Raw genomic sequence first — 113384 nt, 5'->3', positions numbered from 1 at the left:
GTCAGGTCGTGATCTCCTGCTACAACATGGGTGTCGCGCTGTTCGCCGGTCCGGTCGTGCAGCGGCTGAGCCGGTCCGATCCCGACCTGCGCGTCCAGGTGCGCCAGGCGTCGAGCGCCGCCGCCCTGCGGTTGCTGCGCCAGGGCGAGATCGACCTCGCCGTCACCATGCGTTACGACTTCGCCCCGCGCCCCTCGATGACCGGGCTGGCCGCCGAACAACTGTTGCACGAGCCGCTGGTCCTCGTCGCCCCCGTCGAATTGCACGCCGCGGTCCGCGAACACGGACTCGGCGCGCTCGCCGGCCAGCCGTGGGTCACCGGTCCCGAGGACAGCGGCCTCGGCGTCGCGCTGCGCCGCCTCGGCGAGACCGTCGGCTTCACACCGCAGATCAAATACCGGGTGATCGGCGCCAAGAATGTCGGTGACCTCGCCGCCACCGAGGTGGTCACCGCTCTCGTCCCCGATACCGCTGTCCCACCGCAACTTCGGGCCCTCGTGCTCGACCCGCCCGCGCACGTCGACCTCGGCGGCCGCGTCATCAGCGCCCTCGTCCGCGAGACCAGCCGCCGCGACCCGAAACTCTGGCTGGTCCTGCGCGCGCTGCGCGCCGTGGTCGCCGATCAGTGGCCTGCGCCCTGGGACAACGCGGCCATGCAGCCCGCCGACTGAGCGAGCCGGGTCAGGACGAGCGTGCCGCGCGCAGCAGTCGCAACTGGCCGACCTCGGCCGCGTTCTTCATCAATTCCGCATGGGCCCAGGCGATCATGTGCGCCATCGTGAGTTCGGTATCGGCCTGCCACGGAAACGCCGAAGTCGCGTCGAGGTCCGCGTCGTCGAGGTGGTTCAACACCTCGTGCCACGCGTCGCGCAGGCCGCGCAGCCACTCGACGGTCGGCTGTCCCGGGCCGGGCCAGGCGATGTCGGCGCGCTCGCGCGGGACCTGTCCGCGCGCGTGGTCCAGCGCGACGCTCCACCACCAGCCGATGTGCCAGGTGAGCCATCCCACCGTCGGGACCGGGATGGGCTCGGGCTCGACCTCGGCCCAGTCCGGAACCCAACCGCCACTGCCGGTTTCGTGCATCGTCCAGCACAGATCGGCCGGCTGCCACAGGAAATCGTCCGGTTGTAGTTGTTCGAGGTGCAGGTCGAACAGTGACCACACCAGATCGAACTGCCAGCGCAGTACCTCACACCGTGTCGTAGACATCGGGGGATGGTGGCACACCCGGGGGTGGCTCGAAAAGGCATTTCCCGGGGAGACCGGGTTTCAGTCGATCCCAGGACCGGCTGGGACGGTCAAGCAGAAGGGATGTCCCGAAGGATCGAGGAACACCCGCCAGCGATCGGGCGCGGGCTGAAAGTCCGCCTTGACCGCGCCGCACGCGATCGCCGCCCGCTCACCGTCATCGAGATCGGCGACGAACAGATCCAGATGCATCTGCTTGGGTACCTCGTTGCCGGGCCAGTCCGGTGCCCGATGATCGGCCACCCGCTCCACGGTCAACATCACCCCGTCCCCCTGCAACACGACCAGCTCCTCGGACTCGTACCGAACCTCGAACCCGAGCAGCTCCCGATAGAACTCGGCGAGCCGATGCGGCTCCGCACTGTCGAGCGACACCGCTCCGAACCTGATCTTCCCGCTCATCACACCCCCGAACCCATGGCCCCGGCCTCGTGCCACGGGCCGCCACTACCTGCCATCGATACCACAGGGCCACGACGCGGCGGCAGAATCGGGACCGTCTGGATCACCAGGTCGGCGCCCAGGACTTCGGGGAGGCGGTCAGGGTGTGGTGCCTTCGATCAGATCGATGATCTCGGAGGTGGGGCGGACATCGCCGAAGGATCGGTAGATCGTGTGGAGGGTGGCGTTGTGGTCCCGGTCGCGGCGGGCGGCATTGCCGTCGGCCACCATGAGCACGCGAAAGCCGAGCGTGCTGGCATCGCGAGCGGAGGACTCGCAGCACACGTTGGAGACCGTCCCGGTGATCAAGACCGTGTCGATATCGCGTCGGCGGAGCAGCTCCGGCAGCTCGCTGCGACCGGGGAAGAAGGCACTGAACGCGGACTTCTCGACGAACAGATCGTCCTCGCGAACATCCATCTCATGCCACAGACGCTCCGGAATCGACCCGGAATCCGCTGAGTGACTGTAGATCTCGGCGACCGCCGCCCCGAAGAACTCGACCGCCGCCGCCGACGGCTCACCCACCGCCGGCACCACCCAAACCACCGTTCCCCCTGCCGCACGCAAGGATTCGGCAAGACAGTTGATGTTGGGCACGACCCCACGACCATAAGCACTCTCGGCAACATGAAATGTCACCATGTCGACCACAACCAGCGCCGTCCGCCGAGGCTCCAGCACAGGATAGGCGAACCGCCGCCCCCGCCGCGCCTCGTGCCGAGCATATTCCCGCTCCTCGATCCACCAATCGTGCAGCACAGCCCCAGCCCGTTCGACATCCACGACTACGCAGTCTCGCACCACCCAGGGACATGATGGCCACCGGGCGGTTGAGGTCTGCTGCGAGGTACCAGTCGGAAATGACGCCCTTCTCCGGCCTGGCGGGGCGACTATGCTGGCGGTGCGGGACGGGGCCGTGGTGTGGCTCCGATACGAAGCTTTGCCGGTTCTCGGGTTACGGAGCAGAGTTCATGTCGATCTCGGTCAGTGCTCAGGGGCTGCGGTCTCGGTTGACGCGGATGGTTTCGGGTGTCGTGGTGGTGGCGCTCGGGGTTGCGGCTGTGTCGTGTGCGAGTGAGGAACCGCGCGGTGGTGGGGTGGCGTCGTCTCCGGTGGCCTCCGTCGCGCCCAGTCGGCCTGCCGGGTCTCCTGATCTGGGATCGCCCGAAGTGGTGGCGCAGGGGATCGATGTTCCGTGGGGACTCGCGTTCCTGCCCGATGGAACGGCGCTGGTGGCCGAGCGTGATTCTGGGCGAATCGTTCAGGTGGCGGCCGGGCGTGCGCCGGAGCCGTTCTACGAGGTGCCGGGGGTGGTTGCGCGGGGTGAGGGTGGGCTGCTCGGGCTCGCCGTCGATCCCGCGTATGCCGAATCCGGGTATGTCTACGCCTATTTCACCGCCGAGGACGACAACCGGATCGTGCGGTTCCGTGCGGGTGGTGAGCCGGAAGTGGTGTTCGACGGAATCGCGAAGGCGGGCAACCACAATGGTGGCCGGATCGCGTTCGGGCCCGATGGGATGCTGTACGTCGGTACCGGGGATGCCGGGCGGACCGAACTGTCGCAGGATGCGTCCAGCCCGAATGGCAAGATCCTGCGGCTCACGCCCGACGGGGCGCCGGCCCCGGGGAATCCGGAATCGGGATCGCCGGTGCTGAGCCTCGGCCATCGCAATGTGCAGGGCCTGGCCTGGGACCGCGCGGGCACGCTGTTCGCCGCCGAATTCGGTCAGAATCGCCTGGACGAGATCAATGTGATCGAGCCGGGCGGCAACTATGGCTGGCCCACCGTCGAGGGTGGGGGCGGTGCCGACGGCGGTTTCCTCGATCCGGTCCTCACCTGGTCGACCGCGGAGGCATCGCCCTCCGGTATCGCCATCGCGGGCGACACGCTGTACGTGGCCGCCCTGCGCGGCGAAAGACTGTGGACCGCAACGGTCTCCGACGGCTCGGCCACAGACCCGCAGGACTTCTTCCGCGCCGACTACGGCAGATTGCGTACCGTCGAGGTCGCCCCCGACGGCGCCCTCTGGCTCACCACCTCCAATACCGACGGACGCGGCGACGTCCAGAGCGGCGACGACCGCATCCTCCGGTTCCCTGCCCGCTGACCACTTTCAGGACTTCCGGCCGGACACGACCAGATACGGGTCGACCAGTACCGGAGTGCCGGACTCGGAACTTGCGGAGGCAGTGAGATATTCGTCGAGCCGAGCGCTCGCCCGCACCCAGCTCCCGCGCGCTTCCAGCTGGGTGCGCAGAGCCGCCAGCGCTCCCAACCGTTCGGTGACCTGAGCGGCGAACCCGCGCCCGCTGTCCAAGGGCAACCGCAGTTCGTGCGAGCGCACCTCCACCGCTTCCAGCCCGGCCTCCACCGCGGCCCGCTCGGCGGCGTCAGGCGCACTCCACAGTGTCGGGAAGGTCGGCGCCGGCGCACCCAGCTCGGCGGCCAGGATCGTCCGCGCCCGATTCGGCCATCCGTCCGCGCTGAGTGTGGTGAACGCGACCGATCCGCCCGCCCGCACACACCGGACGAGTTCGGCGAGTGCCCGGGTCGGGTTGTGCGCGAAGATGATTCCGAACACCGAGACGGCGGCGTCGACAGACGCGGTCGGCACCGGAAGGTCTTCCGCGTCCGCCACGATGAACTCGGCATCCGGCAGCCGCTCGCGAGCACCGTCGATCTGCTCGGGGGAGGAATCCACACCGATGACCCGAGCGCCACGATCGAGAGCGACCGCCGCGGCATTGCCGGTGCCGGTGGCGCTGTCCAGCAGCACTTCACCGCGCCGCAGCCCCACGTCCGCGACCGCCGCTTGCGATGCGGGAAAGAGGTAGTCGGCAGTCCGCGCGTAGCGGTCGGGGGTCCAGCGCTGGTTCATCGGCCATCCGTTCGTCGACAGGATCGGCTGGAGTAGAACTCCAGCCCTACGCTCTGACGACGAGATTTCACCAGAGTGACGCTCTAGTCAAGAGCCTGGTGTGCCGATCGGGCAAGTAGGCTTCGACCGTGCACGAACCGTCGCTCCTGGCCATGGCCGACCTCGCCACCCCGATGAGCATCCGAGTCGCCGCGACCCTGGGGCTGGTCGAACACGCGGGCAGCGCAGGCGCCACCGCCGACCAACTCGCCTCCCGCACAGCCACTTCGGTTCCGGCGCTGCGGCGACTGCTCGACCACCTGGTCACCATCGGCGTCTTCGACCTCGAACACGAGACCGGCCGCTACCGGCCGACACGCCTCGGCGACCAGATGAACGCGAACTCCCCGGACGGCGTGAAACTCCTGCTCGACATGACCAGCGCGGGCGGCCGCGCCGAGCTGGCCTTCGTCGAACTGCTGCACACCATCACCACGGGCGCGCCCGCCTACCCGCGCCGATACGGGCGAGAGTTCTGGGACGACCTCGACGCGAACCCCGGGCTGCGCTCGTCCTTCGATGCCCAGATGCGTTGGCGTTTCCGGGATCAGGCGACGCAGATCGCCGAACGCCACGACTGGGGCCGCTACCCCGACCTCGTCGATGTCGGCGGCGGTGACGGCACCCTGCTCACCGAGATCCTGCGCGCGCATCCCGGTGTGCGGGGGAGGGTCATCGACCTCGCGCCGACCGCCACCGCCGCCACGCGACGATTCGCGGCGGCGGGACTCGCCGACCGGGCCGGTGCCATCGCGGGCAGCTTCTTCGACCCGCTGCCGGGCGGCGCCGACGCCTACCTCCTGTGCGACATCCTGCACGACTGGGACGACGAGCACGCGCGCACCATCCTCGCCGGCTGCGGGCGTGCCGCCGGGCCGGACGGCACCGTCGTGGTGATCGAGGCGGTCCGCGGCCGGGGCGTCGGCACGGCCATGGACCTGAGCATGCTGATGTGCTTCGGCGGCCGGGAGCGCACGATCGGCGAACTCACCGAGCTGGCCGCGCACTGCGATCTCGAGATGCGGACCTCGGCGCAGGTGTCCGACGGGCGGACCGCACTGGAATTCCGGGCGAAGTGGACGGCCGCGGAAACGACTCCGCCCGCACGGTCGACCGTGCGGGCGGAAGCGTTCGATCAGAGATTGACGCCGAAATCGCGCGCGATGCCCTCGAGCCCGGACGCGTAGCCCTGACCGATCGCGCGGAACTTCCACTCCGCACCGTTGCGGTACAGCTCGCCGAAGACCATGGCGGTCTCGGTGGAGGCGTCCTCGGAGAGGTCGTAGCGGGCCAGCTCCTCGCCGTTGCTGCGGTCGACGACGCGGATGTAGGCGTTGCGGACCTGCCCGAAGGACTGGCTGCGGGTGATCCCGTCGTAGATCGAGACCGGGAACACGATGGACTCGATGGTCTCCGGGGTGTTGGCCAGGTCGACGTTGATCGCCTCGTCGTCGCCCTCGCCCTCGCCGGTCCGGTTGTCACCGGCGTGCTCGATCGCGCCCTCGGGCGACTTGAGGTTGTTGAAGAAGATGAAGTGCTCGTTCGACACGACCTTCTTGTCGGCGCCGAGCGCGATGGCGCTGGCATCCAAGTCGAAGTCCGTCCCGGTGGTCGTCCGCAGGTCCCAGCCGAGGCCGACCGCGACCGCGGTGAGGTTCGGCGCCGCCTTGGTCAGCGAGACGTTGCCACCCTTGGACAAACTGACACCCATACCGATAACTCCCATCGATCATCGCGGCACGGAGGGTGCCGACCGTTCGTACAGTAGCACGTGCCACTGTACGTTCCCTTGCGCATCCGACAGCTGATCATGCCTGAAAACATCTGGCGGATAGGCGAATTGGTCTACATGACGTTTGTCCGTTTCGGGGGGGGGGGGGGGGGGTTAGCGAGCCCTGGCGCCCTTCGGGACATGTAGTCGACGGATGTCCGAAATGGGAGAAATCGTCGATAACGGAATGGTCTCGGCGTGCGATTTCCATCACCTGGCTAGCGAGATGAATCGTGATTTCGGCGCGTTGAAATCACTGGTCGAACCCTTTTCGACCGGCGGAACTCCGGTGTATCGAAGGGTGTGTCGAACAATTGTCACGGGACGGTGACGGGACTTCGGGTTGGCTATCCATTCCGCGCCGTCGTCTATCTTCGATGACGGACGTGAAAGTGGAGAAGCGACCTCCGAAAGGAGTGTCCGGGCGGGAAGGAGTATTCGGAAGATGGTCTGCGTGCTCGGTCCCGATCTGCGGACCTGTCGGGACGCGCTGGAGATGGCGGTGCGGGCGCCCTCGGTGCACAACACCCAACCCTGGCGCTGGCGGATTCGGCCCGACGGGATCGAACTCCGCGCCGACACCCGTCGGCAGCTCACGGCCACCGATCCGCTCGCGCGGGCCATGGTCGTCAGTTGCGGTGCGGCACTGCACCATCTCGAAGTCGCCTTCGCGGTGCTCGGGTGGGGCGTGCGCATCACCCGCTGTCCCGATCCGGCGGACCCGGATCTGCTTGCCTCGCTGACGTTCTCGCCCCGTGCGGTGTCCGAGACCGATGTGCAGCTGGCCGCGGCGGTGATGCTGCGCCAGTCCGACCGGCGCCGATTCCCGGCCGGCCTCCTGCCCGCGGGCAGTGTCCGGGCGATCTCGTCGGCGGCGTCGCGCCACGGCGCGGCCGCGCGCGTCATCCCGGATCGGCTGCTGCCGCAGCTGGCCGACCCGATGCGCGAAGCCGCCGTTCGGCACGCCACCGATGCCGACTACCTCGCCGAACTGGCGGAGTGGAGCGGGTGCCGGGGCGCGACGGAGGGCGTGCCCGCCCGCAACACCCCACCGGCCCGATCCGACGCGGAACTGCCCGTGCGCGCGTTCGTCGATTCCGAACTGCGCGAACACACCTCGATGCCGGACGCCGCGCAATGGCTGGTCGTCTGCACGACCCACGACGATCGGATCTCGCAGCTGCGCGCCGGTGAGGCCACCAGCGCCATGCTGCTGAAGGCCACCCACCTCGGCCTGGCCACGAGTCTGCAGTCCGAGCCGCTCGGCATGCTCGACCTGCGCGACCAGATCCGCGGATCGTTCCTGCACCAGTGCGCCTTCCCACACATCATGATTCGCGTCGGCGCGATGCCGACCACCGCGACTCCGCTGCACTCGACCCCGCGCCGCCCGGTCGACGAGGTCATCGAGCTGCCCTGATCCCCGCCGGATCGCGCCGGGACGGGCCGATCTGAAATGTGAGTCCACCACAGGCCGGTCCACGGTGAATAATCGAGCGATGACCGATCGGGATGACGCGTCGAGGGCCGAGCGCGCCCTCGTGGAACGCGTGGTGGGCGTGGGCGAGTCGCTGGCCGTCGGGCGGTTCCAGTATCGATTCGACACGAAACGCTGGGAGTGGTCCGAAGAGGTCGCGCGGATGCACGGCTATCCGCCCGGTACGGAGCCGACCACCGAGATGCTGTTGTCGCACAAGCATCCCGACGACCGCGACCGGGTGAAGGAGATGATCACCTCGGTCGAGGACGGCGGGACGTTCTCCAGCCACCACCGCATCGTCGACACCGACGGCAGGGTCGTCGAGGTGCTGGTGGTGTCCGAGCCGATGGCCGACGACGAGGGCACGGTGATCGGCACCGAGGGGTACTACGTCGACGTGTCCGAGACCGCGGCCGAATACCGGCGCGAGGCGATCGATCAGACCCTGCCCGGCCTGCTCGACGCCAGGGTGCTGATCGAGCAGGCCAAGGGCGCGTTGATGCTGACCTACGGCATCACCGCCGACCAGGCGTTCCGGGTGCTGCGCTGGCGGTCGCAGGAGACCAACGTCAAACTGCGCACGATCGCCGAGCGCGTGGTCGCCGCGCTGCCGACACTGGCCGGTGACGAGGTCCAGCTGCGCACCCGGTTCGATCATGTGCTGCTGACCGCGCACCTGGGAGACGACCCGATCGGCTGACCCGGACGCCGGTGCCGCAAGTCGGTTGGTGGGCCAATAGTTTGTGCGATAACTGTTCGTGGGCTAATCTGGCGTGGACCGATCGAAGGAGTTGGACACGTGGACGCGCTCGACGACCCACTGCGCCTGGACCGGCAGGTGTGTTTCGCCCTCGCCGTGGCGAATCGCTCGGTGCTCGCCGTCTATCGGCCGCTGCTCGAACCGCTCGGTCTCACGCACCCGCAGTATCTGGTGATGCTCGCGCTGTGGGGCGAGGCGCCGATGTCGGTCAAGGCGGTGGCCGAGGCGATCCAGCTCGACTCGGCGACCCTGTCGCCGCTGCTCAAGCGGCTCGAATCGGCCGGACTGCTCACGCGTCGCCGAGACCCCCACGACGAGCGCACCCTGCTGATCGACCTCACCGAGGCCGGTTGGGACCTGCGGCGCCGGGCCGAGGAGATCCCGCCCGCGGTCGTGGCGCGGCTCGGCGTGAGCCTGGCGGATCTGGAAGAATTGCGCGACGTCCTGGGCCGGGTCAACACGGCCGCGCGTGGCGCGTCGGAATCGAGGGAGTGATCATGACCGACCTGACCCCGAATCTCTGGCAGCGGCTGCGCTACATCGGCGGCGCCACGCTCCCGCCGACGATGTCGGACTGGGTCCTGGCCGATCTGACCGGGCCCGGCGCCACCCGCCGCTACCTGACCCGTTTCCTGCTCCCGGTCCTCCCGGTGCTGTTGCTGTTCCTGCTGGTCCCGGGCCCGGCCTGGATGGGCCTGTCGATGGCGGCCCTGCTCTACCTGCCCCTGGTCTACTTCACCATCGCCCTGGTCTACGTGTACCGCCGTCACCGCCTCGTCAGCCACGGTTTCGCCCCCGAGCTCGCGAACGTGGCCGAACAGCGCCGCATCGAATCCGAACGCGCCGCCTACGAACTGCGGCACCCTCGCGCCTGATCCTCACACTTTCCGCACGCGGGCCGTCGCCGTCGTGACGACCTCACCGTCGCGATCCCGCGGCCGCATCTCCGCGACTACCCGCCCGTCCTCGTCGACGAGCGCCGAGTGCGCTTCCCCCGCCTCGAAGGCGTGGCGCTCGCCCCACTGCCGCAAGGCCACGATCGTGGTGAACAGATCGCGCCCCGACTCGGTGAGCTCGTAGACGTGCCGTTTGCCACCCGGGGGCGTCGTGGTGGTGAGAATGCCGTGCTCGACCAGTCTGCGCAGGCGGTCGGTGAGGATGTTGCGGGCGATGCCGAGCCGCTGCTGGAAGTCGGTGAATGCCGTCGCGCCGTCCATCGCGTCGCGCACGATCAGCAACGCCCAGCGCTCACCGACCAGATCCACGGTTCGGGCGACCGGACACGTGGGGTCGGTCCACGGTCGGCCGGAGTCCGGTGTGGTCGTCATGCCCTACCTCCCAATCGGTTGCGATTCGAAACCATTATCTCCTAACCTGAATTGGTTGCAATTTGCTACTGATTCGATCGAGGTGTGGTGTGACGAAGTCCCAGCGGTTCGTCCTGGCGGTGGTGTGCGCGGTCGCGGTGTCGACGATCTACGCCATCCAGCCGGTGTTGGCTTCGGCGGGTGCCGATCTGGGTTTCGCGCCGGGGGCGGTGGGGTGGCTCGTTGCCGCCGGGCAGATCGGCTATGTCGTCGGGCTGCTGTTGGTGGCGCCGCTGGGTGACGTGCTGAACCGGCGCCGCCTGATCGCCGCCCAGCTCGTGGCCACCGCACTGGGTACCGCGCTCGTGGCATGCGCGCCCGGTGCGGTGGTCGCGGTGGTGGGGCTGGTGGTCACCGGTGTGTTCGCCGTCGTGGTGCAGGTGACCGTCGCCTATGTGGCCGGTGTGTCGCCGCCGTGGGAGCGGGGGCGCAATATCGGTGCCGTGACCTCCGGGGTGGTCGTCGGCATCCTCGGTGGCCGAGCCGTGGCCGGGGTGCTGGGTGACGCGCTCGGCTGGCGCGCTGTCTTCGGCCTGCTCGCGGTGCTGTGCCTGGCGCTCGCCGGAACTGTCGGGGCGGTGATGTCGCCCGACGGCGGCCGGGACACCGAGCGGTACCGCCGAATTCTCGCCGCGACGGGTCGGCTGGTGCGCACCGATCCGCTGTTCCGGAGTCGCGGTCTGATCGCGTTCTTCCTCTTCGCGTCGTTCGGGACACTGTGGAGCGGGTTGGCGCTCGTCCTCGGCGCCGAGCCGTGGAACTTCGGCGCCGCGGAGATCGGAGTGTTCGGGCTCGCCGGTCTCGCGGGAGCGCTGGGCGCGAGTCGCGCCGGACGGCTGGCCGATGCCGGTCGCGCGCAGGCGGTCACGGGCTGGTCGCTGGCACTGCTCGTCGTGTCGTGGCTGTTCATCGGCCGGGCGGAATCCTCGCTGCTCCTGTTGTTCGTCGGCATCATCGCGCTCGACTTCGCCGTCCAGGCGGTCCACGTCAGCAGCCAGCAGTTGCTGACCGCACGCGATCCGCAGCGCGCGGCCGGCGTCATCGGTGCGTACATGGCCTGCTACTCGCTGGGCTCGGCGCTCGGCGCGATCACGACCGCTTGGGCCTACAGCGCCGGGGGATGGGCGGCTTCGTCCGGCGTCGGTGCGGTCTTTTCGGTGGCCGCGATCGTCGTGTGGGTGACCTGGCGGTTCGGCGATCCCGCGCACGGCGACGGGGTCGAGGCGGCGGTGGGATCACCGTGTTGTGCGGTCGGCGGAAGTGATTAACGCACGACGAGTGCAAAGTTTGACCGCTTTGTCCGCTGCTGCAAGGCTTCTCGGGTAGACCAGCGAATCCAAGAGATTGTTCCAGCCGGTCGATACATATGGTCGCGCTGGGCAGGTCCGGCGTGGTGTCCGATCGAGAAAGAACCCGCCAGTGATGAAAGTCCTCTCTCCGCGTCCGCGCGCCCGGATCCGGCTGCGTGCCGCCTCCGTCCCGCTGACCGCGATGCTGTTGCTCACCGCCTGTGGTTCGGGTTCGGGCGACGAACCCCCACAGGCGCAGGCGGGTGGGACGCTGACCTTCGCGGTCGGCACCGACGCCGGCTGCCTCGACCCGCACCAGGCCGGTAGCAGCGACACGGTGTACGCCCTGCGCCAGACGGTGGATTCGCTCCTCGACCAGGACCCGTCGACCGGTGAACTGGTGCCGTGGCTGGCCGAGTCCTGGGAGGTCAGCGACGACGCGCGGACCTTCACCTTCCGGCTGCGACCGAACGTCACCTTCAGCGACGGAACCCCGCTCGACGCGGCCGCGGTGAAGGCCAGCTTCGACGCGGTACCCACGCTCGGCGTCCTCGCCATCCAGGCCACGTCCTACCTCGAGGGCTATGTGGGCACCACCGTCGTCGACGACCTGACCGCGGCGGTGAGCTTCACTCAGCCCAATGCCCAGTTCCTGCAGGCGACGACGACCTCGTCGCTGGGCGTGATCGCCCCGTCGAGTGTCAGCAAGGCGCCCGCCGAGCGCTGCAGCGACGGCGTGATCGGCTCCGGGCCGTTCGTGCTGGACGAATACCTCAGGAACCGGTCGACCACCCTGACCAAGCGGCCGGGCTACGACTGGGGTTCGTCGCTGTGGACCAAGGACGGCGAAGCGTACCTGGACCGGCTGGTGTTCAACGTGGTCGCCGAGGCCGGGGTGCGCACGGGCAGCGTGATCTCCGGCCAGGTCGACGCGATCGGGCGGGTCGCCCAGGCCGAGGAGGCGGCGCTGGCCGGTGCCGAGGTGGCGTTGCAGGCGTACACGATTCCCGGCGTCGGCTACAACCTCGGCTTCAACAACAGCAGGGCCTTCTTCGCCGATGCGCGGGTGCGCCAGGCGATTCAGGTCGCGGTCGATCGCCGTCAGATCGTCGAGACGGTCTTCTCCAGCGGCACCGCGCCCGCGACGAGCGTGCTGGCGAAGAACACCCCGGGCTATGTCGATCTGAGTTCGGCGCTGTCGCTCGATGTCGAGCGGGCCGAGCGTCTGCTCGACGAGGCCGGTTGGGTGACCGGCAGCAACGGCATCCGCGAAAAGGACGGCACCGCACTGCGTTTGAAGACGGTGTGGTTCAGCAACGCGGCCACCTTCCAGCCCGCGCTGGAACTGATCCAGCAGCAGCTCAAGGATGTCGGGGTCGAACTGGTCCTGCAGGAACTCCAGGTCGCCCAGTTCCCCGAGCTGATCAGCTCCGGTGATTTCGACCTGTTCTGGGGCGGCAACTACAGCCGTGCCGATCCGGACGCCCTGCGCACGCTCTACTCCACCAAGCTGCGCAACGCCTACCGGGTGCCGCAGACCGAGCTCGAGGAACTGCTCGATCAGCAGGCCGCCACGCTCGACCCCACCACCCGCAATCAGCTCGTCGCCCGCATCCAGGAACTGGTCGTCGCCAACGCCTATGTGGTGCCGATCGTCGACCAGCAGACGGTGCTGGCGCTGCGCTCCGGCGTGCACGATCTGCGTTTCGCGGGCGCGGGCGACATCCATCTGCACGACACCTGGAAGAACTGAACGACCATGTGGCGGTTCGTACTCCGGCGTTCGGCGCAGGCCGTGGCAGTCCTGTGGGCGGCCTACACCGTGTCGTTCTTCATCCTGTTCTACCTGCCGGGCGACTCCGTGGACGCCGCGGCGGGCGCGGCCGGCGCGGCGACCTCGATCGATCCGGGTCAGCTCGACCAGCGCCGGTCGGAGTACGGACTCGACGAGCCGGTGCTCACGCAGTACGCGCAGCATCTGTCGGGGGCGCTGCGGGGCGACTTCGGCACCTCGTTCGCCAGCGGTGAGCCGGTGAGTTCGCTGCTCGCCGACGCCCTGCCCCCGACACTGCAGCTCACCCTCGCGGCCCTGGTGCTGGCGATCGTGGCCGGGACCGCGCTGGCGGTCCTGGCCACCTACGGGGTGAGCCGGTGGCTCCAGCAGGTGCTGTTGTCGTTGCCGTCGCTGGCGATCTCGATCCCGACGTTCTGGATCGGGTTGATGCTGATCCAGGTGCTGTCGTTCCGGGTGCGGGTGTTTCCGGCGTTCGGCAACGACGGCTGGCGCGGTCTGATCCTGCCGACCGTCACCCTGGCCATCCCGACGGCCGCGCTGCTCGCCCAGGTGCTCACGAAGAGCCTCTCGACCACCCTCGAAGAGCCCTATGTGCAGACCGCGCGAGCCAAGGGCGCGAGCCCGACCCGCATCCGGTTGCGGCACGCGCTGCAGAACGCGTCGCTGCCCGCGCTCACGGTCGTCGGGTTGCTCGTCGGCGGCCTGCTGGCCAACTCGGTGCTGATCGAGACCGTGTTCTCCCGCAACGGACTCGGGCGGGTGATCGTCGACGCGGTCACCGTGCAGGACATCCCGGTCGTGCAGGGGGTCGTCGTGTTCAGCGCGGTGGTCTTCGTGACGGTGAATCTGCTCGTCGACCTGATCTATCCGCTGCTCGACCCGCGGGTCGTGAGCGAGGCGAGGAGTTCGGTGTGACCACCTCCACGCTCATCGAATCCGTCAGTGGCACCGCGCGACCGGCACCGGCGACGAAACCCAGGGGCGGTGCGCCGCACGGACGCGCGGCCACGGTCCGGTTCTTCCTGTCGCGTCCCGGGCTCGTGTTGTCGATTCTCGTCGTCGCGCTCGTCGTCGCCGCGGCGTTCTTCCCGGAACTGTTCGCCTCCGCGGATCCGTTGCGCGCCACGCCGACCCAGCGCTTCGCACCACCGAGCGCCGAACACTGGTTCGGCACCGACGAATTGGGGCGCGATCACTACGCGCGAGTCGTTCACGGGACCGCGCTGTCACTGAAGGCGACCTTCATCGCGGTCGGCGTGGCGCTCGTCGTCGGCGGGGCGATCGGGCTGCTCGCCGGATTCGTCCGTGGCTGGGTGGAGACGATCGCGATGCGGTTCATCGACGTGGTGCTCTCGATTCCGGCGCTGTTCCTGTCACTGGCGCTGGTGACGGCGCTGGGTCACGGGCTCGTCAATGTCGCTGTGGCGGTGGGCGTCGCGGGGGTGGCCGGCTTCGCGCGGGTGATGCGGGCGGAGGTGCTGCGGGTGAGTCAGTCGGTCTACGTCGATGCCGCGCGGTCGTCCGGGACCCGCTGGTATCGCGTGATGGTGGGGCATGTGCTGCCGAACGCGCGTGGTCCGGTGGTGGTGCTCGCGACGCTCGAGCTGGGGACGGCGGTGCTGGCGGTGGCGTCGCTGAGCTTCCTCGGTTACGGGGCACCGCCCCCGGCGCCGGAGTGGGGGACGTTGATCTCGAGTGGCCGCAACTATCTGGCCAACGCGTGGTGGTTGTCGACGCTGCCCGGGCTGGTCATCGTCGCGACCGTGTTGTCCATCAATCGCATCGCCCGTGCGCTCGACGGCGAATGGGGCCGTCGCGCAACGACATCGGGCCCTTCCCTTCGACGATCAGGAGATACGTAGATGACCGACACCGAGGAACGCCCCGGCCTGCCGACTCTCGCCGAGCCGCTGCCCGGACTGCGAGAGTTCCTCGCGCACAAGCGGACCGCGCTGCTGGCGTTGGAGGGGAAGCGGCGCCAGGAGCCGCCGGACGAGCCCATCGTGATCCGCGCGCACACGGTCGCCGAAGGGCGCAGCGGCGTGCGGCGGATCCGGATTCGCGAGCACCAGATCATCAGTGACTCCCCGGCCGAGTTCGCCGGATACGACCTGGGGCCGGGCTCGCCGGAGATCCAGCTCGGCGTGCTGTCGAGCTGCCTGGCCCACATCTTCGAGATCACCGCGGCCCGGGAGCAGGACCCGCTCGACGAGTTGCGCGTCGAGGTCGAAGGGGAGATCGAACCACGCCGGGGCACACCGGGTTTCGAGAACGCGCCGGTCGAGCCGCACAACATCCGGTATCAGGTGTTCGTGACCTCGCCGGCCGGCGCCGAGCGGATCGATGAGCTGTTCCAGATCGTGGAAGCGCAGTGCCCGATTCTGGCACTGCTGACCAATCCGCAGACCATCACCGGTTCGCTGACGCTCACGGCGAGCCACCGGTGAGCATGCTCGAAGAGAGAGTGGCTCGCCTGGAAGCGGAGGGGGAGATCAACCGGACCTTCTTCCGCTTCTTCGAACTCGTCGACAGTCGACGCTACGAGTTGATCGCGCCCGAATGCCTCGCGCCCGACGCGCAGATCGAATACCACGTGCCCGCGCCGCACCGCTTCGACGGGCGCGACGCGTTCACCCGGTACATGATCGACAAGGTCGCGCCGCGTTCGCAGCGGGTGGCGCACGTCCTCGGGCACACCGTGGTCGAGTGGCACGGTGATCGTGCGCGGCTCAAAGCCCGTGCGACGGTGTGGCACTGGTATCAGCGGCATGCCGAGCTCGGCGATCTGCGCCCGGCGGACTGGACCACGGTCGGGCACGTCGAGGACGATTTCGCGCTCGTCGATGGGCGGTGGCTCATCGCGCGGCGAGTCGTCACCCCGGTCGCGGGGCTGGTGGCGGCGGGATCGCCGCCGCCCGGTCTGCCCGAGCCCTGAACTCTCAGGAGGTGCCGTAGGCACGCAGGAACGTGTCGACGGCGCCCTCGGCGACGAACCGGATATCGGCCGCCGGGACATCACGGGTGCCCATCCGGGACCGCGATTCGGCGGGTGCGCTGAGCATCGCCAGCAGTTGCTCGGCCGCCTGGTCCGGGTCGCACTGGCGCAACTGCCCGGCGAGGACGAGGCGCGCCAGCCGGTCGGCCAGCGCGGGACCGAGCCGGTCCGACGTGCGTCCCTGCACGACCTCGATCAGGTGCGGGAACCGCGCGACCTGGGCGTAGGTGAGCCATCGCAGCGCCCGCGAACGATGCTCACAGCCCACCTCGAGTATCCCGCGCGTCACCTCGTCGAGCGCCGCGCGCAGATCGGTCACCGGCGTGCGCAGCCGCTCGATCACCGCGAGATTGTCGGCGAGCACGGAATCGGCCGTCGCCGCCATCGCCTCGTCGAAAACCCGCTGCTTGTCCTCGAAATGGTTGTACACCGTCTGCTTGGACACCCCCGCCTCATCCGCGATGTCCTGCACACTCGCCTGGTCATACCCCTGACACGAGAACACCGCGAACGCCGCATCCAAAATCGCCCGCCGCTTGTCGATGCGCCCACGCGCCACCTGCAGATCCACCACCCCACTTTACCGACCACACCCCACGACGAGACTGAGCAGTCCAGTTCCACGGACCCCGAACTCCCCGATCCTTGACCCGTCCCTGCCCACCGGTTGTCGGATAGTCTCGCCACGTGATCGATGCGGTGACGAAGATCCCCTAGCGCTTCGTGCCATCGCTGCCGATCCTGTTCGCCTTCATCGGGGCAAGCCTCGCCATGAATCTCACGCCGGGTCTGGACACGATGTTCGTGCTCGCTCAGACGTCGCACGGTGGGGCGCGTGGCGGCTGTCGTGCGGTGCTCGGTATCGCCACCGGCTCGGCATTCCATACAGTCCTTGCGGCAGTGGGAATTACGGCATTGGTGGCAACCTCACCGGCTTCGCTCACCGCCCTCACCTATGCCGGTGGGGCGAAGGGATTCGCGACAGTGGTCTCGCGAATCGCCGGGGTCGTACTCATCGCACTCGCGGTTGGGGTGGCGCTTTCACGGTGACGGATCGGCATGGCGGCTATGTTCGGCGTCGCCGGGCGAGGAGCCAGGCCGTGATCGCGGCGAGGAGGGCGGCACCGGCCACGACGGGTAGGCGGGGTGAGGGGATGGCTCGTTCGGCGAGTGGGGCGGGGACGGCGGATTCCAGTTTGTCGGCGATCTGCTGGGACTTCTCCTTGGCCTGGGCCTGGATCTTGTCGGCCTTGTCGCGTGCCTGGTCGGCGGCGTAAAGCGCTTGGTATTTCGCGTCGGTCACCAGGTCTTCGGCCGACCGGTTGTTCTCGTCCGCGGGCTTGTCGAGTTGGTCGGTCAGTTCGGCGACGACCTCGCTGAGTTCCAGGCGGGCCTGGTCGCGGGCCCGGCGCAGCGAATCCGGGTCGTTGGGTTGGTTCATCGCGTACTCCCGTTCTCTTCGTGCCAGGGGGACGGGTGGCGGGCATCGCTCGGTGCGGTGACCATGGGCCGTCGGCGTTCTCCCCGGGCGTCGTCGGTCAAGGTGGCCGATACCCGGCTCGGGCGGCTCGAAACAGCCGCGGGTGCGGCCGGGTGCGGGCGGGTCTCGTACCGTGGGCGACATGGGTGAACGCATGGTGGTCATCGGAGCGGACGCGACCGGGATGTCGGCGGCGTCCCAGGCGCGCAGGCTGCGCGCGGCCGACGAGCTCGAGATCATCGTGTTCGACAAGGGCAACCACACCTCGTACTCGGCGTGCGGGATCCCGTACTGGGTGAGTGGCGACGTCGCCGATGCCGACGACCTGATCGCCCGCTCGCCCGCCGAACACCGCGCCCGCGACATCGACCTGCGCCTGCGGACCGAGGTCACCGAGATCGATCTCGCGGGCCGCCGGGTGCTCGCCCGCGATCTCGACACCGACACGCGGACCTGGACGACCTACGACAAGCTCGTCCTCGCCACCGGCGCCACCCCGATCCGCCCGCCGCTGCCCGGCATCGACGCCGAGGGCGTGTACGGCGTGCAGACCCTCGACGACGGCCAGGCCCTCATCGACGGACTGACCGCGACGACCGGCCGGGAAGCCGTCGTGGTCGGCGCCGGATACATCGGCGTCGAGATGGCCGAGGCCCTGGTGCGGCGCGGTTTCCGGGTCACCATGGTCACCCGGGCCGCCGAACCCATGTCCACCCTCGACTCCGACATGGGCGCCCTCGTACGAAAAGCCATGGTGGGCATGGAGATCCGGATGGTCACCGATGCCGAGGTGACCGGCATGCGGACCGGCGCGGACGGTCGCGTCCAGGCGGTGATCACCGCCGACGCCGAGTATCCGGCGGACATCGTCGTGCTCGGCATCGGCGTGCGCCCCACCACCGACCTCGCTCGTCGCGCCGGACTCCCGCTGGGTGAGTCCGGCGGCCTGCTCACCGACCTGGCCCAGCGGGTGCACGGATACGACGACATCTGGGCGGGCGGCGACTGCGTGGAGGTGCTCGACCTGGTCTCCGGGGCGCTGCGCCACATCCCGCTCGGCACCCATGCCAACAAGCACGGCCAGATCATCGGCACCGGCGTCGGCGGGGGATACGCCACCTTCCCCGGCGTGGTCGGCACCGCGATCAGCAAGGTCTGCGATCTCGAGGTGGCGCGGACCGGCCTGGGGGAGCGCGACGCCCGGCGTGCCGGGTTGCAGTTCCATGCCGTCACGATCGAATCCACCGGGCGCGCAGGCTATTTCCCCGGCGCGGCACCGATGACGGTGAAGATGCTGGCCGAACGCCGCACCGGTCGCCTGCTCGGTGTGCAGATCGTCGGCCGCGACGGCGCCGCCAAGCGCATCGATGTCGCCGCCGTCGCCCTCACCGCCCGCATGACCGTGGAGCAGATGACCGCACTCGACCTCGGCTACGCCCCACCGTTCTCCCCGGTCTGGGACCCGATCCTGGTCGCCGCGCGCGCCGCCGCGAAGGCGGTCGCCCGCGGACACTGAGGGCAACCATGAAAGCTGTTTTCTCTCAGTCACTTCGGCGAAACCTCGGTGGGTAGCCAGCGCATTGCCCTATATTGACCCAGGTTCAATAGTGCCGCCACCGAGGGCGGCGGCACGGGGTTGGAAGGGGCTCGACGGATGACCAAGCGCTGGTGCGTACCCATCATGGCGGTGGCCGGGAGCGTGATCGTCGCCTTCTCGCCCGCATCGGCGCAACCGCCGCTCGGTATGACAGCGGACATGTCGTTCTACGCTGCCCCGCAGACGGTGCCCGAGACCCCGGGCGTGGTGATCAGGTCCGAGCCCATGTCCTTGCCGATCACCCTGCCCGGCAGCGACGGTCCGCTGCCCGCGGCCACGACCCGGATCATGTACAGCAGCACCGACCGCAACGGCGCTGCGGTTCCGGTCACCGGCGCCTACCTGCGCCCGACCCTGCCCTGGCTGGGGCCCGGCCACCGCCCGCTCGTCGTGGTCGCCCCCGGCACCCAGGGCCAAGGCGACCAGTGCGCCCCGACCAATACGCTCGCGTACCTGCTGCAGTACAACGGTGGCCTCGATGTGGCCGTGCAGTACGAGCAGTACGCCGCGATCTACCCGCTGCTCGCCCTCGGCGCCGCGGTCGTGCTCACCGACCATCAAGGGTTCGGCACCCCAGGTGCTCACCCCTACCTGTCCCGCGCGACCAGCGGACACGCGGTCCTCGACGCCGCCCGCGCCGCCCGCACCCTGCCCGGCAGCGGCCTCGAGCCGACCGCGCCGGTGGGCCTGTGGGGCTACTCGCAGGGCGGTGGCTCCATCGCCGCCGCCGCGGAACTGGCGGCGACCTACGCGCCGGAACTGCCGATCGTCGGCTCCTATGCCGGCGCGCCGGTCGTCAGCGCGGAAGCACAACTGCGCCGCTTCGACGGCGGTGCGCTGACCGGCGCCATGGGCTATTACATCAACGGCGCCATCGACGAGAACCCCGCGCTCGCGCCCGCGCTCGACCGGCTGCTCACCGATGCCGGAAAGCAGATGCTCGCCGACACCTCCGGCCAGTGCGTGGGCGAGACCGTCCTGTCCTACGGATTCCGCGACTCCCGAACCTGGACGACCACCGGCCAGCCCCTCGCCACGGCCCTGCTGGCCGATCCCGGCTGGGCGGCGCACATCGACGGCGACCGCGCCGGACGCCTTCGCCCCAGCGCACCCGTCCTGATCCACGCCACCGCGAACGACGAACTGGTCCCCGTCGACACCGCGCGCCGAGTCGCCGCCGACTGGTGTGGTCAGGGCGCCCAGGTGACCTATCAGGAGCTCCCCTTGCCGGGCGATCCCGTCGGGCTCGGCGTCTCGCACGTCCTCAACAGCCCGCTCTCGCTGCCCGGCGCCCTGCTGTGGATGGGCGAGCGTCTGGCAGGCCGACCGGCGCACAGCACCTGCTGAACCGGGACCCGGCGGAGCGGGCGCGTCACCGATTGCGATCCCGCTGCGCGCAACCCGTGAGCGCGCGGGCGCGTGGCGTCATGGTGGGGAGATGACATCCACAGAGACGAAGCGCGTGGCCGATTCCGAACTGGATGAAGTCTTCCGCCCGATTTTCGACCGCATCGCCGAGGGCGCTGTCGCCCGCGAAATCGACCGCGAACTCGCCCACACCGAGATCGCCGCGCTGCGTGCCGCCCGGTTCGGCGCGCTGCGCGTTCCGGTCGAGTTCGGCGGCTACGGCGCGACTGTGCGCCAGCTGTTCCGGCTGCTCATCGACCTCGCCGCCGCCGAATCGAACCTGCCGCAGGCCCTGCGCGTGCACTTCTCCTTCGTCGAGGACCAGCTGCTCGCCGAGCCGGGGACGGTCCGCGAGCAGTGGTTGCGCGCGCTGAGCGCGGGCACGCTGGTCGGCAACGCCATCACCGAACCGGGTGTCGGCGCGGTCGACCGGTATCGCACCCGACTGACCCGCGACGGCGAGCACTGGCAGCTCGACGGCACCAAGTTCTACAGCACCGGTTCGCTCTACGCCGACCACATCCTCGTCGCCGCCGATCGCGACGGCGAGCGGGTGGGGGTGCTGGTCGGCGCCACGGCCGAGGGCGTGCGACAGCACGACGACTGGGACGGTTTCGGTCAGCGGCTCACCGCCAGCGGCACCACCGAATTCACCGCCGTCCGCGTCACCGAGAAGCAGATCCTCGGCCCCGGCTACGGCGTCGCGGGCCCCACCTACGCCACGGCGTACCTGCAGCTGGTCCAGCTGGCGGTGCTGGCCGGCATCGCCCAGCGTGCGGAAAGCGATGTGCGGGACTGGGTCTCGCGGCGCACCCGCGGCTACACCCACTCCGCCGCCGACCTGCCCCGTCACGATCCGCTGGTCCAGCAGGTGATCGGTAAGCTTTCCGCCGCCGCGTTCTCGGCTCGCGCGAACGTGCTCGCGGTCGCGGACCTCCTCGACGAGGTCCTCGACGCCGGTGCCAAGGACGAAACAGCGCTCACCGCGGTCGAACTCGCGGCCGCGCAGGCCCAGCTCGCGGTGATCGACACCGTCCTGCCCGCGACGAGTGAACTGTTCGAGGTAGGCGGCGCGTCGATCGTCGCCGAGGGCCTGCGCCTGGATCGGCACTGGCGCAACGCGCGCACCATCTCCGTGCACAACCCGGCCATCCAGAAGGCCAAGGCGGTGGGCGATCACCTGCTCAACGGCACCGACCTGCCGTTCGGCTGGAGTGCGGGCGAACGGGTTCCGGCCGCCGAGCAGCCGCGATGACCCGCCGGATCAGGTTCAACGCCTTCGACATGAACTGTGTGGCGCACCAGTCCCCGGGACTGTGGCGTCACCCCGACGACCAGTCGCACCGCTACAAGGAACTGAGCTACTGGACCGAGCTGGCCCAGCTGCTCGAGCGCGGTCGCTTCGACGGCATCTTCATCGCCGATGTGCTCGGGATCTACGACGCCTATGGCGGCAACGACATCGCGGCACTGCGCCAGGGCGCCCAGGTGCCGGTCGCCGATCCGCTGCTGCTGGTGACCGCGATGGCGGCGGTCACCGAGCATCTGGGCTTCGGCATCACCACCGGCACCGGCTTCGAGCACCCCTTCCCGTTCGCCCGGCGCCTGTCCACCCTCGACCACCTCACCGGTGGCCGGGTCGGCTGGAACGTGGTGACCGGCTATCTGCCCTCGGCCGCGCGCAATCTCGGCGCCGACGACCAGCTCGATCACGACGATCGCTACGACCAGGCCGACGAATACCTCGAAGTGCTCTACAAGCTCTGGGAGGGTTCGTGGGAGGACGACGCGGTGGTGCGCGACGCCGAGACCGGCGTCTACGTCGACCCGGCGAAGGTGCACCACATCGGCCACCGCGGCAAGCACTTCACGGTCCCCGGCATTCACCTGTCCGAGCCCTCGCCGCAGCGCACCCCGGTGATCTACCAGGCGGGCGCCTCCCCGCGCGGCGTCCGCTTCGCCGCCGAGAACGCCGAGGCGATCTTCGTGGCCGCACCGTCCAAACGTGTGCTGACCCAGACCGTTTCGCGGATCAGGAGCGCGCTCGAGGAAGCGGGCCGTGACCGCTACTCGGCCCGGATCTACGCGCTGGCCACCATCGTCACCGACGCCACCGACGAGGCGGCCCGCGCCAAACACGAGGAATACCTGTCCTACGCCAGTGTGGAGGGCGGGCTGGTGTTCATGTCCGGCTGGATGGGCATCGACCTGTCGCGATACGACCTCGACGATCCCATCGGCGACGTGCAGAGCAACGCCATCCAGTCGGCGGTGGCGGCGTTCCAGGAGTTCGACGACGACGGCCGCGAGTGGACCGTGCGCGACATCGGCCGCTGGGCGGGCATCGGCGGCATGGGACCGGTGTTCGTCGGCTCGGGGGAGACGGTCGCCGACCAGCTCCAGGAGTGGGTGGCCGAGACCGACCTGGACGGGTTCAACCTCGCCTACGCGATCACACCCGGCAGCTTCGAAGACATCGTGCGCCACGTCGTTCCGGTGCTGACCGAACGCGGGGCCTACGCGACCGAGTACGAACCGGGCACTCTCCGCAATGCTCTTTTCGGTGCGGGCGACCGGCTCCCGGACGGTCATCGGGGCGCGAGTTACCGTGTGGGCGGCCACAATTCGACGGCACTGCCGGAATCGGAGTCCCGGCCGGGCAGCGTGGCCGCGGTCATCGATTCCCGCTGATCGCAACCCTGCTGCGGCAGCGTGGGATCGCGCACCATATCGATATGACATCGCAGAATCCCGCTTCACGTTCCACGCGTTCGGCCGCGATCGTCGGCGCCGGACAGACCGGCGTCACCGCGGCGCTAGGTTTGCTCGACGCCGGTTTCGAGGTCACGCTCTACAGCGACCGAGACCAGCCTGCCCTCCGCAACGACGTCCCCGCCACCGGCACCGCCCTGGAATTCGGTGTGGCACAACAGGCCGAGCTCGCCCTCGGCCTCGACACCTACACCGCCAGGGCGCCCCGCCACACCGGGCTCAGCGTCCGCATCGCCGATCCGGACCGCAACGAGCTGATCGCCTTCGACGGCGTGTTCGACGGCTACGTCGGCGTCGCGGTCGACACCCGGCTCAAGGCCGACGGACGGCTCACCGCCTTCCGCGAGCGCGGCGGGCGTTTCGTCGTCGACCAGGTCACCCCGGAATCCCTCGACACCATCGCCGCCCAGCACGACCTGACCCTCGTCGCGACCGGCCGCGGCGGCCTGTCCGACCTGTTCCCGATCGACACCGAACGCACCGTCTACGACGCACCGCAGCGCTCGGTCCTCACCGTCACCGTGACGGGCCTCGGCCACGACCCGAACGTGTTCGCCCACCGCAGCCCCGCGGGCGGCGCGCACAGCGGGTTCTCCATCTTCGCCGATCAGGGCGAGGGCTGGTGGGGCCCCTACCTGCACAAGGACGCGGGCCCGAGCTGGGCGTTCCTGGGCTGGGCGCGTCCGGGCAGCGACTGGGAGCGTCGCTTCGGCGCGGCCGATTCGGCGGCTTCGGCACACCGCATCGTCACCGAGCTGTACCGCGACTACATCGACTGGGATCTGCCGGAGGTGCTGGCCACCCAGGTGATCGAGGACGATCCGCACTCCTGGCTCAAGGGCGCTGTCCGGCCAGTGGTCCGCGCGGGCGTCGGCCGGACCGCGAGCGGTCATGTGGTGGCCTCGCTGGGCGACACCTCCGTCGCGTACGACCCGATCGCCGGGCAGGGCGCGCAGAGCGGCCTGGTCCAGGCCCAGCGACTGGTCGCCGCGGCCGCCGTGCACGACGGCGCGTTCGACGAAGCCTGGATCGCCGCCCGCTACGCCGAGTTCCTCGCCGTGCGCAGCGACGCGGCCGCGAAGGTGACGCGGCTGTTCCTCAGCGATCCGGAGTTCGCCGACATCGGCGGGCAGTTCTTCGCCGCGGCGGCGGTGGAGCCGCGGTTCGCCAGCGCGCTGGTCGGCCTGTTGCATCATCCGCAGCCGTTCCTCGGCATCGAGAACGCCGAGCAGGCGGGCGCCTACATCGAGCAGATCACCGGTCGGCCCGCCGCCGACGTGCTCGCCGAGTTCCAGCCCGCGGGCAGGTTCGCGCGCTCGGCCTACGCGGACGCGCTCACCCGCGCCTGAGCGGTCAGGTCACCTTCTTCGCGTCGCGGATCGCGGTCGCCAGCCGTTCCAGCAGGGGAGCGGTGGCGGCGTGCGAGAAGCGGAAGACCGGTGACCAGGGCGCGACCTGTCCGGCGCGTACGGCGGGCAGGCCGCGCCAGACCGCTTGTCCGGCAAGGGCTTCCGGTGACATGCCGATGCTCCGGTCGTCGAGCAGGATCACGTCGACCGGATAGCGGTCGGCCTCCTCCCAGCTCAGCGATTGGAAGAAGCCGCCGGGGTCGACCTGATCGGGCACGACCAGGTCGACCCCGAGTTCGGTGAAGAAGCGCAGATCCGCCGACACCCGCGGATCGGAGACATAGAACAGCTGCGGATTCGCCGAGGCGGCGAGCACACGCAGACCCGGGCGCGCCGCGACGGCGTCCCGCACCGCCTGGGCGGCGTCGGCGAACCGCTGCTCGGCGGCCGCGACGGTCGCGCTGGTGGTGTCGGCACCCAGTGCCGCCGCCAGGCTTCGATATCGCTCGATGATGTCGAGCAGCCGCTGGTTGGCGATCTCGACGGCGATCACGTTGGGGTTGGCCGATCGGATTCTGGTCAGGTTGTCGTCGGGGACATACCAGAGGCGGTCGGGCACATAGGAATCGGTGACGAGCAGATCCGGCTCCAGGGTCGCGTACTTCTCGAGGTCGAACTCACCCCAGGCATCGCCGACCACGGTCACCGCCGCCGGATCCAGCTCGCCCAGCAGCTCCGCCGAGCTCGCCTCGCCGAAGATCCCGACGATGCGCTCGCGCACGCCGTAGTCGGCGAGCGCGCCGGCCGAGCCGGTGAACGCGACCACTCGGCTCGGCGCCTCGTCCAGGCGCAGCGTCCCGCCGAGACCATCGGCGAACTCCCAGCTCCCCGTGCCGTTCGCGGTCTCGTCGGCGCCCCCGGCGCAGGCCGCCAGACCGGCGCCGATCCCGACCGCCCCCGCCACCACGAAGAATCGGCGACGGGTGAGGGAACTGTGCTGTCGATCCTGGCTCGCGATGGCGATCATCCTCCGAACATGTGGTTACCGGTCCGCAAGCATTAGAACGTCCTCCCGTCGATGAGGCAAGGCATACCTTATTCGCGCAGGTCCTGAAGTCCTCCGCATCGGGGTCGTGATGCCCTTCTCGACGCCGCGGCCCCGCTGCCACGCTGGAAGGGCAGATCGAGTGCAGGATCCACTCCGATGGCGAGGTCTTCTGATGGCGAACGAGAACATTCCGGACATCGCGGCCGTCCGCGCGGTGCTCGAGCGGGCCTCGCGCGCTCCCTCGCTGCACAACAGTCAACCGTGGCGCTGGCGCTGGGACGGTGCCCGCGCGGAACTCCACGTGGACGCCGAGCGGCTGCTGCCCGCGACGGACATGTTCAACCGGGAGGGCATTCTCGGCTGCGGGGTGGTGCTGCACCACGCGGCGGTCTGCTGGGCCGCCGCGGGCTGGGACGTCCGCATCGCCCGCTTTCCCCAGCCGACCGTGCGGGCGCACGTCGCCACGCTCGAACCCGGACACCCCCATGTTCCGACCGAACCGGATCTGCACCTCGGCGCGGCGGTCGACCGCCGCTACAGCGACCGGATGCCCATGGACGCGCCACCGGGATGGTCGACGACCCGGCAGGTCCTGGAACATCTCGGCCGCCGATCCGACACCACCGTGACGTTTCTCGACTCGACCGAGGCGCCCGCGCTGCACCGGATCTCCGAACTGGCGACGAGGCTGCGGCGATACGACCCCAGGTATCAATCCGAACTCGCCTGGTGGGCCTCCGGACCCGACCACGGCAGCGCCGGAGTCCCCGCCGATGTGCTGCCCACGGCCCTCGACCGTGGCCACATTCCCGTCGGTCGGGAATTCCCCTCCGGCACAGCGGAACCCGCCGATGACGCCGACGACGCGGCGATGATCGCGGTGCTCTCCACCACCGGCGATTCGGCAGCGGATCTACTCGACTGCGGCACCGCGCTGTCGGCCCTGCTGCTCGAGTGCACGGTGCAGGATCTGTCCACCTGCACCGTCTCCCATGTCGTGGAGCTGCCGTCCGCGCGGGCCATGCTGGCCGAGCTCGTCGGGCAGCGCCACCCACAGGTCCTGATCCGAATCGGCACCGCCCGAGCCGATCCGCCCCCGCGGACCGCCCGTCGCCCGGTCGACAGCATCCTCGACCTCAGCTGAGATCGACCGCGGCATCGGTGAGTCCCTGTGCGCGCGCGATGGTGTCCGACCAGGTCCGGACGGCCTGCCAGTCGCCGGGATCGCCGGGGTGTTCTCCGCTGAAACCGATGTAGTTGCGTGGTCGCAGGACGGCGACGAGGTCTTCCAGCTCCCGCGGCAGATGTCGGGCATTCGGTGCGGCGTGTGCGCCGGGGGAGATCCCGAACAGCCAGACCGCCTTGTCCGCCAGGGCATTCAGATTGTCGCGCAGGTAGGTCATGGCTTCCGTGCGCAATCGTCCGTCCTGGATCGAGCTGCCGAGAACGACGGCGTCGAAGTCCGACGCGTCCGGCGCGTGCGCGATCTCGTGCAGTTCGGCCCGCGCACCGCGGCTGACCAGGTCGTCCCAGACGAACTCCGCGATGCCACAGGAGGATCCAGGCGCTGTCGCGTGGAGGACGGCGATGCGAGGAGGGGGCGCAACTGTCATGGCGTCAGCGTCGCTCGAGGCAGGCCGCGTCGATGAGGGTCGTGATGCCCGGAAACGAGGGACCAAAGACACCTGCTGCCGGTGACCGGTCAGCGCTCCGCGGAGGCGGCCGCGTCGAGGACGAGGCGGGAGAAACCGACCGGCTCGGTCAGCGGCAGATAGTGCCCCGCGCGCGGAACGACGATCAGGCGCGCGTCGGCGCGGGCTCGGGCGAAGCGGCGTTCGTGGATTCGTAGATGGTCGTGGGTGCCGTTGATCAGCCAGGCCGGTTGGCGACCGGAACCCAGCGCACCGAGCACATCGAATCGGTCGAGCTCCGTCACGACGTCGGGAATGACCTCGGTGGCGATACCCGCGGCGCTGATGGCCCGCGAAACAGGCTGCGGCACAACCCTGTCGAAGACGCGTTCACTCGCGCGACGACCGCCGTCGGCCTGTCGCGACAGCACCCGGTGCATCAGCGTGAACGGCGCCATCAGTGTCCGGGACGGCACGCATGTCGACCCGGCCACGACGAGCCCGGCGATCGAATCAGCCGACCGTGCTGCCGCGGCGATACAGACGTATCCGCCCAGCGAGTGGCCGACCACCAGGGCTCGCCCACCCGCGCGGTCGACCGCCTCGAGGACGGCATCGGCCGCTTCCGTCAGGGTGAACCGCTCGCCTCGGCGAGCGCCGTGACCGGGCAGATCCACCGCCACGACAGGTCGTTGACGCTCGATCTCGGCGGCGACCATGGTCCATGCGGCCCCGCTGAGTCTGATTCCGTGTACCAGGACGACCGGCAGTGGATCGGACATCGCACTCTCCTGACTCAACGCAACGTTGCGTTGCAAACGGTAACCGAGAAGGTACTGCAACGCAACGTTGCGTTGTATGGTGTGGGACATGGACGCAGCCGTCACCGCAGGCCCGCGCAAGGCCCAGCAGATCTACGCCTGCGCGCTGGACCTGCTCGCCGCCGAGGGATTCGACAACCTGACGATGGAGGAGGTCGCCCGCCGATCCGGCGTCAACAAGACCACCCTCTATCGATGGTGGCCGTCCAAGGACGCGCTGCTGGCCGCCGCGCTCACAGCCGCTGCGCCGCTGCAGATCACCATTCCCGACACCGGATCGTTGCGGGGCGACCTGACCGCTCTCGCGGCGGAGATCGCGCGCCTGCTCACCGCCGAGGACACCGCCGCCATCGCCATCGCGGTCCTGTCCGCCTCCGCGCAGCGCCCCGAACTGGCCGCGGTCGGCCACCGGTTCTTCGGCGACCGGCTCGAACACGAACAGCAGATTTTCGACCGTGCCGTCGAACGCGGCGAAATCGGCCCGGACACGGACACCGCGACCGTCATGGATCTCCTGGCGGGAGCCCTCTGGTCCCACCTGATCCTGCGCGGTCGCCCACTCACCCCGGAGTATCTGCGCGCGACGACCGACATCGTCGTGCGCGGGGTATCCGCCTGATCCGCGCCTTCAGTCGACGGCGGCGCTCTGTCGGGCCGTGCCGATGAGGACGCTGGGTGGGACGCCGGTCATCTCGCGGCAGACGCGGGTGACGTGGGCGCTGTCGGTGAAACCGGCCGTGTGCGCGGCGTCGGTGATGGTGCGGCCCGCGTCGATCTCGCGCATCGCGTGCAGCAGTCTGGCCAGGCGCACGGTGGTGGGGAAGCTTACGCCGGTCTCGGTGGCGAACAATCGGCTCAGGCTGCTGGGGGAGAGGGCGACCGCGCCGGCGAGGTCGCGCAGGTAGAGCTTGCCCGGCAGCAGGACGGTGAGCAGGTCGAACGCGTCGCGCAGGGTCGGTGAGGCGGCCGCCCGGGTGGGCTGTCCGCTCAGGGTGGTCAGCACGGTCTCGGTCATGGCGTCGAGTGAGTCCGCGTCGCCGAGGTCGAGGTCGGTGACGGGCTCGGCGCGCGAGATCCATTCGTCGACACCGGATTCGGCTGTGGTCGCCGCCAACCGGTGTGCCTCGACTGTCGCCGGATGCAGGTAGATCGACAGCGCGCGGGTGGTGGCATCGGCGGGAGACAGGGTGTGGCGCGCGCCGCTGGGGATCAGCACGGCTCGGCACGTTCTGCTCTCGTCGGCGTCGGTGGCGATCAGAGCGCCCGTGAGCGCCACCGTGATCTGCAGCGCGGGATGCTGGTGCAGGCTGGTCGAACCGAAGCTGCCCGCCAGCACCAGACGTCCCGGGCCGAGCCGCCAATCGCCCACCCATTCACCGGTCATGCGACTTAGGCTACCCTCATTTCTCCGTGTCGTGGCTGCGTGATTCGTACAAGCCGCCGACCGCCTCGCCGTCACACACTGACCTCGGGAACGAACGAGGAGGTAGGGATGACACCGGTCATCGAGGTCGAATCATTGGTGAAACGGTACGGAAAGGTCGTCGCGCTGCGCGGACTCGACCTGCGGGTCGAACCGGGGGAGGTGCACGGATTCCTCGGACCGAACGGCGCCGGGAAGACCACGACCATCCGGACACTGCTGGGACTGCTGCGCTACGACGCGGGCGTCGTCCGGGTCTTCGGCGCCGATCCACGTCGCGACGCCATGGACATCCACGCCCGCCTCGCCTACGTGCCCGGTGACGTGAACCTGTGGCCCGCACTGACCGGCGGCGAGGTGATCGACGTGTTGACCGGCCTGCGCGGCAAGGTCGATCCGGGGCGGCGGCGCGCGTTGATCGAACGCTTCGAACTCGATCCGACCCGCAAGTGCGCCACCTATTCCAAAGGCAATCGCCAGAAAGTGGCGCTCGTCGCCGCTTTCGCCGCGGAGGTGGAACTGCTCGTCCTCGACGAGCCGACCAGCGGACTCGATCCGCTGATGGAACGCCAATTCACCGACTGCGTCCGCGAAGTCACCGCCGCGGGCAAGACGGTGCTGCTGTCGAGTCACATCCTGTCCGAGGTCGACAAGCTCTGCGATCAGCTCACCATCGTGCGCGCCGGAGCCACGGTCGAGTCGGTGAGCCTGGCCCGGCTGCGCGCGCTCGCGGGCCCCGGCGCCGTCGAACTCGAGGACGTGTTCCTGCGCCACTACACCACCCCGGCGGCCGGGCAGGTTCGTCGATGACCGGGCTCGGTACCGCGCTGCGGCTCGGACTGCGCCTGAACTACCGTGGGCTGTCCGCCGCGGTGCTCGCGGTGATCGTCTGCATGTACGCGGGGGTTCGCGAGATCGGCGCGCTGTATCCGTCGGCCATGGAGCGGGGCACGTACGCCTCGATCGCGGTGGATCTGCTGTCGCAGAAGGCCCTGCAGGGGCCTGCCGTAGGGCTGACCAGCGCCGGGGGCATCGCGGTTTTCGAGGTCGGCTGGTATCTGACGATCGCGGTCGCGCTGATCAATATCGTTGTGGTCCTTCGTAATACCCGCGCGCAGGAGGCCGCCGGTCGGCTGGAGCTGCTCCGGGCGGGTCGCTTCGGTGTGCACGCCAATTCCGTCGCGGTGTTCCTGCTCGCGTTCGGCGCCGACATCGTCATCGGGCTCGGTGTCGCGGCGGCGTTCACGGTCGCCGGGGCGGGTGGGATCGGTGCCGTCGCGTTCGGCGCGGCGACCACCGCGGTCGGGACCGTCTTCGCCGCGCTCGCCCTGGTCGCCGCGCAACTGACCGAACACGCCAAGGGTGCCTATGGAATCGCCTGTGGGGCACTGGGTCTGGCCTATCTCCTGCGCGCGATGGGCGATGTCACCGACACGGATTTCCTGCGGATGGTGTCCCCGTTGGGCATCGTCCAGGCGATCCATCCGTTCGGGAGGACGCAGTGGTGGCCGCTCGTGCTCTGCGCCGGGGTCGCCGTTCTCGCGGTGGCCGCCGCGGTGGCACTGGAACGAGCGCGCGACTACGACGCGGGGCTGTGGCGTCCGGCCACGGGATCGGCGACGGCGAGCCGGTTCACCCGGACGATCCCCGGTCTGGTCAGCCGAAGTGCACGCGCAGGCGCGGCGATGTGGGCGGTCGCGCTGCTCGCACTCGGTGCCGGGTTCGGTGTCGCGACCGGCGATGTCGGACAGGTCGCCGCGGGCACGCAGGGCATGCTGGATCTACTGGCCGGTTTCAATGTGAACGTGGTCGACGGGTTCCTCGCGATGTCGGTCCTGCTGCTCGCGCTGGCGGTCGTCGGCGGGGTGATCGCGCAGGTCCTGCAGTTGCGCGCCGAGGAGCTCAGCGGCCGTGCGGACTTGATCCTGTCGGGGACGGTGCCGAAATGGCGGCTGGCCGCCACCCATCTGGGCGTCGGCCTGGCACTCGGTGTCGGCCTGCTGCTCGTGGTCGGCGCGGGTATCGGTGCCGGACACGGGATTCGCAGCGGCGACGGGGCAGAAATGCTGCGCCTGCTCGGTGCCGCGCTGGCGCAGCTACCGGCCGTGGTGTTCTTCCTCGGCCTGACCGCGGCGGTGATCGGTCTCGCGCCCCGGCTGGTGTGGCTGCCGTGGGTCGTCCTCGCCGTGTCCGCGGTCGTGTCGATCCTGGGGCCCTCGATGCGGGTGTCGCGGACAACCGCGAACCTGTCTGTGTTCGAACACCTTCCACGCCTGCCGGGAGTCGATGTCGCGGTGCTGCCCCCGCTGGTGCTCCTGTGTGGGGGCAGCCTGCTCGCGGTCGTCGGAATCGTCGGTTTCGCGCGCCGCGACCTGAGCTGAACCTCGGGGCGACAGGGGCGCGGACGGGCCTGGAAACAGCTGCCACATCCGGTTCGGTATCCCGGTGCGCCGCGCCCCTGTCGGCCGGAAAGTGGTGTTCTCAGAAGGGCTTTCCAAGGGGCTTCCGGTGCGGCGGATTCGGTGATAGCTTGAATTCGGATCTAAGTTACCGGCCAGTAACATGACTCTGGAGCTGGCCGGTGACCGCTCACGACTGGGGGTACTTCCGTGAACACTGCGACGATCACGCTCGGGATCATCGGCGCCGTCATCACCGTGGTCTGCTGGGGATCGTTGATTGTCGGGCTGACCCGGATGATTCGTCTCTTCCGGGCGGGGCAGCCCGACTGGTCACGGATCCGGCCGATCGTGCCGCGCGTGCGGACCGTGGCCGTCGAGGTCGTCGCGCACACGCGGATGAACAAGTTCCGGACCGTCGGCTGGGCGCACTGGCTGGTGATGGTCGGGTTCCTGCTCGGCATGGTCTTCTACTTCGCGTCCTACGGGCAGACCTTCGATCCCGAGTTCAGCTGGCCGATCATCGGCGACACCTTCGGCTATCACCTGCTGGAGGAGATCCTGAGTCTGGCCACCATCATCGGGATCGTGGCGCTGATCGTCATCCGCCAGCGGAACCATCCGCGCCGCCCCGACCGGCTCTCCCGCTTCAGCGGGTCGAATCTGCTCGCCGCGTACGCGATCGAGACGATCGTGCTCATCCACGGTGTCGGTGACGTGCTGGTCAAGGCGGGCAAGATCGCGACCTATGGCGGTGGGCACGCGTCGAGTGATCTGGTCACGATGCAGGTCGCGCGCGTGCTGCCGGCCAGTCCGCTGATGATCTCGATCTTCGCGTTCGTCAAGATGCTGGCGGGCGCGGCGTTTCTCTATCTCATCGGCCGGAAACTCACCTGGGGCGTTGCCTGGCACCGGATTTCGGCGTTCTTCAACATCTACTTCAAGCGCGAGGACGACGGTGGCGTCGCGCTCGGGGCGGTCAAGGCGATGACCTCCGGCGGCAAGATCGTGGACATGGAGACCGCCGACCCCGATGTCGACGCGTTCGGGGTGGGCAAGATCGAGGACTTCACCTGGAAGGGGTTGCTGGACTTCACCACCTGTACCGAATGTGGGCGCTGCCAGAGTCAGTGTCCGGCCTGGAATACCGGAAAGCCGTTGTCGCCCAAGCTGCTGATCATGTCGCTGCGCGACCACGCCTATGCCAAGGCGCCGTATCTGCTCGCCGGTGGTGACGAAGGGAAGTTGTCCGAATCCGATCGCGCCGAGGCCGAGCGTCCCCTGATCGGTGCCGAGGACATTCACGGCATCATCGATCCCGAGGTGCTGTGGTCGTGCACGACCTGTGGTGCGTGTGTCGAGCAGTGCCCGGTCGATATCGAACACGTCGACCACATCATCGACATGCGCCGCTACCAGGTGCTCATCGAGTCGGAGTTCCCCTCCGAGCTGGCCGGGTTGTTCAAGAACCTCGAGAACAAGGGCAACCCGTGGGGTCAGAACTCCAAAGACCGGTTGAACTGGATCAAGGAAGTCGATTTCGACATCCCGGTCTTCGGCCAGGACGCTGATTCCTTCGACGGTTACGAGTACCTGTTCTGGGTCGGGTGCGCCGGCGCGTATGAAGACCGCGCGAAGAAGACCACCAAGGCCGTGGCGGAGTTGTTGGCGACCGCGGGCACCAAGTTCATGGTGTTGGGTGCCGAGGAGACCTGCACCGGTGACTCCGCCCGGCGTGCGGGTAACGAGTTCTTGTTCCAGCAGTTGGCGATGCAGAACATCGAGGTCATCAACTCGGTCTTCGAGGGTGTGGAGCAGTCGAAGAAGAAGATCGTGGTCACCTGTGCGCATTGCTTCAACGCGCTCAACAACGAATACCCCCAGGTCGGTGGCACCTATGAGGTCGTGCACCACACCCAGCTGCTCAACCGCCTGGTCCGGCAGAAGAAGCTGGTCCCGGTCGCGTCGGTGTCGCAGAACATCACCTACCACGACCCCTGCTATCTGGGTCGGCACAACAAGATCTACAACGCCCCGCGTGAGTTGATGGAAGCGTCGGGGTCGACTCTGGTCGAGATGCCTCGTCACGGGGAACGGTCGATGTGTTGTGGTGCCGGTGGTGCCCGGATGTGGATGGAAGAACAACTCGGCAAACGCATCAACGTCGATCGTGTCGATGAAGCGTTGTCGACGAACCCGACCAAGATCGCGACCGGTTGCCCGTTCTGCCGGGTGATGCTCACCGATGGGGTGACCGCCCGTCAGGAACAGGGCCAGGGTGAAGGTGTCGAGGTCGTCGATGTCGCGCAGTTGATGTTGGACTCGATCACCCGGGTCGAGGCGGCGGAGTTGTCGGCGAATCTGTTGGTGATCCAGGAACCCAAGGCCGAACCAGAACCCGAGCCGGAACCGGAACCTGTGGTGGTGGCCGAGACCGCACCGAAGGCTGCCCCGGCTGGTGGCGGTTTGGGGATGAAGGGTGCCGCGAAGGCACCTGGTGGCGGTCTCGGTATGAAGGGTGCGGCCAAGGCGCCCGGCGCGAAGGCCGAAGCGGCTCCCGCCGCGGAGGCCGCGGCGCCGGCCAAGGGCCTCGGGATGAAGGGTGGCGCGAAGGCGCCCGGTGGTGGTCTGGGTATGAAGGGTGCTGCCAAGGCGCCCGGTGGTCTGGGAATGAAGGGCGGGGCGAAGGCTCCCGGTGCGAAGGCTCCGGCGGCCGACGCGGCTCCGGCAGCCGAGTCCGCGGCTCCCGCACCCCCGGTCAAGGGTTTGGGCATGAAGGGTGGCGCGAAGGCACCCGGCGGTCTCGGCATGAAGTCCGGCGCGAAGGCACCCGGCGCCAAGGCCCCCGCGGCTTCGGCTGCGGAAGCCACTCCGGCAGCGGAAGCGGCTCCGGCCGCCACCGAGTCGGCATCGGCACCGACGGAAGCCAAGCCCGCCGTCGCAGCGAAGGGCCTGGCCATGAAGTCGGGCTTCAAGCGCCCCGGCCCCAAGGCGCCCGGCGCCGCCAAGCCCGCCGAGGCTCCGGCAGCAGAAGCGGCCCCGGCCGCCGAAGCACCGGTCGCCGAGGCTCCGACTGCCGAAGCTCCGGCCACGGAAGCTCCCACCGCGGAATCGGTCTCGGCCCCCACCGAGTCCAAGCCCACGGTCGTCGCCAAGGGCCTGGCCATGAAGTCCGGCTTCAAACACCCCGGACCGAAGGCGCCCGGCGCTCCGAACGCCCGCCGCTGAGGCTGCGACAACAAACCGGCCCGGCCGCAGGGGGTGCGACCATTGCTGCCGAAGCCGCTACCGCGGAGCCGGCCCCGGCCCCCATCCGGTCGAAGCTCACGGTCGCGGCCAAGGGCCTGGCCATGAAGTCGGGCTTCAAACGCCCCGGCCCCAAGGCCGGCCACCCCGAAGTCTGCCGCTGAAGCTTCAGCGGCAGAGCCGATCTCGGGCGGCCGCTGAGTCGTCTCGGCCGTCTCAGGTTGTTGGACAGTTGATCACCAGGCCCTGAGGTAAGTATCGGCCGAGAAGTGAACGCCACCAGGGCCTGGTGATCAACCGACCAGGTTGTGCTGTGGTGCGTTGGCCAGGGTTCGCGACGACATGGGCGGGTTTCGGTGGGGCTGTTCGGGCGGGTGGTCTCGATACGATGTCGGCATGCGGCCGAAAACAGTTGTTGTGTCCTTGCCCGTCGAGGATCCGGAGCGGTCACTGCGGTTCTATCGGGACGGGTTGCAGCTGTCCACCGACGGTGTCGAGGACGGGATCGTCCTTTTCGAGCTGCCGAACCTGTCGCTGTTCCTGATCGAGCGCGGCGAGTACGCGCGGTATGCCGAGCGCGCCGGATTCACCTCCAGCACCCCGGTCCCGGGCGCCCTCATCGTCTCGTGCGCGATCGGCAGCAAGGACGAACTGGACGACGTGCTGAGCCGAGTGGTCGCCGCGGGTGGGTCGGTCCCGCAGCCCGCCGATACCTACGACGGTTCGTACATGGGTTACTTCACCGATCCTGATGGCCATCTCTGGGAGCTGGTGTTCAACGCCCGGACGGAGTCGACCCCAGCTCCCGGCGCAGACGCCTGATCGGGAGGGGGATCGGCGCTCTCACGACAACGATGAGCCGAGCCCTCATTCAGCGCGATCGTTGACGCCCTGTTCCGGTGCGGGCCGCCATTGCGCCAATTTCCACTGCGAGTTGTAGATATGCGCATCTAACCATGTACTGCTCGCAGTTCCGGCACAGCTTCGGGTGTAGGGCAAGCGATTCGATCGCTGGGAGTGCGTGGCCTGTGGGCGGCGGGGTTGTCTGCGACGATGTCCGCCATGAGCACCACCGCCCGGCCGGGTGTGATCACGGCGAGCACGCTGGTTTTGTTGACGTCGCTGTATTTCGCGCAGGGGCTGCCGTTCGGGTTCTTCACCCAGGCGTTGCCGGTGGTGCTGCGGGAGTCGGGGTATTCGCTGGTGGCGATCAGTGCGTCGAGTGTGCTGTTTCTGCCGTGGGCGTTGAAGTTCCTCTGGGCGCCCTATGTCGACCGGTACAGCACGCGGCGCACCTGGCTGCTGGTGCTGCAGCTGGCGGCGGCCGCGGTGGCGATGGTGTTGGCGAGTCTGGACCTGTCGTCGTCGCTGCGGTGGCTGTTCGTCGGGATCGTGGTGGTGAATCTGCTCTCGGCGACGCAGGACGTGGCCACCGATGGTCTCGCTGTGCGGCTGCTGGGGCCGCGTGAGCGCGGGCTGGGCAACGGGATCCAGGTCGGCGCGTATCGCGTCGGCATGATCGTCGGTGGTGGCGCGCTGCTGTGGTTGTTCGCGCTGGCGGGCTGGCGAATGTTGTTCCTGGCCATGGCGATTCTGATCGTGCTCACCACCGTGCCGGTGTGGCTGCTGCGGGAGCCGGTCGCCGAGCGCCCGCCGCGCCCGCATCCGACACAGCTGCTCGGCGCCTGGTGGGCTCGCCTGCGTCGTCCCGGGATGCTCGCTTTCATCGCCCTGGTGGGCGCGTTCAAGTTCGGCGACTCGATGGCCGCGGCGCTCACTGGTCCGTTCATGTCCGACATGGGACTGGATCTCGGCCAGATCGCCCTCGTCAAGGGCGTGCTCTCCTCGGCGGGCGCGCTGGTCGGCGCGGCCTTCGGTGGCTGGCTCGCCTATCGTTTCGGCCGTCGCAACGCGCTGTTGATCGGTGGCGTCACGCAGACCATGAGCATCGCGCTGTATCTGTTCGTTTCCCTCGGCGTCGGCGGCTTCGAGCTGCTCGTGACCGCCAGCCTGGCCGAACACATCTTCGGCGGCGCCGCCACCGTCGCGGTCTTCGCGCTCATGATGGACGCCTCCGAACCGGAGCACGCGGGCAGCGACTACACCTTGTTCGCCTGCGCCATCGTCATCGTTCAGGGCGTGGCGGGGTTCGCCGCGGGAATCGTCGGCGATCTGTCCGGCTATCCCGCGATCTTCGTGATCGGTCTGGTGCTGTCCGGAGCGGGCTGTGCCGCACTGGTTCTCGGGCTCGCTCGCGGCCTCGGCCCGGCCAATCTCCATCGAGAACTCGGCGCGCAGGCTCGTCGGCGGGCCGAGGTGCGGTCGTAGTTCATGGAGTGGGCGTGCCGATCCGCAGCCGATTACCGTCCGGATCATGGAGCTCGATTTCGCGCGCCCACGGAGCCTCGACCGGCTGGACGCCGAACTCGCCCGCGATGGCGTCGACATCGCGCACCCGCAGATACACCAACGTATCCGGCCGGGCATCGCCGGAGTGCTCGGACAGGAACAGGCGCACGCGGCCACGGGCCACCTCGACGAACGCGGGAAACCCTGGCTCGAAACGATGCTCCCACTGCTGGGTGAAGCCGAGACGGCTGTACCAGGCGACCGCCTCAGCGGCATTCGCGACGTGCAGAATCGGGATGACTTCCTCGTCCATGTGGCCCGACTCTAGGTCACCTGCCCGCGACGCGGCGCTCCGTGGGGATGTGCGGGGCGGGTTCGCGGTGCGCGGCGAGCTCGGTCAAGATGTCCACCGCCTCGGCCAGCAGCGCGATCTGCTCGGCGGGGAGTTTGGCGAGCTGCGCGGTCAGCCACTCCTCCCTGGCATTGTCCTCGTCGGAGATCAACGCTTGACCGGATCGGGACGCCGCGATGACGATCTGGCGGCCGTCGGACGGGTGCGGCGAGCGATCGACGAGCTTGCGCTCGGTGAGCGTCGCGATGACCCGGGTCATCGACGGCGGCTGCACGCATTCCCGGCTCGCGAGCGTCCCCGGCGTCATCGCGCCATCCCGGACCAGGGTCGACAGCGCCGAGAGCTGCGTCAGCGAGATGTGCGGATCGGCCCGCCGCCCCCGCAGACGGCGAGCGAACCGCACGGCGGACAGGGACAGTTCACCGGCGAGGGCGCGAACATACGGCGATGGCATCGTCATGTTTCTGAACTTTACGAACAAAATGCCGTCGCCGGTAGCTGTTCACCACGCAGATCGTAATTCCCAGCATCCGAGCCGCCCCCGATGTGATTGCGTCACAACGCGAGCACAGGGGCGTTCAGGAAGTCGCGGATGGCGGACCAGGTGGTGGTGCGGGCTTCGGGGCCGGCGATGATGCCCAGGTGGCTGCCGTCGACCTCGACGAAGTGGACGGAGGGGGCGCCGGTGAGGACTTCGGTTCCGGCGGCGACGGAGGCGGCCGAGGCGAGTTTGTCGCGGGTGCCGCCGATGAGGAGGACGGGGACCGTGAGCTTTTCGAGTTCGATGGCGTGGTCGGGGTTCAGGTGCACTGTGCCCTGCCACATTTCGTTGCGCAGGATCAGCTGTCGGTAGACCTGCCGGTAGAAGCGGCCGGGGTAGCCGGGCATGTCGTCCATGAACCGGTCGACGGCCTGCATGCGGGCCAGCGCCTCGACGTCGTCGATGTTGCGGGCGATGTACCACGGCTTGGTCAGTTCCCGATCCAGGGACTGCGCCCGGAACCCCAGGCGTACAGCATGTTTCGGGATACCGCCGGCGAGCCGCACCGGCGCGGTGACGATCTGGTCCGCGGCGAGGCGGCCTAGTGAGCGGGCCAGGGCCATCGCTCCGTTGCGGCGCTGGTCGAACGGTGACCCGACCGCGGTGATGGAGGCGATCGGCAGGTCCGCGTGTCCGGCGGCGGTGAGCAGGCTGATCGTGCCACCGAACGACCAGCCGATGACGTCGACGGGGGCGTCGCCGTGGTCGGTACTCACCCGGGCGATGGCGGTGGGCACGATGTCGTCGACCCACTCCTCGAAACCGAGGTGGCGATCGGCGTAGCTGATCTCGCCGTAGTCCACGACGTAGACGTCGCGCCCCAGGTCCAGCAGGTATTCGACCAGGCTCTGGGTCGGCCGCAGGTCATAGCAGGCGATGGTCACGGCCAGCGGCGGGACCAGGAGCACGGGATTGCCGGTGCCCTCGGTCTCGCGGCGATAGCGCCGCAATTGCCGGTGCGGCTCGTCGTACACCACATCCGACGGGGTCGGCGCGTACGGCTCCACCCCGCTCCCGAACAGCGCGCCGACATTGCGCAAGGCGACATCCCATGCGACCACTTCATACCTCCACGAATGCCTACCGCGGCGCCATCGGGCCCGAGTAGCAGAACTCGCACCACCCCATAAGTTACCTGGACATCATGTCACGGATACCTCGCCGCTCGCACGGTGGGGCAGATATCGGCGGCGAGCTGCGAGAGGATGAGGCCATGGCCGAGCTGTTCGACTATGACGCTGAGCTGCGCCGTTACCATCGGCGACTGCTCGATGAGATGTTCGTCTCGCCCGACGACCATGTCCTCGACATCGGGTGCGGTGCCGGGCAGACGACCCGTGCGGCCGCCGGGCTCGCGGTCAGGGGCAGCGCGCTCGGCGTGGACGTGTCCCCGGCGATGGTGGCGCGCGCACGCAGGCTGAGCGCGGACGAGGGACTTCGCAATGTGCGATTCGAGGAGGCGGACGCGCAGGTTCACCCCTTCGCGCCGGCCCATTTCACTGTGGGGATCAGCCGATTCGGCACGATGTTCTTCGCCGATCCGATCGCGGCGTTCACCCATATCGGGCGAGCGCTGGCGCCCGGTGGGCGGTTCGTGCAACTGGTCTGGCAGGACAGTCGTCGACAGGAGTGGGCTACGGCGATCCACCACGCCCTCGTCGGCGACGATTCGCCGGTTCCCCGCGCGACTGAAAAGCCGTTCTCCCTGGCCGATCCCGCCACCGTCCACGGCATTCTGACCACCGCCGGATTCACCGACATCCAGATCATCGACGTGCGGGAGCCCATCTGCCTCGCCACGGACCCCGAGGTCGCTGTGGACACGGTGCGCGTGCTGCGCATGGTCGGCGACGAGCTCGCCCGACTCGACGCCGACGGGACCGAGCGCGCACTCGAACGCCTGCGAGAAGTGATGGCCGCACACAGCACCGGCGACGGCGTCTGGTTCGACTCCCGCGCCTGGCTGATCACCGCTCACCGCTAGCCGAGAACCGCCACCCCGACCCGGCGATCAGGGATGAGTGCGGTGGTGTCGGTGGGTTTCGGTAGCGTCGCATGCTGTGGAAACCGGTGAACGTATTCGAGAGCTCGCGGACCGTGTCGTGGTGCTGCGTGAGGCCTACTATCAGGGGTCGCCGCTGGTCGCCGATGCCGAGTACGACGGGATCGAGGACGAGCTGCGGGCGCTGATCGACGCGCATCCCGAGCTCACGCCGGACCCGAATCCGCTGGATCAGGTCGGGGCGCCGGGAGTCCTGCACGCACCGGTCCGGCACTCGCGGCCGATGCTCTCGCTCGAGAAGGCGACCAAACCCGAGCAGGTCGAGGCGTTCTTCGGCCGGTTCCCCGGACAGCCGGTGGTGGTGATGCCCAAGCTCGACGGGTTGTCGCTGGCGCTGGTTTTCGAGGACGGGCGGCTGATGCGCGCGGTGACCCGCGGTGACGGCACCACCGGCGATGACGTCACCCCACTGGTCCGCGCGCTGGTCGACGGTGTTCCCGAGCGGATCGACGTCGCGGGGCGGGTGGAGGTGCGCGGTGAGGCGGTCATGCTGCGGTCGACCTTTGTCGCCTACAACACCGCCCACCCGGACAAGCCACTGATCAATCCGCGCAATGCCGCGGCGGGCACGCTGCGGGCGAAGGACCCGGCCACGGTGTCCGAACGCCGGCTGCAGTTCTTCGGCTTCGACCTGGACACCTCCGCCGACGAAGCCGCCGACGACCTGGGGGAGGGCCTGCGCGCGCTCGGGGTCGCGGGTGCCCAGATGCGGGTCTGCGCCGATGCCGAGCAGGCGCAGGCGGCGATCACCGCGATCGAGCAGGGTCGCAACGACCTGGACTACGACATCGACGGCGCCGTCCTGCGGCTGGCCGACCGCGAGGCCTACGCCGCGGCCGGGACCCGTTCGAACTCCCCGCGCGGTGCGCTGGCCTTCAAATTCGCTGCCGAGGAGAAGACCACCCTGCTGCGCGAGGTGATCTGGGATGTCGGCAAGACGGGCAAGATCGTCCCGGTCGCCTGGCTCGAACCGGTGTTCGTCGGCGGCACCACGGTCACCAAGGCGACGCTGGCCAATCAGGAGGTGATCCGCGCCCGCGACATCAAGATCGGTGACACGGTGCTGGTGCGTCGCGCGGGCGATGTGATCCCGTTCGTCGCCGGCGTTCTCGACGCCGCCAAGCGCACCGGCGAGGAGCTCGAGATCGTCTCGCCGACCGCCTGTCCCTCGTGCGCGCAACCGGTGACCGAACAGGGCAACAGCCGAGAGCTGTTCTGCACCAATGTCTCCTGTCCCGCGCAGACGGTGCGCAGGCTCGTCCACTGGGCCTCGCGGGCCGCGGCCGACATCGACGCCATCGGACCGGTGTGGATCGAACGCCTGGCCGAGGCGGGCATCTTGGAGAACCCGTCGGACTTCTACACGCTCACCAAGGAGCGCCTGCTCGAATTCGACCGCGTCGGTGAGGTCTCGGCGGCCCGCATGATCGACTCGATCGATGCCAGCCGCCAGGTCGGGCTGCGGCGCGCGCTGATCGGTCTGGCCATTCCGATGGCCTCCGACGGCACCGCCGCGCGACTTGCCCGCGCGGGCTTCGGCTCGCTGGAGGAGGTCGCCGACGCGGGGGAGGAACGCCTGGTCGCGGTGGAGGACATCGGCCCGAAGGTCGCCGCCTCCCTGGTCGCGCACCTCCAGCGCCTGCGCCCGGAACTGGACCGGCTGCGCGAGCGGGGCGTCAGCCTGGACGTGCGGGCCGAGGATCTCCCACCGGTGATCGCGGCCGACGCGCCGTTGGCGGGCAAGTCGGTGGTGATCACCGGCGCCATCAGCGACCCGCGCTCCGGCGAGAAGGTCGCCCGACCGACCTTCCAACGCCTGTGCGAGAAGGCCGGCGCGACAGCCACCTCGTCGGTCTCGGCGAATACCGACCTGCTCATCACCGGCGCCGGCGTCGGCGACAGCAAGCTGACCAAGGCGGAGAAGCTCGGCGTGGAGGTCGTCGACCAGGGGGAGATCTGGAGCCTTCTGATCGCCGCCAAGGTCGTCTAGACCTCGGCGGCGACCGGCGCGTCAGTTCGCGCTGAGCATGCGCGCGAACGTGCCGTCCTGGCTCGCGAGTTCCTGGGGGGCACCGGATTCCACCACGCGGCCCTCGCGCAACACGATGACGTGATCGGCCGACATGATCGTGTGCAGGCGGTGCGCGGCGATGACGAGGGTCCGCTGTCCCGACATCGTCGCCAGCCACCGCTGCACCACGGCCTCCGAGATCGGGTCGAGTGCCGCCGTGGCCTCGTCGAGGACGACGATCGCCGGATCCTGCACCGCGATCCGGGTCAGGTGCACCCGCTGCTGCTCACCGCCGGACAGCCGCGCGCCCTGTGCTCCGACCACGGTGTCCCAGCCGTCGGGCAGCCGCTCGATGACTTCGTCGAGCCCGGAAAGCTGTGCGGCGGCAGCGAGTTCGGCATCGGTGGCGGCCGGGTTGGCCAGCCGCACATTGTCGGCGATCGTGCTGTCGAGCAGGACCACCTCGGCCAGGACACCGCTGACCCGCTCACGCAGGTTCTCGAACGGCACGTCACGAACATCGACGCCGCCGAGCTGGACCGCCCCTTCGGCCGGATCCGCGAAGCGCAGCAACAGGCGCAGCAGGGTGCTCTTGCCCGCGCCCGATTCGCCCACCAGCGCGACGGTCGACCGCGCGGGCACATCGAGCGAGATGTTGCGCAGCGTCGGTTCCGTGGCACCGGTGTACTGGAAGCTGACATCGTCGAGCCGGATGCCGAGCGCGCTGTCGGTGGGCAGCTCCTTCGCGACGGCGGGCTCGGGAAGTGGCCGGGTGCCGAGGAATTCGGTGGTGCGGCGAATCGTCGAGCGCGACGTCCGCAGCATCCGTGCCGTCGCGGCGACCGTATCGATCGGCTCGGTGAATCGCAGCGCCATGGTGAGCAGGGCGATGAGCACCACCAGATCGGTGGGGCTGCTGAGCAATTGGAACCCGATCACCACGACGAGGGCGGCGACCGTCAGATTGACCGCGGTGCCGAACGCCGCCCGCGCGGTGATCTCGGTGCCCACGCTGACCCGGGAGGTGCTGTCGAGATCGTCGAGCGCGTCCATCAGCAGCTTCTTGCCCAGGGTGTCGCGGTGGGCGGTCCGCAGGGTCGGTTGGGAGTCGGCGTATTCGATGATGCGCGCGGTCGCCTCGACATTGGCCGCGTGATCGGCCTGCTCGCCCGCCTCGAGCGTGCGGGTGGTGACGCGGTAGACCCCGTAGAGGATCGGCAGGGCGGCGAGCATCACCAGCGCCGCCTGCGCGCTGGCGAAGGCGGCGAAGACCAGCACGATCGCCGGGGTGAGGACACCACGCGCCAGCGCCGCGAGATTGAGCAGCACATTGCGCGTCGTGCTGATCGCACCCGGCCACAGCAGCGCGATGAGCTCGGCATTGTGCCGGGGCGAGAACCAGTCCAGCGGCACCTTGCGCAGGTGCGCGATCTCGAGTTCCTGGATCCCGGCCATCGCGTCGAAGGTCGCCCGCGTCGCCTTCTGCGTCGTCCAGGCATTGACGATCAACGTGGTCGCGGTGGCGATCGCCAGGGCGAGCAGCCACCAGAGCGCCGAGGACGAGCCGTGCAGAATCGCGGCGAGCGTGGGCAGGGTCAACCCGACGGTCACGCCCTCGAGCACGGCGTAGACGACCGCCCGGACGATCTGGTGGCGATAGTTGGCGACGGTCTTCTCGTCGAGTACCGACAGCAGGTCCTTGATCATTCGCGAACTCCCGCACTCGCCGTGGTGTGCACGTTCTTCATCGTGGCCTGCCACATGGTCTGGTAGGTGCCCGCCGTCGCCACGAGCTCGGCATGACTGCCGACCTGGGTGATGCGCCCCGACTCGACCAGCACGATCTGATCGGCGGCGGCGATCGAGCGCAGGTGGTGGGCGATGTAGACCACCGTCCGGTCCCGTGCGACCACGGTCAGCGCCTCGTGAATGGCCGCCGCCGATTCCGGGTCGATGTTGGCGGTCGGCTCGTCGAGCACGAGCACGGCCGGGTCGGTGATGACGGCGCGGGCCAGCGCGATCCGCTGTTGTTCGCCGGACGACAGCGCGATGTCCTCACCGACGATCGTGTCGTAGCCGTCGGGCAGCGCGCGGATCCGCTGGTCGATCTGGGCGATGCGGGCCGCGGCGAGCACGTCGTCGTCCGAGGCGTCCGGGCGCGCGAGCCGGATGTTGTCGGCGACGGTGGTGCGGAGCAGTATCGCCCGCTGGGGCAGCACGGTGATCCGCCGGTGGATCTCGGCCGGTTCGATCTCGCGGACATCGGTGCCGCCGAGGCGAACCGCGCCTGCGGTGACGTCGTGGTGGCGCGCGATCAACGCGGCGATCGTGGACTTGCCGGAGCCGGACGGCCCGACCACCGCGGTGAAGGACCCTTCCGGGATGTCGAGCGAGACGTTGGCGAGGACGGGTTCGTCGTCGTAGGCGAAGGTGACATCGGCCAGCGACACCGCGTTGTTCGCCGGTATCTGGGGCCGGTCCGGGACAGGTAGTGGTGCTTCGGCGAGGAATCCGTCGATGCTGGTGGCGGCATTGGCCGCGCCGACAACACCCCAGCGCGCGAGGGTGATCGCCGCGGGGGCGGCGGCCAGCAGCGGCGCGGCGATGACGAAGGGCACGAGGTCGGCCGGGGCGATGCTGTCCGCGCGCAGCAGGAGATAGCCGACGCCGAGCACGACCAGCAGCGTCAGCACCGGGTCGACGAGCGCCCCGATCCGGGTGCCGCGGGTCTCCTGCTCGCGATGGGAGTCGACGATCACCTGGTGCAGTCGCGAGTGCGCTTTCAGCAGCCGGGACGGGCGCGCACCGACGGCGGCCCCGAACCGCAGCGTGACGGCGTCACGGAGTTCTTCGTGCGCCGCGGCGAGCAGTTCCGCGATCGCCGGGCCCTGTTCGGAGTGGTACGCCATGGCCCGCTTGTAGATGCCCTGCTGGAGAACGTAATAGGTGGCGGTGGGGATCGCGATCGCCAGGGCGAGGCGCCAGTCGATCAGCAGCAGCCACAACCACACCGCCGCAGGCGCCACCGAGGCCTGGATCAGTTCCATGCGCCCGTGCGCGACCGCGCTGTGCAGGGTCTCCACATCGTTGCCGAGCACCGACAGCGACTTCTTGGACGCGTCCGAGGTGAACCAGCCCAGCGGCAGCCGCGCGATGTGCTCGGCGGCGAGGGTGCGGATGTGTTTGCGGACCCGCAGGTCGGCGACGTGGGTCAGGTAGTAGGCCAGCGACGTGGCGAGGAACCCGGCGACCACGGCGACGCAGACGATCACGATCCCGGTGACGACGGCCGATCGCGGATCGTGGGCGGGATCGCGATGCGCGTCGTAGGCGGCGCGCGCGATGACCCAGATGCCACCAAGCGTGGCGACGGTCAGCGCCGAGGCCACGATCTGGATGACCGTCGCGGCGCGCAGCAGCGTCGTGGCGGGCGTGGTGTGGCGGCGCAGCGCGGTCTTGTCGACCGCGGGTACGGCGTCGACCCGTCTCAGCCGAGACGCTGCGGCGCGTGCCCACCCGAGGACAGTGTTGTGCATATCAGCTCGAGTACCTTCTCTGTTGCTTCGAGATGCGGATGATGGCCGGTGTCGGGCAGCAACGCGAGCGAGGTCGGCCCGGCGGTGTGCTCGGCGATCAACTCCGGTTGGCGGGCGGTTCCGTACTTGTCGTGCTCGCCCTGGATCACCAGCTGTGGCGCGGTGATCCGGGGCAGACAGCCGGTGAGGTCGAAGTCCGCCTGGAACTCGTCCGAGAGCCAGACGTTCGACCAGCGGTCGAACAGCGCCTCGGCGGAGTCGTGGTGGAGTCGCAGCGACGGGGCGATCGCGTCGAAGTCGTGGGCGGTCTGCCGGATTCCTCGCAGGGTGACCTCCTCGACGACGATGTGCGGGGCGATGAGCACCAGTGCGCGCACCGGATACTCCGACGCGTACACCGTGGCGATGCTCGCTCCGTCACTGTGCCCGATGAGCACCGGCGGGGTCCGGACCTCGAGCTCGTCCAGGATCCACGGCAGCACCTCGCGCGCTTGCGTGTGCAAGTATCGCGTACCCGTCGGTCCGGTACCGCCGGAGCCGCCGTACCCGTGCCGGGAGTACACCAGCGTCGGGAGCCCGGTGCGCGCGGCGAAGGACGCGGGGACCATGCCCCACTGGCCGATCGACCCCAGACCCTCGTGCAGGAACACCACGGTCGGCCCCGGCGCTCGCCCTGGCCGGTGGACGTACTCGATCGCGCCGTCCGGATGATTCAGCAGCGGCATCGTCACCAATTCTGATTGCGGACGTCGAGCATGTTCTCGCCGAGCGACGCCTTACCGACATAGTCCAGGCAGTGATGCGGCTTCGCGGGCATGATCGCGCAGAACTGCACCTCGCGCAGCAGCCGCTGCATCGGTTTGTCGGCCGCCATCGCCGCCGATCCGATGAGGCGGACCGCGTCGGAGGCCAAGTGTTGCGCGGTCTGGCCGAGATGGTGTTTGGCGGCGTAGACGAGCTTGTTCGTCGAGGTCTGCGAGCGCCGGGTCACCACCGCCGCCGCGGCGCGCTGCACGAGGGAGCGCGTGGCCTCGAGCGCGACGACCATCTCACCGAACTGCGCCACGGCCGCCGAGTCCGTGCGCCGCCGCTGGTCGGCGTCCAGGTGTGCCCCCGCGACCTCGACGATGGCGGTGGCCAGCCCCAGGTAGGCACCCAGATAGCCGGCGGCCATCCAGTGCGGTTCGCGAATCGTCTTGAACAGCGACATGCCCTCGACACCGAGAAACAGGCGGTCGCGGGGAATCTCGGTCGACCGCATCGTCAGCTGCGCGGTCGATGTGCCGCGCAAGGCGATGCCGTTCCACTCGTCGGCGAAGCTCACCCCGGGATCCGAGGCGGCGACGACGAAGTGCGAGACCTCGAAGTCGTCACCGTCGGCCGGGCGCGCGGACACGACGTAGTAGTCGGCGACACCGGCCAGCGACACGAACGACTTGTGACCGTCGAGCACCACCCGATCGCCGACGTTGCGGTAGACGGTGGCGATCCCCTGCAACCTGGCACCGGTCGCCGGCTCGGAGACGCCCGAGGCGAACAGGGCGCCGCGCTCGACCACCTCGTGCACGACCCACTCCCGGAACGCGCGGCCCGCACCACCGAGATCGGCCGGATCGGCCTCGAACAGTGACCCGAGCGCGACATTGTGCATGTTGAAACCCAGTGCGGCCGAACCGTTCGCGCTGCCGAGAGCACACAGCATCGAGGTGTACTCGGCGAAGCTCAGTCCCATCCCGCCCCGATCGACCGGGACCAGCGCGGCCAGCAGACCGGACGCGCGAATCGTGTCGTAGACCAGCGCGGGCGCGCACTCGCCCTTGTCCACGGGATCGGCCAGCCTGCGGAGTTCCTGCTCGACCCCGGCCACGGCCGCGTGTGCCACGCTCGGCGCCGCCGAGTCCGGAAGTGCCTGTGCCATCTCAGTTCTCAACGGGAAGTCCTAGGTCTCGGGCGATACCGACGCGCAGCAGGTCGTTGGCCCCGGCGTAGATCGAGGCGGCGAGCGCGCTCGCGGTGGCCGCCGTGTGGCCGGAGCCCTCGATGACCGACCGCACGCCGAACAGCCGCCCCGCGGTCATCTCGAAGTCCATGAGGTCCTGCGCGCAGGAGATCTTCACCATGGCGGCCGGTGTCACGAAACTCGACACCGAGGCCGTTGGCGCGTCGATGCGCGCGGCGAGCCCGTGCACCGCGGTGCGCACCCGATGCACCGCGACTGCCATGTCGGCCACCCGCGACGCGACCAGCGGACTGGCCCCCAGTGCGCGGCCGAACTGGTGGCGAGACCGCGTCCAGTCCACCGCCCGATCGAGCGTGCGCTGCATGATGCCGACGGCATAGCTCATCAGCAGGGCGCGTTCCCAGGTGGTCGTCGTCGAGAGCAGGGCGAGCCCCGATCCCTCGGCGGCCACGAAATCCGCGGGCCCGACATCGACGCCGCCGAACTCGACCGCACCCATCGGCACTTCCGGAACCGCGAGCTTGTCGAACGGCTCCGACCGGCTGACTCCCGGACGATTCGCCGGGATCAGCAATGCGCTGAGCGCGAACGGATGTCGCCCCGGTGAGGTGCGCGCGAAGGTCAGGATGACATCGGCGCGCGGTGCCGCGGTGACGTAGGCCTTGCGTCCGGTCAGCTGCTGACCGTTCGCGCCGTCCTCGACGACGGTGCTCATCGAGAGCGGATCGCTGCCGCCCGCGTCCTCGGTGAGCGCGTGACACAGGATCAGCGACCCGTCCCGAATTCCGTCGAGGTAGGGCGCCAGCGGCCGGGAATCCAGTTCGGACAGTGGCCATTGGATACCGAACACCTGCGAGGTCAGCGCGTAGCAGAGCCCGGGCGGTACCCCGGCGAGCCCGACGCCCTCGAGCACCGAGACGGCGTCGAGGACGGCGCCCGCGCGGCGTTCGCGCAGCGAGGACTCCATCACCGACGCGACCGGCGGTGCCGCCAGCAGCACCTTCCACGCGTCCCGGAACGGCAGGCCCGCGAGATCGTCCGCGATGCCGTGCAACTGCGCCGCGGTGGCCCGCGCCGATTCCTCGGGCGTGGTCGAGACCGTCGCACCGGGGGTCATCGCGCCGCGCTCCCACAGGCATCGAGCACCGCGGCGTGCAGGGTGCTCGGGGTGCGGAAGTTGCGGGCGATCACGAAGCTCTCCGGCAGCTTGGTCTTGGTCCGCCGCTCCAGCTCGGCGACGACGTTGACCAGGGTCAGCGAGTCGATCAACCCGGTGATGAGCAATTCCGTGTCCGGTTCGACCTCGATGACGGTGTCGGAGTGTCGCTTGGTGACAGCGGTGTGCAGAATCGTGCAGATCTCGTCGATCTCGATAGAACCGACTTCGTCCTGGTCGGAGGTCATGTCCCTGCTCCCTCGGTTTCGTAGTGGTGGGGATGTGTCCCCCGGCGGGCGGCGATATCCGCGAGCTGTGACCTGTCGACCTTTCCTCGGACAGTGACGGGAAGGCTTGGCAGACAGACGATGTCGTCGGGCTGATGGGTGGCGGGCAGCTGGGCGCGGAGCGCGTCGGCGACCCGCGGGCGACCGGTCTCGGCATCGGTGTCGCCCAGGTCGAGGAACAGCGTGATCCGGTTCTCCGGCCCGGTGGCGACCGCGGCGGCCGCGTGGACGCCGTCGGTGGCACCGGCGATGGCGGCGATGCCGTCCAGTTCGATGCGGTAGCCGCGGCGTTTGACCTGACTGTCCGCGCGACCGAGCAGATAGAGGCGCCCGTCGCTCCCACGACGGGCCAGATCGCCGGTGCGATAGCTGCGTCTGGTCACCCCGTCCGGATACCGAACCGGCACCGTCGGATCGGTGAGCACGCCGCCCGACAGGTAGCCGGTGAGCAGTTGCGGGCCCGCGACGACGAGTTCGCCCTCGTCGCAGGGCATCAGCTCGGCGTCGACGGGGACCGCGTGCATGCCGTCGATGGGTGCGCCGATCGAGACCGCTTCACCCGGGTGCCAGTCGCGCGAGATGACCTCGGCGGTGCAGACATTCGTCTCCGTCGGGCCGTAGAAGTTGTGGATCTCGACCCCGGGCAGCGCGGCAGTGAGCTCGGCGAGCGCCGCTGCGGGATAGGGCTCACCGGCGTACACGACGGTGCGCAGGGTCGGCAGCCGACCCGATTCGGTATTCGGCAAATGCTGGGCAATTCCTCGTAGGAGCGTGGGAACTGCGTACATCGTGGTGATGGCGTTCGCGTTCAGCCAGTCGGCAATGTCGGAGGGAAAAGCCTTGAGCCAGTTGGGTAGCACCACGTGCGCCGCACCCGCGTGGGCGGCGGCGAAGAGATCGAAAGTGCTCAGGTCGAAGGTCAGTGCGGACTGGGCCGCGATGCGATCGGTATCGGTGAGTCCGACGCGGTCCGCGGCCCAGCGGATGAAATGGTGTACCGCGCTGTCGGACAGGAGTACGCCCTTCGGTGTTCCGGTGGATCCCGAGGTGGACAGCAGGTAGGCGGCTTCGCTCGCCTGCGCGGGCGGAATATGTCCGGTCTCCGACAATGTCAAGGATGAGATCATTGCGGTTTCATGATATTTCCACCCGGGCAGATCGGTGCTCGCGCGGTCCGTGAGGATATGGGAGATCGCCGAACTCTCGACGATGGCCGATGTGCGTGCCGGCGGATCGCCGGGTTCCAGTGGTGCCACAACGGCTTCGGTGATCACCACCGCATGGATTGCCACGACCGCATCGATCGACCTGTTCAGCTGGACGCCGACAACACTGTTCCGGTCGATACCACTGTCGCGCAGAGCTGTTGCCAGCTCGGAGGCCCTTTTCTGCAATTCCGAGTACGTCAGAGTCGTGCCGTCGGAGGAGATTGCACAATGATTGCCGAAACGTGTTGCCGCGCTGTCGATCAAGTCGGAGAGGGTTGCTTCGTTCGCTGAATGCGGGGGCGTTGACATTGTGCCCATGGCAATTTAGCTTAGCCTAAGCTAGTCAAACGTCAAGACGGTTCTCCACGACTTCCAGGGCGGGACGGTAAGCCCGCAGTACGGGCTGGTGTGATGTCAACCAAGTCGAAACATGTAGTGCTAGAAGACGATCAATCCCGAACCCCACTCGCCGACGCGGTCGCCGCGGTCGCGCACCGGACGGTGAACCTGCACGCGACCCCGTTGACGGGGCGTCCGATCATCACGCAGGAGGGCATACGCGCAGTTCAGGACCAACTTCTCGGGGATCGGGCACCCGCCGCTGACCAGTCCTTCGGTGCGCACGCGATCGACTCGTTCCACCATCCGCGCGGTGTCCTCGCGGATGCGCAGGCCTTGGCGGCCAAGGCATTCGGAGTAGCGCAGACCCAGTTCGTCACCGGCGGTTGCACGATGGCGAACACATCGCGATCGCCACGACACTGCCGCGCGGCGGACGTGCCCTCGTGGACGCTCGCGCGCACCAATCGGTGCACTTCGCGGTGGACGACCGAACCGCCTCGGTGACAGTGATTCCCGAGGTGGACGGCGTGATCGACGTGGGGCGGACAGCCGAGATCCTGCGGTCGGCGCACGAGCGCGGCCACCCGTTCGACGTGGTGGCCCTCGGGGCGTCGACCTACGACGGGCAGCGCCTGGATTGTTCGATGGTGTTGCCGGAGTTGGCGAGTGCCGATCCGCGTGTTCGCTTCGTGTTGGACGACGCGTGGTGTGCCATACATTGCTTTTCAAGTGGAAGTATGTATCCGGGACCGTTGGCGGCGCTTCCAGCATTACGTAGCCTAGGTTATGGAAACCCGGTCATCGTCACGCAGTCCGCGCACAAGACGATGCTGGCATTGCGCCAAGGTGCCTACATCCACGTGGATTCGGGGGCCGAATTCGAGATCGAGAAGCGGCTACGATCGAGCATCTTCCGATATCACACGACTTCGCCGTCCTGGTTGATTCTCGCGTCCTTGGATATCGCCCGCGCGCACGCGGTGTGTGATGGTGATCTTTCGATCCAGCGTTCTCTGGGATTGATCCAGCGCCTTTCCGATGGCCTCGAACGGCGAACGCCCGGTCGATTTCAGGTATTGGCCGCGGACGCGAAATATCCCTATCGAACCGATGCGCTGCGGGTGCACATCCGGGTTCCACCGGGCGGCGACGCCGTAGCGATCAGGGAAACGCTCTGGGGTGAGCACGGTATCCACATTCCGCGCGTGCAAGGCGACCGGTTGGTCGCCAGTGTGACCATCGGTGCGAGCGAGGACGCGATCGACCGGCTGGTCGCGGCATTGTCGGAGCTGACCGTGCCCACCGCCGTGGCGCCGCGTGCTCGGCGACCGGTCGAGTCCGAATTCGACGGATTCCTCATCGCCTATCCACCCGGTGTTCCCTTGCGACTGCCCTATTCCGGCCGCGGCGCCGCGATGGCGGACGACATCGAAGACGAAGTGACCAATGGTGCCGAGATATTCGAGATCGCCTCGAGTTGGCAGCCGCGGCCCACCTCCGTGGCGCCACGAGAAATGTAGACAGACGAGCGAAAGGCCATTCACGATGCCGACAACACAGCAGATTTCGACGGCTTGGCAATCGGACAGCTATCAGAAGGTCAACGCTCCTCAGACGGCGGCCAACCTGCGTGCCCTCGAACTCGTCGACGACCTCGTCACCACCGGTGCGCGGCTCGTCGACGTCGGATGTGGCACCGGTGAGGTCGCCAAGACCATGGCCGAACGCGGCCTGCGGGTGACCGCGATCGACGGGTCGCAATCGATGGTCGACGCGACCGCCGAGGCGTGCGCGGACCTCGGAGTCACGGCCGCGTGCCTGGATGCCAACGAGTTGGACCTGGAGGCAGCGGGTTTCGAGATCGTCCACTGTTCCTGGGTGCTGCATTGGCTGCGTGATCTGGATTCCGCGATCGCCGCGCTGGCGGGCGCGGTGGCACCCGGCGGCGCACTGGTGCTGCAGTGGAGCCGGGCGCTCGCGCCGGCGGAGGGCCGCGGTCAGGTCGGGGTGTTCGAGGACCTGGCCGCCGGTTCGGAGTGGGCGCCGAAGCTGCGCGATCTCGGTCCGTCGATCAACTACCAGTACCCCGTCGACGATGTCGTCGCCAGGGTGGGGGCGGCGGGGCTGGTCGTCGACCACATCGACACCGCACTGTGGGGGCCGATCCCCACCTCCGTAGAGCCCACCCCGGAGATCGTCGAGTCGGTGGTACAGCGGTTGCGCCACACCGGATTCGGCGTGCACGAGCAGCTGCTCGGCACCGAGGAACTGCTGCGCTTCCTGCGCGCCGGTGTCGTGGCCGCCCTCGACGCCGGACTGACCGACCCGCGCGACGTTCGCCTCATCGCCCGCCGGCCGTCGCTCACCCCCGCCGAGCCCCTCAGCTGAAGACGCGCGGCGGGTGCTGGCCCCGCCCTGACAACGAAGGATCCTCCATGGTGACCAACACCGAGACACCCACCGAGGCGGAGATTCGCGCGCTCGTCGCCGAACACGTCGTCGACGACATGTCGGAGATCGCCGTCGACGACGACCTCATCGAATGCGGCTTGAACTCGCTGGGCATGATCCACATCGCTTCGGTGTGGCGCGGCGAGGGGATCGGCGTGAACTTCGCCGAACTGGCGGTGGAGCCGACCATCCAGGCGTGGCAACGTCTGCTCACCGAGCGCGGCCGGACGGCGCAGTCGGCGGGAGCGGTGCTCGGCGCCGGGGACGCGCTGGCGCCGTTCGGGCTGGCGACGATGCAGCACGCGTACTGGATCGGTCGGCGCGCCGAGCAGTCGCTGGGCGGGGTGGCGGCGCACCTGTACGCCGAATTCGACGGTGCGGACGTCGATCCCGAGCGGCTGCGGATCGCGGTCGACGAGCTCGTCGCCCGCCACGACATGCTCCGCGCGCAGTTCCTGGAGAGCGGACAGCAGCTCGTTCCCGCGGCCCCGCTGGTCCCGGCCTGGTCGGTGCACGACCTGCGGGCGGCCGCGGACCCCGACGCCGAGCTCGACCGGATCCGGCACCTCAAGTCCCATCAGCTGCTCGACGCGGACGCCGGGCAGGTCTTCGATGTGGCACTGACCCTGTTGCCGCGGAACCGCACTCGACTGCACGTGGATGTCGACATGCTCGCCGCCGACGCCATGAGTTACCGGACCCTGCTGTCGGACCTGTCACGCCTGTACCGCGGCGAGGGCGCCGACCTTGCCCCGATCCGATACAGCTACCGGGACTATCTCGCGACGAAGGCCGAGGTGACCGCGGCCGAACGCGAACGCGAACAGCGGTGGTGGCGTGATCATCTCGGTGATCTGCCCGACCCGCCGGAACTGCCCCTGGTCCCCGAGGCGCAGCGCGCCGACCCGCACCTGACCACCCGTCGCAACTACCACGCCTCGCCCACGCAGAAGGCGGCACTGCTGCGCTGGTCGCACGAACGCGGCATCACCCCGGCGGTCGTGCTGGCGGCGGTGTTCGCCGAGGTGATCGGCCGGTGGTCCTCGGGCCAGCGGTTCCTGCTCAATCTCCCGCTGTTCAACCGGGAACCGGTACACGAGGACGTGCCGCTGCTCGTCGGCGATTTCAGCAGTTCGGTCATGGTCGCGGTCGACACCACCGACTCCGGCAGCTTCCTCGATCTGGCCAAGCGCCTGCAGCAGCGTCTGCACGCGAGCGCACTGCACTCGGCGTATCCGGGACTCGACGTCATCCGCGATCTGGGCAGATACCGGGGCGAGGCGGTGCTGGCGCCGATCGTCTACACCAGCGGGCTCGATCTCGGCGAACTGTTCGCCGACAGCGTGCTCGAGGACTTCGGCGATCCGGTGTGGATCGTCTCGCAGGGGCCGCAGGTCGTCCTCGACGCACAGGTGGTCGAACTGCGCGGCGGTCTGCTCGTCAACTGGGACGTGCGCGAACACGCGTTCCCGCCGGGTGTGGTGGACGAGATGTTCGGGCGCTACAGTGCCGCGCTGGACCGGCTGCTCGGCGACGTCGACGCCTGGGACCGTCCCATCGATCAGGAACTTCCTGCCCCGCAGGCACATCGGCGGCAATCGGCGAACTTCGTCGAACCCGTCGAGGCCGACACGCCCAGGGTCCTGCACAGCCGGTTCTTCGAACTCGCGCAGGCGAATCCGGACGCGGTGGCGGTCTGCTACGCCGGGGCCGACGGTGAATACACGCTGAGCTACGGCGAACTCGCGGGGCAGGCGTCGAAGGTCGCGGCCGCCCTGCGGGCACACGGTGTCGTACCGGGTGATGTGGTGTCGGTGCAGGTCCGCAAGGGGCCGCGCCAGATCGTCGCGGTGCTCGGCGCTCTGGCGGCCGGGGCCACCTATCTGCCGATCGGGATGGATCAACCCGATGCCCGGCGCTCGGAGATGTTGCGCATCGCCGGGGTCCGCGTGGCGCTGGTGGACGACGCCGACAGGGTGGCGGTCTCCGACGGCGTTCCCGCGGTGGCCCTGGACGACGCGCTGGCCCATGCCGCCGACGACACACCGCCCCACCTCGGTGCCGACACCGAGATCGCCTACGTGCTGTTCACCTCGGGCTCGACCGGCGTGCCCAAAGGCGTCGCGGTCTCGCACCGCGCGGTGCTCAACACGCTGCTGCGGTGCCGGGAGCTGTTCGACGTGCGCGCCGAGGACCGTTCGATCGCCCTGTCGGCGCTCGAGTTCGACCTGTCCATCCAGGACACGTTCGGGTTGTTCGAGGTGGGCGGCAGTGTCGTGGCGATCGACGAGGACGTCCGCCGCGACGGTCACCGGATCGCCGAGCTGATCGAGCGCTTCACCGTCACCCAGCTCTACTGCGTTCCCGGCATTCTCGACATGATCCTGAGCGCCGCCGAGGCCGGTGACGCGCTGCGGACGGTGCGCACGGTCGTGGTCGGCGGCGACCGGGTCGGTGTCGACCTGCCGCGGCGGGTGTTCGGTTCCGCCGCACCGGAGGTCGTGTTCGCCGGGCTCGGCGGCTGCACCGAGGCATCGATCCACCACACCGTGTGCGTCGTCCCGCGCGACATTCCCGCGGACTGGACCACCGTGCCCTTCGGCGTGCCCCTGGGCGGGGTGGGCGCGCGGGTGGTGGCCAGGGACAGTGGACTCGACTGCCCGGACTGGGTACCCGGCGAATTGTGGATCGGGGGAGCGGGACTGGCGCAGGGCTATCTGGCCGACGCCGGACCCGCCGGGACGCTGACGATCGACGCCGAGAAGACCGAGGACCGGTTCGTCCACCGGGACGGCAAGCGCTGGTACCGCACCGGCGACCTGGTCCGGTATCGCGACGACGGCCGGATCGAATTCCTGGGCCGGATCGACGGCCAGGTCAAACTCCGCGGCTACCGGATCGAACCGGGCGAGATCGAGAACGCCCTGCGAGCGGTGGACGGCGTCACCGATGCGGTCGTCGTCGCCGAACAGCGCGGTGGCGCAGCGCGTTTGGTGGCGATGGCGACGGTCGGCGACGACACCGATCCGGCGGTGCTGGCCGCGCACGCCCGCGCGGTCCTGCTCGATCGATTGCCGAGCTACATGGTCCCCGAGAAGATCCTCGTGCGGGACGCGTTGCCACTGACCGGCAACGGCAAGGTCGATCACCGGGCGATCCTGGCCGCCGCCGCTGCCGAGGACTCCGCACGGTCCTATGTCGCGCCGCGCACCTCCCTGGAACAGGCGCTGGCCTTGATCGTCGGCGAGGTGCTCGGGCTCGAGCAGGTCGGTGTCGAGGACGACTTCTTCGTCATCGGCGGCGATTCCGTGCGCGGGACCACCGCCGTGGCCCGCATCATGGAGGGCCTCGACACGACCGACATCACCGTCGGTGACCTGTTCGTCGGCCGCAATGTGGGCGGGCTCGCCGAGCGGATGCGGGAACGCTCGGCCGATCCGGACCGGCTCGAGGTGGTGGCCGAGATCTATGTCGAGGTCGTGTCCATGTCCGAGGACGAATTCAGTGAGGCCGCGGCGGAATTGGACCGGGCGGGCATGTCGGATGAGTGACCGTGGCCGTCTCGACCTGATCGCGACCCGGATCGCCGCGCGCGCCCCTCGGCCCGAGGGCGACTCGTCGGTGATCACCCGGCGCGCGGATCCGCGACGATCTCCGCTCTCGCCGCAGCAGCTGGCCGCCTGGCGCCATCAACGCGACCATCCGGACAGCACACTCAACAATCTCCCGCTCCGGTTGACCGTGCCGGGACCGGTGGATGTCGCGAAATTATTTGCGGCCGTGCGGGAGCTGGGTGTCCGCCACGAAATCCTCCAGACGACCTACCGGGTGGTCGACGGCGTGCCGGTCAGCACGGTGAACGACACGCTCGAGCCGCGCTGCGAGGTCGTCCGGCTGGGGAACCCGCCGCCGGCGGACCGCAGCCGGGTCGTCGACGACGCCATCCGAAGCCGAGCGCGGGAACCGTTCGCGCTCGACGCCGAGGCCCCGCTGCGGGTCACGGTCTTCGAACTCGAGGACGGGCCGACCGAAGTGCTGCTGCTGTTCCACCACATCGTGTGGGACAGCGGCACCTTCGCGGTCGTCACCGCAGAACTCGACCTGCTCTACGCGGGGGCGGTGCCACCACCGCAGACACTGCACTACGGAGATTTCACCGCCCACCTCGACGACCGTCGGCACCTCCAGCGCGACCTCGACTACTGGACGAACAGGCTCACGCCGCCACCGCGTCTGCCCTTTCGTCCACTCGGTGCACGACAACCGTTGCCGCTCACCGGGGATCGGCACGATCGGAGCATCACCGCATCATTGCGGAACGGGCTGACGGCGTGCGCGCGCCGCCACGCGACGAGCAAGTTCGTCGCCTTCACCGCGGCGCTGGCGACCGTCCTCGGCCGGATTCTCCCGGTCGAGGAGGTGACCGTCGGTGTGCTGACCAGCAGACGTGAACATCCCGCCACCGCCGACGCGGTCGGTGACTTCTCGAACCTGCTGACCCTGCGAATCGCGGCCACCGGTGACCTCGATCGCGTCGTCGGCGCCGTGGAGCGCGAGTTCCGCAATGCACTCGCGCATTCCTCGACGCACTACGAGACCCTGAGCGAGCAGCTTCCACAGCTGGGAAATGCCAGTGCGCCTGCGGCATTCGACATCATCGTGGTCTTCATCGAAGGTGACCTGACCGGACCGACTCTCGGGCACCCGACGACCACCTGGGCAAGGGCGGACAACGGGGGAATCCAGTTCCCGATGGTGCCGCTGGCGATCGAAGTGTTCCTGCGCGAGCGCGACCCGCAGATCCAGTTCACCTATTCCCCGAGCCTGGTCGACCGCGACCTGGTGCTCGCCATCGCGGACGCGCTCGAAACGACGGAAGGGCGCCAACCATGACAAGCTTGCACGATCGGCGCATGGCGCTGCTGCACAGCCGCCTCGCCGATTCCGGACTCCGGGACCGCCACGCGCGCAATCCCTTGGCGGTGACCCGCACCGACGGTGACAGCGGTCCGCTGGCGCCACTCCAGCACGGGATCTGGTACCACCAGCAATTCGATCCCACCGACTGGGACTACAACCACGCCTTCCTCCTGCTGCCGCGCCGTCCGCTCGATCGCGCGGCTCTTGCCCGCGCCGTCGATGCCGCCGTGCGCGTGCACGAGGTCTTCGTGACCCGGTACCCGGTCGACGGGGACGGGAACGCGGTGCAGCAGATCGATCACACACTCACGGCCCGCCACGACGATGTGGCCCTCCCGATCGGTGTCGAGCCCGCGGAATGGGCCGAGCGGGTCGCGCACCAGCGTCTCACCGAGCCGTTCGATCTGGCTCGCGACAACCCTCTGCGCATCACCTATCTGCACCATCCGGAACGCACCGACGAAGTCGTCGCCGTGGTGATGGTGCTGCACCACATCTCGGCCGACGGCATGTCCATCGGCGCGCTGTTCGAGACGGTGGCCGCCGGCCTCGTCACGCCCACGGAAGCGGATCCGCAGCGCGTTCGCTACCTGGACTACGCGCGGTGGCAGCAGGGCTACCTGGGCACGAGCGGGAGCCCGACGCCGACAGCACAGCGGCAATTGGCCTTCTGGGAACGGCAATTGGGTTCGCTGCCCACCCAACCCCCCGTGCCCACCTTGCCGCGCGACACCGAGGCAGCGGCGCGAGCCGACCAGGGCTGCCACCTCAGGTACCGGCTCCCGGACGGGATCACCGAGGAACTCGCGGACTACGCGCGCGGCGCCGGAGTCACGCCGAACATGCTGCTCATGGCCGCCGTCGGGTTCGCGATCGCGACGGCCACCGGTGCCGGGAACTTCGCCCTCGGCACGGTCGTCGACCTGCGCGGGCGGCCCGAACTGCGCGAGGTGGTCGGGTTCTTCGCCAATACCGTTGCCGTTGCGGTGGATACGACCGGTGACCCGACCTTCGCCGACTATGCCGCCAGGGTCGCGGTGTCGACGGCGGAGTCGCTGTCGCACCGGGATGTGCCGTTCGACGCGGTCGTGCGGGCCGCGAATCCCGCTCGCGCGGCGGGGGTCCGGAATCAGTTGATTCGCACGATGGTCAGCGCGGCGTCGGCCATCCCGGAGATCGAACTCGCCGGGATCCCGACGGTGATCCGTGAACCGGCGCCCGTGCAGGCGAAGTTCGACCTGGCCTTCCTGCTGCACGACTATCGCGACGGCGGACCGCTGGCGGTGTCGGTCACCTACGACCGGTCGCTGGTCGACACCGCGACGGCACGCTGCCTCCTCGATTCCGCTGTCGCGGTGTTGATTCAGGGACTCCGCCAACCGAGCACCCGGCTGTCGGATCTGGAGACCTTCCTGTCGGCGGTGTCGGCCGGTCCGGAGGACAGGATCGCTCAGCTGCTGTCCGACGCGGAGGGCCACGATCACCACGTGCTCCGCCTTGACTCGCCCCCGAGTCCGGACAGCATCGTGCGCGCGGCCCTGTCGGCCCTCGCCCGCTTCGACGTATTGCGGATCGCGACGAGCGATGGCCGGTGGCGGGTGCGAACGGTGCCGGAGGCGGTGGCGGAGACATCGCGGGTGTCCACCGGGGCGTTCCAGGTGTCGGATCATCCGGCCGGGGTCCAGGTGAGCGTCGTGCGCGGATCGCTGGATCTGCCCAGCACGGTCGCGCTGCTCGAGTTTCTGCGCGCCGAGTTCACCGGCGGCGTGGCGGGACTGCCGCCGCGCCGATCGAGCTTCTTCGACTACGCGGCGACGACCAGGGCCCTCGCCGACGACCCCCGGGTACTCGATGATTCCGGCGCGTGGCTCGACCTGTACGACTCGATCGCCGACGCGGCCGACCGCCCGGTGATCGGCCCTCGCCGACCCAGGACGGCGGTTCGGCATCCGCTGCGCGCGCATCCCGCCCTGTTCACCGAGCACACCGCGCGCTCACTGAGCACGGTGTACGTGGCCGCCGCTGCCTCCCAGTTGGCCCGCTCGGGTCGACGCGGTACGGCGCTGGTGGAGGTCGAGCATCCCCATCGAAAAGGCTCCGCCGTCGCCGACCACCCGTTCGGCCCGATCCGGTGCCGGTACCCCGTCGTGGTCGATCTGTCGCTCGCCGAAGGGGCGACCATCCTGCGCGAGCTGGTGAACGATCGCGGCTCGTCGGTGCCGTTGTGGCCCACGTGCGCATTGAGCCCGGACGCGCAGGGAGTGTTCGACGAGGTGCCCGAACCCGATCTGCGGATCCGGGTCGACCATGTCGCCGGTGCGCGGTCGGTCGTCGAGGACTGCCGCGATGACGATGTGCGGTCCGGTGATCTCGACATCGTGATCGTCGTCGACGGCGACACCGCCGCCGTCCTCGCCGACTCGGTCGTCCTCGACACCGACCACCTGCGCGGCTTCGCCGAAGCACTCGACGACCTGCTCGAACAGGCGCGCGACGACGGCGCGCTCCTGCGCCCGACCGAGGTGACCGACCTGCTCGGACTGACCGACGCCGAGCAACGAGCCCTCGCCGAACTCCGTGCCGAGATCGCCGATGTGCTCCCGCTGACCCCGCTGCAGGAGGGACTGCTGTTCCACCTGCTGGCCGATGCGGGTACCGACCGCACCCGGCCGAGCACCTACACGACCCAGAACGTCCTCACACTCACCGGCGCCGTCGACGTCGATCACCTGGCATCCGCAGTGCGCGAAGTGGTCACGGCCGCACCGAATCTCGCGGCCCGCCTCGTCTCGACCGGTACGCGCTATGTCCAGGTCGTCCCCGCCGACCCCCGGATCGAATTCCGGTTCGTCGACCTCACCGCACCCGCCGACCGCCGGGAACACCCCGCCGTGGACGCCGCCATCGCGGCCGACAAGGCGGCGGGCTTCACCAGCGACGGCGCGCTCGCACGGGTCACCCTGATCCGCGCCGACACCGACCGGTACCACCTGGTGCTGACCGCGGAGCACACCGTCCTCGACGGCTGGTCCATTCGTCTTGTGCTGCTGGGGATTCTGCGCCGATACCGCGGCGACCACCCCGCCGACATCATCGCCACCGGCGGATTGCGCCGATACCTGGAGTGGCTCGCCGGACAGGACCACCAGGCCGCTGTGCGGGGCTGGCTGGACCAGCTGCGCGAGATCGAGGGGCCCACCCTCCTGACCGAGTCGCTGGCGGGCTCGGAATTCCTCGTGCCGGGGGAGTCCGGCGAACACACCATCACGCTCGGCACCGAGGACACCGACGCGCTCACCGCGCTCGCGGGTTCGGCGGGCGTCTCCCTGGCCACCGTGCTCGAGCTCGGGTGGGCGGTGACACTGAGCACGCTCGTGAATTCCCCCGACGTGCTCTTCGGGACCGTGGTCTCCGGCCGACCCGAGGAACTCCACGACAGCGACACCGTGGTGGGGGTGCTGTTCAACACCGTCCCGCACCGTGTGCGACTCGACCCACGCGCGACCGTCGCCGAGCAGCTGGCCGCCCAGCGCGCCGCCGCGGTCACCCGGCTGCGCTACCCGTATGTGGGCTTGAGCGAACTGCACCGGGCCACCGGCGAACGGGCACTGTTCGACACCTTGTTCGTGGTGCAGAACCTGCCGGGCCGACCGGATGTCGAGGGATATCAGCGGCCGGGTGACCCCTTGTTGTCGGTGTCCGGCGACGAGATCCGCGACAGCACCCACTATCCCGTGAGCGTCGCGGTGATGCCGCGCGCGCACGGCCTCGACGTGCGCGTGATCCACCGGGGCGTCACCGCCGATCTCGGGCGGGCCTGCGCGGAACAGTTCGCCCACGTGTGCCGTGCCCTCGCCGCCGACCGCGACGCACCGATGCACCGCGTCGGCGCCACGGGCCCGCTGTTCCCTTCGGCCACCGACGACCTGGTCGACCTCGCCGCCGCCGACGATCCGGGCCTGCACGAGGTGACCGCGCTGCTCGCCGACACCGCGCGCCGCCTGCCCGAGGAGACCGCCCTGGTCGTGGGCGGGCATTCGTGGACCTTCCACGAGATCTGGTCGCAGGCCTGCCGGTTCGCCCACCTGCTGCACGATCTGGGCCTGGCACCCGAAGACCATGTAGCACTGGCGTTGCCTCGCGATCATCGGATGGTCTCGGCGATCTTCGGCTGCCTCGCCGCCGGTGTCGCCTATGTCCCCATCGATCCCGACTACCCCGCCGAGCGCGTCACGGTCATGCTCGACGACGCGGCGCCCCGTGCCCTGATCCTGTCGAGCGCGACGCGCGATGTCGTCGCCGATCCGGCCGCGCTGCCACCCGGCTGCCGACTGGTGGACCTGGACGACGCGGCGACGACGCGGCGGTGGGAGTTGCTCGCCGAAACGCTCCCGTCGACAGCGGATCTGCCGATCGACCGGCTGGCCTACCTGATGTACACCTCCGGATCCACCGGCACCCCGAAAGGAGTGGCGGTCCAGGCGGCGGGTCTGTCGAACATGTACGCCAATCACGCCGAGACGGTGTTCACCCACTTCCCGCCCGCCGAACCGGGCGCTCGCCGGGCCAGGATCTCGCTGACCACCACCTTCTCCTTCGACGCCTGCTGGGAACAGCTGCTGTGGCTGGTGGCCGGGCACGAGGTCCACATCATCGACACCGGGCTGCGCGCGGACGCGGCGGCGCTGCTGGGCTATTACGACCGCGCGGGCATCGACGGCTTCGATTCCACCCCCACCTTCGGGGAGGCCCTGATCGAATCCGGATTGCTGGACCGGGCGCGGCCACGCGGCGTGGACGGCATCGGCGTGAGCTTCATCTCGCTCGGCGGCGAGGCGGTGAACCAGGGGCTGTGGGACCGCGTCAGGGCCGCTCCGGGCCTGCACGCGTACAACTTCTACGGTCCGACCGAATGCACGATCAACGCGCTGGGCGCTCGTTTCACCGAGCACGAGTCACCCGTGATCGGACGGCCGATCCGCGGGACGCTCGGCTATGTCCTCGACCGGAACCTGCGGCCGACGGCGGCGGGTGTGGTCGGCGAGTTGTACCTCACCGGTCACGGGCTCAGTCGCGGATACCACGGTATGCCCGCACTCACCGCCCACCGCTATGTCGCGAACCCGTTCGGTCGCATCGGAACCCGGATGTATCGCACGGGCGACCTCGTCCGGCGCCGGAGTGACGGCGTCATGGAGTTCGTCGGCCGGGTCGACGAGCAGGTGAAGGTTCGTGGATTCCGCATCGAACTCGGTGATGTCGTCGCGGCCTTGCGCCGCTGCTCGGGTGTCGCGCGCGCGGAGGTCTTCGCCGACACCGCACCGGCGGGCGGAACCGCGCTGGTCGGATATCTCGTCGCCACCACGCCCGCCGACCCGCCCGACATCGGTGAGATCCGCGCGGCGATGCACCGCCTGGTGCCCGAGCACATGATTCCCACGTACCTGGTCTGGGTGCCCGACATCCCGTCGACGCTGGCCGGAAAGGTCGATCGCGCAAGGCTTCCCGCGGTCGCCACCTTGCTCGGCAACCGCACGGGGCGCGAACCCGAGGACGAGCGCGCGCGTCGCGTGTGCGCGGTCTACGCCGAGGTGCTCGGCGTGGACACCGTGTACCTCGACGACGACTTCTTCGAACTCGGCGGGCATTCGCTGCTCGTGGTCACCCTCGTGGCCCGGCTCGATGCCGTCGGCGTCAGCACCACGGTGCGCACCGTCTACAACTCGGGCACGCCCGCGAGGCTGCTCGACGGACTGGCAACGGATCAATCCCTGGCACCGGTGGCCACTCTCAGAGCAGGCGAGTCCACCACCGTCTGCTGCCTGCCGCCCGCGGGAGGAATCGGCTGGAGCTACTACGGGGCACTGCCGTTCATCGCCGCCGACGTGGGTGTCGTCGCACTACAGGACCCCGGGCTCGCGGCGGACGGCCCGCGAATCTCGATACTGGACGAGTTGGTGGAGCACTACACGCAGACGGTCCTGGCTGTCTCGCCGCGGCCGTCGGTGCTGCTGGGCTGGTCGTTCGGTGGGCAACTCGCACACCGGGTCGCCCAGCGGCTCGAGCACCGGCACGGGCTGCGGACCGACGTGATCGTGGTCGATTCGGGTGGCCCGCTCGGCGCGGGCCAGGACGAAGCCGGTATCGGCGAGGCCGAAACAATCGCCGAAGCCGGGCGATTCGTCGCCTCGCTGATCGCCAACGGGCTGCTCGACGCAGGCGATCGAGACGGTGCCGACGCGGTCCGCGAGACCTACCTGCGCAACAGCCGCACCATGGACGCCGCCGAGATCGCCGACACCCTGCCGCCGACCGGACGCGGTCTGCTCGTCTCGGCCACCGCCGACAAACCCGAGCACATCCTCGCCCGGCGGAACCGGGAGTGGGAAGCCGCATGGCACGGGATCGAGACCATCGAGGTCCCGGTCGGCCACCTCGAGGTCTGCACGGCCCGCGGGTGGCAGCTCACCGGAGCGCGGATCGGCGCGTTCATCGACGCGGCACGGGTCGGGGGAGTCGCGCGATGACCGAACACGGGGCGGCGACCGCGCACGCCCGGCGACTGGACCTGGTACGCCGTCGAATGGCGCAGCGCCACATCGACATCGAGCACGTCGACAGCGCGGATCGTCCGCTCGACGAACCGGTGGCACTGCATCCCGCCCAGCGACTGCTCTGGCTGCACCAGCAGCGACGGCCCGACAGCTGCGCCTACAACGTGACTTTCGTGTGCACGATCGACGGCGCCGTCGATGTCGAGCGTCTGCGTGACGCGGTGCGCGCCTGCTGCGAACGGCAACTGCTGACCGCGACGCGCTACGGTGCCGCCGAGGACGGCATGCCGAGACAACACGTGGTGCCCGACGCCGGGGCCGAGATCACGGTGATCGACGGCGCGACCGCCGAGGCGTTCACCGAACAGGTGGACCGGCACGCCGCCCAGCTGTCCGCGCGACCGTTCGATCTCGCGCGGGAATCCGCCCTGCGCGTGCACCTGATCGCCGCCGGCCAACGCTGCGCGCTGGTCGTCTCGGTCCACCACATCATGTGGGACGGTCCCAGCCTCCCAGCGTTCTTCGAGCAGATCTCGCACGAGTACCGAGGCGTGGGCGTCGCGATCCCGGTGCAATTGCGCGACCTGGTCCGCCCGGCGGACGAGCGGCAGCAGGGACACCGCGAACGGTCACTGCGGTACTGGATGACCATGCTGCGCACCCCGACCGCACTGGCGGCCCCGCAGGTGTCCGCGGTGCGCGCGGGCGAGCGGGTGGAGGCGGCGGCCACCTTCACCGTCGAACTCGGTCCGCGCACCGGCGCGCACCTGAACGACCTGTGCGCCCTGACCGGCGCGACGGAGTTCGCGGTCTTCACCGCGGCCCTGGAAATCGCCCTGTCCGCGCACGCCGACGCCGATTCGGTCGGCCTCGCCACCATGATGTCCTGGCGAACGACACCGGGCTCGGAGGGACTGTGGGCGAACCTCGGCCACACCGTCCGACTGCGCAGGCACCTGACCGGCGCCGAGACTTTCGCCGAGGTCGTCGGACGGGTCACGACCGACCTCGCCGCCACCGTCGGACATCTCGATGTGGCATTCGACGACATCGACGCGGCGGCACGCGATCGGCCGGACGTGGACACCCAGGTCTCCGGATTGGTTCTGTACCAGCGCTATGCCGGTGCCCTCGACCTGCCAGGGGCCGAATCCGACTGGCGGATAGTCCCTCCCGCCGATGTCGCCTACCCGTTCACCGTCCAGGGTGTGCGCCATGCGGACGCGCTGCACGTGTACTGCACCTACCAGCGTCACGTGATCGACGAACGCGACATCCGCGCGGTGATCGACCACCTCGCCGATCTCGTCTCGACCGCACCACCGACCGCCACCGTCGAGCAGCTCCGTCGATCGACCGCCCCCGTCGAAACCTGGGTCCCCGATCTCGAACAGACCGTCCTGGATCTGGTCGAACCGGTCTTCACCCACGCATCGGGTCCGGCGATCGTCGACGGTGAACACAGCCTCGACTACGCCGAACTCGACACCCGTTCCGCAGCGCTCGCCGGCACCCTGCGTAGCAACGGTGTCCAGGCCGAAGATGTTGTCGCCGTGCTACTTCCGCGATCCGCGGGCATCGCTGTCGCATTGCTGGCGATCCTGCGCGCGGGCGGCGCCTATGTCTTCGTACCCACAGACTTCCCGGACCAGCGGGTGGGGGAGATCCTGCGCAGCACCTCGCCGCGCGCGATACTGCTCGCCCCCGATGCGAAGAGGCCGGAGGTGTCGGGTGCCGCGATCATCGCCGTCGACAGCGATGGCGCCCACCAGCATTCGGGCGTGCCGATGCGGTCTCCCCGTCGATATCCGCGGCAACGCGCCGCCGTGTACTACACCTCCGGATCGACCGGACAGGCCAAAGCCGTCGACATGACCGACGCCGCACTCGCCGCGCGGGTGCGGTGGGGCGCCGCGCACTGGCCGGTCCGAACCGGCGAGGCGCGCCTGGCGAAGAGCAAGATGTCGTTCATCGACGGTGCCACCGAGATCCTCGAAGGACTGGTGTGCGGCGCCACGGTCGCGATCGCCGACGACCGCACCGGCAGGGACGCACAGCGACTCGCACAGTTCGCCACGCGGCACCGGGCCCGCCACATGATGGCCGTGCCGACACTGCTGCGCGCACTCCTGGAACTCGAGCAACGGCCCCTCGCCTTCGACAGCGTGGTCAGCACCGGCGAGCCACTGAGCACGGAACTCGTTGCCGCACTGCGCCACACGGCGCCGAACCTGCTGATCGAGAACTCCTACGGGTGCACCGAAACCGCGGGTGACGTGACCGTCGGCGTGGTCGACGACGCGACTCGACCCACGGTGGGCCGAGCCCCGGCCGGGGGCTCGGTGGTCGTGCTCAACCATCGGCTGCACCCTGCCCGACCGGGCGCCCTCGGTGAGGTCTACGTGCGCGGTCCCCAGGTCGTGCGCGGCTATCTGGCCGACCCTGGCCTGACCTCGACCCGGTTCGTCGCCGACCCCGACAACCCCGGCGGTCGCATGTATCGCACCGGCGACATCGGGCGGTTGCGCGACGACGGAAACCTCGACCTCGTCGGTCGCCGTGACGCGCAGGTCAAAGTACGTGGCCAGCGGGTCGACACCGGCGAAGTCGCGGCCGCGCTGCAAGGCGTCGTCGGGGCGGACGCCACCGTCGCGGTCATCGCCCGGGCACGGCAGGGGAGTACCGAACTCCTCGGCTACCTCGCCACGCGCGCGGAGGTCGACGAATTGTCCGTGCGGCGCGCGCTGAGTGCGGCCCTGCCGCCGTACATGGTCCCGGCGCGCATCGTGCGCGTCGAACGGATTCCCCTGCTGCCCAATGGAAAAGTCGACCGTGGTGCCCTGATCGAGATCGCCCCGCAGCAGGGGGACGGCCGTGACGACGGCGCGGAGAACGACGCAGAGAAGGCACTGCTCGACCTCGCGCGACAGCTCGCCGGTCGCCCCGATGTGGGCGTCACCGACAACCTGTTCGAGTACGGCATCGACAGCATCCGCGCGGTATCCCTCGTCCGCCGGGCACGGGCCGAAGCCGCACTCGGGTTCGATATCGACGACGTATTCCTGGAACCCACGGTTCGCGGGTTGGCCGCACTCGCGAAACCGCAACCCGGCAAGCCCGCGCGCCAACGGGAGTCGGTTGCCTTGCCGTGGCCCGCGGCCTTGCTTCGGCGGGGCGGTGTCGGCGTGGACGAAGCGTTCACCTTCGCTGTCGTGGGACTGCCGGACGACCTGCCCGTCGACGACATCGGTCCGCGCCTTTCCCGAGCTCTGCACGCCGAGCGTTTCGAACACCTGCGGCGGTGCTTCACGATCCGTGGCCGACTGTGGCGGACGCACCGGGGCGAGGAACCGAGAGAAGTGCCGGTGGTCGCCACGGACGATCTCGCCGAAACATCGTGGATGACAGCGAACATCGACCTCACACGTGGACAAACCGTCGCGGCGGCGCTCGTGACAGGACACGAACCCCGGCTTCTTCTCATCGCGGGCAGTGCGCTCGTCGCGACAGGATCGGATCTGACGGCGCTGGCGGCGAGCGTGGGTGGTTACCCGTGGAAGGCGCCTGGCCCGGCGGAATTCCCGGACGAACCCGCCGGCCGGGTCCTGGCCCTGCCGGAGGACACCACGCAACGTCCCGACCGGGTAGCGGTCACCCTACGACTGGCGGAACGTGTCGATGTGGCCACCGCGGTCACGGCCCTGTCCGACGTCCTCGCGGCCCGATTCGGCATCGATGTCCTCGACCTGGACCGCGGAACATCCAGCGGCACAGTCCCGTTCCCACGCGGCCGCACCGCCGAAGATCTCGACGAACTGCGTGACGACCGAATCGCCGCCGAGTACCGGGCGCGCTGGGCGGCGGCACCGCTCGGCTCGAGCGACGGGCACGCGAGCGCCCTGTTCCAAGAGAGCACCGCACCACCGATCCTCTCCTCGCGCGACGCGATCCCGTTCCCGCGCCGAGCCTCCGGCGTGGAACGCGTGTATCCGCTTGTCGCCCAGCACCATCCCGGCGACGACCACACCGTACTGGGCCTGGCGATGGATCCGCTGATCGCGCATTCGGCCGCCGCCGTACTGACCGACTGGGCGGAACGCCTCCGCAGCCGAGGCGACCGACCCGGGAAATCCACTCCGGAAACACCATCGGACACCGCGATCGAAGGAGAACAGGGTGCGTGAGAAGGTTCCATTCTGGCCGGACGAGTTCGCTCGACGCTACGACCGCGAGGGCCTCTGGGCGGGAAAGACATTCAGCCGGACGCTGGACGAACTGGCGGCCGAATTCGAGAACAGCGTCGCGGTCATCGACGGCGACCGTCAACTGACCTACCGTGAACTGGCCCGCCAAGCGGACCGATTGGCCCGGGGACTGCGTGGGCTCGGCATCGCCAAGGGCGACGCGGTCCTGCTGCAACTGCCCAACTGCCTGGAGTTCGTCACCACCTGGTTCGCCCTGCAGCGGCTCGGTGCCGTCCCCGTGCACACCCAACCCGGCCACCGGCACGCCGAGATCAACCACCTCGCCGCGGCCACCGGGGCCGTCGCCTACGTCACCACGGAGGTGTTCAACCGCTTCGACCACCGCGGCCTGGCCAAACAGGTCGCCGACACCCACGCGCACATCACCTCGGTCATCGTGGCCGGCAGCCTCGGCGAGTTCGCCCAGGACCACCGGTTCCACGAGCACAGCACACTGTTCGCCGCCGACGACACCCCGCTCGCGGACGGCACCGAACCCACCGACATCGCCCTGCTCCTGCTGTCGGGCGGCACCACCGGCATGCCGAAACTCATCGCCCGCACCCACGACGACTACCTCTACAACTCCCGCGCGGCCCGCGAACGAAGCCGGATGAACGCCGACACCGTGTACCTGGCGATCCTGCCGATCGCGTTCAACTACACCTGGAACTGCCCCGGCATCCTCGGCACCCTGACCGTCGGCGGGACCGTCGTGCTCGCGCAGAGCCCCGACCCGTCGGTGTGTTTCGACCTCATCGAACGCCACGGCGTCACCATGACCGCCATCAACCCGCAACTGGCCACCCCCTGGCTCGCCGAACGCGCCCACACCACCCGCGACATCTCCTCGCTCCGCATCCTCGAAATCGGTTCGGCCAGACTCGCCGACGAAGTCGCGCGCAAGATCATCGCGGAATTCGACTGCACGCTCCAGCAGATCCTCGGCATGTCCGAAGGACTGTTCTGCGCAACACATCTCGACGACGATCCGGAACTGATCTGCACCACCCAGGGTGTCCCGGTGTCGGCGGCCGACGAGATCCGGGTCGTCGACGACGCGGGCAACGAGGTCGCCGCCGGTGCGATCGGCGAACTCACCGTGCGCGGTCCCTACACACTGCGCGGCTACTTCGACGCCCCCGAACACAACAAGACCGCGTTCACCCCCGACGGCTTCTACCGCACCGGTGACCTGGTCCGACGCCTCGACAGCGGGCACCTCATCGTCGCGGGCCGGATCAAGGACCAGATCAATCGCGGTGGCGAGAAGATCGCGGCCACCGAGGTCGAGGGCTTCCTGATGGCCCATCCCGCCATCGAATCGGTGGCGCTCGTCGGCGAACCACACCCGACCCTCGGCGAGCGCTCGGTCGCGTTCGTGGTGACGCCCGCGGCGGACACCGCCCCCTCGCGCCGCGACCTGGCCAGGTTCCTCGCCGCGGCGGGCATCGCCGGATACAAAGCGCCCGATGTGATCCGGGTCGTCGACGCGATGCCGCTCACGCCGCTGGGCAAGATCGACAAGAACGCCCTGCGTCGATTGCTCGATCCGGTGTCCTCGTCGTGAAACGCGGCATCGAACCGTCGGATCCGGTGCGCCTGGACAAGGCCGAGGACACCCGGTGGACACCCCGGCAGCGCCTGGCGCTGTCGGTGGTCGTGCTCGCCTCCTCGCTGCTCGCCATCGACCTGACCGTCGTCGCGGTGGCCCTGCCCACCATCGGCGCCGACTTCGCCACCAGCAGTCTGGCGACGCTGGAATGGGTCATGGTGGGCTACGCCCTGATGTTCGGCTCGCTCGTGCAACCGGCCGGAGCCCTGTCCGACCGCATCGGCGGGCGGCGCATGTTCCTCACCGGCATGACCTTGCTGGTGGCCGCCTCGATCGGCTGCGCGGTGTCGCCGAACATCTGGACACTGCTCGGCTTCCGGGCGGGGCAGGGGCTCGCGGCGGCGGTCATGTTCGCCACCATGATCCCGCTGCTGGCCCGCACCTTCGACCAGGCCCAGCGGCCGATGGCGATCGCGATCTGGACGGCGGTCACCTCGATCGCGGGAATCATGGGCCCGCTGGTCGGCGGCGGTCTCGTCGAGGCGGGCGGCTGGCGGTGGATGTTCTGGATCAACATCCCGCTCGGCGCGGCGGCGCTCGCCCTGGCCGCGCGGGTCCTCGCGCCGGACCCGCCACCGGCGAAGGGGACCCGATTCGACTGGGTCGGCGCGGCACTGCTCGCGGTCTCCGTCGGCTCGCTCACCTACGCGTTCACCCTGGCCCACACCCGGGCCTGGCTGGACCCGGCCGTCCTGGCCACCCTCGCGGTGGCCGTCACCGGAATCGCGATCTTCCGCGCCTGGATCGGCACCCGGCCCGCGCCGGTGCTCGACAAGGCCCTGCTGCGCAATCCGCCGTTCGTCGGCGTCGCGATGCTGGCCGTGGTCAATCGGGTGGCGACCTTCGGCGCCACCATCTACTTCATGCTGTATCTGCACGACGGACACGGCTATTCGGCCCTGCAGGCGGCGACGCTGCTCGTGCCGCTCGGGATCGCGGGTATCGCCGGGGCCATCGCGGGCGGAAAGATCCAGAGCCGGGTCCGGTCGTGGCTGGTGCTCGCGGTCGGCAACGGCCTGCTCGCCGTCGCCGCCGCGATTCTCGTCTGGCAGATCTACGCCATGCAGAACCCGCTGTGGCTCATCCCGACACTCGCCGTGTGGGGCTTCGGCAACTCCCTGGCCAATGTGCCGATCATGAAGATCGCGACCGAATCCGTGCCCGCCGAACAGGTCGGCATGGCCACCGGCCTGATCAACAGCTTCTTCCCGCTCGGCGGATCACTGGGCGCGGTCGTGCTCGGGCTGGTGTTCAACGCGGTCGGTTCGGGCGAGCGCAGCGGGGTGTCGCTCGAGCGCCTCGGGCACGGCACCGCCGCCGTGTACGCCGTTGTCGCCGTGTGCTGTGTGGCCGGAGTCGCCGTCGCCGCGACGCTCGTGCGCGCGCGGCCATGAGAGGCTGCCGGATACGGTGGAGCCATGGGTTCCGGTAGCGAGCGGTTGGTCTCGCCACGATTGGGACGGCGGCCGACGACCTCGGTGCCCGACATCCTCGACGCCGCCGAGCGGGTCGGTCTCGACCAGCTGACCCGGGCGGCGGTGGCGCGCGAACTCGGCGTCTCGGACGCGACGATCCGCCACCACGTGCACTCGATCGACCGTCTCTACGCGCTCGCCTGCGCGCGCGTGTTCGACGGTCTGCGGCTCGACGCACCGGAGGAGCCGTCCTGGCAGGGATATCTGCGCGTGCTCGCCGATCGGTTCGCCGCGCTGCTGAAGGACTACCCGGGCCTGGAGGACTACGTGCTGCGCGGGCCCTACGAGCAGTCGACGCTGGGGGTGTTCGAACAGATCATGGACGAACTCATGCGCCGGGATTCGCGCCTCGACCGCAAGGCGGCGCACATCCTTGGCTCGCGCCTGCTCACTCTCACCGCCGCCCTGCGCCCGCCGCGCCGCAATCGCTACCCGAACGCGCAGTACCCGCGCACCGAACTGCACGAGGAACAGGTCAGGTGGACCATCGAGGCCTTCCTCCTCGGCGCGGACCAGCTCATCCTGGCCGGGCGACTGCCCGAGGCCGTCCCGACACCGGACGCGGCCTGGACCCATGTGGACTCCGCTGCTCCCGCCGATGGAACATAGGACACCCTTATTTATTATTGCTAGGGTAGCAATCGTGTCGCTCATCTCCCGCTCCAGACCGCTCGGCTTGCTGCTCGCGGCCGCCGTCAGCCTGCTCGTCGTCACCGGCTGCTCCTCCGACTCCGATCAGGCCGCAGGCGGGTCGGACGGTGCCGGGACCTACCCGATCACCGTCGCCACCGCCGCAGGCGAGACGACGATCGACCAGAAGCCCGAACGCGTTGTCACCCTGGGTAATCCCGCGTTCGAGAACGTCCTCGCCCTGGGTGTCGACCCGGTCGGCGCGAGCGTCGCCAATATCGAGAAGCTGCCGTACCTGGCCGACCACGTCGGGCACGAGGCGATCAACGACTCGCTCGCGGACGTGTACGCCAACGAGATCAACTACGAGGGCATCCTCGCGCTGAACCCGGATCTGATCGTCGCACCCGCCTGGCCCCAGTTCAACGACAAGACGGTGCTCACCAAGCTGAATCAGATCGCGCCGACGCTCGTGTTCGACATGCAGGACGCCAACAAGGACTGGCGGGTCGGCGTCCGCCAGGTCGCGCAGGCCTTCGACAAGGTCGACCAGGGCGAGCAGCTGATCACCGACGCCGTCGACGCGTTCGCCGCCGTGGGCGCCAAGCATCCCGCTCTCGCGACGAAGCCGTACTCGTTCGGGCTCTACTACAACTCCGACATCATGCTCGCCTCCGGCGGCAACATCCTGCGCCTGTTCGGGATGAAGCCCGCCGCCGATCAGACCGAGGTCGAAGACGCCGGGGCGCGCACCGTGTACTCGGGCGAGACGGCGGGCGACGTCAAGGGCGAGATCGTCCTGCTGCTCCCGTCGCCCCGCGACGCGATCGCCCAGCTCGAGGCCGCACCCGCCTGGGCCGGGAACCTCTCCGAGCGGGTCGTGTGGCTCAGCGACGCGCAGGGCGAGGCGATCAACAACGCCGGCATCCTCGGGAAGGCCTGGGCGCCACAGGATCTCGACGCCACGTTCGCCCGTCTTGGCTGATCCGCACCGGGTAACCCTGCAGAAGTCCGCCGGTGTCGTTGCCTCGCGACGACACCGGCGACCTGCGCTCCGGCGGCGTGGTGCGGCGGTACTGGTCGTCGTGGCCGGTCTGTGTCTGCTGATCGTCGTGAGCCTGTGCGTCGGTGCTCGCGACATCGCGCCGAGTGTCGTGTGGGACGCGCTGCACGGGATCGGTGCGGGGGAGGACTACCGGATCGTGCGAGACCTGCGGGTTCCGCGCACCGTCGCCGGTGTCCTGGTCGGGCTCGGCCTCGGTATCGCGGGCGCGATCATCCAGGCGTTGACCCGCAATCCCCTGGCGGATCCGGGTCTGCTCGGCGTGAATGCCGGTGCGGCGGTGGCGGTCACCATCGCGGTCGGGGCCTTCGGCCTCACGGCGCCGACCGCGTACGTGTGGTTCGCGCTGTGCGGCGCCGGGCTGATCGCGGCCTTGGTGTATCTCATCGGCTCGGCCGGTCGGGGCGGCGTCGACCCGGTCCGGCTGATTTTGGCCGGTGTCGCGCTCGCCGCGGTCCTCGGCGGGATAGTCACGGCGATCACCCTGCTGAACCCGGACGCGTTCGCGCAGATGCGCGCCTGGAACGCGGGCACCCTGGTCGGCCGGGACTTCGACGTACTGCGCGCCGCGGCGCCGTTCCTCGGCGTCGGCATCCTGATCGCCGCGCTGATCGGCCCCTCGTTGAGCGCGCTGGCCCTGGGCGACGACGCGGCGGCCGGACTCGGCGCGTCGGTGCGACGCACCCGGACCCTGTCGATCATCGCCATCACCCTGCTGGCCGGTGGCGCGACCGCCATCGCCGGGCCGATCGTCTTCGTCGGACTCATGGTCCCGCACGCCGCCCGCTGGCTGGTCGGCACCGATCAGCGCTGGATTCTGCTGCTCAGTGGTCTGCTCGCGCCGTCGCTGCTGTTGGTCGCCGATGTCCTCGGCCGTCTGGTCATGCGACCGGCCGAGGTGCCCGTCGGCATCGTGACCGCCGTGCTCGGCGGCCCGATGCTGATGATGCTGGTCCGGCGACGCAAGGTGGTGGGACTGTGACGGCACCGCCGGTCGCCCGGCCGCGGATCGGTCCGCGACGCCGGGCCATCCGCCCGCGCGCGATCGCGGTGTGCGCGCTGCTCGTGCTCGCCGTGTTCGCGGTGGGCGTCGTGACGCTCGGCACCGGCGACATCACCCTGTCACCGGCCGAGGTGATCTCCGCGCTGCTCGGCGGCGGTGAACGGTCCGACCGGATCGTGGTGCTCGACTGGCGTCTGCCACGGGTGCTGGCCGCCGTGGTCTTCGGCGCCGCGCTCGCGGTGAGCGGCGCGATCTTCCAGTCGCTGACCCGAAACCCGTTGGCCAGCCCCGACATCCTCGGCTTCTCCGCGGGCTCCTACACCGGGGCGCTCATCGTCATCATCGTCTTCGCCGGCGGCTACGGCGAAGTCGCCGCGGGCGCGCTGATCGGCGGGTTGCTCGCCGCGGCGCTCGTGTATGTCCTCAGCGTGCGCACCGGGCTGCACGGATTCCGGCTGATCGTCGTCGGCATCGCCCTGGCCGCCACCCTCGGCGCGATCAACACCTGGATGGTGTTGCGGGCCGATATCGAGGTCGCCGTGACGGCGGCCGCCTGGGAAGCCGGGTCGCTGAGCACCGTCACCTGGGAGCAGATCGTTCCCGCGATGGTCGCGATCGCGGCCCTGCTGGCGGTGCTGCGGCTGCTCGCGCCGCTGCTGGGCCACCTCGAACTCGGCGACGACGCCGCCAGGGCCCTCGGGCTGCGGGTGGAATCCGCCAAGCTGGCACTCGTCGTCGTCGGGGTCGCGCTGATCGCGATCGTCACCGCCGCGGCCGGACCGATCGCCTTCGTCGCCCTCGCCGCACCCCACATCGCCCGCCTGCTGCTGCGTGGCCGGGCGCTCATGATGACCGCCACCGCCCTCACCGGCGCGCTCGTGCTCACCACCGCCGACCTCGCCGCGCAGCACCTGTGGCGGACACCGCTGCCGGTCGGTGTCGCCACGGTCGTCATCGGCGGGGGATACCTGGTGTGGCTGCTCCTACACGAGATCTGGAGAACACGATCATGACCACCGCCGACGGCCGGGGGCGACTCAGCGTCGAGGAGGCGACCCTCGCCTACGACCGCCGCGTCATCTCGCGCGGGCTCAGCCTCACCATCCCCGACGGGTCGTTCACGGTCATCGTCGGACCCAACGGCTGCGGCAAATCGACCCTCCTGCGTTCGCTCGCCCGCCTGCTCGCCCCCGGCAACGGCGCTGTGCTCCTCGACGGCCGGACCGTCCAGTCCTATCCGTCGAAGGAATTCGCCCGCGCCGTCGGCTTCCTGCCCCAATCCGCGACCGCCCCCGACAACATCACCGTCGCCGACCTCGTCGCCCGCGGCCGCTTCCCCCATCAGGGCCCGCTGCACCGGTGGACACGTCGCGACGAGGACGCGCTCTGGGCGGCCATGACCGCCACCCGCACCGACGAACTCGCCGATCGGCCCGTCGAGGAACTCTCCGGCGGCCAGCGCCAGCGCGTCTGGATCGCCATGGCACTCGCCCAGGAAACCCCGATCCTGCTCCTGGACGAACCGACCACCTTCCTCGACATCGCCTTCCAGCTCGAGGTCCTCGACCTGCTCCACGACCTGCGCGAACAGGGCCGCACGATCGTCGCCGTCCTGCACGACCCCAACCACGCCGCCCAGTACGCCACCCATCTCATCGCGATGGCGGGCGGTGAGATCGTCGCCGAGGGCGACCCCCGCACGATCATCACCACCGAGCTCATCGCCCGGGTCTTCGGCATCGACAGCACGATCCTCACCGACCCCGTCGCCGGAACACCCCTGGTCATCCCGCGTGGCCGCCGGAACGGGTCCGCACCGGATCCGGCAGCACCAGCGGACGATTCGGGCGCGACAGTGCCACCCGCGCTGCGACCGTGAACACCGCCGCCAACCAGGTCGATCCCCCTCGCGTCGACGGCGGCGATCATCAGTCCTGTTCGCGGAGGAAGTGTCGGTAGGTGTCGAGGACGCCGTCGGCGAGCAGGGCTCTGGGCCGGAAGAGCCCGATGGTGAGTCCCACGAGTGCGGAGTCCTCGACGGCGGGTTTCGCCAGGGAGTGGGCGGCGTCGAAGTATTCGACGGTGAGGTCGTCGCCGAGGAGTTCCGTGTAGGTCGTGGCGGTTTCGGCGATGTCGACGTTGCGGTCGTGCTCGGCGAGCATGAGCAGCGTGGGGATGTGCTTGCTCGCTGTGGCTCGCAGGTTCGCGGTGGCGTCCGCGGTGTGGTTGCGTGCGACGAAACCCCACCGGTCGGCGGTCATCGGTGGGGAATCGTCGGTCTCGGTGAGGTAGGTGTCGTAGTCGGCGTGCCGGTCGAGTAGTGCGCGGGTGTGGTCGCTCGCCGCGATGGTCTCGGCCCGTCGGGTGGCGTCGGCGCCGTCGTGGTCGAGTTCGGCCAGCAGGTTGTAGCGACCTTGGCGCAGCCAGTTGACGGCCGGGCTGACGGTGACGACGGCGTCGATGTCGTCGCGGACCGCGGTGACCGCGGGCAGTACCCAGCCCGCTTGACTCGCGCCCCACAGTGCGATGGCGCCGGTGGGGATGTCGGCCCGGTCGCGGGCCCAGTCGATGACTGTCGAGACCTCCGCGGCACGGTCGTCCATGCTCTGCTCCAGCCAGTTGCCGCTGGAGGTTCCGATCCCGGGTTTGCTCCAGGAGAGCGTGGCGAAACCGGCGTCGGCCGCCGCTTCGAAGAAGGGCCGGTAGAGCCCGTCATGGGTCGCTTCGACCGGCCCGTCGCCGTGGACCGTCACCACCAATCCCCGTGCCGGACCGTCTTCGGGGCGGGCGAGCACGGCATCCAGGGCGCCGCCGGGGACCGGGATCGACAGACGTTCCTCGGTGATCCGGTAGTTGTTGCCGACCAGCGCCACCACCGTCCCGCCGAGTACGAGCACGAGCACGGCGGCGAGCACCCCGAGAAACCAGCGCCTACGGTTCATTCTGCTCACGTTCGTAGAATACTTGATAGATTCGGCGACATGGATGGGGTTCGAGAAGTGCGCGACGCCACGGCCGTGCCGATCACGCCACGGCGGGTGATCGAGGCGTTCCTGCCCGACAGCGGGGTGGCCCGGCTCGATCTGGTCTACGACACCGCCAATGCCGCGGGCGTCGCCGATCAGCCACTCCGGTTGGCGCTGCGGCGCATGGTCACCACCGGTGAGATCGTCCTGACCGGGCGCGGCCGGAGCGGCACCGCGCGGCTCACCGACATCGGCCGACGGCGCCTGGAGCGTGACCGCGTCGGCCTCCGGCTCGCTGTCGCACAAGACCAGGGGCAGGCCCCATGGGACCGGCAGTGGCGCATGCTGGCCGTGAGTGCCCCCGAATCCGACCGGGCCACCCGAGACGCGCTGCGCCGCCGCCTGACCGAGCTCGGCGCTGTCTCCGTCTCCACCGGCCTGTACCTGAGCCCCCACGATCTCGGCGAGTTGCTCGCGGATCTCGACCCGGTACACCTGGTGCGGGCGACCACGGGCGAACTGAATGTCCGCGGCGTCGTCGATGCGCACATCCTCACCGAGCAGCTGTGGCCCGCGGGGCCGATCATCGCGGGCTACACCATCGTGGAACAGGTACTGGCGGATGTCGAGGAGGCCACCGCGTCCGACCACGAGATGGCGGTTCTCGTACAGCAACTCCGGCTGGCGGAAGCGCTCGAACGAGCGATGAGAACAGATCCCCTGATCCCTGCCGAGCTGCGCGACGGACCCTGGCCACCCAGCCGGACTCGCCGTCGATGGCGTCGAACCTGGGCCGCCCTCACCGAACGCCTTCCGGGAGACCTCCTGTACCGAGGGTGGATGTAGGTCCACCGTCCGGTGGCTGTGTGAGTCGAATATGCATCAATAGTCGGCGATGGCGGTTGTGCAGTACTGCCACAGGCGATCACGGTCGGTGGGTGATTCGCGGGTGCGCCGCAGATAATGTTCGGGGCGGAGTTTGCGGTCGTGCCAGAACCGTCCGGACGGGAGATCGTTGGCCGCGGCGAGCCAGATGGCGGTGTCCGCGCCTTCGGCGGGGGAGCGGAGCAGCGGGCCGGTCAGGGCACGGAATCTCGGTAGTGAGGTGGCGACTCCCGGTGTATCCACCCAGCCGGGGTGCATGCTGTGGACCGAAACGCCCGCTCCGGCAAGATGTTCGGCCATGACCGGTGTCAGGACGACCTGCATCCGCTTCGACCGGGCGTACGCGGTGGCGCCGCGATAGCCGGCCGTGCGGTACTCGAGATCGTCGGGATGCAGGCCCTGGGTGTACATGCCGCCCGAGGACATCAGGATCACCCGGGCGGCGGACGTGCGGGCCATCGCGGGGGCGAGCAGTTCGGTGAGCAGCAGCGGTCCGAGGACGTGGGTGGACAGGCAGAGTTCGTGCCCCTGGGCGCTCTCGGCGCGCGCGGTGGGCATGACGCCCGCGTTGTGGACGAGCACATCGACTCGATCGGTCTTGCCCAGGAACTCGGTGGCGAACCTCCGCACATCCGCGAGATCGGCGACGTCGCACCGTTCGACACCCAGGACGGCACCGGGAACGGCCGCGGCGATCTCGGCCGCCGCCGCATCGCCGCGCGAGGTGCTACGCACCGCCAGGGTGACCGAGGCGCCGAGTCGCGCCAAGCCGATGGCGATCGCCTTACCGACGCCGGAGTTCGCGCCGGTGACCACGGCGCTGCGGCCGGCCAGGGCATGCGGCGGCAATGGTGGCCAGGCCCGGCTCCGCACCCGGAAGCCGATCCGGCTGTATCCGGGCGCGACGGCGCGGTCGGCGGCGGCATCGAGACGGGTCGGGTAGAAGCTCATCGCGGTCTCCGCCCAGTTCTGAACTGCCTCGAATGGATGCATCGGTTGTGCATCGTTTACATGATAGCCTCGGAAAGGTGAGCCGGTCAGTTCACCGGCTCGACCGACAGTCGGAGGTTGTTCATGGCCACCACCTCGTCCCGTGGACGTCGAAGTCTCACCGGCACATCGGCGCCCGCGGGCCGGCTGCTCGGCCGAGTGGAGCTCCGGTGGTGACCGGTGACGTGCGTCGGGTCGCGGTGATCGGCAGCGGCGTCGCCGGACTGACGGCCGCCTGGGAGCTGGCCCGCACCTGTGAAGTCGTCCTCTACGAAGCCGACGCACGACTGGGCGGCCACGCGCACACCCACCGGGTGAACGCCCGCGCCGACGGCACGGGGGAGTGGCTCGGCGTGGATTCGGGATTCATCGTGCACAACGATCGCACCTATCCCACCCTGCTGCGACTGTTCGACGAGCTGGGCGTGCGTACCCAGGACTCCGACATGTCGATGTCGATCCGCTGTGATGGCTGCGGCCTCGAGTACGCGGGCGCCAAGGGGCTGCGCGGACTCTTCCCGGCGCCGAGGACCATGGTCCGCGGCGCGTATCTGCGGATGCTCGGCGAGATCGTGCGCTGGCAGCGTCGCGCCCGTGCCGAACTGGACACCGAGGGCGACGACCTGCGCACGCTGGGCGAGTTCGTGCGCGACGGCCGGTTCTCGGCCTACTTCATCGCGCACTTCCTGGTCCCGCTGGTGGCGGCGGTCTGGTCGTGTCCACCGGAGCTCGCGCTGCGCTTCCCCGCCCGCTACCTGTTCACCTTCCTCGACCACCACGGCATGCTCACCGTGTTCGGCTCGCCCACCTGGCGGACCGTGTCCGGCGGCTCGGCGACCTACGTGCGGGCGATCGCGGCAAGTCTGCACGAGGTGCGGGCGGGCGTGCCGGTGCGGACGGTCCAGCGCGGCGAACACACGGTCGCGATTCGCGACGACGCCGACCGGGTCGACCGTTTCGACGCCGCGGTGATCGCCACCCATCCCGGCCAGGCCCTGCGGCTGCTCGAGACGCCGACCACCGCCGAGTCCGACATCCTCGCCGCGCTGACCTATTCGACCAACCACACGATCCTGCACACCGACGACTCGGTCCTGCCACGCCGAACCGGCGCCCGTGCCTCGTGGAACTACGTGCTGCCGCAGTGTGATTCGGCACCCGAGCACGTACTGGTGAGCTACGACCTGACCCGCCTGCAACGTCTGTCCGCCGACCGGCGGTTCGTGGTGACCCTCGGCGACGACAACCGGGTCGCACCCGAGGCGATCCTCGCCGGAATGACCTATGAACACCCGCAGTACACACCTCGCTCCATGGCGGCCCGGCGACGCCTGCCCGAGATCGGCGACCACACCGTGGCCTTCGCCGGTGCCTATCACGGGTGGGGATTCCATGAGGACGGCGCGCTGTCGGGACTGCGCGCCGCGCAGCGGATCAGCGGACATCGTGACCCGGTCGGCGCGCCCGTCGCCGCCGTCACACCGGGGCCGAGATGACCCGAGCCCGACTGGTGCGCACAGTGATTCGCCATTCGCGCCGCGAACCGAGGCGTCATCTGTTCGCGTACCGCAGCTACAGCTGGCTCGTCGACCTCGACGAGATGCCGAGCCTCCGGTGGCCGTTGCGCCTGTTCGCGGACTTCCGGACCGGCGACCATCTCGGCGATCCGTCGGCCACCCTGCGCGCCAACGTGGTCGACCACCTGGCCCGCCAGGGAATCGACCTGCGCGGCGGGCAGATCCTGATGCTCGCCAACGCCCGCGTATTCGGCTACGTCTTCAATCCGCTCACCGTGTTCTGGTGCCACGACCACACCGGCGCCCTGCGGTGCGTGATCGCCGAGGTGCACAACACCTACGGCGAACGGCACCGCTATCTCCTGCCGCCCGAAGCGAATCCCGTGGTCGCCAAGGAGTTCTACGTCTCGCCGTTCAACCCGGTGGCCGGGCACTACCGGCTGCGACTCCCGGTTCCCGGCACCCGGTTGCGGCTGGCGATCTCGCTCGAAGGACCGGACGGCCGCAGCACCTTCGACGCCACCGTCCGGGGACGCGTCCTGCCCGCGAACCGCCGGAATGTCACCCGCGCGATCCTGGCGCATCCGTTCGAAACCTGGCGCATCGCCGCGCGAATCCGGTTGCAGGGGCTTCGGCTGTGGCGCCGCGGCCTGCCGATCGTGCCCCGCACCCCGCATCTGTCCCAGGAGGCCCTGCCATGAACAGCTCCGCGTGCGGTGTCGAGACCGCGGCGGCCGCCCCGATCGCCGACCGTTGGGGGTCGGCCGAGGTGCCCCGGGGTGTCCGTGCCGGTGTCGGCCGGGTCGTGGCGTCGGCACTGTTCCGCCGGGCGGTGCGCCGGCTTCCGCTCCGTGTCGAACTCCCCGACGGCACGATGCTCGGCGGTGGCGTCGACGACCCGACCACCCCGCTGATGGTGCTGCACGACCCCGACGCCTTCGCCACCCGGGTCGGTGCGACCGGACTCATCGGATTCGGTGAGGCGTACATGGCGGGTGACTGGTCCGCCCCGGACCCGACGGCGGCGCTCACCGTGCTGGCCTCGAACATGGGCGGGCTCGTCCCGGGCCCGCTGCAAGCCCTGCGATCCCTCGTCCTCCCGCGACAACCCGCCCGTACCCGCGCCACCGCGACCGGCGCTCGCGGCAATGCCGCGCACCACTACGACCTGTCCAACGACTTCTTCGCCCTGTTCCTCGACGAGACGATCACCTACTCGGCGGCACTGTTCGATCGGCTCGATCCCGCTCCGGGATGGGACGACCTGGCCGCCGCCCAGCGCAACAAGATCGACCGGTTGCTCGACGCCACCGAGGTCGGTCCCGGCAGTTCGGTACTCGAAATCGGCACCGGCTGGGGCGAACTCGCCATCCGGGCCGCGCGCCGCGGCGCGACCGTCCGCTCCATCACGCTCTCGGCGCAACAGCAGCGGCTCGCCCGCGAACGCGTCACCGCGGCCGGGCTCGCCGACCAGGTGTCGATCGAACTGCTCGACTACCGCGACGTCGACGGCCGGTACGACGCCGTGGTCTCGGTGGAGATGATCGAGGCGGTCGGCTACGACTACCTGGCCGACTACCTGACCGTCCTCGAGCGGGTGCTCGCACCGGGCGGGCGCGTCGCCGTGCAGGTCATCACCATGCCGCACGACCGGATGCGGGCCGGCCGCACGACCCACACCTGGATCCAGCAGTACATCTTCCCCGGCGGCTTCCTCCCGTCGGAAGAACTGCTGGCACAGCTGCTTTCGCGACACACCGCCCTCGAGATCGTGGATCGGACCGCGATGGGCGAGCACTACGCGCACACCCTGCGCCTGTGGCAGGAACGGTTCGTTTCCGCGGACGACCAAGTCGGCGAACTCGGCTTCGACGAGGTGTTCCGGCGAATGTGGCGCCTGTACCTCGCCTACTCCGAGGCCGGATTCCGCTCCGGCTACCTCGACACGCTGCAACTGGTCCTGCGCCACCGGGACGAGCGACCTCCGCGGCCGTTCAGAACCGCGGGCCGGAGGATTTCTGTTCGGTGAACGCCCGACGCGACTCCTCGTGCAGGATCTCGAGGAGTTCCTCTTCCAGCGCGACGAATTCGGGCGCGGTGATGACGGACAACTCGCGCGGTCGCGGGAGATCGATGCGCAGTTCGTGGCGCACGGTGGCCGGGCGCGCCGACAGCACGATCACGCGATCCGACAGGTAGACGGCCTCGCGGATGTCGTGGGTGATCATCAGGACCATCCAGCGGTAGCGCTGCCACACCTCTTGGAGCCAGGACTGCATCTCGGTGCGGGTCAGCGAGTCGAGCGCGCCGAAAGGTTCGTCGAGCAGCAGTAGTTCGCGTTCCTGCACGACGGTCCGCAGCAGCGCGGCCCGCTGGCGCATGCCGCCCGACAGCTGGGACGGGCGGGCGTCCTCGAAGCCGGACAGGCCGAACACCGGGAACAGTTCGCGGGCCCGGCGGCGGGCTTCGGCCTTCGGCACGCCCTGCACCTGCAGGCCGAGGACGGTGTTGTCGAGGACGGTCCGCCAGGGGAACAGCAGGTCCTTCTGCGGCATGTAGGCGCTGTGCGATGCGGTGTCCTCGCCGTCGGCCGCGCGGAAACCGACGCTGCCGGAGTCGGGGGATTCGAGTCCGGCCAGCATGTTGAACACGGTGCTCTTGCCGCAGCCGCTGGGCCCGATGACGGTGACGAACTCACCCGATCGCACCGTGAACGACACCCCGCCGAGCACCGCGAGGTCCGGGGTGTTCCGTCCGGGCTGCGGGAACGACTTGGTGAGCTGGTCAACGACGATCCGGTCGCCTCCGGCCTCAGTCATGCCGGCTCCTGTTCTGCGCGCGTGACCACGGTGCGACGAGGCGTTCGATCGCGAACGTCGACAGGTACAGCGCGATACTCAGCAGCGCCGTCACCAGCACCGCCGCCAACACCAGGTCGGTGCGGAACGAATTCTTCTGCAGACTCATGTAGATACCGAGACCGACGCTCGCGCCCACATACTCGGCGAACACCGCGCCCACGACCGCGTAGGTGATCCCGATCCGCAACGCGGTGAAGAACCGGGGCACCGCCGAGGGCAGCCGCACATACCGGAACACCTGTACCCGGGAAGCGCCCATGCTGCGCAGCAACGCGCCCGCGTCCCGGTCGGCCGCGGCGAACCCCTCGATCAGGCCGATGGCCATCGGGAAGAAGGTGACCAGCGCGACCACCAGGATCTTCGGCAGCAGACCGAATCCGAACCAGATGATCATCAACGGCGCGATCGCCACGATCGGCACGGTCTGGGAGGCCACGAACAGTGGTACCAGCGCCCGACGCAACCACGGCGAGAAGTCCACGATCACCGCCAGCACCCACGCCAGGCTCAGCGACACCGCGAACCCGATCAGCGTCACCTGCAGGGTGGCGGCCGCGTGCGTACCGATCTCGTCCCGATGCGCCCAGCCCTGCTGGACGACCCGCACCGGCGAGGGCAGCACCTGCGGACGCACACCGCTGCTCGTGACATAGAGCTGCCAGATCACGACGAGCACCGCCACCGTGACGACCGACGGCACCGCCCACCGGATCCCCGCCCAGCGCGCGGTCCCGCCGTCGCCACCGGAGGAAACCGGCGGCGACGCGGCTACCGACAGCTCACGGGTTGGCGAGGTACTCATTGGTGAAATACGTCGACCAGTCGGGTTCGGTGGTCAGCGGCTTGCCGTCGGGTCCGGTCAGCAGACCGCCCCGGTACAGGAAGCCGGAATTCGCCGACCACTGCTCCACCGTCTGGGTGCCCACCTTGCCGTCGGCGTCCTTCATGAACTGCTCGGCCAGCATGCGCTGACTCTCGAAGACCAGCGACTCGTCGTTGAACGCGCCCGGATTGGCGTCGAGGAGGTCCCGGGCCGCCGCGTCCGGATCGTCCGCGGCGAACTGGTAGCCGCGTTGCAGGGCCTGCACGAATTTCGCGGCGCGGTCCGGGTTCTCGGCCAGCCAGCCCTCGTTGGCATCGATCACGATGGCGTAGGCATCGGGGAAACCGAAGTCGGTGTAGCGGAAGTACCGCATCGGGGTGCCGTGGTGTTCGGCCTCGATGCCCTCCCAGGCCAGGTACGAGACGGTGAAGTCCGCCTTGCCGCCGTAGACCGCTTCATACGCCGACGAACCGAGCACCACCGAGGTGAAATCGCCGGTGCCGCCGTCATTGCGGATGACCTGCTGCAGCGCCTCCCGCTCACCCGGATCGCCGAACCCGGCGTAGGTCTTGCCGTCGAGGTCCTTCGGGCTCGCGAGGTCGGCCCGATCGGCGCGCACCCCGATGCCCGTCGCCCAGTGCTGCAGCGGCGCGAGCACCGACTTCACCCGCGCACCCGACGCGCGCGCGAACGTCGACGAATTGTGCGTACTGATCCCGAATTCGGCGTTTCCGGCATCGACCACCGTGTCGACGGAGGTGTTGTTGTAGGGCAGCACCTGGACGTCCAGACCCGCGTCGGAGAAGTAGCCGCGCTGCAACGCGACGTAGAGCCCGACGTGGTTGGTGTTCGGCGTCCAGTCCAGTGCGAACCGGATGGTCTCATCGGAGCTGCCGCCCGAACCGCAGGCGGTGAGCAGCGACAGGGTCGCGACGGTGGTCGCCATGACCGCGAGCGCGCGGCGCAGACGCCCGGTCATGCGGCGGGCCAGGGCTGCGGGTGCAGGGCGGTGTCCCAGAACAGCAACTCGTAGCGCGTGGCGAGGACGAACGCCTGCTCCATCGCCTCCCGCTCCCGGTCACCCGCCGACTCGGCGGCCACGTCGACCAGCGCTCGCGCCGTGGCGGCGGACTGCTGGAACTCCTCGGCGCCGTAGGTGGTGACCCACTGGGCATACGGGTGGGCGGGGTCGGCGGCGATCACCTTCGCGGCGCTCTCGGCCAGGTCGCGGCCCACTTCGGCATAGATCCAGAAGCAGGGCAGCGCGGCGGCCGCGGCGACGGCGTAGGACTCGGTCGCGGCCGCGGCGATCAGGTAGGAGACATAGGCCAAGCAGGTCTGCGAAAGCTCCGGCTCACCCTGTCGCGGGGGCAGCGCGCCACCGGTGAGCAACTGCTCGTGCATGGCCGATTCGACAGCGGCGGCGTTCGCGGACGAGGTCGCCCAGAAGGCGGCGGTCTGCGGGTCCGGCGACTTGGCGGCGAGAATCGCCAGCGCCTTGGAGTATCCGGTGAGATACAGCGAATCCTGCTCGATGTAGGTGCGGAACACCTCGAGCGGCAAGGTGCCCTCGCCGAGCAGGCGCAGGAATTCCAGGTCGTCGATCGCGGTCCGGAGAGACTTCGTCCGGTCCCAGAGGTGATCGGTGAACTTGTTTGTGGTGTGGGCGTGCGACACCATGACATCCCTTCGTCAGCATTACCTGAACAGGTTCGGCGGGTCTGTTCTCAGCCTCGCGGTCGCGAGACACCCCGTGTCAGAACTCGACCGACCCTAGCAGCGACCGCCGACATGCGGGCAACGCCCGGTTCCGCGCGCAACCCCGGTCACGGTGGTATGTGTTCGGCCGCGGAACGGCACCCAGTAACTTGGCTGGCAAGGAAGCCGTCTTCCGCACCCGTCGGACCCGCCGAACGAAGAGAGCTGATCAATGTCGACCTCTACCGCGCGTGCGCAGATCGGTGTCACCGGCCTGGCCGTGATGGGCAGCAACATCGCCCGCAACTTCGCCAAGCACGGCTACACTGTCGCGCTGCACAACCGCTCCGTCGCCAAGACCGACGCGCTGCTCGCCGAGCACGGCGGTGACGGCGATTTCGTCCGCACCGAAACCGTCGAGGAATTCGTGGCGGCGCTGGAGAAGCCGCGGCGCGTGCTGATCATGGTCAAGGCGGGCGACGCGACCGACGCCGTCATCGAGGAACTGGCCGCCGCGATGGAGCCGGGCGACATCATCATCGACGGCGGCAACGCCCTCTACACCGACACCATCCGCCGCGAGGCCGCGCTGAGCGAGCGCGGCCTGAACTTCGTCGGTGCCGGGATCTCCGGTGGTGAGGAAGGCGCGCTCAACGGCCCGGCCATCATGCCCGGCGGACCCAAGGAGTCCTACGAGTCGCTCGGCCCGCTGCTCGAGTCGATCGCGGCCCAGGTCGACGGCGTCCCGTGCTGCACCCACATCGGCCCCGACGGTTCCGGGCACTTCGTCAAGATGGTGCACAACGGCATCGAATACGCCGACATGCAGCTGATCGGCGAGGCCTACCACCTGTTCCGCGACGCGCTCGGTTTCGACGCCGGGCAGATCGCGGAGGTGTTCACCCAGTGGAACTCCGGCGATCTGGAGAGCTACCTGGTCGAGATCACCGCCGAGGTGCTCGCCCAGATCGACGCCAAGACCGGCAAGCCGCTGGTCGACGTCATCGTCGACGCCGCCGAGCAGAAGGGCACCGGCCGCTGGACGGTCAAGTCCGCGCTCGATCTCGGCGTCCCGGTGACCGGCATCGCCGAGGCCGTCTTCGCCCGGGCGCTGTCGGGGTCGCGCGCCCAGCGCAAGGCCGCGGTCGGCCTGGCCTCGGGCACGCTCGCCGCCAAGCCCACCGATGTCGAGCAGTTCACCGAGGACATCCGGCAGGCGCTCTACGCCTCCAAGGTCGTCGCCTACGCACAGGGCTTCGACCAGATCGCCGCGGGCAGCGCCGAATACGACTGGGACCTGCACCCCGGTGACCTGGCGACGATCTGGCGCGGCGGCTGCATCATCCGCGCCCGCTTCCTGAACCGGATCAAGGACGCCTACGAGCAGGACCCGGCCCTGCCGAGCCTGATCCTGGCCCCCTACTTCCGCGAAGCCATCGAAACCGCCATCGACAGCTGGCGCCGCGTGGTCTCCACCGCCACCCTCCTCGGCATCCCCGTCCCCGCCTTCGCCTCCTCCCTGTCCTACTACGACGCCCTGCGCGCCGAACGCCTCCCCGCCGCCCTCACCCAGGGCCAGCGCGACTTCTTCGGCGCCCACACCTACGAGCGCATCGACGCCGACGGCAAGTTCCACACCCTGTGGAGCGGCGACCGCACCGAGGTCTCCGAGGGCTGAGTCGACCAGGGTGCGCCGGAGTGAGCCCGGCGCACCCTGTCAGCGCGCCGAGTAGGAACCCACCTTCCGCGCAATCGGGGCGCTCAGCCTCCCGAGCCTGGCAGCTTATTCAGCTATCTTTTGGTTACTGGCCTGACGTGGTCGATCGCGTCGAGTCACGAATCCTCCAACGAAAGGTAGCTCGGTGAAGTCGACTTTCGCGGTTCTGTTCGGACTCGTGGTGGCCGCGGCGGCTGTGACGGGGTGCTCCGGGGGCGAGGATTCGTCGCCGACGGTGTCGACCACCACGTCGGCGGTGAGCACCGCGCCCGCTCCCACGCCCACCCATGAGGATGGTCACCCCGGTGGCGACACCACCGCGCCCGTGCCCGGTCCGACCACCGGGCAGCGTGGTGCCGACGGTTCCACCGGCAACAACCTCAGTGACGAATACTGTGCCCGCAATCAGGATCCCGGCTGCCCGCTGGGCAGTTACATCGGTCCCGACGCCATCCCGAATCCGAACGGCGATGGAACCTGGGTCCCCTGTGAAGGCACCATCTGCACCAACCCCAACCACGGCGGCGGACCGACCACGCCCCCGCCTGCGCCGACCACCACGCCGGTCGACACCGGTCAGGTGGAGGGCGGTCCGTGCGGCGACGACGGTCTGGGCCGATGGACCCATCTGGACGGTGACAACGCGGGGCACTACGGCACCGAGTGGCTGTGCTCCTACAACTAGAAACGAGCGCCGACGCGATCCAGCCGATCTTCTGCTCCTGACCGCTGCCTGTCGGCAATCGAGTCCCGCCCGCGCTGGGAAGCACTGCGGGCGGGACTCGCGCGTTCGTGGGCTCGGGACCGCGATGGGCAATCTGGGAAAGGTGTCTTGTTCTAAACAAGAGTGCATGCTGTAATTGGCGTCACAGCCGGAGCCACAACGCTGTGGGCCAACGAAACGAGGAACGATGTTCGCATCAATCGCCCGATCCAGATGGGCGGTCGTGCCACTGGCGGCGATCTGCTTGACGGTGGCGGGCATCGGCGCCGCTGTCGGCGAGCCGTATCCGAGCTTCCCGCCGGATCAGAATCAGCTTCCTCAGCTGCCCACCGAGCCGCAGCTCTACGACCTGCTCCCGATCCCGGTGCCCGCCGAGGATCCCTGGTACGACGACCCCGCGGACCTTGGCTCCTACGCACCCGGTCAGATCGTCCGAACGCGCACGGTGCAGACCCGCCTGCTCGGCCTGCCGTTCCCGGTGCACACCGAACAGCTGCTGTATCGCACCAACGATGTGCACGACAATCCGATCGTGACCGCGACCTCGGTGATCATTCCCGGCATCCCGTGGTCGGGTAGTCCACGACCGGTGGTGTCGTTCCAGGAGGCGATCGACTCGACCGATTCGTCGTGCAACCCGTCCTACACGTTGCAGACGGGCACGATGAAAGAGGCCGCGCTGGCGGTGTATTGGCTTGCCCAGGGGTTCGCGATCAACGTCCCCGATTTCGACGGCAAGTTCAACACCTTCAACACCTATGACGAAGGCAAGATGGTGCTCGACAGTCTGCGTGCCATGAAGAATTCGGCGCTGGGCCTGACCGATTCCGGGATCGCGCTCTACGGTTACTCCGGCGGCGGTTCGGGCTCGATCCGCGCCGCCGAACTGCGCGAGAGCTACGCGCCCGATGTCCGATTGCTCGGCACCGCGGTCGGCGGTTTCCCCGCCGATCTCCAGGCACAAGCCCGCTACGCCATTGCCCAGCAGCCCGGCCTCACCGGTATCAGCAACTTCACCATGTGGCTCGGATTCGCCGCGCTGTCACGAGAATTCCCGGATCAGTTCGACGCGAAGGAACTGCTGACCCCGGAAGGGCAGGCCATCGTCGCGGACATGCAGAGCCGCTGCGTCTACACGATCGCCGCCGCAGGCGCCTACCGCCCGATCAGTGCCTATTTCCAGCCCGGCAAGTCGCTGGAAACGGCTCACGGCGTGATGGAGGTCCTGGCGGAGCAGAGTATCGGCCACCATATTCCGGACAGCCCGATCCTCTGGTGGCACGGAATCTGGGACGAGCTGATCCCGGCTTCGGTGGTGTTGCCGACGGTCAACGACTATTGGGATCGCGGCGCCGACCTGCGGTTCTACACGATGCCGTTGCCCGAACACGTCGTCAACGCCGTCGCGGGCTGGCCACCCGCCGTGGCCTGGATCAGCGCAATCCTGCGTGGACTGCCGCCGGGTGAGCGGTTCAAGGCGGACTTCGAACTGCCCAACTAGAGCTCCCCGTCCAGTGGCGTCGATGACCGCCACCCCGGCGCCCGATCTCGACTGAAAGTCGTCGCCGAATTGCCGCTGCGTCCCCCGGAATTCCGGGGGACGCAGTCGTGGTTCGGGCGGCAGGCAAGCGTGTGCCGACACCCCCGGAGTCACGAACCCGGGGATGAGACGACGATCACTGATAGTTTGCCGTGACGAATTCCTGCGCATCGGTGTCCATCAAGGAGCAGCGGAGGAGGTGCCGGTGTGACCACGACGTCGCCCGCACCCGAGGCAGCGCTGGACGACGCGACCCTGGCCGGTCGGGCGCGTGACGGCGATGTCCGGGCATATGAGCAGCTGGTGCTGCGCTACCAAGGACCGATGTTCCGGCTGGCCGCGAGGATGCTGGCCGACCGAGCCGAGGCCGAGGACGTGACACAGGAGGTCTTCCTCAAGGCCTGGCGCACGATCACCCACCTCAACGACGACGCCGCCTTCGCGGGCTGGCTCTACCGGATGACGACCAACCGGTGCCTCAACGTGCTGCGCGCACGACGGGTCCCCGCCGATGTGGACCCCGATACGACGGCATCGCCCCGCACCGACACCCGGCCCGAGCACGCGACCGAGGTGAGCAGCCAGATGGCCGCGCTCACCGACGCACTCCAGCAGCTGACGCCCGAACAGCGCGCGTGCTGGCTGCTGCGCGAGGTGCACGGCCGCTCCTATGACGAGATCGCCGAGATCGTCGGCGCCAACAGCACAGCGGTGCGCGGGCGGATAGCGCGCGCCCGAGCCCAACTGGCAGAGGTGATGAAGCCATGGCGGTGACCCACAGCACCGACAACGACTACCTGCTCCCGTGCGGACGCGGGCTCGAACAGGTCTGGGAGCGACTCGACGACCCGGAGGTCGACCGGCACGAAGCGTCGTGCCCGCACTGCGCCGCGGCCAGGGAGAGCCTGCTGACGCTGCGCACCGCGACCCGCGAACTCATCGATGAACCCGACCCACCACCTCCCGATCTGTTCGGCCGGATCATGTCCGCCGTGCGCGCCGACGTGCGCCGCGGCAACACCCTCACCCTCGACACACCGCACCCCGGTGCGATCCAGGTCAGTGAACAGGCCGTGGCCGTGGTGCTGCGGTTCGCCGCCGACACCGTCGACGGCGTGCGCGCCAGGGGCTGCCGGGTGCGCAGCAGCGAACCCGGTCCCGACGGCGAGCAGGTGATCACGGTCGACATGACCATCGCCGTGCGCGCCGACGCGCATTCGATCGACACCCTGGTCGCGGCGGTGCGGGAACGGGCGCGCGCCGCGGCCACCGCCCGCGTCGGGGTCACCCTCGGCAGGCTCGACGTCACCGTGGTCGACCTCTACGAGGCGGACCGGTGACCGGCACCGTCCCCGAGACCGAACTGGTCGTCGCGGACGCCGTGATCGCGAGCGTGGCCGCCAGGGCCGCCGCGCTGGTGCCGGGCGTGGCCCGGCTCGAACCGGGTGTGCTCGGGCTGGTCGGCCATCTCGCCCGCTCCGGGCGCCAGCTGTGGATCGGACAGGAACCGGCCGCCTCGGCCGGTGTTCGGGTGCGGCGCGCCGGTGGTCTGCTCGACATCCGGATCGACCTCGCGCTGACGGCATCGAGCAATGCCGTCGAGGTGGGCCGGGCCGTGCAGCGGGCGGTCTCGGGCGCCGTCACCGAATCCACCAGCACCGCAGTCGATTCGGTGACGGTGTGTGTCCTCCATATCGAACCGGGGCCGCCGTGAACACCGACGACGACCTGACCGACCGGATCATCGCCGCGATCGACGCCGTCGACGGCGCGCATCCCGCGGTTCCGATGGGTCTGCAGAACAGCCGCTGGCTGCCGTGGAACGCGGGCAGCGCCGCGGTCGACCTCGGCGCGTCGGCGGTGGAGGTCCGCGTGGTCGCGACCACCCTGCCGCTACCGCCCCTACTCGAGCAGCTGGACGCGGCGGTGCGGCCGGTCCTCGCCGGGACACGGTGGGCCGAGACGGGGCTGCGCGTGCACGTCGTCGACCTGCACGTCGACGTGTTCGAGGAAAGCGACGCAGATCACTCGCCGGGACCGTGACGATCCGCCGAGCGCGGTGTCCTAACCCATGACAGTTCGTCAGCCCTTGGAGCACAACACAATCGGGAGGATTTCATGTCCAGCACGACCACCACCGGGAACACCAAGGCCGCGGAGAAGACCGGCACCGCCTCCACCAGCGCTCTGGTGAGCGATCAGGGCACCACCACCATCGCCGACACCGTGGTGCAGAAGGTCGCGGGCCTGGCCGCGCGGGAAGTGCGCGGTGTGCACGCTCTGGGCGGCGGCACCACCCGGGCGATCGGCGCACTGCGCGACCGCATTCCGGGCGCGTCCTCGAGCATCGGCCAGGGCGTCTCGGTCGAGGTGGGCGAGACGCAGGCCGCGGTCGATCTCGAGATCGTCGTCGAGTACGGCGTGGCCATCGCGGAGCTGGCGATCGCGGTGCGCCGCAACGTGATCACGGCCATCGAGCAGATGACCGGGCTCGAGGTCGTCGAGGTGAACATCAACGTCAACGATGTCTACATCGAGGACGAGTCCGACGACCAGCAGGCACCGAGCCGCGACCGGGTGCAGTGACATGAACGCCACCACGATCTGCCTCGTCATGGGCTTGTCCCTCGGATTCGCCGCGGCCTTCGGCGGACTGGGCGCGTTCGCCGTCGTGCTGATCTTCGGTGGCCTCGGTCTGCTGATCGGGCGCTGGCTCGATGGTGAGGTCGACCTGTCCGGGCTGCTGCGCTCGGCACAGGATCGGGGCAGGCGGTGACCAGTGCCGCCGCCCGGCTGCCCGGCACGACCACGGTCGGCGAGCGCGCGGTGCGCCGCATCGCCGAGCGGGCCGCCACCGAGGTGGCCGGGGTCGAGCCGCAGGTGCAGGTGAGCGCGCAGGTCGTCGGGACCGGCGCGACCCTGCGCGTCCGGTTCCCCGTCCGCTATCCGCTGCCGGTCGGGCGGGTCACCGACGAGTGCCGCGCGCATCTGATCGCCCGGACCGAGGAGCTGACCGGCCTCACCGTGCCACGGGTCGACATCGAGGTCTCGGCACTGGTGCCGGAACCGCCCGAGAGGAGAGTGCGATGACACGCCGCCCACGCCGGGTCGTCCCGGCGGTCGTCGTCGCGGTGCTGCTGTGCGCCACCGCTGTGCTCGTCGTCGTATCGCTGATCCAGCGCCTCACCGGGACACGGGAGCTGATCTCCTACGACAGCGTCGCCACCCGCCTGCACGACACCGCGTGGGGGAGTGGGTGGGTGCTGGGGGTCGGCATCGCCGTCGCGGTGCTCGGCCTCGCCCTGCTGGCGGTGGCGGCCCTGCCCGGCAAGCCGGTCGTGCTCGCCCTGGAAGCCGGAGACGGGATGGACGCCGGGATCGCGCGGCGCAGTCTTCGCCACGCGCTCGCCGACGCGACGGGTGGTGTCGACGGTCTGGACAAGACGCGGGTGAAATTGCGCCGCAAGAAGATCCACGTCTCGGGGCACACCCACCACACCGTCGAACAGACCGCGGAGGACGTGCGCCTCGCCGTCGCCGACCGGCTCGATCGCATCAAACCGGCCGATGTCCCACGCTTGCGCACCAGCGTGCGCACGATCGGTCCAGGGAGGGCGCGATGACCAGTGCCAACCGGCCCGCCCGGCTGAATCGCGGCGTGCTCGGACTGCTGGGGATCGCGCTGGCCGCCGCGGGCGGACTGCTGATCGCCGCGCATTTCGGCGCCTTCCGCGTCGATTCCGACGCGCCACTGGTGCCGGGCACCGAGGAACCGCCGCGGTGGATCCTCTTCTGCGTGATCGCCGGCGCGGTGCTCCTCGCGCTGCTCGCCCTGCGCTGGCTGGCCGCCCAGATCGCCCGGCTGCCCAAGCGCACGGTGTGGGAGATCGGTACCGCGGGGGAGCAGGGCCGCACCCTGCTCGGGTCCGGTGCCGCCGCCGAGGCGGTGGCGGCCGACATCGAGACCTACGACGGAGTCCGTTCCGCGACAGCACGTCTGGCGGGCAGCGCGCTCGCCCCCGACCTGCATCTGCTGATCGACACCGACCCCGCCGCCGATCTGCCCGCCCTGCGCACACGGATACTCGAGCACGCCGTGCCGCGACTGCGCACGGCCCTCGAGCTCACCGCTGTCCCCGTGGAAGTGGAGTTCCGCATCGCCGATCGCGGCCGCACACAACGCACCCGCTGACCGTCGCTCACGGGAGGTCGGACAGGGACACGTCGTGGGCCACGGCGGTCACGTGCAGTCCCTCGGCGCCCGGCTGGATCTCGGTCAACCGGGCGCCGAGTGGCAGCTGCTCGAGCGGCACGACGAAAGTGAGCGTCTGGCGCAGCAGGGCCAGCGGGATCGTCGGACCGCCGATCGCGGGCTGCGCCGAGACCGGGGTGACCTCGATGCCGTCGGCGGTCGGCGTCACGGTGACGAAGACCGTCGCGGGGACCGGGATGCCCTGCACCGAGAAGGTGCCGGTGACACGCAGCCCCTCCGGACTGTCGGAGATCGACTCCACCCCTGAGGGCGCGAAGTTCTGCACGGTGTCGTAGGGAACCACCGCCGTCGCAGTCGCCGTGGCCGCGACCAGGCTCGAGGTCCGTCTGTCGATCACGTCGGCCAGCGGTGCGGAGACATCGCTCAGGGTGACGTCGAGGTCGTTGACGGTGGTGTCCCCGCCGGTCCAGTCCCCGACACCGACGTCGATGGTGCGATAGGTGCCCTCGACGGCCTGGGTCAGGAACGGGAAACCGCCGATGGCGACACTCGGCTGGTCCGGGAGATCGTATTCGGCGGCGATCGCGCGGGCGATCTCGTTCTGCGCCAACACCACCGCGACCCGATCGCCGGCGACGAGCGCGATCGCCAGAATCACGATCAGTATCAGCAACCCGCGCATGTACTCACCCTCTCGGTCATCCCACCATCATCCCGGTGGATCATGTCGCAGCGCCGGGCCCGAGGTGCGATGTCAGCCCCCGACGCGCCGTGCCCCACCCGCTGACCTGGGCGCACAGCCGGTGCGTATCCGGGGATTTACGGGGTAATCGCGACGCACATCTCTTTGTCGATGAACGGAGGCGTCATGAGTTACGTCGAAGAGAATGTCTCCACCGAGAAAGTCGGGCGGCTGCGGATTCCCCGCAGCCGGGGCGCGCTGGGCGGTCTGGCGGTATTGCTCCTGGGCGCCTGGGGCGCGCTCATCCCCTTCATCGGGCCGTATTTCAGCTTCGCCTTCACCCCGGACGATCCGTGGGTGTGGACGTCGGCCCGCGGTTGGCTGCAGGTACTGCCGGGTGTCGTCGCGATCATCGGCGGTCTGCTCATGCTCATGAGCAGAAACCGCGTCGTCGCGAGTTTCGGCGGCTGGCTCGCCGTCGCCGCGGGCGTGTGGTTCGTGATCGGGCCCTTCCTGGCCGACCTCCTCCGTCTCGGCAGCGTCGGCGAGCCGGTCGCCACCTCCGACCTGAAACGCGCCCTGTTGCACCTCACGTTCTTCTACGGCCTCGGCGCCCTGATCCTGTTCTTCGCCGCGACCTCCCTCGGCCGATTGTCGGTCCGCACCGAACGTGACATCGCCTTCGCCCGCCGCGAAGCGACCGTCGTGCCGGATCGGGCTGCCGTCGTCGACGACCGAGTGGTCGCCCCGGCTCCGGACCCGCGAGTCAGCGAACCCCTCCGCAAGCCCGACATCCGCCACCGTCCGGTGTGAGACTTATCCCTCACTGTTCCGAATATGTTGTAGGGCAACAATATTGGTACCTTGATCAACGGGCCGGGCGGCCGGACCGCAGACCGCGCCGCCCGCCCACCTGGACCCCCACTGGTCGCTCCCCGCGAGTTAGTATCACCTAACTTCGATTGTCGCTCGGGAGGGCCAATGCCAGACCACGCTGCCACCTTCGACCATCTCATCCACTGGGTGAGCGATCTCGAGGACGTCATGGCGTCCTATGACGCGCTCGGACTGCCGACGCATGCGGCGCTCACCATGCCCGGGTTCCGGAATGCCGCCTGGGGTGTCGATGACGAGCGATATGTCGAGCTGGCCGTGGTGGACGACTGGGATGCGGTGGCGACTTCCAAGTACGCGGACAGCTTGGAGATCCTGAAGCCCGCGATCGACACCCTGCGCGCACCCGGCCTCTTGACCTTCGCCGTCGACGTACCGGACGCGCGGGCGACCGCGGCGCGGTTGCGGGCGGCCGGTCGGGAAGTGGACGACATCGAGGTGCGTTTCGAGGACCGGAACGTGGGGTTCGTCGAGGTGTTCGTTCGCGACGCGCCCGCGTATTTCCCGTTCTTCATCACCTATGATCCGCCCCGCGCCGAGATCGGCCGTATGCGCGCCGAGTACCGGGCGAAGGAGGGCATCACGTTCGAGGGTCGTCCCGACCTGGTCGCGCTCCTAGTTCGCAGTGCCGAGCCCGAGGCCGATGCGCAGTTGCTCGCCGATTTCCTCGAGTGCCCCGTCAGCGGGTCCACGGTCGCGCTGCCCGGCGCCGAGGTGCGTTTCGAAGAAGGCGCCCCGAGCGGTCTGTACGGCATCGCGGTGCGTGGACTCGACCCGTCGACGGCGCCGACCGAGGTGGCCGGAATGACCGTGGTCGTCGACAGCTGACGGCAGCACGTCGCGGGCCGAACCCACCGTTCGGCCCGCGAACACGCGAAATCACCGGACTCGACGTCCGGTGATCTCATCGCGACGGTGATCCGCTCACCGCAGCAGCGAGGTGATGGTGGCGCGGCGTTCGTAGGCGATCCAGGCGAAGATCGCGGCCAGGACCAGCGGGAAGATCGCCATCGCGGGCTTGTCGGCGATGAAGGCCTGCGTCGCGGCGGCGAGCACGGTGAGCACCGACAGCCCGGCCGCGGCCAGGCCGCTGAGCCGCGGTACCAGCAGGCCGATACCGCCCGCCACCTCCACGACGCCGATGAAGATGAGCAGCCCGATCGGGATGGTCAGGTTCTCCGGCGGGTTCTCCATCAGGGTGTTCGGGATGACGAGCTTCGGTCCGCCCGAGGCGATGATGAAGAACAGGCCGAGCACGATCTGCAGCGTCCACAGGACGCGGTTGCGGACCTTGCCGGGCTGGTAGGTGGAGCCGTTGGCGATGTTCGCGGAGGGAGTGGAAGTGGTCATCGTCTTGTCCTTCGTGTCGTGCGCGCTGGGTGGGTGGCGCGGTCAACAGTTAGGACGGAGCGTCGCCGGAGAACTCATCGCTGCCGGTGCGATTGTTTCTCAGGCCGCCACGATCTCGGCGCTGCCGTGCAGCCGGGCGTAGCGTCCCCCGCCGTCGACCAGCGTCGCGTGGTCGCCGAGTTCGACGACCCGGCCGTGGTGGAGTACGGCGATCTGGTCGGCCTCGCGGATGGTGCTCAGCCGGTGCGCGATCGTGATGACCGTGCGGCCCTGGGCGACCACATCGATGGCGGCCTGCACCGCACGCTCGGTCTCGTTGTCGAGGGCGCTGGTCGCCTCGTCGAGCACCAGTACGCGCGGATCGCGCAACAGCGTGCGGGCCAGGGCGATGCGCTGCTTCTCGCCGCCGGAGAACCGGTGACCGCGCGATCCGACCACGGTGTCGTAGCCCTGGGGCAGCGAGGCGATCAGCTCGTGGATCTGGGCGGCCCGGGCCGCGCGCTCGATCTCGGCGTCGGTGGCGCCGGGCTTGGCGTAGCGGAGGTTCTCGCGAATGGTCGTGTGCAGCAGGTACGACTCCTGGGACACGACGCCGACGATGCGGGCGAGGGTGCCCAGCTCGAGGTCGCGCACATCGACGCCGTCGATGCTCACCCGACCGCCGGTCGCGTCGTGCAGCCGCGCGACCAGGGAGGCGAGAGTGGTCTTGCCGGAACCGGTTTCGCCGACGAGGGCGAGCGTCGAACCGGGGGGCACGACGAGGGAGACGTCGTCGAGGACATCAGGTCCGGCGGCGTCGTAGCGGAAACCGACGTGCTCGAACCGGACCTCACCGACGACATCGCGCGGGTCGAGGTCGATCGGCCGGGCGGGTTCGTCGATCTCGACCGGAAGATCGAGGTAACCGAAGATCCGGCTGAACAGCGCCATCGAGCTGGTGACTTCGACACCCACGTTGAGCAGGCTCATCAGCGGCCGGAAGAGCCCGGCCTGCAGGCTGGTGAAGGCCACCAGTGTGCCGATCGTCATGCCGCTGCTGGTCGCCGGGAGCCCGGCGGCGAGGTAGATGACGGCGGGGATGGCCGCGAAGACGATGTTCATCGTGGCCATCCGCCAACGACCGGCCAGGCGCGAGCGCACCTCGAGGCCGACCAGGTCGTGCGAGGTCTTCTCGAAGTGGGCCGAGGCCAGGGGGCCGGTGCCGAGCGTCTTGCCCAGCAGCACGCCGCTCACCGAGAGCCCCTCCTCGACCTGACCGTGCAGGTCGGCGAGGTGGCGCTGGCGCTCGGCGGTGATGTCTCGGCGAATCAGGGCGACCCGCCGGGTCAGCCAGATCGCCGGCGGCAGCACCACCAGCGACAGCAGCGACAGCCGCCACGACAACACGGCCATCGCGATGGCCGTGCCCGCCACGATGGTGACATTGCTGGCGATGGCGGTCGCGGTGCTGGTGACCACCGACTGCATGCCGCCGACATCATTGATCAGCCGGGACTGGACCTCGCCGCCGCGGGTGCGGGTGAAGAACGCCAGCGACTGCCGTTGCAGATGGCGGAAGACGTCGGTACGCAGGGCGTGCATGACCCGCTGTCCGACGGTGGTGGAGATGAGGGTCTGCCAGACACCGAGCACCGCGGTGAGCACGGCGACGGCGAGCATGCCGCCCACGGCCCAGAGCAGCAGCGCGACGTTCTGGTGCGGCAGCGCGTCATCGATCACCATCCGCAGCAGGAACGGCGAGGCGAGGCTGATCGTCGAGGCCGCCACGATCAGGACGGTCAGCATGATGAGCTGAAGCCGGAACGGCGCGAAGAGCGCGGCGATCCGGCGCAGGGACACGGGGGACTCGCGCAGTTGGGCGCGGTCGGCCGGGTCGGGGCGGCGGGTACGGCCGCCGCGGGGAGATTCTCGGTCTTCCATGTGCAACCCCCTTTGGGCTGTGCGTTATGCTGAGGTTACCTCACTATCTGGTTATGTAAACAAAAGGAGAGGCGAGTTTTATGCCCGACAACGAGAGCGACCTCGTGATGCAGGTGGCCAGGACGCTCCGTCGGCGCTGGGCGGCGGCGTACGCGCCGATGGGCCTGACCCCGCACCAGGCCCGCGCGCTGCGCGTGACCGGTGAACACGACGGCCTGCGCCTCTCGGCCGTCGCCGACGCGTTGCGCATCAGCCCCCGCTCGGCCACCGAGGTGGTGGACGCGCTGGAGAAGGCGGAACTGGTCACCCGCAAGCCGGACCCGACCGACCGCCGTGCGATTCTCGTGGCGGTGACCGCGCTGGGCGAGCGCACCCTCGGCACGCTGGCCGCGGCCAGGACGAAGGAAGCCGACGAATTCTTCGCCCGCCTCACCGACGACGAGCGCGCCGCCCTGCGAGACATCCTCGGCAAGCTCGTCCCCTGAAACGGGGTGCCGCGTGCCGGGCGTTCAACGGAACAGGTCGGCGTGCTCGCGCGCCCAGTCGTCGAAGCCGCGGAGTGGACGGCCGATGATCTCCGGCACGGATGGCCGCTGGTCGAGGGTCCACTGGGTGAGCTCGGCGAGCTGGGCGCCGTACTCGGCGAGGGCGTAGAGCGTCACCTCGATGCCGTCGTCGGGCCAGCCACGCCGCTGCCAATTCGCGCGACCGACCTCCGGGCTCACCTCGACCGCGGCGATCTCGCGGCCGATCGCCGCGGCGATACCGGCCACGCGCGACCGGGTGCTGATCGGCAGGCCGACCGCCTCCAGCACATCGCCCACGTAGTCGTCGACGCGCAGTGCCGCGACCGCGACGGCGGCCAGATCGTCCTCGTGGATGAAGGGATAGTGGCCGCCGTCGAGGAAGGGTTCCCGCACGCCGTGTCCGGCCCGGACCGTGTCCGGCCAGTCCGATCCCGTGGCCGGGTAGGTGCCCTCGATCACCGCACCCATCACCGCCGACGGGCGAACATGGGTCCACTCCATCCCCGACCGCTCGACGGCCCGTTCGATGGCGAGCCAGAACCACGTCTCCGGCGGATATTCCTGCTCGTACTCCGGCCCGTGCGAGGACAGCACGACAATCCGCCGCACCGCGGCAGCCCGGGCGGCCGCCAGCGCGTCCCGCACCGTGGTCGGCACCGCTCCGGCGAGGAAGACGCCCTCGACCCCGGTGAAGACCTCGGTGTACTCCAGCGGCCGGGTGATGGAGCCCTCGACGACCTCGACCCCTTCGGGCCAACCGGTCACCTGGCCCGGCTCGGCGAGCACACGTACCCGATCGCCTGCGGCCAGCAGCTGAGCGGCGACGCGCCGCCCGATGAGCCCCGTGGGGCTGCTGCCTGCCTGCTTCCTGGCTTCGACCGCGGTCAACAGATGCAGTGTGGGACGGGACGCGTTCGTGATTCGATCGATGTCACCCATGGCAAGACCCTCCAACGAGAAAGCGGAGATCTTGCGCCTCCTCCTGAAACAGGGAGGGCGGTTGCGGATCCGAGAACACCGACACTACCAGTGGTAGTTAGTTCCTCGTCGACTGTGTTCGTCAGTAGTCGAGGACGTGTTCCGGCTGGCAGACGTGCATCGGTGACGGCAGATACCGGACGATGGCATCCAGGAACGGGGCGATGTCGCTCCAGGGGGCCGCATCGCACAGGACGGGTACGACCTCGCCGAGGTGGGTGAGATGACGGACGCGGTCATACAACCGCGCGGGTGGGATTGCGCGCGAGCCGAGGGTTCGGTCCCACGGCTCGGCGTCCTGTTCCATCACCGCGTCCACGAGCACGCGGTACCACTTCTCGGCGGCTTGCCAGTGATCCCCGTAGAACTCGGCCGCCATCGGTTCGAGCGCCCACATCGGGATCAGATCGATGACGCCGTCGAATTCGGAGCCGGTGCCGTGCGGAATATGCAGCGTCAATGGCACCGCGCCGTGCGTGTCCGCGATCGTGCGGACGCAACGGTCGAAGTCCGCGCCGGGGTGGTCGAATCCGGTCACCAGGCACAGCCGGGCGACCTGGTGGTCGTCGGCGACGCGCAGGATCGTCTCGAGCCGGGGAGCGCGCCGCACCGCCGCGTTCATGACCGCGATCACCCCATCGGCCACCCTGATGGCACGTTCCAGCGTGGCGATGGGCGCGTGGCTCGACAGCACGGCGAGGCGAATCGTGTGATCGATGTGGTCCGTCGTCCACCGGATCGTGGCCGTGGTGTCGGCTGCGGTCTCGGCGAAACGGCCGGTCAGACGGTCGAGGACCCGTTTCGTCTCCTCGGGGTCCCCGACGATCGTGACGTTGCGAATCGCCTGTGGCTCAATGACTTCGGTGCCCATCGCGTCCTGGTACTCCAGCTCGACCCGAGGATGTCGTCGCCTCCTCGATTCGGTCTCACCGTACCCGTGCACCCGCGCCGATGACGCGGGTTTCCGCCCCAAAGTAGAACGTGTTCCTATAACGTCGGGCTCGTGCAGAAAGAACAACGCCCTGCCGTGGCCGACTGGTTCACCGCGGACGACGGCACGGTGCGCCTGCGGGGAAGTCGCTGTACTGCCTGCGGTACACCGTATTTCCCGCGGAACGCGCTGGCCTGCCGGAACCCGCAGTGCGCAGGTGCTCGAGACGGCTCCGAGCTCGTCGAGTACCTGTTCTCCACCCGCGGCCGGATCTGGTCGTACGCGGACGCCCGCTACAAGCCGCCCCCGCCCTATGTCTCGCCCGAGCCGTTCGTGCCGTATGTCGTCGCGGCGGTGGAGCTCGAGGTCGAGCAGATGGTGATTCTCGGGCAGGTCGTGCGCGGCCTGACGGTGGACGACCTGGCCGTCGGCATGCCCGTCGAACTGACCCTCGGCGTGCTGTACGAGGACGAGGAAGCGGAGCACACCGTGTGGATGTGGAGGCCCGTCGATGACCAGTGATCGCGATATCGCCGTACTCGGTGCAGGCATGCACCAGTGGGGTAAGTGGGGGCGCAACTTCGTCGAATACGGTCTGGTCGCCGCGCGTGCGGCACTGGCCGATGCCGGGGTGGACCACCGCGATGTCGGCTACATCGCCGGCGCCGACACGATCCGCAACGGCTACCCCGGTTTCGTCTCGGGCGCGACCTTCGCCCAGGCGCTGGGCTGGACGGGCGCGCGGATTTCGAGCAGCTACGCCGCCTGCGCCTCCGGTGCCCAGGCCATCGCCAACGCGCGCGCCCAGATCCTGGCCGGGTTGTGCGATGTGGCGCTGGTGGTCGGCGCGGACACCACTCCGAAGGGCTTCTTCCAGCCGGTCGGCGGCGAACGCCGCGACGATCCGGACTGGTTGCGTTTCCACCTGCTCGGCGCCACGAACCCCATCTATTTCGCGCTGTATGCCCGGCGGCGGATGGCGCTGCACGGTGCCACCCTCGACGATTTCGCCGCGGTCAAGGTCAAGAACGCCAAACATGGCCTGAACAACCCGTACGCCCGCTATCGCAAAGAGGTCTCGGCCGAGGAGGTCGCCGCCTCGGCGATCGTCTCCGACCCGCTGCGGCTGCTCGACATCTGCGCCACCAGCGACGGCGGTGCCGCCCTGGTGCTGACCTCGATGGACTACGCGAGGCGGCACGGCATCGCCGATCCGGTGCGCATCCGGGCGCTGTCGACGGTCACGCCGACGTTCCCGAAAACAGTGCTCGACCTACCGGATTTCGCGACGGACTCCGCGGTCGCCGTCGAACCGCCCTCGCGCGAGTTCCGTTCCGCCGTCGCCTACGCCGCCTACGAAGAGGCCGGTCTCAGCCCTTCCGACCTGTCCTTCGCCGAGGTCTATGACCTGTCCACGGCGCTGGAACTGGACTGGTACGAGGACATCGGGCTCTGCGAAAAGGGCGGCGCGGAAAAGCTCTTGCGCAGTGGCGCAACGACATTGGGCGGCCAGGTGCCGGTGAACCCCAGCGGCGGCCTCGCCTGCTTCGGTGAGGCGATCCCCGCGCAGGCGATCGCCCAGGTCTGTGAACTCACCTGGCAGCTGCGCGGCCAGGCGGAGGGCCGCCAGGTCGACGACGCGAGCGCGGGTATCGCGGTGAACCAGGGCCTGTTCGGCCACGGCTCGGCCATCATCGCCACCCGCTGAACCCCGGACTGCCCGCGCGGCCACCTTGTGGTGCGCGGGCAGGCGGGGCTACTCCGCGTATCGCGCGCGCATCTGCGCACCGGCGGCCGGCCCCGCGGTGAAGGCGAAACGTGGATCCGAGACGGCCAGTCCTGTGCCGGGGTCGATGACGGCGGGCTCCACTTCGCGGCCGGTCTCGGCGTCGACGAGGATCATCGCCCGCTCCCCGGGCGCGAGTTGTGCGTTGCGCCAGGCGGCCATGGCGACCAGGACGGGGCGCAGCGACCGTCCGAAATCGGTCAGCACGTACTCGTGTCGCACCGGACGCTCTTGATAGGCCCGCTTCGTGAGGATGCCGTTGTCCACCAATGCCTTCAGCCGGGTGGTGAGCATGCTCGAGGACAGGCCGATGTTCGCCTCGAACTGATCGAAGCGCGTGTACCCGTCGAAGCAGTCGTGCAGGATCAGGATCGTCCACCACTCGCCGACATACGACATCGCCGTCGACAACGGGCACTCGCGATCCTCGACCCGAACGCGTGCGGGCATGGGGAATCTCCTTGGTTTCGGCCGGTACGGTTACTGCTAAAATAGCAGTTATTTGACCGATGGGACCATGCCGAAGCATCCACAGAAGAGGGAGAAGCCATGACCGAGACCTTCCCCGAGTATCTCCCCGCCGCCTTGCCGGACGTGGTGACCGCGTATCTCGACGCCCGCGACGCGCAGCGCCATACCGACGCCACCGCTGTTTTCGCGACCGATGCGACTGTGCGCGACGACGGCAACACCTACGAGGGCATCGATGCGATCAGCACCTGGATCGCGCACTCGTCGACCGAGTACACCTACACCAGTACCCGCGTCGGACAGCGGATCATCGACGACACCCACACGACCGTCCAGGTGCGCCTCGACGGTGATTTCCCCGGCTCCACCGTGACCTTGCGCTACCAGTTCGAACACGTCGACGGCCTGATCACCCGCTTGGCGATCGAGGTCTGAAGCAGTTCGGCCTCGGCTCAGCGGGTCGGCTGCGGCACCTCTTCGTAGACCTCGCCGACCGCACCGGCGAGGAGCCGATCGGTCATCTCCTGTTTCAGGACGGTCAGTCGTTCCTCGTCTGCCGGGGTGCGGTCACGACGGGCACCGAGCTCGATGAATTCATCGGTGACGAACCCCGCGTCGCGCAACCGCAGCAGGACGGTGCGGTCGCGATAGCGGAATTCCCACACGTAGCGGGCCAGGGTGGTGCCGCGGTCGGTCGCGGTGAGTTCGGGAGCGACGACGAAGCGGTCGCCGGTGACGGCCCGCAAGACCATCTCGATCGCGTCCCGGCCGCCAGGGCCCGGAAAAGCGGTGCGAACGGTGACCTCGCGGCGCTCGACGGGACCGAGCAGCGCGACGGCGTGGCGCATCGCGCAGTACGCGTGCGCCACCCCGCCGGGGAAGTGCGGGCCGTGATACTTCATCAGGTCGGTGAACGAGAATTCGATCGGCGTGCCCGATTCGAGGACTGTCAGCATGTCTTCCTCCGGCCTGCGGTGGCCCAGTAGAGCGTGGAATAGAGCAGTTGCGTCGCACCGGGCATGAATCCGGACCCGTGGTGATACACCGGGTCCATGGTGGTGACCAGCAGGCGACCGGGCGTCGACTGCTCGTCGAGATAGAGGATCGAGCCGTCGCGGTCGCCGTCCTCGGTGTGCAGATCGACCAGGCTCACCGCGCCGGGCGGCGGCTCGAGCACACCGTGGTAGTGCCAGATCACGGCGCGCTCGGCGAAGAACCGCCAGGCGGGATGGTCCGGGGCACGGGTGCGCAGGCGGTGGTCCTCACCGGTCCGCCACCACCAGAACACCGTCGGGCGGCTCTCCAGCCGGACACCGGGCACCCATTCCTCCACGGCGTTCACGCCGAAGATCACCACGGTCGCGCCTCGATCGAGGGCGGCGAGGATCCCGGCGGTCCAGTGCCGCAACAGTTCCGGGCGCAGCCGGTCGGCGATCACGATCACCTCGGCGTGCGCGAGCTGATCGGGCGTGCCGGTTCGCAGATGGATCGGGCGGATCCGATACGGCGCCAGCGCCGGGTCGGCGAGCGTGGCGAGCTGCGCGTGGCTGCCGCCGTGCAACAGCACGATCGAGCAGGCGGCGGGGGAGTCAGTCATCGTGACCCTCCAGCCAGCGCACGAGCTGGGTGCGCAACCGCTCGGTCCCACGGGCGGCAGTGGCGAACTGCAGCAGATCGTTGCCGCCGTGCACCAGGACCCGCCCCGCACCGAGCGGGTAGTCGTAGTCGATCGGCGCGAAGGTGGTGCCGAGAGTGTGCACCACCCGTGCGCCTTCGGGGAGTCCCGCGTACCAGCCGCGCCCGTAGAAACCTGCCACGCCGATCCGTTCGAGTTCCTCGAACGGCACCGGTCCGGGTGTTCCGGTGCTGTACAGGAAGGACTTCGGATCGGTGCCCGACCACACGGGATGGTCCGTGACGCGAGTCAGCGCGAGATCACGGGGGTTGCGGAAGGCGAGCTTGCGCCAGATGGTCAGTCCGGCCAGGAATTTCCGCTGGACGTGTCCGTTGATCACGAGACGCCCGCCGCCGGTGACGAACGAATCCAGGAACGGCCGCTGCTCGAGCAGATACTCCTGATCGACATCACCGGTCAGATACACGCCGGTGACGGTGCTGTCGCAGGCGGTCGGCAGATCGTAGACATCGACTTCCCGAAAGCCGTCGACCGATTCGCCGTCGCGGGGGACCATCAGGGCCTTCAGCACCGTCACGCGATTCCCCGTCCGAAATCGGGCACGGTCAGGCGCCTTGTCGCACTGGGTGTTTCGATATCGGCGGTGACGATGGGCACCCCGTACATCTCGGAGAGCAGTTCACCCGTGAGCAACTCGCGCGTCGGGCCGATCCGCTGGTCGTCGGCGCTCACCATCAGCATCGACCGTTCGGCCACGTGCAGTGCGTGATCGGGGTGGTGGGTGGTCATCACCACCGCCATCCCGTCGTCGGCCAGCGCGCGGAGCACGGTCAGCACCCTAGCCTGATTGCGCAGGTCGAGGGCGGCGGCGGGCTCGTCGAGCACGATCGTGTCGCAGTCCGAGACCAGGGCACGCGCGATGAGCACCAGTTGACGTTCGCCGCCGCTGAGCCCGGTGTAGTCGCGGTCGGCCAGATGCGAAATGCCCACCCGGCGCAGCGACTCCCGCGCGGCCGCGCGATCGACCGTGGTCGGCGTGCTGTAGATCTTCACCGTCCTGGCCCGGCCCATGAGCACCATGTCGAGCACCGAGAACGAGAACACCACCGCATGGCTCTGCGGCACGTAGCCCACGGCGCCGGTCGTCGCGACCGAACCGGTCACCGGCCGGGTGATTCCGGCCAGGCATTTGAGCATCGTGGTCTTGCCGCGCGCGTTCGGTCCGAGCACCGCGAAGACCTGGCCCGCCTCGGCGCGGACCGAGACATCGCGAAAGATCCACGGTCCCTTGGCCGAATAGCGGAACGACAGCGAGTTCGCCTCAATCATCGGAACCCCACAGGCGGCGCCGGTTGCGGATCAGCAGCGCGACGAAGAACGGTGCGCCGATGATGGCGGTGAGGATGCCGATCGGGATCTCGGCCGTGCTGATCGTGCGCGAGAGGGTGTCGATCAGGGTGAGGTAGATGGCGCCGAGCAGGGCACTGGCCGGCAGCACGATCCGGTTGTCGGTGCCGACCATCATCCGCACCAGGTGCGGGACGACCAGTCCCACCCAGCCGATCACCCCGGCGACCGAGACCGATCCCGCGGTGATCAGCGCGACGCACACCAGCAGGAGGTTGCGCAGCCGCCGTGGCTTCAGCCCCAGCGCGGTGGCGTCCTCGTCGCCCATCGCGAGAATGTTCAGCCGCCAGCGCAGCGCGAGCACCACCAGTCCCGCCACGACGATCGGGATCGCCGCGGTCAGCACCTTCGTGTAGCTGGCCGTCGCCAGCGAACCCATGAGCCAGAAGACGATCGAGGGCAGTTCGCTGTAGGGGTCGGCGATATAGGTGATGAACGAGACCATCGCCTGGAACATCGCGCCGACCACGGTGCCGCCGAGCACGATCATCAACAGCGGCGCTCCCGGCACCGCCCGGGCGATCGTCACTACCAGCACCAGGGCCGCGACGCCGCCGAGGAACGCGCCGCCGACCAGCGCGGCGCCGCCGACGCCGGTGAGCAGCACCATGACGCCGCCGAACGAGGCGCCCGAGGACACCCCGAGCACCTGGGCGCTGGCGAGCGGATTGCGGAACACGGCCTGCATCACCGCACCGGTGAGCGCCAGCCCCGCCCCCAACAGGACCGACAACAGCACGCGCGGAAGTCGCACATCCAGCACCACCGTGCTCTCCTGCGGATACCAGGTCTGCGCGATCGGCAGGAACTGCCCCAGCAGGATGCGAATGATCTCGTTCGGCGGCACGGCGTAGCGGCCGACGGCCAGCGCGCCGATCGCCACGACGATCAACAGGACGAGGAAACCCGGAACCGCCAGCGTCCGCCGATCGAACCTCGTCCGTGGCGGCGCCGGATCCTCCGACGCCGCCACCCGGTCAACGGAGGAACTGGTCATACCCGGCGGCGTCCTTGTTCAGATCCAGACGCAGCACCTGGTCGATCTCGTCGTCGCTGATCCGGTAGCCGAACAGATCGTCGAACCCGGCGCGGATGTCCTCGCGCAGTTGCCCATCGCGCGCGCCCGGGTACAGGATCCGGTTCATCCAACCCCACATGAGCGGCGATTCGGCGCTGGGCACCTGCCACCGGTAGCCGCCGAGCGGGGTCTTGTAGACGCGCTTGTTCTGGACCGCGCTCACATTCGCCAGCCGAGGGTCGGCGTAGATGTCGGCGGGAGTGCTCTCGTCGAACCCACTGAGCATGATGACCTCGGGGTTCCAGGACAGGATCTGTTCCGGACCCACCTGCCCGGAGTCGGAGACGAAGCCCTTGGTGACCAGGTCCGCGCCGACCAGGTCGAACTGGAATCCGTCGTATCCCTTGGCGCTGGTGGTGCTGTAGGTGTCACCGGTGCGCGACAGGATCATCGCCCGCGGCCGCGGGCCCTGCTGCTCGGCCACCCGCGTGCGCATCTCGGCCTGCTCGGCGCGCTGCCAGTCGACCAGGTGCCGGCCACGGTCCGGCTTGCCCGCGATTTGCGCGAACAGGGTGATCCACTGTTCGAGGTCGTCCTGGGTTCCGTACTTCAGCCCCACCACCGGGAAGCCCGCCGACTCGATCGGCGCGATCACGTCGGAACCCCGGTCACCCCACTGGATCACGACATCGGGGTCGATGTGCAACAGCGTCTCGAGATTCGGAATGAAATCGCTGCCCGCGACAGTCGGTGACTCCGCCGAGCCGGGGAACATGGTCGCGAACATGCCACCCCGGTTGGCCACCAGCGTCGACTGATTGATCCCGACGATCCGGTCGTAGCTGCGGTCCACCGCGGCGAAGATCGAGGGTGCGGGCATCACGGTGAACGCCACCTTGTCGGCGGGCCCGTCCAGCGTGACGGTCTGCCCACGCTGGTCCACGAGAGTCAGCGCCCCCGCACCACCCACGGCCTCGGTCTGCGCCTCCCGGTTCGAGCACCCCACGGTCAGCGCGAGGGCTCCGATCACGCCGACGGCCGTCCATCGCCGGACCCGAAGACCCCGCTTCCGTTGCCATCCCTGTTGCGTCGTCGATGCCATGCGCTCTACCGCCCTACTCTGGACCATCATAAAGAAATCAAGTTAGCCTAACCTGTGTTTCTGATTTGCTGGAAGGTGTCCCTGTAGTCCATGACCTGCTGGGAAGTGCCGACAGCGCTCCGAGACGCGAAGCCGTTGAAAGGGATTGAAACTGAGCATGATTGGACGTCTTCCCGGGTGCGGGCAGACTCGGGCACGATGGGCGCCGGAATTCGATTGCGGTGAGGTCGGGGCGACCCGACGATGATCGGATGAGGTTGTGGACTGGACTAGCCGGGGCGGTGCACGTCGGAGTGGGATGAACTCCAGGTCACCATCCCTCTTCCGGATGGCGACGTAATGGACCGCGAGCCTCGGGTCGAGGCGTTATCCTGCGGCTCGTCGGCGGGAGGCCAACAGGATCGCCGCAGCAAGTGCCCAGCCGACGGCGTAGGCGATGGCGCGTACCGGATGCCAATTGTCGACCAACAGTGCCACACCGAGTGCGGCGAGACCGGCGAGGAGAGCAAACGTTCGCATCTGGATCGCCTTTCCGTCGGGGTACTCGGACCCTCGGTTGTCGAGGTTGCGACCGACCAGGTGCCAATTGTAGTGGGCTACAGCGCCGATCGACCGCTTGATCCGAAGGAATAGGACTCAGCGCTGTTCTATCTATCGGGGTGTGGCGACGAACGGGCTACCGTCGCTGATGTCCGGAGACCCTGCGCACAGGGACGGACTGAACCGAAAGATGGTGGCACCATGGGCAAACAGGAATTCGTCGACAGGGCCGCGGCCGAGCAGTTGCGGCTGCTCGGCGCCGATCCGGCGAACTGGGTGGTGCCGATTCCCGGCGTGGATCACGATGTCGCGGTGATCGGTGGTGGGCAGAGTGGGATCGCCATCGCGTTCGCGTTGCGCCGGGCCGGGATCACGAACGTGACGGTGCTCGACGCCGCGGACGACGAAACCTCCGCGGGCGTGTGGTCGACCCTGGCCAGGATGCGGACGTTGCGCACGCCGAAGGACCGGTCCGGACCCGAACTCGGCATCCCCGCGCTGGGTTTCCGCGCCTGGTACGAGGGTCTGCACGGCACCGAGGCGTTCGACGCGATCGGCCGGATCGCCCGGACCGACTGGGCCGAATACCTCGCGTGGTTCCGGCGGCAGACCGGGATCGAGGTGCGTTACCGCACCCGGCTGACCGACTTGGCGCGCGGCCGGGACGCCTTCGAGCTCACGCTGGTGGCCGACGGCGTCGAGCGGGTGGAAACCGCGCGCAAGGTGGTGTTCGCCACCGGTGTCGAAGGCAGCGGCGGACCGAATGTTCCGGCCATTTTCGACGCGCTGCCTGCCGGGCTCTACGCCCACACCGGGCAGGCCATCGACGCCGAGTCGCTGGCCGGTCGGACCGTGGGTGTGCTCGGGGCCGGTGCGTCGGCGCTCGACGCCGCGGCGGTCGCGCTCGAGGCGGGCGCCACCGAAGTGCACCTGTTCTCTCGCAGGTCGGAACTGGTCATCCAGCCGACGAAGGGCAGTCCGCCCGGTTTCGGCGCGGTGGAGAACTTCCACCTGCAGTCGGACGCGGTCCGCTGGAAGAGCCGGCTGGCGTTCGCGCGCAAGGGCGCGTCGAGCCCGTGGGACTCGGTGTCGCGAGTGCTCGAGTTCCCGAATTTCGCGCTGCATCTGGACGCGCCGTGGCAGGAACTGCGCGCCGAGGACGGGCGGGTGGTGGTGCGTGCCGCCGACGGTGTGCACACCTTCGACTTCGTGATCGCGGGCACCGGCTACCAGTACGACCCCGCGACCCGCACCGAACTGACCACGCTCGCACCGGAGATCGCGCTGTGGAGCGACATCTACGAGCCACCCGCCGAACAGCGTTCCGAAGCACAGGGCCGGGCCCCCTATCTGGGCCCGGGCTACGAACTGACGGCGAAGACACCGGGCCGGGCGCCGTGGCTCGCCGACATCCACGTGTTCGCCGCGTCCGCCGCGCAGAGCTTCGGTCGCCCTGTCGGTGACATTCCCAGCCTGGGCACCGGCGTTCCCCGGCTGGTCACCGCGATCGCCAGGGACCTGTACTTCGCCGGTGTCGCGACGCCGGGAACGGCCGCCGCGACGGAACCGGAATCCTTCTACGACAAGTACTCCCACAGCATCTGGCGCAGCGCCGAGTTGGCCGAGTCACCCGCGAGCTGACGTCGATCATCGCCCCCGGTCGGTGCCGCTCTCGGGCATCCCCAGTTGGGCGCAGGTCAGGAGGGCGACCTCGATGTCGAGCCTGCGCTCACCGAGGGGATGTCCGAGCAGCTCCTCGGCCTTGCGGACTCGGTAGTGGACGGTGTTCTTGTGGACGTGCAGCCGGGCAGCGGCATCGGTGTAACTGCCGCGAGCGTCGAGGAACACGCGGACCGTCTCGCGGAGCCGCGCGGTGCCCTCGTCCGGGCCGAGCAGTGCGCCGAGCACCCGCACCGCCCAGGCGTGCACCGTGGGGACTCGGTCGGTGAACAGGGCCGACAGCGCCACCTCGGAGTGGACGGTGAGTCCGCCTCGCGGTCCGGTCAGCGCGACGGCGCGAGCGAGCTGCGCGTCGCGGAAGGTCTGCCGGAAACCGTCGAGGCCGGTGGCCGGATCACCAAGGGCGATGGACAGATTCGGGTGCGAGCGGAGTTCGCGGGCGAGCTTGTCGGTATCGGGCGCCGGTCGGGCGACCGAGGAGATCCACACCCAGCGGTGGTGATCGTCGACCTCGACGGTCATCGGCGTCTTACCGGTCGCGGCGGCCAGCAGGGCGGTGCCCGCGCGCAGCGTGCCGCCGGGATCGCGCGTGCCCAGCGGTGTCCACAGCATCGCGAACTGGTGCCAGCCGCGCAGCGAGGTCGACAGCATCTGTTCGGCCGAGGGCACGTCCAGGTCGTCGGCGTCGAGCACGGCACGGACCTGGGCGGCGCGGGCGGCGTCGGTGCGCGCGTCCCACCGGCGGCGCTCGCTCTCGTAGATGTCGATCAGGCCCTCGATCACCTGGTCGATGTAGCTGTTGACGATGTCGGCGATGCGCGCCGCGGTGGCCAGGGCGACGTCGGTGGCGGGATTCTGTTCGGCCAGCAGCTGCATCGTCCACTGCACGAACATGTTCTCGCCGAGGCGGTAGGCGCGCAGCAGTGCCTCGAGCGGCAGGCCGTGCTGGGCGAAGCGGCGGGCGTACTCCGCGGCGGCAGGCGGGACGGTGATGTCGTCGATGCCGATGGCCAGGGTGAGCATGTCGATGATGGCGGTGAGGTTGGATTCGGTGCTGGCCACCATCAGCGCGCGCACTTCGTCGTCGTGCCGGAACTCGGGGATGACCTGGGTGAACATCGAGGTCATCGTGGGTGTCAGATGATGCAGATCCGCCTTGATCCGGCCTGCCACCGCACGCACGAGGGGATCGTTGTCGTGGGCCATGGCCGCAGACAGTACCCGCGGCGTGTCGGCGCGCGACACCGTTTGTGCTCGTGGCACAACACGGCCGCGCAACGCTGGGCTGCGGGCCCGTAGTCGGCCTCGGATCCGCGTCCTACCGTGAATTGTGTAACTCAGATCACATTCGTCACCGGTGAGGAATCATGCGACACATCGTCGAACTACCCGAGGTCAGAGCCACCGCCGATCCGTCCGGGCATGCCGTGGCCGACGACATCACCACCCTGTCGAACGCGCAGTTCCGCGCCCGGGTCGACGCCGCCGCCTCGGTCCTGCACCGGGCGGGCGTGCGGGCCGACGACGTG

General features: G+C 69.1%; 107 protein-coding genes, 1 pseudogene and 1 riboswitch (2 of these 109 running past the window's edge). Of the genes and pseudogenes, 66 read left to right on the top strand and 42 right to left on the bottom strand.

Annotation, left to right across the window (positions count from 1 at the left end):
* Window positions 1-671, top strand: partial view of a LysR family transcriptional regulator gene (locus ACFVVM_RS08790; protein WP_387614937.1) — the 3' portion only. 271 nt of this gene lie to the left of the window's left edge; 671 of the gene's 942 nt are visible here — the last part of the coding sequence; the start codon falls outside the window, past its left edge; it ends in the stop codon at window positions 669-671.
* A 10-nt stretch (window positions 672-681) separates the two neighbouring features.
* Here the strand turns inward: ACFVVM_RS08790 and ACFVVM_RS08785 are convergent, their stop codons facing one another.
* The 3 genes from ACFVVM_RS08785 to ACFVVM_RS08775 all read right to left on the bottom strand — a co-directional run bounded on the left by ACFVVM_RS08785 (window position 682) and on the right by ACFVVM_RS08775 (window position 2475).
* Window positions 682-1209 carry a DinB family protein gene (locus tag ACFVVM_RS08785; protein ID WP_387614934.1) on the bottom strand — a complete coding sequence of 176 codons (528 nt, stop codon included), beginning with the start codon at window positions 1207-1209 and terminating at the stop codon, window positions 682-684.
* Between the two features lie 60 nt (window positions 1210-1269).
* Window positions 1270-1623, bottom strand: coding sequence for a VOC family protein (locus ACFVVM_RS08780; RefSeq protein ID WP_387614931.1), 354 nt, complete (start codon window positions 1621-1623; stop codon window positions 1270-1272).
* A 165-nt stretch (window positions 1624-1788) separates the two neighbouring features.
* Entirely contained in the window at window positions 1789-2475 is a 687-nt protein-coding gene (locus ACFVVM_RS08775) for an isochorismatase family protein (protein ID WP_387614928.1), read from the bottom strand.
* A gap of 236 nt (window positions 2476-2711) precedes the next feature.
* Between ACFVVM_RS08775 and ACFVVM_RS08770 the strand changes: the two genes are divergently transcribed.
* Entirely contained in the window at window positions 2712-3800 is a 1089-nt protein-coding gene (locus ACFVVM_RS08770; protein ID WP_387616796.1) for a PQQ-dependent sugar dehydrogenase, read from the top strand.
* 6 nt (window positions 3801-3806) lie between these two features.
* Here ACFVVM_RS08770 and ACFVVM_RS08765 read toward each other — a convergent pair whose 3' ends face one another.
* Window positions 3807-4571, bottom strand: a complete 765-nt coding sequence (locus tag ACFVVM_RS08765; protein WP_387614925.1) for a class I SAM-dependent methyltransferase — start codon at window positions 4569-4571, stop codon at window positions 3807-3809.
* Between the two features lie 128 nt (window positions 4572-4699).
* On the opposite strand from ACFVVM_RS08765, the gene ACFVVM_RS08760 reads away from it, so the two are divergent.
* A complete protein-coding gene (locus ACFVVM_RS08760; protein ID WP_387614922.1) occupies window positions 4700-5797 on the top strand; it encodes a methyltransferase in 1098 nt (365 codons plus the stop codon).
* Here the strand turns inward: ACFVVM_RS08760 and ACFVVM_RS08755 are convergent.
* Window positions 5746-6321 carry a TerD family protein gene (locus ACFVVM_RS08755; RefSeq protein ID WP_387614919.1) on the bottom strand — a complete coding sequence of 192 codons (576 nt, stop codon included), beginning with the start codon at window positions 6319-6321 and terminating at the stop codon, window positions 5746-5748. The genes ACFVVM_RS08760 and ACFVVM_RS08755 overlap by 52 nt on opposite strands.
* A gap of 505 nt (window positions 6322-6826) precedes the next feature.
* Here ACFVVM_RS08755 and ACFVVM_RS08750 point away from each other — a divergent pair.
* The 4 genes from ACFVVM_RS08750 (at window position 6827) to ACFVVM_RS08735 (ending at window position 9496) form a co-directional block, all read left to right on the top strand.
* Window positions 6827-7801 (top strand): Acg family FMN-binding oxidoreductase, encoded by a 975-nt coding sequence (locus ACFVVM_RS08750; RefSeq protein ID WP_387614916.1) that lies wholly within the window; start codon window positions 6827-6829, stop codon window positions 7799-7801.
* Window positions 7802-7880: 79 nt separating this feature from the next.
* Entirely contained in the window at window positions 7881-8561 is a 681-nt protein-coding gene (locus tag ACFVVM_RS08745; RefSeq protein ID WP_387614912.1) for a PAS and ANTAR domain-containing protein, read from the top strand.
* Window positions 8562-8660: 99 nt separating this feature from the next.
* Window positions 8661-9116 carry a MarR family winged helix-turn-helix transcriptional regulator gene (locus ACFVVM_RS08740; RefSeq protein WP_387614910.1) on the top strand — a complete coding sequence of 152 codons (456 nt, stop codon included), beginning with the start codon at window positions 8661-8663 and terminating at the stop codon, window positions 9114-9116.
* 2 nt (window positions 9117-9118) lie between these two features.
* Window positions 9119-9496: a DUF5313 family protein gene (locus ACFVVM_RS08735; protein ID WP_387614908.1), complete on the top strand. Its 378-nt coding sequence runs from the start codon at window positions 9119-9121 to the stop codon at window positions 9494-9496.
* Window positions 9497-9499: 3 nt separating this feature from the next.
* Here ACFVVM_RS08735 and ACFVVM_RS08730 read toward each other — a convergent pair whose 3' ends face one another.
* A complete protein-coding gene (locus ACFVVM_RS08730; RefSeq protein ID WP_387614906.1) occupies window positions 9500-9949 on the bottom strand; it encodes a winged helix-turn-helix transcriptional regulator in 450 nt (149 codons plus the stop codon).
* An 89-nt stretch (window positions 9950-10038) separates the two neighbouring features.
* On the opposite strand from ACFVVM_RS08730, the gene ACFVVM_RS08725 reads away from it, so the two are divergent.
* From ACFVVM_RS08725 to ACFVVM_RS08700, 6 genes are all read left to right on the top strand, one after another.
* A complete protein-coding gene (locus ACFVVM_RS08725) occupies window positions 10039-11256 on the top strand; it encodes an MFS transporter (RefSeq protein ID WP_387614903.1) in 1218 nt (405 codons plus the stop codon).
* Window positions 11257-11410: 154 nt separating this feature from the next.
* The gene (locus tag ACFVVM_RS08720; RefSeq protein WP_387614901.1) at window positions 11411-13030 is read left to right on the top strand and encodes an ABC transporter substrate-binding protein; all 1620 of its coding nucleotides are present in this window, start codon (window positions 11411-11413) and stop codon (window positions 13028-13030) included.
* 6 nt (window positions 13031-13036) lie between these two features.
* Window positions 13037-13987: an ABC transporter permease gene (locus tag ACFVVM_RS08715; protein WP_387614898.1), complete on the top strand. Its 951-nt coding sequence runs from the start codon at window positions 13037-13039 to the stop codon at window positions 13985-13987.
* Entirely contained in the window at window positions 13984-14934 is a 951-nt protein-coding gene (locus ACFVVM_RS08710) for an ABC transporter permease (protein ID WP_387614896.1), read from the top strand. The genes ACFVVM_RS08715 and ACFVVM_RS08710 overlap by 4 nt, the downstream gene beginning before the upstream one ends.
* Window positions 14935-15519 carry an OsmC family protein gene (locus tag ACFVVM_RS08705; RefSeq protein ID WP_387614893.1) on the top strand — a complete coding sequence of 195 codons (585 nt, stop codon included), beginning with the start codon at window positions 14935-14937 and terminating at the stop codon, window positions 15517-15519. It begins immediately after the preceding gene.
* Between the two features lie 2 nt (window positions 15520-15521).
* A complete protein-coding gene (locus tag ACFVVM_RS08700) occupies window positions 15522-16007 on the top strand; it encodes a nuclear transport factor 2 family protein (RefSeq protein ID WP_387616794.1) in 486 nt (161 codons plus the stop codon).
* A gap of 4 nt (window positions 16008-16011) precedes the next feature.
* Here ACFVVM_RS08700 and ACFVVM_RS08695 read toward each other — a convergent pair whose 3' ends face one another.
* Window positions 16012-16638, bottom strand: a complete 627-nt coding sequence (locus ACFVVM_RS08695) for a TetR/AcrR family transcriptional regulator (RefSeq protein WP_387614890.1) — start codon at window positions 16636-16638, stop codon at window positions 16012-16014.
* A 152-nt stretch (window positions 16639-16790) separates the two neighbouring features.
* On the opposite strand from ACFVVM_RS08695, the gene ACFVVM_RS08690 reads away from it, so the two are divergent.
* Window positions 16791-17117 carry a LysE family transporter gene (locus ACFVVM_RS08690; protein ID WP_387614887.1) on the top strand — a complete coding sequence of 109 codons (327 nt, stop codon included), beginning with the start codon at window positions 16791-16793 and terminating at the stop codon, window positions 17115-17117.
* Between the two features lie 16 nt (window positions 17118-17133).
* On the opposite strand, the gene ACFVVM_RS08685 is transcribed toward ACFVVM_RS08690, so the two are convergent.
* A complete protein-coding gene (locus tag ACFVVM_RS08685) occupies window positions 17134-17508 on the bottom strand; it encodes a hypothetical protein (RefSeq protein WP_387614885.1) in 375 nt (124 codons plus the stop codon).
* Window positions 17509-17689: 181 nt separating this feature from the next.
* On the opposite strand from ACFVVM_RS08685, the gene ACFVVM_RS08680 reads away from it, so the two are divergent.
* From ACFVVM_RS08680 to ACFVVM_RS08660, 5 genes are all read left to right on the top strand, one after another.
* Complete coding sequence (locus ACFVVM_RS08680; RefSeq protein ID WP_387614883.1) at window positions 17690-19063, top strand: FAD-dependent oxidoreductase; 1374 nt, start codon at window positions 17690-17692, stop codon at window positions 19061-19063.
* A 138-nt stretch (window positions 19064-19201) separates the two neighbouring features.
* Complete coding sequence (locus tag ACFVVM_RS08675; protein WP_387614880.1) at window positions 19202-20491, top strand: lipase family protein; 1290 nt, start codon at window positions 19202-19204, stop codon at window positions 20489-20491.
* Window positions 20492-20582: 91 nt separating this feature from the next.
* Window positions 20583-21806, top strand: coding sequence for an acyl-CoA dehydrogenase family protein (locus tag ACFVVM_RS08670; protein ID WP_387614877.1), 1224 nt, complete (start codon window positions 20583-20585; stop codon window positions 21804-21806).
* The gene (locus tag ACFVVM_RS08665) at window positions 21803-23242 is read left to right on the top strand and encodes an LLM class flavin-dependent oxidoreductase (protein WP_387614875.1); all 1440 of its coding nucleotides are present in this window, start codon (window positions 21803-21805) and stop codon (window positions 23240-23242) included. Before ACFVVM_RS08670 ends, ACFVVM_RS08665 begins: the two co-directional genes overlap by 4 nt.
* A gap of 44 nt (window positions 23243-23286) precedes the next feature.
* Window positions 23287-24672 carry a styrene monooxygenase/indole monooxygenase family protein gene (locus ACFVVM_RS08660; RefSeq protein ID WP_387614872.1) on the top strand — a complete coding sequence of 462 codons (1386 nt, stop codon included), beginning with the start codon at window positions 23287-23289 and terminating at the stop codon, window positions 24670-24672.
* Between the two features lie 4 nt (window positions 24673-24676).
* Here ACFVVM_RS08660 and ACFVVM_RS08655 read toward each other — a convergent pair whose 3' ends face one another.
* Window positions 24677-25699, bottom strand: a complete 1023-nt coding sequence (locus ACFVVM_RS08655) for an ABC transporter substrate-binding protein (RefSeq protein WP_387614869.1) — start codon at window positions 25697-25699, stop codon at window positions 24677-24679.
* A gap of 193 nt (window positions 25700-25892) precedes the next feature.
* Here ACFVVM_RS08655 and ACFVVM_RS08650 point away from each other — a divergent pair, with 193 nt between their 5' ends.
* Complete coding sequence (locus tag ACFVVM_RS08650; RefSeq protein WP_387614866.1) at window positions 25893-26864, top strand: Acg family FMN-binding oxidoreductase; 972 nt, start codon at window positions 25893-25895, stop codon at window positions 26862-26864.
* Here the strand turns inward: ACFVVM_RS08650 and ACFVVM_RS08645 are convergent.
* A complete protein-coding gene (locus tag ACFVVM_RS08645) occupies window positions 26857-27333 on the bottom strand; it encodes a flavodoxin domain-containing protein (RefSeq protein WP_387614863.1) in 477 nt (158 codons plus the stop codon). The genes ACFVVM_RS08650 and ACFVVM_RS08645 overlap by 8 nt on opposite strands.
* Window positions 27334-27422: 89 nt before the next feature.
* Window positions 27423-28133, bottom strand: coding sequence for an alpha/beta fold hydrolase (locus ACFVVM_RS08640; protein ID WP_387614860.1), 711 nt, complete (start codon window positions 28131-28133; stop codon window positions 27423-27425).
* Window positions 28134-28221: 88 nt separating this feature from the next.
* Here ACFVVM_RS08640 and ACFVVM_RS08635 point away from each other — a divergent pair, with 88 nt between their 5' ends.
* Window positions 28222-28791, top strand: a complete 570-nt coding sequence (locus ACFVVM_RS08635; protein ID WP_387614857.1) for a TetR/AcrR family transcriptional regulator — start codon at window positions 28222-28224, stop codon at window positions 28789-28791.
* A gap of 9 nt (window positions 28792-28800) precedes the next feature.
* Here ACFVVM_RS08635 and ACFVVM_RS08630 read toward each other — a convergent pair whose 3' ends face one another.
* Window positions 28801-29556, bottom strand: a complete 756-nt coding sequence (locus tag ACFVVM_RS08630) for a helix-turn-helix domain-containing protein (protein ID WP_387614854.1) — start codon at window positions 29554-29556, stop codon at window positions 28801-28803.
* A gap of 108 nt (window positions 29557-29664) precedes the next feature.
* Here ACFVVM_RS08630 and ACFVVM_RS08625 point away from each other — a divergent pair.
* From ACFVVM_RS08625 to ACFVVM_RS08605, 5 genes and pseudogenes are all read left to right on the top strand, one after another.
* A pseudogene (locus ACFVVM_RS08625) lies at window positions 29665-30324 on the top strand (ABC transporter ATP-binding protein); the annotation flags it as partial.
* Between the two features lie 77 nt (window positions 30325-30401).
* The gene (locus tag ACFVVM_RS08620) at window positions 30402-31976 is read left to right on the top strand and encodes an ABC transporter permease (protein WP_387614851.1); all 1575 of its coding nucleotides are present in this window, start codon (window positions 30402-30404) and stop codon (window positions 31974-31976) included.
* 228 nt (window positions 31977-32204) lie between these two features.
* Complete coding sequence (locus ACFVVM_RS08615) at window positions 32205-35222, top strand: (Fe-S)-binding protein (RefSeq protein ID WP_387614848.1); 3018 nt, start codon at window positions 32205-32207, stop codon at window positions 35220-35222.
* A 414-nt stretch (window positions 35223-35636) separates the two neighbouring features.
* The gene (locus ACFVVM_RS08610; protein ID WP_387614845.1) at window positions 35637-36062 is read left to right on the top strand and encodes a VOC family protein; all 426 of its coding nucleotides are present in this window, start codon (window positions 35637-35639) and stop codon (window positions 36060-36062) included.
* A 240-nt stretch (window positions 36063-36302) separates the two neighbouring features.
* Entirely contained in the window at window positions 36303-37568 is a 1266-nt protein-coding gene (locus ACFVVM_RS08605; RefSeq protein ID WP_387614842.1) for an MFS transporter, read from the top strand.
* 1 nt (window position 37569) lies between these two features.
* Here ACFVVM_RS08605 and ACFVVM_RS08600 read toward each other — a convergent pair whose 3' ends face one another.
* The 3 genes from ACFVVM_RS08600 to ACFVVM_RS08590 all read right to left on the bottom strand — a co-directional run bounded on the left by ACFVVM_RS08600 (window position 37570) and on the right by ACFVVM_RS08590 (window position 39543).
* On the bottom strand, window positions 37570-37902 hold the full coding sequence (locus tag ACFVVM_RS08600) for a glyoxalase superfamily protein (protein ID WP_387614839.1): 333 nt from the start codon (window positions 37900-37902) through the stop codon (window positions 37570-37572).
* A gap of 16 nt (window positions 37903-37918) precedes the next feature.
* Entirely contained in the window at window positions 37919-38401 is a 483-nt protein-coding gene (locus ACFVVM_RS08595) for a MarR family winged helix-turn-helix transcriptional regulator (protein ID WP_387614836.1), read from the bottom strand.
* 95 nt (window positions 38402-38496) lie between these two features.
* Complete coding sequence (locus tag ACFVVM_RS08590) at window positions 38497-39543, bottom strand: alpha/beta fold hydrolase (protein WP_387614833.1); 1047 nt, start codon at window positions 39541-39543, stop codon at window positions 38497-38499.
* A 152-nt stretch (window positions 39544-39695) separates the two neighbouring features.
* Here ACFVVM_RS08590 and ACFVVM_RS08585 point away from each other — a divergent pair, with 152 nt between their 5' ends.
* On the top strand, window positions 39696-40466 hold the full coding sequence (locus tag ACFVVM_RS08585) for a class I SAM-dependent methyltransferase (RefSeq protein ID WP_387614830.1): 771 nt from the start codon (window positions 39696-39698) through the stop codon (window positions 40464-40466).
* Between the two features lie 76 nt (window positions 40467-40542).
* On the top strand, window positions 40543-42534 hold the full coding sequence (gene ligA, locus ACFVVM_RS08580; RefSeq protein ID WP_387614827.1) for an NAD-dependent DNA ligase LigA: 1992 nt from the start codon (window positions 40543-40545) through the stop codon (window positions 42532-42534).
* A gap of 21 nt (window positions 42535-42555) precedes the next feature.
* Here the strand turns inward: ligA and ACFVVM_RS08575 are convergent, their stop codons facing one another.
* Genes ACFVVM_RS08575 through ACFVVM_RS08545 form a run of 7 tightly spaced genes read right to left on the bottom strand, consistent with a single transcriptional unit; the run spans window position 42556 to window position 51011 of the window.
* Complete coding sequence (locus ACFVVM_RS08575; protein ID WP_387614823.1) at window positions 42556-44262, bottom strand: ABC transporter ATP-binding protein; 1707 nt, start codon at window positions 44260-44262, stop codon at window positions 42556-42558.
* Window positions 44259-46091, bottom strand: coding sequence for an ABC transporter ATP-binding protein (locus ACFVVM_RS08570; protein ID WP_387614820.1), 1833 nt, complete (start codon window positions 46089-46091; stop codon window positions 44259-44261). Before ACFVVM_RS08570 ends, ACFVVM_RS08575 begins: the two co-directional genes overlap by 4 nt.
* Window positions 46043-46816, bottom strand: coding sequence for an alpha/beta fold hydrolase (locus ACFVVM_RS08565; protein WP_387614817.1), 774 nt, complete (start codon window positions 46814-46816; stop codon window positions 46043-46045). The genes ACFVVM_RS08570 and ACFVVM_RS08565 overlap by 49 nt, the downstream gene beginning before the upstream one ends.
* Window positions 46817-46818: 2 nt before the next feature.
* Window positions 46819-48009: an acyl-CoA dehydrogenase family protein gene (locus tag ACFVVM_RS08560; RefSeq protein WP_387614814.1), complete on the bottom strand. Its 1191-nt coding sequence runs from the start codon at window positions 48007-48009 to the stop codon at window positions 46819-46821.
* Window position 48010: 1 nt separating this feature from the next.
* On the bottom strand, window positions 48011-49168 hold the full coding sequence (locus ACFVVM_RS08555; RefSeq protein ID WP_387614811.1) for an acyl-CoA dehydrogenase family protein: 1158 nt from the start codon (window positions 49166-49168) through the stop codon (window positions 48011-48013).
* Window positions 49165-49455, bottom strand: a complete 291-nt coding sequence (locus ACFVVM_RS08550) for a phosphopantetheine-binding protein (RefSeq protein WP_387614808.1) — start codon at window positions 49453-49455, stop codon at window positions 49165-49167. The genes ACFVVM_RS08555 and ACFVVM_RS08550 overlap by 4 nt, the downstream gene beginning before the upstream one ends.
* Complete coding sequence (locus ACFVVM_RS08545) at window positions 49452-51011, bottom strand: AMP-binding protein (protein ID WP_387616792.1); 1560 nt, start codon at window positions 51009-51011, stop codon at window positions 49452-49454. The genes ACFVVM_RS08550 and ACFVVM_RS08545 overlap by 4 nt, the downstream gene beginning before the upstream one ends.
* 102 nt (window positions 51012-51113) lie before the next feature.
* Between ACFVVM_RS08545 and ACFVVM_RS08540 the strand changes: the two genes are divergently transcribed.
* The 14 genes from ACFVVM_RS08540 to ACFVVM_RS08475 are packed head-to-tail and all read left to right on the top strand — an operon-like array spanning window position 51114 to window position 76878.
* Window positions 51114-51548: a hypothetical protein gene (locus ACFVVM_RS08540; RefSeq protein WP_387614805.1), complete on the top strand. Its 435-nt coding sequence runs from the start codon at window positions 51114-51116 to the stop codon at window positions 51546-51548.
* Window positions 51488-52564 carry a hypothetical protein gene (locus tag ACFVVM_RS08535; protein ID WP_387614802.1) on the top strand — a complete coding sequence of 359 codons (1077 nt, stop codon included), beginning with the start codon at window positions 51488-51490 and terminating at the stop codon, window positions 52562-52564. Before ACFVVM_RS08540 ends, ACFVVM_RS08535 begins: the two co-directional genes overlap by 61 nt.
* 25 nt (window positions 52565-52589) lie before the next feature.
* Window positions 52590-53432: a class I SAM-dependent methyltransferase gene (locus tag ACFVVM_RS08530; RefSeq protein WP_387614799.1), complete on the top strand. Its 843-nt coding sequence runs from the start codon at window positions 52590-52592 to the stop codon at window positions 53430-53432.
* A 47-nt stretch (window positions 53433-53479) separates the two neighbouring features.
* Window positions 53480-57046 (top strand): amino acid adenylation domain-containing protein, encoded by a 3567-nt coding sequence (locus ACFVVM_RS08525; protein ID WP_387614796.1) that lies wholly within the window; start codon window positions 53480-53482, stop codon window positions 57044-57046.
* Window positions 57039-58388, top strand: coding sequence for a condensation domain-containing protein (locus tag ACFVVM_RS08520; RefSeq protein ID WP_387614793.1), 1350 nt, complete (start codon window positions 57039-57041; stop codon window positions 58386-58388). Before ACFVVM_RS08525 ends, ACFVVM_RS08520 begins: the two co-directional genes overlap by 8 nt.
* Window positions 58385-64942, top strand: a complete 6558-nt coding sequence (locus ACFVVM_RS08515; protein ID WP_387614790.1) for an amino acid adenylation domain-containing protein — start codon at window positions 58385-58387, stop codon at window positions 64940-64942. Before ACFVVM_RS08520 ends, ACFVVM_RS08515 begins: the two co-directional genes overlap by 4 nt.
* On the top strand, window positions 64939-69153 hold the full coding sequence (locus ACFVVM_RS08510; protein ID WP_387614787.1) for an AMP-binding protein: 4215 nt from the start codon (window positions 64939-64941) through the stop codon (window positions 69151-69153). Before ACFVVM_RS08515 ends, ACFVVM_RS08510 begins: the two co-directional genes overlap by 4 nt.
* Complete coding sequence (locus tag ACFVVM_RS08505) at window positions 69146-70783, top strand: (2,3-dihydroxybenzoyl)adenylate synthase (RefSeq protein WP_387614784.1); 1638 nt, start codon at window positions 69146-69148, stop codon at window positions 70781-70783. The genes ACFVVM_RS08510 and ACFVVM_RS08505 overlap by 8 nt, the downstream gene beginning before the upstream one ends.
* Window positions 70780-72222 carry an MFS transporter gene (locus tag ACFVVM_RS08500; protein ID WP_387614781.1) on the top strand — a complete coding sequence of 481 codons (1443 nt, stop codon included), beginning with the start codon at window positions 70780-70782 and terminating at the stop codon, window positions 72220-72222. The genes ACFVVM_RS08505 and ACFVVM_RS08500 overlap by 4 nt, the downstream gene beginning before the upstream one ends.
* A gap of 24 nt (window positions 72223-72246) precedes the next feature.
* Window positions 72247-72912, top strand: coding sequence for a TetR/AcrR family transcriptional regulator (locus ACFVVM_RS08495; RefSeq protein ID WP_387614778.1), 666 nt, complete (start codon window positions 72247-72249; stop codon window positions 72910-72912).
* Between the two features lie 34 nt (window positions 72913-72946).
* Window positions 72947-73918, top strand: coding sequence for an ABC transporter substrate-binding protein (locus ACFVVM_RS08490; RefSeq protein WP_387614775.1), 972 nt, complete (start codon window positions 72947-72949; stop codon window positions 73916-73918).
* The gene (locus ACFVVM_RS08485) at window positions 73911-74978 is read left to right on the top strand and encodes an iron chelate uptake ABC transporter family permease subunit (RefSeq protein WP_387614772.1); all 1068 of its coding nucleotides are present in this window, start codon (window positions 73911-73913) and stop codon (window positions 74976-74978) included. Before ACFVVM_RS08490 ends, ACFVVM_RS08485 begins: the two co-directional genes overlap by 8 nt.
* The gene (locus ACFVVM_RS08480; RefSeq protein ID WP_387614769.1) at window positions 74975-76012 is read left to right on the top strand and encodes a FecCD family ABC transporter permease; all 1038 of its coding nucleotides are present in this window, start codon (window positions 74975-74977) and stop codon (window positions 76010-76012) included. Before ACFVVM_RS08485 ends, ACFVVM_RS08480 begins: the two co-directional genes overlap by 4 nt.
* Window positions 76009-76878 (top strand): ABC transporter ATP-binding protein, encoded by an 870-nt coding sequence (locus ACFVVM_RS08475; RefSeq protein WP_387614766.1) that lies wholly within the window; start codon window positions 76009-76011, stop codon window positions 76876-76878. Before ACFVVM_RS08480 ends, ACFVVM_RS08475 begins: the two co-directional genes overlap by 4 nt.
* Before the next feature lie 49 nt (window positions 76879-76927).
* Here ACFVVM_RS08475 and ACFVVM_RS08470 read toward each other — a convergent pair whose 3' ends face one another.
* On the bottom strand, window positions 76928-77941 hold the full coding sequence (locus tag ACFVVM_RS08470) for an alpha/beta hydrolase family protein (protein WP_387616790.1): 1014 nt from the start codon (window positions 77939-77941) through the stop codon (window positions 76928-76930).
* Window positions 77942-77980: 39 nt separating this feature from the next.
* On the opposite strand from ACFVVM_RS08470, the gene ACFVVM_RS08465 reads away from it, so the two are divergent.
* Complete coding sequence (locus tag ACFVVM_RS08465) at window positions 77981-78811, top strand: hypothetical protein (RefSeq protein ID WP_387614763.1); 831 nt, start codon at window positions 77981-77983, stop codon at window positions 78809-78811.
* A 36-nt stretch (window positions 78812-78847) separates the two neighbouring features.
* On the opposite strand, the gene ACFVVM_RS08460 is transcribed toward ACFVVM_RS08465, so the two are convergent.
* Window positions 78848-79801, bottom strand: a complete 954-nt coding sequence (locus tag ACFVVM_RS08460; protein ID WP_387614760.1) for an SDR family NAD(P)-dependent oxidoreductase — start codon at window positions 79799-79801, stop codon at window positions 78848-78850.
* 212 nt (window positions 79802-80013) lie between these two features.
* Here ACFVVM_RS08460 and ACFVVM_RS08455 point away from each other — a divergent pair, with 212 nt between their 5' ends.
* The 3 genes from ACFVVM_RS08455 to ACFVVM_RS08445 are packed head-to-tail and all read left to right on the top strand — an operon-like array spanning window position 80014 to window position 83386.
* Window positions 80014-81336, top strand: coding sequence for an NAD(P)/FAD-dependent oxidoreductase (locus ACFVVM_RS08455; protein WP_387614757.1), 1323 nt, complete (start codon window positions 80014-80016; stop codon window positions 81334-81336).
* Entirely contained in the window at window positions 81333-82058 is a 726-nt protein-coding gene (locus ACFVVM_RS08450; RefSeq protein ID WP_387614754.1) for a DUF1365 domain-containing protein, read from the top strand. Before ACFVVM_RS08455 ends, ACFVVM_RS08450 begins: the two co-directional genes overlap by 4 nt.
* Window positions 82055-83386 carry a class I SAM-dependent methyltransferase gene (locus ACFVVM_RS08445; protein ID WP_387614751.1) on the top strand — a complete coding sequence of 444 codons (1332 nt, stop codon included), beginning with the start codon at window positions 82055-82057 and terminating at the stop codon, window positions 83384-83386. The genes ACFVVM_RS08450 and ACFVVM_RS08445 overlap by 4 nt, the downstream gene beginning before the upstream one ends.
* On the opposite strand, the gene ACFVVM_RS08440 is transcribed toward ACFVVM_RS08445, so the two are convergent.
* The 4 genes from ACFVVM_RS08440 to ACFVVM_RS08425 all read right to left on the bottom strand — a co-directional run bounded on the left by ACFVVM_RS08440 (window position 83352) and on the right by ACFVVM_RS08425 (window position 86721).
* Entirely contained in the window at window positions 83352-84176 is an 825-nt protein-coding gene (locus tag ACFVVM_RS08440) for an ABC transporter ATP-binding protein (RefSeq protein ID WP_387614748.1), read from the bottom strand. The genes ACFVVM_RS08445 and ACFVVM_RS08440 overlap by 35 nt on opposite strands.
* Window positions 84169-85020, bottom strand: a complete 852-nt coding sequence (locus ACFVVM_RS08435) for an ABC transporter permease (protein ID WP_387614745.1) — start codon at window positions 85018-85020, stop codon at window positions 84169-84171. Before ACFVVM_RS08435 ends, ACFVVM_RS08440 begins: the two co-directional genes overlap by 8 nt.
* On the bottom strand, window positions 84998-86020 hold the full coding sequence (locus ACFVVM_RS08430) for an ABC transporter substrate-binding protein (protein WP_387614742.1): 1023 nt from the start codon (window positions 86018-86020) through the stop codon (window positions 84998-85000). The genes ACFVVM_RS08435 and ACFVVM_RS08430 overlap by 23 nt, the downstream gene beginning before the upstream one ends.
* Complete coding sequence (locus ACFVVM_RS08425) at window positions 86017-86721, bottom strand: TenA family protein (protein WP_387614739.1); 705 nt, start codon at window positions 86719-86721, stop codon at window positions 86017-86019. Before ACFVVM_RS08425 ends, ACFVVM_RS08430 begins: the two co-directional genes overlap by 4 nt.
* Window positions 86709-86805: riboswitch (TPP riboswitch) on the bottom strand. Its footprint overlaps the gene before it by 13 nt.
* 166 nt (window positions 86806-86971) lie before the next feature.
* On the opposite strand from ACFVVM_RS08425, the gene gndA reads away from it, so the two are divergent.
* From gndA to ACFVVM_RS08365, 12 genes are all read left to right on the top strand, one after another.
* A complete protein-coding gene (gene gndA / locus ACFVVM_RS08420; RefSeq protein WP_387614736.1) occupies window positions 86972-88417 on the top strand; it encodes an NADP-dependent phosphogluconate dehydrogenase in 1446 nt (481 codons plus the stop codon).
* Window positions 88418-88601: 184 nt separating this feature from the next.
* On the top strand, window positions 88602-89141 hold the full coding sequence (locus ACFVVM_RS08415) for a hypothetical protein (protein ID WP_387614733.1): 540 nt from the start codon (window positions 88602-88604) through the stop codon (window positions 89139-89141).
* A gap of 226 nt (window positions 89142-89367) precedes the next feature.
* The gene (locus ACFVVM_RS08410; RefSeq protein WP_387614730.1) at window positions 89368-90681 is read left to right on the top strand and encodes a lipase family protein; all 1314 of its coding nucleotides are present in this window, start codon (window positions 89368-89370) and stop codon (window positions 90679-90681) included.
* Between the two features lie 246 nt (window positions 90682-90927).
* The gene (locus ACFVVM_RS08405) at window positions 90928-91494 is read left to right on the top strand and encodes an RNA polymerase sigma factor (RefSeq protein ID WP_387614727.1); all 567 of its coding nucleotides are present in this window, start codon (window positions 90928-90930) and stop codon (window positions 91492-91494) included.
* On the top strand, window positions 91485-92060 hold the full coding sequence (locus tag ACFVVM_RS08400) for an Asp23/Gls24 family envelope stress response protein (RefSeq protein WP_387614724.1): 576 nt from the start codon (window positions 91485-91487) through the stop codon (window positions 92058-92060). Before ACFVVM_RS08405 ends, ACFVVM_RS08400 begins: the two co-directional genes overlap by 10 nt.
* Window positions 92057-92434 (top strand): Asp23/Gls24 family envelope stress response protein, encoded by a 378-nt coding sequence (locus ACFVVM_RS08395; RefSeq protein WP_387614721.1) that lies wholly within the window; start codon window positions 92057-92059, stop codon window positions 92432-92434. Before ACFVVM_RS08400 ends, ACFVVM_RS08395 begins: the two co-directional genes overlap by 4 nt.
* Complete coding sequence (locus ACFVVM_RS08390) at window positions 92431-92763, top strand: hypothetical protein (protein ID WP_387614718.1); 333 nt, start codon at window positions 92431-92433, stop codon at window positions 92761-92763. Before ACFVVM_RS08395 ends, ACFVVM_RS08390 begins: the two co-directional genes overlap by 4 nt.
* A gap of 75 nt (window positions 92764-92838) precedes the next feature.
* The gene (locus ACFVVM_RS08385; RefSeq protein WP_387614715.1) at window positions 92839-93306 is read left to right on the top strand and encodes an Asp23/Gls24 family envelope stress response protein; all 468 of its coding nucleotides are present in this window, start codon (window positions 92839-92841) and stop codon (window positions 93304-93306) included.
* 1 nt (window position 93307) lies between these two features.
* A complete protein-coding gene (locus ACFVVM_RS08380) occupies window positions 93308-93496 on the top strand; it encodes a hypothetical protein (protein WP_019050519.1) in 189 nt (62 codons plus the stop codon).
* Entirely contained in the window at window positions 93493-93810 is a 318-nt protein-coding gene (locus tag ACFVVM_RS08375) for an Asp23/Gls24 family envelope stress response protein (protein ID WP_387614711.1), read from the top strand. Before ACFVVM_RS08380 ends, ACFVVM_RS08375 begins: the two co-directional genes overlap by 4 nt.
* Complete coding sequence (locus ACFVVM_RS08370; RefSeq protein WP_387614708.1) at window positions 93807-94343, top strand: DUF6286 domain-containing protein; 537 nt, start codon at window positions 93807-93809, stop codon at window positions 94341-94343. Before ACFVVM_RS08375 ends, ACFVVM_RS08370 begins: the two co-directional genes overlap by 4 nt.
* Window positions 94340-94912, top strand: coding sequence for an alkaline shock response membrane anchor protein AmaP (locus ACFVVM_RS08365; RefSeq protein WP_387614705.1), 573 nt, complete (start codon window positions 94340-94342; stop codon window positions 94910-94912). The genes ACFVVM_RS08370 and ACFVVM_RS08365 overlap by 4 nt, the downstream gene beginning before the upstream one ends.
* A gap of 7 nt (window positions 94913-94919) precedes the next feature.
* Here the strand turns inward: ACFVVM_RS08365 and ACFVVM_RS08360 are convergent, their stop codons facing one another.
* Complete coding sequence (locus tag ACFVVM_RS08360; RefSeq protein WP_387614703.1) at window positions 94920-95615, bottom strand: DUF2993 domain-containing protein; 696 nt, start codon at window positions 95613-95615, stop codon at window positions 94920-94922.
* Window positions 95616-95801: 186 nt separating this feature from the next.
* Between ACFVVM_RS08360 and ACFVVM_RS08355 the strand changes: the two genes are divergently transcribed.
* Together ACFVVM_RS08355 and ACFVVM_RS08350 are read left to right on the top strand one after the other, a co-directional pair.
* Window positions 95802-96428 (top strand): hypothetical protein, encoded by a 627-nt coding sequence (locus ACFVVM_RS08355; RefSeq protein ID WP_387614700.1) that lies wholly within the window; start codon window positions 95802-95804, stop codon window positions 96426-96428.
* A 168-nt stretch (window positions 96429-96596) separates the two neighbouring features.
* Window positions 96597-97337: a VOC family protein gene (locus ACFVVM_RS08350; RefSeq protein ID WP_387614697.1), complete on the top strand. Its 741-nt coding sequence runs from the start codon at window positions 96597-96599 to the stop codon at window positions 97335-97337.
* A 96-nt stretch (window positions 97338-97433) separates the two neighbouring features.
* On the opposite strand, the gene ACFVVM_RS08345 is transcribed toward ACFVVM_RS08350, so the two are convergent.
* Both ACFVVM_RS08345 and ACFVVM_RS08340 read right to left on the bottom strand, forming a co-directional pair.
* Window positions 97434-97859: a DoxX family protein gene (locus ACFVVM_RS08345; RefSeq protein ID WP_387614694.1), complete on the bottom strand. Its 426-nt coding sequence runs from the start codon at window positions 97857-97859 to the stop codon at window positions 97434-97436.
* A gap of 99 nt (window positions 97860-97958) precedes the next feature.
* Window positions 97959-99779, bottom strand: a complete 1821-nt coding sequence (locus tag ACFVVM_RS08340) for an ABC transporter ATP-binding protein (RefSeq protein WP_387614691.1) — start codon at window positions 99777-99779, stop codon at window positions 97959-97961.
* An 80-nt stretch (window positions 99780-99859) separates the two neighbouring features.
* Here ACFVVM_RS08340 and ACFVVM_RS08335 point away from each other — a divergent pair, with 80 nt between their 5' ends.
* Window positions 99860-100264 (top strand): MarR family winged helix-turn-helix transcriptional regulator, encoded by a 405-nt coding sequence (locus ACFVVM_RS08335; protein ID WP_387614688.1) that lies wholly within the window; start codon window positions 99860-99862, stop codon window positions 100262-100264.
* 24 nt (window positions 100265-100288) lie between these two features.
* On the opposite strand, the gene ACFVVM_RS08330 is transcribed toward ACFVVM_RS08335, so the two are convergent.
* Together ACFVVM_RS08330 and ACFVVM_RS08325 are read right to left on the bottom strand one after the other, a co-directional pair.
* A complete protein-coding gene (locus ACFVVM_RS08330; protein WP_387614686.1) occupies window positions 100289-101194 on the bottom strand; it encodes an NAD(P)H-binding protein in 906 nt (301 codons plus the stop codon).
* Window positions 101195-101366: 172 nt separating this feature from the next.
* Window positions 101367-102155 (bottom strand): GTP-binding protein, encoded by a 789-nt coding sequence (locus tag ACFVVM_RS08325; protein ID WP_387614683.1) that lies wholly within the window; start codon window positions 102153-102155, stop codon window positions 101367-101369.
* 132 nt (window positions 102156-102287) lie between these two features.
* Here ACFVVM_RS08325 and ACFVVM_RS08320 point away from each other — a divergent pair, with 132 nt between their 5' ends.
* A complete protein-coding gene (locus ACFVVM_RS08320) occupies window positions 102288-102737 on the top strand; it encodes a Zn-ribbon domain-containing OB-fold protein (RefSeq protein ID WP_387614680.1) in 450 nt (149 codons plus the stop codon).
* Window positions 102727-103923 (top strand): lipid-transfer protein, encoded by a 1197-nt coding sequence (locus ACFVVM_RS08315; protein ID WP_387614677.1) that lies wholly within the window; start codon window positions 102727-102729, stop codon window positions 103921-103923. Before ACFVVM_RS08320 ends, ACFVVM_RS08315 begins: the two co-directional genes overlap by 11 nt.
* Window positions 103924-103971: 48 nt before the next feature.
* Here the strand turns inward: ACFVVM_RS08315 and ACFVVM_RS08310 are convergent, their stop codons facing one another.
* Entirely contained in the window at window positions 103972-104451 is a 480-nt protein-coding gene (locus tag ACFVVM_RS08310) for a winged helix-turn-helix transcriptional regulator (protein WP_387614674.1), read from the bottom strand.
* 99 nt (window positions 104452-104550) lie between these two features.
* Between ACFVVM_RS08310 and ACFVVM_RS08305 the strand changes: the two genes are divergently transcribed.
* Complete coding sequence (locus tag ACFVVM_RS08305; RefSeq protein WP_387614671.1) at window positions 104551-104907, top strand: nuclear transport factor 2 family protein; 357 nt, start codon at window positions 104551-104553, stop codon at window positions 104905-104907.
* Between the two features lie 17 nt (window positions 104908-104924).
* Here the strand turns inward: ACFVVM_RS08305 and ACFVVM_RS08300 are convergent, their stop codons facing one another.
* The 7 genes from ACFVVM_RS08300 to ACFVVM_RS08270 all read right to left on the bottom strand — a co-directional run bounded on the left by ACFVVM_RS08300 (window position 104925) and on the right by ACFVVM_RS08270 (window position 110154).
* Entirely contained in the window at window positions 104925-105428 is a 504-nt protein-coding gene (locus ACFVVM_RS08300; protein WP_387614668.1) for a hypothetical protein, read from the bottom strand.
* A complete protein-coding gene (locus ACFVVM_RS08295; RefSeq protein WP_387614665.1) occupies window positions 105422-106069 on the bottom strand; it encodes a hypothetical protein in 648 nt (215 codons plus the stop codon). The genes ACFVVM_RS08300 and ACFVVM_RS08295 overlap by 7 nt, the downstream gene beginning before the upstream one ends.
* Window positions 106062-106685 (bottom strand): hypothetical protein, encoded by a 624-nt coding sequence (locus ACFVVM_RS08290; protein WP_387614662.1) that lies wholly within the window; start codon window positions 106683-106685, stop codon window positions 106062-106064. The genes ACFVVM_RS08295 and ACFVVM_RS08290 overlap by 8 nt, the downstream gene beginning before the upstream one ends.
* Window positions 106682-107437 carry an ABC transporter ATP-binding protein gene (locus tag ACFVVM_RS08285; protein ID WP_387614659.1) on the bottom strand — a complete coding sequence of 252 codons (756 nt, stop codon included), beginning with the start codon at window positions 107435-107437 and terminating at the stop codon, window positions 106682-106684. The genes ACFVVM_RS08290 and ACFVVM_RS08285 overlap by 4 nt, the downstream gene beginning before the upstream one ends.
* Window positions 107430-108512, bottom strand: coding sequence for a FecCD family ABC transporter permease (locus tag ACFVVM_RS08280; RefSeq protein ID WP_387614656.1), 1083 nt, complete (start codon window positions 108510-108512; stop codon window positions 107430-107432). Before ACFVVM_RS08280 ends, ACFVVM_RS08285 begins: the two co-directional genes overlap by 8 nt.
* Window positions 108493-109563 carry an ABC transporter substrate-binding protein gene (locus tag ACFVVM_RS08275; RefSeq protein ID WP_387614653.1) on the bottom strand — a complete coding sequence of 357 codons (1071 nt, stop codon included), beginning with the start codon at window positions 109561-109563 and terminating at the stop codon, window positions 108493-108495. The genes ACFVVM_RS08280 and ACFVVM_RS08275 overlap by 20 nt, the downstream gene beginning before the upstream one ends.
* Before the next feature lie 438 nt (window positions 109564-110001).
* Window positions 110002-110154 carry a hypothetical protein gene (locus ACFVVM_RS08270; protein ID WP_387614650.1) on the bottom strand — a complete coding sequence of 51 codons (153 nt, stop codon included), beginning with the start codon at window positions 110152-110154 and terminating at the stop codon, window positions 110002-110004.
* A 222-nt stretch (window positions 110155-110376) separates the two neighbouring features.
* Here ACFVVM_RS08270 and ACFVVM_RS08265 point away from each other — a divergent pair, with 222 nt between their 5' ends.
* Window positions 110377-111816 (top strand): NAD(P)-binding domain-containing protein, encoded by a 1440-nt coding sequence (locus tag ACFVVM_RS08265; protein ID WP_387614647.1) that lies wholly within the window; start codon window positions 110377-110379, stop codon window positions 111814-111816.
* A 6-nt stretch (window positions 111817-111822) separates the two neighbouring features.
* Here ACFVVM_RS08265 and ACFVVM_RS08260 read toward each other — a convergent pair whose 3' ends face one another.
* Window positions 111823-113061, bottom strand: a complete 1239-nt coding sequence (locus tag ACFVVM_RS08260) for a PucR family transcriptional regulator (RefSeq protein ID WP_387614644.1) — start codon at window positions 113059-113061, stop codon at window positions 111823-111825.
* A 161-nt stretch (window positions 113062-113222) separates the two neighbouring features.
* On the opposite strand from ACFVVM_RS08260, the gene ACFVVM_RS08255 reads away from it, so the two are divergent.
* Window positions 113223-113384 carry the start of a class I adenylate-forming enzyme family protein gene (locus ACFVVM_RS08255; RefSeq protein WP_387614641.1) on the top strand. Its footprint extends 1281 nt past the window's final position, so the window shows 162 of its 1443 coding nt (coding positions 1-162); it begins with the start codon at window positions 113223-113225; its stop codon lies off the right edge, out of view.

It is taken from the genome of Nocardia sp. NPDC058176 (assembly GCF_042883805.1).
Classification (GTDB): domain Bacteria; phylum Actinomycetota; class Actinomycetes; order Mycobacteriales; family Mycobacteriaceae; genus Nocardia.
This window is presented reverse-complemented; position numbering and strand designations above follow the sequence as displayed.

Coding starts and splice junctions, on each gene's coding strand:
- ACFVVM_RS08600 (WP_387614839.1), bottom strand. CDS start 37,902: ATGGACGAGGAAGTCATCCCGATTCTGCACGTCGCGAATGCCGCTGAG.
- ACFVVM_RS08360 (WP_387614703.1), bottom strand. CDS start 95,615: ATGCGCGGGTTGCTGATACTGATCGTGATTCTGGCGATCGCGCTCGTC.
- ACFVVM_RS08705 (WP_387614893.1), top strand. CDS start 14,935: ATGACCGACACCGAGGAACGCCCCGGCCTGCCGACTCTCGCCGAGCCG.
- ACFVVM_RS08435 (WP_387614745.1), bottom strand. CDS start 85,020: ATGAGTACCTCGCCAACCCGTGAGCTGTCGGTAGCCGCGTCGCCGCCG.
- ACFVVM_RS08410 (WP_387614730.1), top strand. CDS start 89,368: ATGTTCGCATCAATCGCCCGATCCAGATGGGCGGTCGTGCCACTGGCG.
- ACFVVM_RS08700 (WP_387616794.1), top strand. CDS start 15,522: ATGCTCGAAGAGAGAGTGGCTCGCCTGGAAGCGGAGGGGGAGATCAAC.
- ACFVVM_RS08720 (WP_387614901.1), top strand. CDS start 11,411: ATGAAAGTCCTCTCTCCGCGTCCGCGCGCCCGGATCCGGCTGCGTGCC.
- ACFVVM_RS08650 (WP_387614866.1), top strand. CDS start 25,893: ATGGCGAACGAGAACATTCCGGACATCGCGGCCGTCCGCGCGGTGCTC.
- ACFVVM_RS08640 (WP_387614860.1), bottom strand. CDS start 28,133: ATGTCCGATCCACTGCCGGTCGTCCTGGTACACGGAATCAGACTCAGC.
- ACFVVM_RS08430 (WP_387614742.1), bottom strand. CDS start 86,020: ATGACCGGGCGTCTGCGCCGCGCGCTCGCGGTCATGGCGACCACCGTC.
- ACFVVM_RS08565 (WP_387614817.1), bottom strand. CDS start 46,816: ATGCCGCTGCTGAATCATCCGGACGGCGCGATCGAGTACGTCCACCGG.
- ACFVVM_RS08560 (WP_387614814.1), bottom strand. CDS start 48,009: ATGGCACAGGCACTTCCGGACTCGGCGGCGCCGAGCGTGGCACACGCG.
- ACFVVM_RS08570 (WP_387614820.1), bottom strand. CDS start 46,091: ATGCACAACACTGTCCTCGGGTGGGCACGCGCCGCAGCGTCTCGGCTG.
- ACFVVM_RS08450 (WP_387614754.1), top strand. CDS start 81,333: ATGACCCGAGCCCGACTGGTGCGCACAGTGATTCGCCATTCGCGCCGC.
- ACFVVM_RS08380 (WP_019050519.1), top strand. CDS start 93,308: ATGAACGCCACCACGATCTGCCTCGTCATGGGCTTGTCCCTCGGATTC.
- ACFVVM_RS08630 (WP_387614854.1), bottom strand. CDS start 29,556: ATGACCGGTGAATGGGTGGGCGATTGGCGGCTCGGCCCGGGACGTCTG.
- ACFVVM_RS08585 (WP_387614830.1), top strand. CDS start 39,696: ATGGCCGAGCTGTTCGACTATGACGCTGAGCTGCGCCGTTACCATCGG.
- ACFVVM_RS08665 (WP_387614875.1), top strand. CDS start 21,803: ATGACCCGCCGGATCAGGTTCAACGCCTTCGACATGAACTGTGTGGCG.
- ACFVVM_RS08770 (WP_387616796.1), top strand. CDS start 2,712: ATGGTTTCGGGTGTCGTGGTGGTGGCGCTCGGGGTTGCGGCTGTGTCG.
- ACFVVM_RS08525 (WP_387614796.1), top strand. CDS start 53,480: ATGGTGACCAACACCGAGACACCCACCGAGGCGGAGATTCGCGCGCTC.
- ACFVVM_RS08645 (WP_387614863.1), bottom strand. CDS start 27,333: ATGACAGTTGCGCCCCCTCCTCGCATCGCCGTCCTCCACGCGACAGCG.
- ACFVVM_RS08680 (WP_387614883.1), top strand. CDS start 17,690: ATGGGTGAACGCATGGTGGTCATCGGAGCGGACGCGACCGGGATGTCG.
- ACFVVM_RS08550 (WP_387614808.1), bottom strand. CDS start 49,455: ATGACCTCCGACCAGGACGAAGTCGGTTCTATCGAGATCGACGAGATC.
- ACFVVM_RS08620 (WP_387614851.1), top strand. CDS start 30,402: ATGACCGGGCTCGGTACCGCGCTGCGGCTCGGACTGCGCCTGAACTAC.
- ACFVVM_RS08730 (WP_387614906.1), bottom strand. CDS start 9,949: ATGACGACCACACCGGACTCCGGCCGACCGTGGACCGACCCCACGTGT.
- ACFVVM_RS08510 (WP_387614787.1), top strand. CDS start 64,939: ATGACCGAACACGGGGCGGCGACCGCGCACGCCCGGCGACTGGACCTG.
- ACFVVM_RS08270 (WP_387614650.1), bottom strand. CDS start 110,154: ATGCGAACGTTTGCTCTCCTCGCCGGTCTCGCCGCACTCGGTGTGGCA.
- ACFVVM_RS08745 (WP_387614912.1), top strand. CDS start 7,881: ATGACCGATCGGGATGACGCGTCGAGGGCCGAGCGCGCCCTCGTGGAA.
- ACFVVM_RS08460 (WP_387614760.1), bottom strand. CDS start 79,801: ATGAGCTTCTACCCGACCCGTCTCGATGCCGCCGCCGACCGCGCCGTC.
- ACFVVM_RS08685 (WP_387614885.1), bottom strand. CDS start 17,508: ATGAACCAACCCAACGACCCGGATTCGCTGCGCCGGGCCCGCGACCAG.
- ACFVVM_RS08530 (WP_387614799.1), top strand. CDS start 52,590: ATGCCGACAACACAGCAGATTTCGACGGCTTGGCAATCGGACAGCTAT.
- ACFVVM_RS08595 (WP_387614836.1), bottom strand. CDS start 38,401: ATGACGATGCCATCGCCGTATGTTCGCGCCCTCGCCGGTGAACTGTCC.
- ACFVVM_RS08300 (WP_387614668.1), bottom strand. CDS start 105,428: ATGCTGACAGTCCTCGAATCGGGCACGCCGATCGAATTCTCGTTCACC.
- ACFVVM_RS08495 (WP_387614778.1), top strand. CDS start 72,247: ATGGGTTCCGGTAGCGAGCGGTTGGTCTCGCCACGATTGGGACGGCGG.
- ACFVVM_RS08385 (WP_387614715.1), top strand. CDS start 92,839: ATGTCCAGCACGACCACCACCGGGAACACCAAGGCCGCGGAGAAGACC.
- ACFVVM_RS08765 (WP_387614925.1), bottom strand. CDS start 4,571: ATGAACCAGCGCTGGACCCCCGACCGCTACGCGCGGACTGCCGACTAC.
- ACFVVM_RS08470 (WP_387616790.1), bottom strand. CDS start 77,941: ATGAACCGTAGGCGCTGGTTTCTCGGGGTGCTCGCCGCCGTGCTCGTG.
- ACFVVM_RS08475 (WP_387614766.1), top strand. CDS start 76,009: ATGACCACCGCCGACGGCCGGGGGCGACTCAGCGTCGAGGAGGCGACC.
- ACFVVM_RS08335 (WP_387614688.1), top strand. CDS start 99,860: ATGCCCGACAACGAGAGCGACCTCGTGATGCAGGTGGCCAGGACGCTC.
- ACFVVM_RS08440 (WP_387614748.1), bottom strand. CDS start 84,176: ATGACTGAGGCCGGAGGCGACCGGATCGTCGTTGACCAGCTCACCAAG.
- ACFVVM_RS08305 (WP_387614671.1), top strand. CDS start 104,551: ATGACCGAGACCTTCCCCGAGTATCTCCCCGCCGCCTTGCCGGACGTG.
- ACFVVM_RS08345 (WP_387614694.1), bottom strand. CDS start 97,859: ATGACCACTTCCACTCCCTCCGCGAACATCGCCAACGGCTCCACCTAC.
- ACFVVM_RS08280 (WP_387614656.1), bottom strand. CDS start 108,512: ATGACCAGTTCCTCCGTTGACCGGGTGGCGGCGTCGGAGGATCCGGCG.
- ACFVVM_RS08715 (WP_387614898.1), top strand. CDS start 13,037: ATGTGGCGGTTCGTACTCCGGCGTTCGGCGCAGGCCGTGGCAGTCCTG.
- ACFVVM_RS08610 (WP_387614845.1), top strand. CDS start 35,637: ATGCGGCCGAAAACAGTTGTTGTGTCCTTGCCCGTCGAGGATCCGGAG.
- ACFVVM_RS08260 (WP_387614644.1), bottom strand. CDS start 113,061: ATGGCCCACGACAACGATCCCCTCGTGCGTGCGGTGGCAGGCCGGATC.
- ACFVVM_RS08295 (WP_387614665.1), bottom strand. CDS start 106,069: ATGACTGACTCCCCCGCCGCCTGCTCGATCGTGCTGTTGCACGGCGGC.
- ACFVVM_RS08400 (WP_387614724.1), top strand. CDS start 91,485: ATGGCGGTGACCCACAGCACCGACAACGACTACCTGCTCCCGTGCGGA.
- ACFVVM_RS08660 (WP_387614872.1), top strand. CDS start 23,287: ATGACATCGCAGAATCCCGCTTCACGTTCCACGCGTTCGGCCGCGATC.
- ACFVVM_RS08755 (WP_387614919.1), bottom strand. CDS start 6,321: ATGGGTGTCAGTTTGTCCAAGGGTGGCAACGTCTCGCTGACCAAGGCG.
- ACFVVM_RS08370 (WP_387614708.1), top strand. CDS start 93,807: ATGACACGCCGCCCACGCCGGGTCGTCCCGGCGGTCGTCGTCGCGGTG.
- ACFVVM_RS08325 (WP_387614683.1), bottom strand. CDS start 102,155: ATGGGCACCGAAGTCATTGAGCCACAGGCGATTCGCAACGTCACGATC.
- ACFVVM_RS08515 (WP_387614790.1), top strand. CDS start 58,385: ATGACAAGCTTGCACGATCGGCGCATGGCGCTGCTGCACAGCCGCCTC.
- ACFVVM_RS08425 (WP_387614739.1), bottom strand. CDS start 86,721: ATGGTGTCGCACGCCCACACCACAAACAAGTTCACCGATCACCTCTGG.
- ACFVVM_RS08605 (WP_387614842.1), top strand. CDS start 36,303: ATGAGCACCACCGCCCGGCCGGGTGTGATCACGGCGAGCACGCTGGTT.
- ACFVVM_RS08310 (WP_387614674.1), bottom strand. CDS start 104,451: ATGCCCGCACGCGTTCGGGTCGAGGATCGCGAGTGCCCGTTGTCGACG.
- ACFVVM_RS08750 (WP_387614916.1), top strand. CDS start 6,827: ATGGTCTGCGTGCTCGGTCCCGATCTGCGGACCTGTCGGGACGCGCTG.
- ACFVVM_RS08670 (WP_387614877.1), top strand. CDS start 20,583: ATGACATCCACAGAGACGAAGCGCGTGGCCGATTCCGAACTGGATGAA.
- ACFVVM_RS08355 (WP_387614700.1), top strand. CDS start 95,802: ATGAGTTACGTCGAAGAGAATGTCTCCACCGAGAAAGTCGGGCGGCTG.
- ACFVVM_RS08655 (WP_387614869.1), bottom strand. CDS start 25,699: ATGATCGCCATCGCGAGCCAGGATCGACAGCACAGTTCCCTCACCCGT.
- ACFVVM_RS08575 (WP_387614823.1), bottom strand. CDS start 44,262: ATGATCAAGGACCTGCTGTCGGTACTCGACGAGAAGACCGTCGCCAAC.
- ACFVVM_RS08340 (WP_387614691.1), bottom strand. CDS start 99,779: ATGGAAGACCGAGAATCTCCCCGCGGCGGCCGTACCCGCCGCCCCGAC.
- ACFVVM_RS08465 (WP_387614763.1), top strand. CDS start 77,981: ATGGATGGGGTTCGAGAAGTGCGCGACGCCACGGCCGTGCCGATCACG.
- ACFVVM_RS08635 (WP_387614857.1), top strand. CDS start 28,222: ATGGACGCAGCCGTCACCGCAGGCCCGCGCAAGGCCCAGCAGATCTAC.
- gndA (WP_387614736.1), top strand. CDS start 86,972: ATGTCGACCTCTACCGCGCGTGCGCAGATCGGTGTCACCGGCCTGGCC.
- ACFVVM_RS08545 (WP_387616792.1), bottom strand. CDS start 51,011: ATGTCAACGCCCCCGCATTCAGCGAACGAAGCAACCCTCTCCGACTTG.
- ACFVVM_RS08675 (WP_387614880.1), top strand. CDS start 19,202: ATGACCAAGCGCTGGTGCGTACCCATCATGGCGGTGGCCGGGAGCGTG.
- ACFVVM_RS08520 (WP_387614793.1), top strand. CDS start 57,039: ATGAGTGACCGTGGCCGTCTCGACCTGATCGCGACCCGGATCGCCGCG.
- ACFVVM_RS08540 (WP_387614805.1), top strand. CDS start 51,114: ATGTCAACCAAGTCGAAACATGTAGTGCTAGAAGACGATCAATCCCGA.
- ACFVVM_RS08365 (WP_387614705.1), top strand. CDS start 94,340: ATGACCAGTGCCAACCGGCCCGCCCGGCTGAATCGCGGCGTGCTCGGA.
- ACFVVM_RS08265 (WP_387614647.1), top strand. CDS start 110,377: ATGGGCAAACAGGAATTCGTCGACAGGGCCGCGGCCGAGCAGTTGCGG.
- ACFVVM_RS08285 (WP_387614659.1), bottom strand. CDS start 107,437: ATGATTGAGGCGAACTCGCTGTCGTTCCGCTATTCGGCCAAGGGACCG.
- ACFVVM_RS08445 (WP_387614751.1), top strand. CDS start 82,055: ATGAACAGCTCCGCGTGCGGTGTCGAGACCGCGGCGGCCGCCCCGATC.
- ACFVVM_RS08315 (WP_387614677.1), top strand. CDS start 102,727: ATGACCAGTGATCGCGATATCGCCGTACTCGGTGCAGGCATGCACCAG.
- ACFVVM_RS08350 (WP_387614697.1), top strand. CDS start 96,597: ATGCCAGACCACGCTGCCACCTTCGACCATCTCATCCACTGGGTGAGC.
- ACFVVM_RS08785 (WP_387614934.1), bottom strand. CDS start 1,209: ATGTCTACGACACGGTGTGAGGTACTGCGCTGGCAGTTCGATCTGGTG.
- ACFVVM_RS08735 (WP_387614908.1), top strand. CDS start 9,119: ATGACCGACCTGACCCCGAATCTCTGGCAGCGGCTGCGCTACATCGGC.
- ACFVVM_RS08555 (WP_387614811.1), bottom strand. CDS start 49,168: ATGACCCCCGGTGCGACGGTCTCGACCACGCCCGAGGAATCGGCGCGG.